Below are 115,343 nucleotides of genomic sequence, written 5' to 3'. Positions count from 1 at the left end.
CAATGGATGATGCGGAAAAGTGGAATGGCGTGCCTGATAAGTTGGCAATGCTAGAGAAGTAATTCTGCTACTTGATATAACCCCCCTTAAAAAGATCCCCGACTCAGTCGTCCCTCCTTCTCGAGGATGACGGCTGATATGAACTTACCACGAAATTGTATTTTCACGTCATTCCCTACTGCGAGGGACGAGCAAGATAGGGAATCTTGCTCTTTATATCCGTGAATTCTGGCTAGTCGTTTAACTTTGAATTGGTTAGCTATGTTGACGACGCATGTTGTCAAGAATGATACCCGTCGCCATTGCTACGTTCAGAGATTCAGCACCACCGAATGCTGGAATGGTAATCTTGTCTGTTACGAACTTAGCTGCGTGTTCACGGATGCCGTGAGATTCGCTACCCATCAGCAAAATACCGTTCGCAGTAAAGTCAGTCTTATGAACGCTTTCGCCTTCCAAAAACGCCCCGTAAACAGGTAGTTTTGCTTGCTCTAGGTAAGCTGGTAAGTCCGTTTGGCTTACGTGTACTCGGCCAAAGCTACCCATGGTCGCGCTGATAGTTTTAGGGTTGTATGGGTCAGCACAATCGCTGCTCGCAACGATATGTTTAATGCCATACCAGTCTGCTACGCGAATGATCGTACCTAGGTTGCCCGGGTCAGATACGCCATCAAGCGCGATCATCAAACCTGTCGCTTCTGGTAATTGAACCTTTGGAATCTCAACCACAGCAATTGCGGCATTGTTACTAACCAAAGTACTTGCTTTGGTCAGGTCGTCTAGCGAAGCTTCAACACAATCAAACCCAATCAGTGCTGCGTGATTTTCAGATAAGAAATCAGCAGTAGCAAAGACGTTCTTTACGACTAAGTCGCTATTGAACAGCTCAAGAACGTTCTTTTCACCTTGAACTAGAAACAGGCCGTGGGCTTTACGTTGTTTCTTTTGGCCCAAAGCACGAAGGAGTTTTAATTGGTTTTTTGAAATCATGTTTTTATCCTAGATATAAGCCCGCGCATTATAGAGCAAAGGTTAGATAACCAAAAGTGCGATAAGCCAATGCGATCTATATAAAAGCAAAAGCGACCCACTTAAAAAACAAAAGCGCACTAAATCGTGCGCTCTTATAGGATCAACTCAAGCTCAACAGAACCGGATAAGCTTAACCTACTGCTTAATATGGCACAGGGTAGCGCTTAAAGACGGTGTTGATATCGGTCAGAATCTCTTCAGAAAGCGGCTTACTAAACGCTGCTACGTTCTCTTTAAGCTGTTCCATAGTGGTTGCACCAATAATGGTTGAGGTAACCCCATCCACTTGGTTACACCATGCTAAGGCGAGCTGACTCGGCGTGAATCCATGAGCGTTTGCCACTTCTACGTAGCCTTTAACTGCTTCATTAGCTAACTCAGTATCACGGAAAATACCTTTGCGTTGCATGTAAGTCCAACGGCTGCCTTCCGGCCTTGCGCCATCAATGTATTTGCCACTAAGCATGCCGGCCGCCAGAGGTGACCACGGTAAGTAAGCGACGTCTTCATGCACGCAGTTTTCAATCAAATATGGCCAGTCTTTCGTGTGCAGTAAGCTGAATTCATTTTGGATAGAGACCATACGCGGCAAGTCATGCTTCTCGGCTAACTTAAGGTAAGTGTTAATGCCCCAAGTGCTGTCATCAGATAGACCAACATGGCGGATTTTGCCCGCTTTAATACAGCTTGCAAGAGCTTGTAAGATCTCCAGCATCTCAGCTTCATGTTGTTGTCTGTCAATGTCGCTAAAGCGAATCTGATTAGGGAAATGTTTACCGAAGTGTGGCGTTGTGCGATTTGGCCAGTGAAGTTGGTACAGATCGATGTAATCCGTTTGCAAGCGCTTCAATGATGCATCAACTGCTGCGATCACCGCTTCACCAGTGATAGGGCCGCCGTTACGAACCCAAGGTAATCCAGGACCAGCAATTTTACTGGCAATGATTAACTCTTGGCGACGCTGTGGGTTGCGCGACAACCAGTTACCGATAATCGCTTCGGTTTTACCGTAGGTTTCTGGAGAAGGTGGTACTGCGTACATCTCTGCAGTATCAATAAAGTTAATGCCTTGGCTTAGTGCGTATTCAATTTGTTGGTCGGCTTGCTGTTGAGTATTTTGTAGCCCCCAAGTCATGCTCCCAAGACAAATTCGGGAAACGGGAATTTGGCTACTTCCTAGTTTTGAATATTCCATTGAATTCAGGATTCCTGTTGTTGGGTTCTCTGGTACTCGCATATAGTTTTGAAAAAAGGGCGAGTGATGAATGAAAACGAATATGAATTATTAGCACAAAATGACAAGACAAGGTATCGCTTGAGGGAGTTTAATGAACCATTTCTCAGAGACTTGAGCAAGCCTGCGTGATGTGTGAAAAGTAACAAAAGCTTAGGGGCGAGAAACACACTCTAATGATTGGCAGTGTCAATGAATGAAAGACAAATCGAGGGGGAGAGGTACTGAAAATAAATAAGCTCTACCGGATAGTGAATAGAGCTCATTTATAGGGGCTTGAAGGTGCTAGATATACGTGAACTACTAGGCTGCGCTGGTATCAAATCCACCTTGGGTCTGCGCCTGCTTTAGAGCTTCCTGCCTTTGAACTTCTTTTTCAGTTAATACTGGTTGAAGTTGTTCCTCAGAGGCTTGAGGAGAGAAAATGAAATATTTATTAATCGTCATAACTATATCTCCGTCTAACGTATGACAGATTCTGCATCGGAGATAAATTGTGATCATCATCCACTTTGTACTTTTTTTAGGCTGAGAGCAGAGGGCGTAGAATGTGTACAAAGCGATCGCTCATCATCCGTATGCAATACTGAACTGACGCAACCCTCTAGATTCAGTATAGGAAGCCCATCAAATTTCGCACAATAATGATTTAGAGCAAATACATAGATAGTCAGGGGCGTAAGATGAAACACCTCGCTACTGACTGTGTGCTCGTATTTATCTAATAATTAGGTCAGTAAATCAATTACTTAATCCATGGTGAGATGAATTATGGAAAAGCTTGTAGAACGTTTCCTGAATTACGTTACTTTTGATACCAAATCCGATCCTTCAAATCAGCAATGTCCAAGTTCACCGGGGCAAATTACCTTTGCTGAAGCCTTAAAGTCAGAATTGATTGCACTAGAGCTAACTGATGTATCTTTGGATGAAAATGGATACTTGATGGCAAAGTTGCCGTCGAATGTTGATTACACTGTGCCTGCTATTGGCTTTGTCGCACACATGGATACCGCTCCTGACGCATCAGGCGCGAATGTAAAACCTCAAGTGATTAAAGATTATCAGGGCGGAACCATCGAGCTTGGCACCAGTGGTGAAAGCTTGAATCCAAGCCAATACCCTGATCTTGATGCTTTGCATGGTCATGACCTTATTACTACCGACGGCACGACTTTATTGGGTGCAGACAACAAAGCGGGTATCGCTGAAATCATCAGTGCTATCGCTTATCTAAAAGCAAACCCTGAACTCAAACACGGTGACATTTGCATTGGTTTCACGCCAGACGAAGAGATCGGTCGTGGTGCGGATTTGTTTAATGTTGAAAAGTTTGGCGCCGAATGGGCGTACACCATTGATGGTGGACCCGTTGGTGAGTTGGAATTTGAGAACTTCAATGCCACAAGTGCGGATGTTATCTGTCATGGCGTCAACGTTCATCCAGGTACCGCAAAAGGTAAGATGGTGAACTCGATGAACATTGCTGCGCAGTTCCAATTGATGATGCCATCAGAAGAAACGCCAGAATGCACTGAAGGCTATGAAGGTTTCTACCACTTGAAGTCAGCGGAAATGGGTGTCGCTCGCTCTGAGCTAGGTTACATCATTCGCGACTTTGAGCGCGAGGGCGTAGAAGCGCGTAAGGCATTCATGCAACAAAAAGTGGATGAATTGAATGAGCGCCTAGAGAAAGGGCATGTGGAATTGGTTCTTACCGATAGCTACTTCAATATGAAAGAGATGGTTGAACCTCATCAGCATATTATTGAGTTGGCTAAGCAAGCGATGATCGAGTGTGATGTGGAGCCGATGATCAAACCGATCCGAGGTGGTACAGACGGTGCTCGCTTGTCATTCATGGGCTTGCCATGCCCGAACATCTTTACTGGTGGTTACAACTTCCACGGTATTCATGAGTTCATCACTATTCAAGGCATGGAACAAGCGGTAAAAGTGATTGTTGAATTGTCGCGACGTACTGCTGCTCACTACCAAAAATAGCGACCTTTAACGCGATATCTCTTTGTATTTTTGAGAGTATTCAATAATACTCTCTTTAAGCATAAGGGAGTACGCGATGAAAAAGTTAGTTTTACTTTGCACCCACTTAGCCGTGGGTGCTGTTGGTTTTGGGCTTGGTGTTTATGCACTGCCTATCTTAATTGAACCTGATTCTCCATCTTCGAGCTCGGTTGAAGCGATCAGCCAACAGGCCATTTATACTGGAGAGTTCACTAAAGACCGCCAAGACAGTGATTTCTTACATTGGGGTGAGGGTATCGTTTCGGTTTCAGAAAGTGCAATTGCGTTTGAAGGCGAACTCGCGCCTGGGCCGGACTACAAGGTTTACCTCTCTCCTAAGTTCATAGAAACCGAACAAGCCTTTAATGACAGTAAGAGCGAGTTACTCAGAGTTGGAGATGTCAAAACATTTGACCGGTTTATGGTTGAGCTACCGGAAGGTACTGATCTTAATAGATTTAATACCGTTGTGATTTGGTGTGAAACTTTTGGCCAATTTATTACTTCTGCCAAGATAAAATGATAGCCTTAGTTAGGCTGATACCAGAATGAACACGAGCGCTCAGGAGTTGAGCGCTTTTTCATAGCACTGATATTAGCGGCTTTATTGTAAAGCGAACCGTCGTAAAGCTAAATGTTGTAATGCTAAGGATTAAGTAATGGAAAAAGTGTGGCAAGTAATAGATTTTCTACTCGCTCATAAGTTTATTTTTAGTGCGCTGATTATCAGTCTGGTTTTAATCATCCGCCGAATCACCTTGTCTCAAATTAGGGGTGATGTTGCTTTCCTTAGCGAAGACCAACGTAATTGGATGTCCCGCACTAAAAACGGCACCTTCGCGATAATTGTCATTACGCTTTTCCTACTCTGGAAGTCTGAAATAAGTGAGTTTGCTCTCTCTGTAACAGCGATTGCCGTTGCGATCGTAGTAGCCTCAAAAGAGATCATTTTGTGTTTCACTGGCTCGATTCAACGTGCTAGCTCACGCTCTTTCCGAATTGGTGATTGGATTGAAGTGGGTAAAATTAGTGGTGAAGTGATCGAACATAACTTGATGGCGACAGTGATTCAGGAGATCGACCTGTATCATGGGCAATACCACTTCACTGGCAAGACGGCTACGCTACCTAACAGCATGTTCTTTACTTACCCAGTTAAGAACCTCAACTTCATGAAACGCTACGTGTATCATAGCTTCACGGTGACCGTGAAAGATTTCGTGAACCTCTACCCAATGGTGCCGGGTTTAATCTCGAAAATTGAAGAGCATTGTGAAGAGTTCATTGACGTTGCGCGTCGTTATAACAGCGTCATTGAAAAGCACGCTGGCGTCGACCTTCCGGGCTCTGAGCCACACATTCACATCACAAGCAGTTCGACGGGTGAGCAAGAGGTCCATTTTATGATTTTCTGTCCAACCGAGAAGGCGGTTCACTTAGAGCAAGAGATTCGTAAAGACTTTATGGAAGCATACTCTGAGGCGTTCCCTATTAGTGCTTAATTCTGCGGTCCGCTGAGCCCCAAACAAAAGAAAGCCGAGAGCGATAATATCGACTCTCGGCTTTTTTGTTCTTGCTATCTGTTCGCTTAGTCTAGGTCTGCCAGTGGTAACCAATCGACTTGTACGCCTGCTTGCTCAAACATATCTTTGCTCACTTTGATTTTGTCTCCCCAGCGAGAAAGGAAGTCTTCACTTTGCTCTGGGCAGTGAACCGCAGAAATACCAGTTTGAATGATCTTTGCTGCACAGTTTGGACAAGGGAAGTGAGTCACCCAGATTTCACAGCTGTCTAAATCACGCTTAGCAAACAAGATTGCGTTCTCTTCTGCGTGAAGCGTTTTCAGGTATTTCATCTCACGATCGTCAGTGTCAGCACTATCCGATACGCCATGAGGGTAGCCATTAAAGCCAACTGAAACAATGCGGTTGTGTTTGGTGATAACTGCACCAACTTGAGTGGACGGATCTTTACTCCAGGAACCGACTAATTCCGCCATTTGATAGAAACGTTTTGCCCATTTTGAAATCATTCGAATTACCTTAACAAGGAAGTATGAGTTTTTATTATTGAAACCATATTATGTTAGACAATATATACAGAGAGGGGAAGTAACAAACGTATATTTGATCATGAATTGTTGATGGTTTGTAAAGGGTTGATATATATCCAATTTCAATTTACAAGTTGAAACACTTTTGCGAGTTATAATTGATATTCCTCGGACATTTGAAGCAATTGTGTTACGTAACTTTTATGCTGTTCTATTTCTCATAAGTGACGGTATAACCATGCGTAAAAAGTTAATCCTTACGGCTCTTGCAAGCTCTCTTATTCTTGCTGGATGTGGGCAAGATGCCCAGAATGCCAAGCAAGCGCCATTACCTCTCGTAGCTGTACAGGATGTTAGCGTTATTTCTCATCAGCAAAGTAAGTCGTACATCGGCCGTATTGAAGCGGTTGAAGACACGGCAATTACTGCGCAGGTTTCTGGCTATCTTCAAAGCCGTCATTTCAATGAAGGGCAAATGGTCGAAAAAGGGCAGCTGCTTTATTCGATAGAGCCTTCATCATTTGAAGCTGAAGTAGCAAGTGCGAAAGCGGCTGTTGCTCAAGCAAACGCTAACCTGAAAAAAGCCGAGCTTGATTTCAATCGTGGTAAGAACCTACTTCCTAAAGGCAGTATTTCTCAATCGGAATTCGATGCACTAACCGCAAACTTGCTAGGCTCTCAAGCACAACTTGAAGCAGGCCAAGCTCAGTTAAATGCCGCTAACGTTCAGCTTTCTCATACTAAAATTATTGCGCCTTTCTCTGGCCGTATTAGCGACAGCAAAGTAAGTACTGGTGATCTGGTATCACCGTCTTCTGGTGTTTTAACAACCTTGGTTAGCCTAGACCCAATTCACGCCTCTTTTAGCATTAGTGAGCGTGAGCGTATTGAGTTAGGTATGGACCGAATTGAAGGTGACGGTACTGGTGACAGTGAGCGCGTTGAAGTGCAAATTATGCTTGAGAACGGTGAAGCATTTGAGCATTTAGGCCAGCTAGATTTCCTAGGAAACCGTATTAACTTGAATACCGGTACTATCGCGATGCGTGCGATTGCAGATAACCCAGACCAGCAACTACTTCCGGGCCAACACGTTCGTGTTGATCTACGTGAAAAGCAGTCTATTGATGTTGTAACTATTCCGCGCCGTGCAGTTCAAACTGACCTTGAAGGTGACTTTGTGATGGTATTGGTTGACGGTGAAGGCGCGTCTGTCGCTGAGCGCAGAAACATTGAGATGGGCCGACAGGTTGAAGGCGGTGTGATTGTTCACTCTGGTCTAGAGAAAGACGATGCCGTTATTACCCAAGGCCTTCAGCGTGTTCGTAACGGTATGTCTGTTCGCATTCAACCTTCTGCGACTGAGCAAGCAGAGTAAGGGGCGTAGATATGTTAAGTCGTTTCTTTATTCAAAGGCCTAAGTTTGCCCTTGTTATATCCATAATATTAACGCTGGCAGGTGCGATCTCTCTCGCTATCTTGCCCGTGGCGGAATACCCAAAAATTAGCCCACCTTCGGTAAGTGTGTCTGCTTTCTACACAGGTGCAAGTGCAGAAGTCGTGGAACAGGCGATAGCCGACCCCATAGAAACGTCGGTGAACGGCGTTGAAGATATGATCTACATGTCTTCAAAAAGTGCTAACGATGGTTCATACAACCTTAACGTAACTTTTGATGTTGGTACTGACCCAGATATGGCTCAGGTCAACGTTCAGAACCGAGTTGCTCAAATCGAATCTAAGCTTCCGCAAGAAGTTCGAATGGTGGGTGTCACCGTTAAAAAGCGTTCACCAGACCTTTTGATGGTATTGAACTTCTACTCTCCAAACGGTGAGTACGACGATCAATTCCTGATCAATTACGTTAACCTAAACATTAAAGACCAACTGGCTCGTGTGAAGGGCATCAGTGAAGTTAACGTGTTGGGTGGTGGCGAATACGCGATGCGTGTTTGGTTAGACCCTGAGAAAATGGCTAACCTCAATATCACCACATCTGACGTGAATCGAGCTTTGGCGGAACAGAACGTTCAGGTTGCTGCAGGTCGTATTGGTGCTGCACCTTATAACAACGCACAAGAAGTACAATTCAACCTGGTAACAAAAGGCCGACTGGAAACAGCGGATGAATTTGAGAATGTTGTACTTCGTGCTACTCAAGATGGTTCAACCGTTTACTTAAAAGACATTGCACGTGTTGAGCTTGGTAAAAAGTTCTACGATGGCAATGGTAAATACCGTGGTCAAGACGCTTCAATCGTAACGCTGTCACTTCAGTCAGATGCTAATGCTCTGGAAAGTGGTAAAGCGGTGATGGCGATGCTAGAGAACTTAAGAAAGAACTTCCCAGAAGGTGTGGCTTATGAAGCGAGTTACGACACCACTGTCTTCGTTGCTGAGTCGATTAAAGGCGTAGTAAAAACCCTTATCGAAGCGATCTTGCTGGTTATTGCAGTAACCTACCTGTTCTTAGGTAGTGCGCGTGCAACCTTGATTCCGGTTGTTGCGATCCCTGTATCTTTGATTGGTACGTTTGCCATCATGCAGATGACGGGCTTTACCATTAACACGGTAACCCTGTTTGGTTTGATATTGGCGATTGGTATCGTAGTTGATGATGCGATCTTAGTTATCGAGAACGTTGATACCACGATGGCTAAAGACCCAACCATTTCTCCACGTAAAGCTACGCTGATCGCGATGAAAGAAGTAACGGGTCCGATCATTACTTCAACCTTGGTATTACTTGCGGTATTCATCCCTGTTGCAATGCTTCCGGGTATTACTGGCATCATGTACCGTCAGTTCGCTCTGACGATCTGTATCGCGGTTGTTATCTCTTCGATTAACGCATTAACGCTATCACCGGCATTGTGTTCACTGGTTCTTAAGCAGGGTGGTGGTAATACGGCGCGTTGGTACCAAGCATTTAACCGTGGTCTAGAGTCTGTTACTAACAAATACGGTCAAGTGGCTGGCTTCTTAGTTAAGAAAGGCGTTCTGCTGTTCACTTTCTTCTTCGTGGCTTTGGCGGCTGTGACTTACTTTGCGAAGACGACGTCTACCGCGTTTGTACCTCAAGAAGATAAAGGTATTTTGCTGGTTAACGTTCAGCTTCCCGACGCGGCATCCTTGTCTCGTACAGAAGAGGTGACTAAACAGCTGCTTGAAATGGTTGAACAGGAGCCGGGTGTTGATGGTGTAACACTCGTAAACGGCTACGCATTCATGACTGGCGCTTCTGCGTCGAATGGTGCGTCAATGTTCATTAAGCTTCACGATTGGGACATGCGTAATGCACTGGATGGCCAACACTCTGCTCAGGCTATCTCGCAGCGTATTAATGGTCGTGCTGCAACTGAATTGCCTCAAGCTGTCGTGTTTGCGATGGGGCCGCCTGCGGTTCCGGGCATGGGTGCTGCATCTGGTTTCGAGTTTGTACTTGAAGATACGCTAGGCCGTAGCCGTACTGACCTTGCTATGGTGATGAATGACGTGATAGCTGAGGCAAGCAAACAGCCTGAAATTTCACATACATTCAGTACTTTCCGTGCCAACGTACCTCACTACTATGTGGACATTGACCGTGAGAAAGCACAACAGTTAGGTATTCCGTTGTCGGAAATCTTCCAAACGTTACAAGGCAACCTCGGTTCGTTGTACGTGAATGATTTCACCATGTTTGGTAAGAACTTCCGTGTAACCATGCAAGCAGACAGTGATCACCGTAGCAGCATGGATGACCTGCAACGATTCCACGTACGCTCTTCTGCTGGCGAGATGATCCCGCTAAGCACGCTTGTAACTTACGATCAGATTTTTGAACCAGATGTAGCATGGCGTTACAACATGTACCGCAGTGCGGTAATCCAAGGCCAACCAGCACCGGGTTACTCAAGTGGTGATGCTATTGCAGCAATGGAACGAGTGGCGGCAGAAGTTCTTCCACAAGGTTACCAGTACGAGTGGACTGGCATGGCTTACCAAGAGGTTCTAGCAGGTAACCAAGCTATCTTTGCGTTTGCGTTGGCACTGATCTTTATTTACTTGTTCATGGTAGCTCAGTATGAGAGCTGGACGATCCCGATTGCCATTATCTTGGTTGTTCCGGTTGCGACTCTGGGTTCCTTCTTGGCACTGAACCTTACGGGCACACCGCTAAACTTGTATGCGCAAATAGGTTTGGTTCTCTTGATAGCCTTGGCCGCGAAGAACGCAATCTTGATTGTGGAATTTGCGAAGGTCGAGCGTGAAGAGAAAGATGCACCAATCGACGATGCTGCAGTGAAGGGGGGGACGCTACGTTTCCGAGCTGTAAACATGACGTCTTGGTCGTTTATCTTGGGTATTTTCCCACTGATCTTTGCTGCCGGTGCTGGTCACGTGAGTCAGAACTCTCTGGGTATTTCATTGATCGGTGGTCTGTTATGTGTGTTGTTGGCGGGTACTTTCCTAATCCCAGGCTTCTATGCATTTGTACAACGCAAGCGTGAAAAAGCACATGGCGGTAATACGAAATTAGTGCCACTCGATGATGAGTAGAAGAATTCACTTTTCATAAAGCGGATTGTTCTTAAAATAAACCCTTGTAGAAACTAAGGCTTAGCAGTGTGCTAAGCCTTTTTTATTACTCAGGTGTATAAAAACGCTTTTTATATAATCAAATTCTTATTATGTGATAGAGCTAACACTCTATTTTTGGTTTTCTAATAAAATGATGTTTTATTAATAAGCGTATGTTTATTAATGAAAAATAGGTGTTCGGCTAACGCTTGTATGCTCGAAACCATTTGCACAATAGTGTGAACTGTTTCAAAATTACGAAGTTATATTGAAATTTTATGTGCATTGAGGTTCTTATGAAGGTCATTGATTTATTTAAACACCGAGGCGATAGCTTGTCTTCGCAACACTCAGAGTTTATGCAATGGATGTCTCCAGCTCTCAAAGATTACTGGGGCGACTTTCTGAATCGTACGCAAAATAGTCATTTCTTTGCGTGGGTTCGTGATCACCACAAACCTGCGGTAAATGAAGATGTGCCAGTAGAACAGCCAATCGTATTGAAGCCAGAAGCACAACTTGTGTTTGATGAGCTGAACGAAAAGATTGGTGAAGTTATTCATACTGGTGACTGGATCAATGTAAGCCAAGATCGTATCAACCAATTTGGTCTTGTGACTGAAGATATGCAGTGGATCCATACTGAGCCTGAGAAAGCAGAGACTGATTCTCCTTTCAAAACGACTATCGCGCATGGTTTCTTAACTTTGTCTTTGCTTCCTCGTTTGACTGACAGCGTTGATCCTGACAAGTCTCAATTCCCAACAGCTAAAATGGTTGTGAACATTGGTCTCAACCAAGTTCGTTTTCCATATCCTGTAAAATCGGGCAGCAACGTTCGTGCGAAAAGTACATTAACGAAAGTAACACCAATTAAGAAAGGCCTAGAGATTGAACGCGAGATCCGCGTAGAAATCGAAGGTGTTCGTCGCCCTGGTGCGGTTATCGTTTCAGTGATTCAACTTCACTTCTAAGTGGATTGTAAGTAAGCGATTTATAAAGATTCAAAAAAGAGAGAGCGTGAAGCTCTCTCTTTTTGTTTTCATAAGATACAACTTACTCACTTATTTGATGCGAGTGTAGCCGTATTCTTCAATAAGGTCTTGGCCTTGTTTAGATTTCACAAACTTAATGAAATCTTTGCTCTCTTCAGAAACCGAGTCGATCTTGTGTAGCAACAAGAATGGGCGAGCTAACTCATAGCTATGGTTAGCGATGTTTTTAGATGTCGGTTCTACACCTTCAAAAGTGATGGCCTTGATTGAACGATCGATTGAGCCAACAGAGATAAAGCCAATCGCGTGCGGGTTGTGGTTCACGATGGTTTTAACCATGCTGTTACTGTTAACTACCAAGTTATTTGGGTTGATGTCAGACACTAAACGGTCATTAATGATCTTCGTTAAACCAAGCAAGCTTTCGAAGCTGTAGCGTGAACCTGAAGACGCTTCACGAGTTACAACCGCGATAGGTTGATCGGCACCACCCACTTCTTTCCAGTTGGTGATTTTACCTTTGTAGATATCAAACAGTTGCTCGCGAGAAACGTTATTCACGCTATTTGAGCGATTCGTTACAACAGCTAAACCGTCAAAAGCAATTGGGAATACTTTGAGTTTGTCGCTCTGTTCTTGATCAGTTAGGTAACGTGAACTCATACCGATATCAGCCACACCTTTATTAACCAAGGTAATACCCGCTGTCGAGCCGATGCCCTGAACCGCGATATAGTTCTCAGGGTGAGTCTTGTTGTACTCCTCTGCTAATACGTCCATCACTCGAGAAACAGAAGTTGAGCCCGAAATATTGGTTTCTTGCGCTAAAACAGCTTGAGAAGACAGGGCTAAGGATAAAAGAGAGGCAAGCGCGACTCGTAACATAAATAACTCCTAGTTAATAACATTTGTCGCATATCATAGGTGGGTTATATGACACTTTTGTGAAATTCCATATGCTTGCTTTATGGTGAAAAGGGCTAATGAATGTTTGGTTTGAGACAGCGCTAGTGAGTAAGATTGGTTTATGGGAGCGCGGTCGGGATTTTGTTTGGGAGGGTTCGCTAAAATCTCGGTTGAGTCCTAAGCTTTCAAAAGGGATTTCAACTTTGAGAATTTCTATGAAGTTACAAGGAGTGTTATGTCCGTCATTCATATAGAACTTAATCGTCTTCTCGTTGGGGCTGAAAAGCTCTGTACTTCCCGTAATAGCAGTTTACCTGTTGAGTTAGGCAAATCCTTATTTGAAGAGTGTGAGGGCGGTGTGATGTTCTCACAGGCGCATTATCTGCTCGACTCATCTCATAGTGATTACACAAACGACGTTGCCTGCGTGACTTTTGATGAGCCGTTAGCATGTTGGCTGATTACAGTGCCATTAGAAGAGGATGCACAGTCTGATACTGTGGCTTGGGGACCTTACCCTTATCTTCCTAAATCGAAAGACCTTGAAGCAGTGTTGGCTGAGATTGAAAAAGATCCCAAATCGTACTTTTGGTCATAGCCACCAACCTTATGTCTTAGCTGGTGGTGATACAACGCCTAAATCCATCGGCTTCGACGTGCCGAAACCAAACCTTTCACCTCAATTTATTTCAATTCTTTAAACCTGTGGTTTCACGCTTTGCAATTGAGATTGTGCGATAAGTGATCGGAAATCTTTCGGTGTTTTTCCATGGTACGTTTTAAAGGCGGTACTGAAATGCGCAGCGCTCTTAAAGCCAGACTCATAAGCGATTTGGGTAATGGATTTGGTCGACGTTCTCAGCTGTGTTGCGGCATGAGCAATACGCTTAATCTTCAATAAGTTTGAAAACGAAAGATCTTCAGCCGATAAACGACGTTTCAGTGTGGCTGGCGACATTCCCATATAGCTGGCGAGCGTGTCTAAAGAGATATTATTTTCAATATTCTGTTCAATGTAGTGAATGACTTTTTGTGTCACCGTTAACCTTGAAGCTCGTGCGATGATAACCAGCAGAGCAGGGTATTGTTCGACCATCAGTGAGAGCAAACCTAACCCTAATTGAGTGAGTGCGTAGTCATTTTTAGTTGAAGAATGAGCTAAAGACATGATGAGGTCTTTCAGTTCGCAGATCTCAATATCTGTTTGGTTGAATTTGATGTACTGGTTGGGAACTCGAGTGGATTCTAGGTCACTGAATTGGTTGATGAACTTTTGGAAAATATCTAAATCAAAATCTAAGCAGGTTGCGCTGAATTCGCCGTTTTCTGTATCTACTGTGATGTCTTTGATTTGGCCTGAGTTATAAAGTGTGAAGTCGCCTGCCTGCAATGAGGCTTCGGTGCCATCGGGGAGCACGAAAGAGATACTGCCTTTTGAAACGATGAAAATACCATTCTTAGAGGCGGGGTACCGTTCTCGTTTCCTGGGGATGAAGTTTCTGAATTGAGTAACTGTTATTGATGACATAATGTGCTTCTTTGACGTTGTAAACGAGTTGCTTATTAATTTTAGTATTGTTTAAGCATGAGACATTTACAAAAAAGGCGCTAACAATTAGCGCCTTTAGAAGTGAACCTTTGAAGCTTTTGACCTTGAAAGGCCTAGCCTTTGCAGCTACTAAGCTTCGGTTTCGTTTGTTGTTTCAGGCTCGCTAGGCAAGTCCGCAAATACTTGAGTAGGCTTTGCTACTAAGTTACGGTTTTCCTGATTAACTTCAGAGAGAACTACTTCTAAAACGTCTCCCAGTTTGTATACCATTTCTTTATCGATAGATACAGTACCCATATCACTGTTGCACTCGATTCTTTCTTTATTATCAAGAATGAGAGAACCAGGGATAAATGCAGCGGCACCATTCTCTAGCAAGCGAACACGCATACCTGCGCGGTTAATGTCGAAGATTTCTGCTTGGAAGCGTGTTTCTTCGGCTGGTGCATTAGCTAACGTACGAGCATATAACCAATCACCAACATTACGCTCAGCCATACCGTGATGGCGACGGTGTAGTGCAAGTTCATCACCGATAGTCTCATCTGGTGTTTGAATTGGTGCTTTGCCAAGGATATGTGCTTTCAGCATACGGTGGTTAATCATGTCACCGTATTTACGAATTGGAGACGTCCAAGTCGCGTAAATGTCTAGACCCATTGCGTAGTGTGGTGCAGGCTCGTTGCTAATTTCACTGTACGCTTGGAATTTGCGAATACGGTTGTCGTAGTAATTGCTGTCAAGTGAACCTAACCAACGACGCAATGCTGCAAAACCTTCAAGAGAAACGATCTGCTCTTCTGTGAACGGTGTTTCTGCTTGTGGGTTAACCAGTTCAAGAACGTCTGCGACTTTCTCGGCTTTGAAACCAGAGTGGCAGTTAAACACACCTTGGTTGAAGCTTTCTTTTAACACTCGGCCTGCACAGATGTTTGCGCTGATCATCGATTCTTCAACCAACTTGTTTGCACTACGACGCATGTCTGCGTGAATCGCAACAACATCGTTATCTTCGCTAAGTTCAAAGCGGTAGTCAGGACGGTCAGGGAACACAACAGCATTTGCTGAGCGCCATGCTGAACGTGCTTGTGCAAATTCATGTAGGTCAGAAACAATCGCTGCGATTTCTTCAGATGGTTGCCACTTCTCTGATGTGCCTGTTTCTAGCCAGTCTGATACGTTGTCGTATGCTAGACGAGCGTGAGATTTAATGTTCGCCGCGAAGAACTTAATGTCATCGCCAATAACGCCATCTTTAGATACGGTTACTGTACAGCATAGGGCAGGGCGAACTTCATTCTCGATAAGCGAACATAAGTTGTCTGCAAGGTCACGAGGTAACATTGGGATGTTACGACCCGGTAGGTAGATAGTGAAGCCACGTTCGCGAGCTACTTTGTCCATCGCATCATCTGGTGAGATGTACGCTGTTGGGTCTGCAATCGCGATAGTCAGTTCAAAATCGCCGTTCTCTTTCTTTTTCGCGTATAGCGCATCGTCCATATCTTTTGTGCTTTCGCCATCGATAGTCACAAAAGGAACATGGGTCATGTCTAAACGTTCAAGATCAGCATCATCGTTGATCTGCCAGTTGTCGATACCTTCTGGCTCGCTGTTTGGAAGGTCATTTTGTGCGAGAGTTACCCACCAAGGTGCGATCTTATCGTCAGCGTCAGTGATCTTTTCTGAGATTTGCGCCAAGAAGCCGTTATCGCCTTTTAGAGGGTGTTGAATGATATGTGCAACAACCCAGTCGCCTTCTTTTAGCGTCTCAGGGTTTAGACCTTTCTGAGCTTTAGCTTTAAGTTGCAGCTTTTTCAGCTGTGGGTGATCAGGAACAACGTTCAGGCGACCTTTAAACAGTTTTACTCGTGCGATGAATCGAGTAAGACCTTGTTCCACTAGCTCTTCTGGCTCAGCTACTTCGCGTTCTTTTTCAGTACGGATGATAGCGACTACTTTGTCACCATGAATGCATTTCTTCATATACGGTGGCGGGATGAAGTAGCTAGTCTTGCTATCTACTTCTAGAAAACCAAATCCTTTTTCAGTGGCTTTGATTGTGCCTTCCTTTTTCGGGAGGGTTTCTTGGATTTGTTGCTTAAGCTTAGCGAGTAGAGGGTTATCTTGAAACATCTTACTTTTATCTTACGAGAACAATTGAGCACACTATAATCATTGCGAAGCCTGATTACTACTTAAAGCCGAAAGGAGAGCAAATTAATTGCCGGCTTATTTACTAGGTTCAATTCAATTGATGTAAACGGCTATGACGAGATATTCATCAAGTTTTGACGATATGATAGCCAGTATTGAAAGAAAACCGAAAAATATGTGATGTAATTCAATTTTTTCTGGCTTTTTTTATGCATTTAAGGAATAATCCGCCTCCCTTAGACGTCCCTAATGGCTTGAAGTGTTTTATTACTGCTTCGTAACTCTGAATGGAATCAGTATCTGATTGGATCAGTATTGGAAATGGTAGAGCTCCCGGGACCTTTTGTTTACTTATATATAGTGGGATCCCAATGTCCGAATCTGTAATTCAATTTAATGAATTAGCCCTAAACGAAAACATCCTTTCAGCTCTTGATAGCATGGGTTTCGTATCTCCAACTCCAATCCAAGCAGCAGCTATTCCTCTTCTTCTTGAAGGCCGTGACGCACTAGGTAAAGCACAGACTGGTACTGGTAAAACAGCAGCATTCTCTCTGCCTTTACTAAACAAAATCAACCTAAACCAACACAAACCACAAGCAATCATCATGGCTCCTACTCGTGAGCTAGCGATCCAAGTTGCTGCGGAAATCAAAAACCTAGGCCGTGACATTAAAGGTCTTAAAGTTATTGAAATCTACGGTGGTGCTTCAATCGTTGACCAAATGCGCGCTCTAAGCCGCGGTGCTCACATTGTTGTTGGTACTCCAGGTCGTGTTAAAGACTTACTAACTCGTGACCGTCTACACCTAGATGAAGCACACACATTTGTTCTTGATGAAGCAGATGAAATGCTAAAAATGGGCTTCGTAGATGACGTTACTTGGATTCTTGAGCAAGCGCCAGAATCTGCACAACGTGTACTTTTCTCTGCAACTATGCCTCCAATGGTTAAGACTATTGTTGACCGTTACCTACGTAACCCGGCTAAAGTTGACGTTGCTGGTACTAACCACACAGTTGATAAAGTAGCGCAGAACTTCTGGGTTGTTAAAGGTGTAGAAAAAGACGAAGCAATGTCTCGTCTTCTAGAAACTGAAGAAACTGACGCGTCAATCGTATTCGTACGTACTCGTCAAGATACTGAGCGTCTAGCTGATTGGCTATCTGCACGTGGCTTTAAAGCTGCTGCACTGCACGGTGATATTCCTCAGTCTCTACGTGAGCGCACTGTTGATCACATCAAACAAGGTGTTATCGATATCCTAGTTGCAACAGACGTTGTAGCTCGTGGCCTTGATGTTCCACGTATCACTCACGTATTCAACTACGACATCCCATTCGATGTTGAATCTTACATCCACCGTATTGGTCGTACTGGCCGTGCTGGACGTAAAGGTAAAGCGATCCTTCTAGTTCGCACAAACCAAATTCGTATGCTTCGCACAATCGAGCGCGTAACTAAGTCTACAATGGAAGAAATCCAACTTCCTCTACGTGACCAAGTTGCTGCTGCACGTGTTGCTAAGCTTGGCGCTGAGCTTGAAACAGAGAAAGAAAGCAAAGCTCTAGAAAACTTCGCAGGTCTTATTACTACTCTGCAAGAGTCTCTAGACGTAGATGCTGCAACTCTAGCTGCAATGCTTCTTAAGCGTCAGCAAGGTAAGAGCCCACTGTTCTACATTGGTGAAGACCCAATGATCGCTGCTATCGAGCGCGACAAGAACCGTCGTAAAGAGCGTCGTGAAAACCGTGATAACGGTGGTCGTGATTTCAATACTCAAGACTGGGATACTTACCAACTACAAGTTGGCCGTGAGCAAGGTGTTCAGGTTAAAGATATCGTTGGCGCACTAGCAAACGAACTTGGCCTAACTAAAGGTTCTATCGGTGCTATCAAACTTGACCAAGGTTCAACTTACGTTCAACTGCCAAAAGCAATGAACTCTGAAACTGCTGGTAAACTAAGCAAGCTACGCATCCGTCAAAAAGAAGCTGGCGCTGTTGTTGTAGACTTCAACGATTTCCGTGAACCACGTCGTGGTAACGGTGGCCGTGGTGGTCGTGATGGTGGTCGTGGTGGTTACCGCGGAAACCGTGATGGCAACCGCGATGGTAATCGTGAAGGCGGTCGCGGTGGATACCGTGGCAACCGTGACGGAAACCGCGATGGCAACCGTGAAGGCGGCCGTGATGGCGAGCGTCGTTTCGACCGCAACCGTGGTGGCGATCACCGTGGCAACTACCGTGGCGAACGTGGCCATGGCAACGGCGGTAACCGTGGTCGTCGTCCAGAGCGCAACGAAGGTTAATCAACCTTTAGCTTAGACGCTCTAGTCTAGACACTGAATTTAAAAGCCGAGCATTATGCTCGGCTTTTTTGTGCCTGCTTGTTCATTCTTCCGACCGCACTGCGCATAACTAATGCACCTTACTTCACGCCAAGATTGAAATTACTTCTGCAACCCAGTTAGAAATGATTGTTCAAACTCCCGGATGAAGGGAGCAATCACTCTATCTTGCTCCGTTTAACGTAGCTGTATAGCATTGTAAGGCTATACTTAAATTACGTGCTACAAGTCGAGGTAGTAGTAATAAAAGCCTCTTAAATTGCTGTGTAGTCTGTTTACGCAGGGCTCAACTTCTAGAGCATGGAGAGTGTGGGATAGGGTGAGTATTGTTGCTTTGTTTCATGATGTTGAACGTCTTACCGGATCACTCAAATCAAGTTAAAAATAGTTCAAGCATTCGTTTGCGTTGTCAGTTTGTTCATTTTCATATTCAACTATTTTTTAATTTTGCTCTCGAAATAAATAAATTAATGACTAAGATCAACTTAATTGTGTTCATTTGGTGATTTTTTCAAAACAAAAGTTGAAAGATTCAAAAATTATTGAATAATGGGCTTAACTAAAATTGAAGTAAACACTTCATCTAATTCGTACTGAAACAGGATCCATATCCAATGTCTAATTCGTTTGTTCTGGTTATTAACTCGGGTAGTTCATCCCTAAAATTTGCTGTCATTGATTCTGTTTCTGGTGAAGCAGTGTTGAGTGGCTTAGGGGAGTGTTTTGGTCTTGAAGATGCTCGTATGAGCTGGAAATACCAAGGCGAGAAAACTGAAATTGCTATTCAGGGTGAAGGTAGCCACCACAAGATTGCTATTGGCAAATTGGTAGGCCTGATGGAAGACCTTGGTTTCACGGCAGATATCGTTGCTATCGGTCACCGTATCGTTCACGGTGGTGAGAAGTTCACTCAAACGGTTCGTATTACTGAAGAAGTAACGAACGAGATTGAAAGCCTATCTGATCTTGCTCCACTTCATAACCCAGCAGGTGCTATCGGCATCCGCGCTGCGATTGAAGCTTTCCCTTCTCTGCCTCAGTTCGCTGTATTTGATACGGCTTTCCACCAAACAATGCCACAACGCGCATTTACTGGTGCAATCGCTAAAGAACTATACACAGACTTCGGTGTACGTCGTTACGGCTTCCACGGTACTAGCCACTACTTCGTAAGCCGTGAAGCTGCGAAGATGCTAAACAAGCCAGTTGAAGAATCTAGCTTCATCTCTGTTCACCTAGGTAACGGCGCATCAGTATGTGCTATCAAAGACGGTAACAGTGTTGATACGTCAATGGGTTTCACACCACTTTCTGGCCTTATGATGGGCACACGTTGTGGTGACTTAGACCCAGGTATCATCGAATACCTACTTAAGAAGGGTTGGTCACAAGAGCAGGTCTTCAACTCTCTTAACAAGGAGTCTGGCTTCCTAGGTGTGTCTGGTCTTACGAGCGATGCTCGTGGCATTTTAGAAGCTATGGAAGAGGGCCATGAAGGCGCTAAGCTGGCTTTCGAAGTATTCACATACCGCGTAGCTAAATACGTTGCTTCTTACCTTGCAACACTAGACTCTCTAGACGGCATCATCTTCACTGGTGGTATCGGCGAGAACTCTCTACCAATCCGTCGTGAGATCCTGAAAAACCTTAAGATCCTAGGTTTTGTTGAAGATGTCGCTGGTAACGAATCTGCTCGCTTTGGCGCAGATGGCATCATCGCTAAGTCTGAGATGCTAGACGCAGTAGCAATGGTTATCCCAACCAACGAAGAGTTCGTGATTGCTCAGCAGTCGGTAGAACTTCTGTAATTTAGCTTAAGCCTAAATACTGAAAAGCGAGCCCAAGTGGCTCGCTTTTTTTGTTTTGCAGCTAGATAACGGAGCTTAAATCCGGCTACTTAGCATTCGGTAACTGCTTTATTCTTGTGTAACGAATCGCTCTGCTGCCTTAAGCCCCATTTGGTAACCGGCTTCAAGCTTGTCTTTATCTGTGGTTAATCGTCCCACAGCGAAGCCATCATCAGGAACGATAACCTTAATCGTGCAATCATGAGGTGGGTTCTCGATAAATTCTAAGGTTTGATTGTATTGCTCTGCACGAGTGATCATGGCCTCAGCCAGTTGAGGTGTCTCTTTCATCAGGCGACGTAATAGCCAAGGTGCTTTAGGTGGGCGCTTTTTGTAACCCTGCTTTTGCGAGAGGATCACTGTGATCTGCTTCGCGCCCTGTTTATAAGCCTCAATCACTGGAATTGAATCGACCACACCGCCGTCTATCATTTTTCGACCATTTACTCTCAGAGGCGTGCGGTAGGCCATAGGGACAGAGCAGGAAGCTTTGAGGAGTTCTTCTAGGTTATCTTTTTCACCCTGCGTGTAAAGCGGTTCACCGGTTTCAACATCCGTGGTCACGACTTGAAAGGGAAGCGGTTGTTTATCAAAGGCTTCCATATCGTATGGATAGTGCTGCGCGATATGATCCCAAAGCCAGTCGAGGTCAAGTAAGTGTCCACCTTTGGCAAACTTTTTGAAGTTAATAAATTCAGGTTGGCATGAGTAGTCAGAAATAATGGTATAGGTTCGGCCGCGTTGGTTAGATAACCAAGAAGCTAAATTGGTTGAGCCTGCAGAGACGCCGATGCAGAAATCGAACGGGTTGTATTGGTGGTCGATAAAGCCGTCTAACACCCCAGCAGCAAAGATGCCACGCATTGCACCACCTTCCACAACTAGGGCATGTTTTGATTCTAGTGTCATTTGATTATGGGCTCCCTAATTCTTATAGATGCATATCCTTTCAATAGTTATTAATACTAGATAAATGGTCGGATGTGTAGGCTAACCATTATTTTTCAGGATAGTGGATTACGTTATGGAACACCGCATTGTCTTCACCGAGGTTCTTATATCCGTGCTCTTGGTTAGCATTAAAGCGAACGGCTTGCCCTGCCTGTAATGTTTGCCATTCACCATCGAAAAGCACGGCCATTTCTCCAGAAATACATAATATGTGCTCGGTAACGCCAGTATTATGCGGCTCGGATTCATGCTGATAGCCAGGGGCGAGGGTTAGCTCGAAGATCTCAAACCCAAGTGCTTCCTCAAAAGGAAATAATAAACTGACGAAGAAGCCAACGTTATATTCTTCACGTCTCAACTCGTTTGCATCTCTGAATAAACTCATCAGCTCATTGTTCGAACTTTCTGCGATGAAACTGGAAAATGACACTTCAAACCCGGATGCGATCTGCCAGAGTTTAGCGACGGTAGGACTGGATTCACCACGTTCAATTTGACCTAACATCGCTTTACTTACGCCTGTCGCTTTTGCTGCTTTATCTAGGCTCCAGCCCTTTTCTTGGCGTAGGCGTTTTAAGTTAGTACCGACTTTAATTTCTGTTTGCATACTTTTTCTACAAGATTTTATCTATAAACAACTTGTGCGTTATAGCGCACAGGTGCTAGGTTTAGCTTATGGACGTTATAACGCACATAGGAATAAAATAACATGACTAAGCTAAAATTTTCCCACGTCAGTACGGGGTTTATTGCTGTATTTATTGGGTATGCAAGCGCTGCCGCGATCATTTACCAAGCTGCTATGAGTGCCGGAGCAACTCAAGAGCAGGTCGCGTCATGGTTCTGGGCGTTGGGAATTGGCATGGGAGCAACCACGATATTGCTCTCTTTCTGCTACAAGAAACCGGTAGTGACGGCTTGGTCGACGCCGGGAGCTGCACTGTTAATTACTTCCCTTGAGGGTCTGACGATGAATCAGGCGGTTGCTGTATTCCTGTTTAGTTCGCTGTTGATCACGCTAGTCGGTATGGCGGGAATCTTTGAAAGGGTACTGAAACAGATTCCAACATCGATTGCATCGGCGATGCTGGCGGGGATTTTATTGCAGTTCGGTCTGGGCTTGTTTACGTCGTTAATGGAAGAAGTTCAGATAGTGGCGGTCATGCTTGCTGTGTTTGTTTTGGCGAAGTCGAGGTTAGGAAACTTACTCATCCCAAGCATTTTCGCCATTGCTTTGGTGATGTGTATTGGTCTTGGCAAACTCGATGTCAGTCAGGTCACGGTGGGTTTAACGACACCGGTATTCATCATGCCTGATTTCGAATTCTTTTCTTTGCTTAGCGTTGGTATTCCGCTGTTCATCGTGACGATGGCGTCGCAGAACTTACCGGGGTTTGCTGTGCTTAAAGCGAACGGCTATCAGGTAGATTCATCGAAGATCATCACTACCACAGGTGTGACAGGGTTACTATTAGCGCCGTTCGGAGGCTTTGCGTATAACCTTGCGGCAATCACAGGAGCGATCTGTATGGGCCCTAATGCCGATGAGGACCCAAAAACACGTTATATGGCAGGTATTTCGATGGGCGTGTTCTATTTGTTAGCTGGCGTGATGGGGATGTCCTTTGTGTCCTTGTTTAGCGCGGTTCCTTCAGAGGTAGTCATCGCTGTTGCGGGGTTAGCTGTAATGCCTACATTGATGAACTGTTTAGCGGTTTCGATGGCAGACAGCCACTACAGAGAGCCAGCACTGTTTACGTTCTTATTTACTGCTTCTGGAACAAATTTATTGGGTATAGGAAGTGCCTTCTGGGGGCTTTGTATTGGATTACTTTGTTGCTGGTTACACAATTACAAAGTCAGAACGAATGGGGATAGCAGAGCTTCGCAAGCTTAGTCTTAATGATGCAAAGTTTACCTACACAAAGCTTGAGTTTATTGAAACTCATCATGCAGCCCTAAACTTGGTATAAATATTTTGATTGAATAAGCCTTTAGTTGTGATTGAGATAGTATTTTGCTACAAAACGCGCATAATCTCGCTATACAACATTTAAAGAAGATATTCCTATGACTACGTTTCAATACTACTTTCACCAATTGCCTTGCTTTGACTGTAAAAAAACGACAGTAAGCACAGATCTTGGTTGGTTAACGCCAGCGATGAAAGAGGTGGTTTTAGCGCAACTGACTGAAACACTTGCACAAGGTGAGATTACCCCAGACCTTACTGCGAACGTTGTTTGCACGAAAGAAGAAGCTCGTGAGTACTTGCTGTTGAACTTCTTTGGTTATTCAGAAGAAGAGCTTGAAGGCGAAATCGAGGCGGATGATGAGCAAGAAGTCGCTGACGAGATCGCAGAGCTGCTTGAAGACGGCAAAGACACGATTGAGTTCGAACATGAAGTAGCGCTTCAGTGCTGTGCGGATTGCGATATCATCGAAGAGTAACTAAGTATCTTTTAAAATGCGCGAATCGGTTTGCCATGTTTGGTGATAGGTCATTCGCAAAAGGCGCCCGTGAACAAATGTTCGCTAGCGCCTTTTTTGTATCCAGTTTTGAAATTCAGCATTAAGATGCTTAGCTGTTGATGACACCTTGCTTATTGAGCTGGGAAAGGATCTCCGCCGTTTTCTCACGGAATAAATCTCTCAGTAAACGAACGGTTGGCGTGATGGATTGACGGCTTGGGCATACCAACCACAGTTCTGTTGGTGTCGGCTCATAGTTGGGCATGATTTTGACCACATCGCCAGACAGCAAATGAGTCGACATATCCAAACAAGACTTTATCGCGATGCCTTTTCCTGCAACACACCATCGCCTAACAAGGTCTGCGTCATTGGATGCTCGATTCCCTTTGAGCTTTACTTTGTGGTCTCGGGTTCCGTCGTAAAATACCCACTCGTCCTGCAACATGTCATGAAGTTGATACAGCAGTCCGTTGTGCTCTGCCAAATCACTTGGATGGTCTGGGCTGCCTTTTTCTGCGAGATACTCAGGTGAAGCACATAAGATTCTCGGCACATCACAAATTTTGAAGCCGTACATGTTGGCATCAGTCGGTGAACCATAACGCAACGCCATATCTACAGAATCACGATAAAAGTCGATGTTACTGTCGCTGATACTCGTTCGAAGTGTTGCTTGAGGGTAATCAAATAGAAACTCATCGAGCCAAGGTATGACAAGGTTTCGCCCTAAATCTGACGAAAGCGCGATTCGAATTTCGCCATCAATGACACCAAGCTCCTCGCGCATATTGAGTTTCGCTTGGTCCAACATTTTCAACGCTTGTTCGCAATCTGGTAAATATCGCTCTCCAGCGGGAGAGAGGCGAAGATGACGAGTGGTTCTTACGAAAAGCTCTGCGCCAAGAGCTGCTTCAACGCGTTTCACCGCCGCACTTGCCGTTGCTGTGCGCATGTCTAGGTTAGTGGCGGCTGCTGTGATACTGCGAAACTCCGCTACCTTTAAAATTACTTGTAAGTCTTCAAGAAGCATTTCATTTCCCTGTTCTGAGCCGTGAATCGGTTGCTCTATTCGCCATAAGTTTGGCCATTTTGCTGTGGCTAATCTTAGTATTTTTCTTGCGTACACACACCTCATTATCAAAAATAATTTGATAATAATTCAAATATTAGGCTGTTTATCTAAAGTGAGAAATCTCTAAGATTCAATTATCGAATTTAAGGAGAAGCAACATGTCACTACCATTTACAATGAAAGCCATCGGATTTACTCAGTCGCTAGCGATTACAGAACCAGAAAGCCTGTTTGAATTTGAAACGAGCCTGCCGGAATTAAAAGAGAATGACTTACTGGTCAAAGTGAGTGCGACTTCTATCAATCCGGCAGACGCGAAAATCCGTATTCGCAACGCAAAAGATAAGACACTTGAGCAACCAAAAGTGTTGGGCTACGACGCTGTTGGGGAAGTGGTTGGTAAAGGCACAAACGTTGAAGGCTTCGAGTTAGGCGATCGTGTTTACTATGCGGGTGACGTAACACGCATGGGTGCTAACGCAGAATACCAAGCCGTTGACTATCGCATCACAGCTAAAGCGCCACAAAGCTTAACGGATGAAGCCGCGGTTGTTATGCCGCTTGCAACGCTCACTGCGTGGGAAGCATTATTTGATCGCCTGCGTGTTCGCCCTGAAGAGAAAAAGTCTATCCTGATCATTGGCGGTGCTGGTGGTGTTGGCTCTATTACTATTCAGCTAGCGAAGCAATTAACTAACCTTAATGTTATTGCGACAGCGTCAAGACCTGAAACCGAGCAGTGGGTAAAAGACATGGGTGCAGACCACGTAGTGAACCACCGCAACTTGGTTGAATCAGTGCGTGAGCAAGGTATCCAGTATGTGGATTACATCTTCAATGTTGCAGACACAAAAGGTCACTGGGATGCGATGGTAGAGTTGATTGCGCCGCAAGGCATGATCAGTTCGATTGTTGAGTTTGATAGTGAGATTGACCTGTCGGCACTACAAGGTAAGTCAGTAGGCTTCATTTGGGAGCTCATGTTTACTCGTTCGCTATTCAACACCGACGATATTCAGAAGCAGCAAGATATCTTGTTCCAAACTGCGAACTTGATTGATGCAGGTCGTATTAAATCTACGCTAACCACAACACTGAATGGTTTAAGTGCAGATACGATGAAAGAGGCGCACCAACGTATTGAAAGCAGCGCATCAATTGGTAAAACAGCCATCAAATACTAAGCGTTAATGTAGGGTTTGAGCCGTTGAGCGTTTAATGAGTTCTAACACTTGAATAGAAGAGCCCCAGACATTTCCCAAAGAGATTGGTGTCTGGGGCTTTGTTCATCTGCGATCTTTTCAATTTATTTGGATGCTTTGAATTGAATCTGAATCAGTTTTAATTCAAAGGGCAAAGGCTGTTTGTCTGCAATTAAAAATCCCAATTGTTTGATGTCTTGAGCTTTGAGTTCTGGTGCATTGTTGAGTAATCGTCCTCTAAATACGGCTTGAAAGTCCTCTAGTCTGAACACTTTCTTGAGTGGCTCACCCTTGATGGTGTCAAAGCTGTGCTTGTAGTTAGTTCTATAGCCGTTTTTCCATGTTGTGAACCTTAACTGGTACGAGCGACCGTCACCAACAAAGGATATCTCTACATTGTTAAGCGAGGGGTTTAACGATTCAAGGGAGCGATTTATTGAGCTGAATCCACCGTTGTTTTCTAATGATAATTCTCCTTTAAATAGGCTATGCTCGCCATCATAAACGATTCCACCTGTTGAAATGCCACCCATTACGTTGTCGTTAATCGCAGACCATTTCTGGTGTTCGCTCGCTTGTGTGAAATCAATCATCTCTATTCCTGCTGTTGACGTTTCAGACCATAACAAAGTAAGGCAGAGGGTTAACCACAAAGGCGTTGTTCGCTTACGCAATGAAGACGCTGTGAAGTTCGACTCGTTCATGATTTTCTCCATTGCTCATTAGTCCGCAGAAGGTTCAGTGGCGAGTATTCCCAAACAATGATCGATGAATTCAGAGTAGTTTGATGCGTTGTCGTACTCAATTTTCAGCGAACCATGAAACATCAGTGTGACGGTGACGTCTTTGTAGCTTAGCCAACAGGTGTAACCATCGTAATCATGCCAAGCCATCATTTCACCGACTTGATATCTGTTGCCCAGTTGCTTCCCTGAAGAGCGAATGAACTCGAATACTCTGAGGAACTCAATGATGGTGATCCTATTGTCCATGTGTTGCTCCCTAGGTGTGAACGACGATAAATAGCTAAGCACCTGTATTTAAATCGTTACGGTTTGCTTTTAGGTTCCGATCACTAAGAGAGACGCGAGCACTTTTAGATTGTGCTCGCGGTATGGAAGTAGAGAAATGTATCTACTGATGAGCTCCTAAAAGAGCTTCTGATTTATGCTTGATACGAAACACAAAATAGACCATTGACGCTAGAGCAGCGACTAGGTTACCGAGGGCCATGAAAAAGATGACATTGAGAACAGGGTTATCGAAAGCGGTAATAAAAAAAGCTCCTGGCAGCCCAACAAAGATCATTGAGAGTCGAAATAGCGGCGGGAGTTGAGAAAAGCCTCTAACTCTCAACCAAGATATAAACACAAGAGCAATACCATCAATTGCGATCACTGCGACTGAGAGTTTTAATGCTTTTACCAATGCATTTGTTGCAGTAGGTGTATAGATCTGAGAAATAGCCCCAGCAAGTAAAATTAACCCAAATGCACTCACGAGGATATAACCGAACATAATCGTGAGCATTGAGTAAGGTTCATTAGAGGATTTGTCCATTTGAGAGAGTGAAATGGACAGAGATATCACCAATCCTACATAGAGCACGGAAAAGCTATTCATAAAGTTGAGGGCAAACCCAAGATACGCCGTATGTTCTTGGTTATAAAGGCTGGCAAACGTAAGAACCAAAATTGAAATACCGCCAGTGAAGCAGATACTGGTCAATGCTTCTGTGCGACCAAAATTAACAAGTATTCCGACCTTTTCTTTGTTGAATCGTGGAGTAGCGATGAGCTGATTTTTGAAACCTAGATATATGACAGGCAATAAGGTTAAAACACGTATTGCTAGGGTCGATATTGATACCGCTACAGAAGCATTATCTATGTTAGCTATTGCGATATAGTTAAAAGCGATATTCGCTATTGCACTGGCTATTGTTACCGCTAGCACTTTTTTCTCTAAGCCTTGTGCTTCTAAAATGTTGCATAATCCAACATAAATAGCCAACGGAAAAATACTAATGGAAAGTATAAAATAACTTTGAGTTGCGTGGATTGTAGCATCAAAAAATTGGCCCACAAGAAGGCTTATAACAAGTAAAACCACGCCAAGAAATATTGAATATCCAAGTATTTCTTGAGCAGTTTGACGAGGTGCCTCTTTGTTCTGTCCAATGACAATATTGATACCAATACTGAGTACGACAGCTAAGATAACGAAAACCTGAGCGACTTGTGAAGCCAAGGTGTAATCTTGCACCGCCACCATATTTGTATGCCCTAACATGATCATATCGACCATCGCGAGAGACAGTGCAACAAACCTTGTTGCTGAGATTATTAGGGCTCGCTTAAGGAAAGTTGCGATCATATTAAAGTTCCTGTTGATTTAGGGAAGCTGTTATCGTTTTCAAGTACCCAATACATGAAAGTATGCTGAGGTTGAGTGTTTTTGGTGAGTAGTTATCGATTTATGTTATGCGGAGACGAATGTAAACGGAACGAAAAATAGGTTCAATAATATTTAAATAAATATTTTATATAAACATTGAAGCTTTGAACTATATCTTAATCCTAGATTGTTAAACTAATCTAAATATCAATATTAATCTTCACTATAGTTAATTAACTATTTTGTTAAATACCTTGTCTAATATAGCTTTAGCTAATTTAGAATAATGGTTCGCATTAAATGACATAATATTTATTTTACATTCCACTTATTTCAATCAGCCATTACTAACTTTCTCGTGGAATATCAATTATTGCATCTAGTGGTAAACGGATAAGAAAGAGGGTGATAATCTATTGAGGTAAAAAGGGAGATAGCTGTTTCGATAGTGATAACTATAGTTGCAATTAACGCCTTTCACTTCGTTGTGAAAGGCGTTTGTATTTGAATCTACTTCACTTTAATTAGTGTACTTGAATCGGTGTGTGCGAAGGCTTTGTCGTAGATCTCCAAACCTGTGGTTTGAGAGTAGGTCAGCGTGTCGTCTGAAATGCTGATGTTCATTGTGAAGTCTGTAGTGGTTGCGTTGTCTGTCATGTATTCAGACTCGGCGATACCGCGTTTAGAAGCGACCAAGGTCATCGTGTCGCCGGCAGGGCCTTCAGCGGTGACACATGTGGTACGCGGGACACAGTAAGAGTTGTAGACGATCTGATTTTTCTGATCGTAGATAAAGTAACCGCGTTGATCGTGGAATTTAGAGTCGTCAGCCTTGCGGAATACTTCCTGTTTATAATAAAGCGCAACGAGATATTGGTCGCTGGCGTTGGTGGCATCTGCGGCTACTTCAAACGTCATCACTTCATAAAATGGTGTGACAGCAGGGCCTCCCGCACCCACATCAGTCCCTTCTTGACCTGGCGAAACATCAATGCCGCCAGCTTCCACTGATTTCCAGGTGCCAACTAATTTTGCTAATGGCCCGAAGTCCATCCCATCGATTGTGTTGTGATCTGCAAATGCTGGAAACGAGATTGCAGCTACGATACCCAATGCTAATACTTTTTTCACACTAACTTCCTTATATAGTTATTTGACTTAATTAACAATAAAGGTGCTGTGAAACCCGTTTATTAACCCAGATCAGTGTTGCTGGTTAATATGAAAGCGAAGTGTAAGCTGATGTATCAGTCAATAAGGGGATGTTAATGCGTTTAAATATTGAACAGGAACCTTGGTTTCTCATTCGAATTTAAGGGGGGAAGTCGTAGGTTTATTGGCGTCTTAAGGTTGAGGTCAGTTATCAGGTTTGAAGTCATCTAAACTTAAAGTTTGTATTTCAGAAAATACGACAATTTGGGCTCTAAAAACGTTCTCGAAATAAATGCAAATTAACGCTTTACCTCAACTTAACTTGAGGTATTAGGATATGCAACGTTGCTTACGAGAATACTTTAAGGAGAGAAGAATGATCCAACTTGAACATGTAAATTTAGTCGTAAAAGACATCCCAGAAATGCTGACTTTCTACAAAGCGGCATTCCCTCATTGGTATGTTCGTGATGAAGGAAAGGGTGAATGGTCAGGTAAGCCACGAAACTGGTTACATTTCGGAGATGAGTATCAGTATATCGCTATGAGTGATCATGGTGAGGGTGAGAATCGAGATTTAGATGGCCACTCTGTTGGTCTAGCACACTTCGCCTATGTGACTCATAATATTGAAAGCGTGACCCAACGCCTAATCGATGCGGGTTTTCCTATTGCAAAACCTGGCGCTGAAGAACCTTATCGCAAGAACGTTTATTTTGTGGACCCGGCTGGTTTTGAGGTCGAGTTCGTTGAATATTTGAGTGATGATCCCAAGCTTCGAAATGCTACAAGTTAGCAGAATCGTTAGGTAGGAAAACTGAAAAAGGCATTGTGGAACACTCCGCAATGCCTTTTTAGATTGATTAGTTAAATGCTCTTTCGCTCGGTGTTCTACTTAGCTTTGAACGGTACCAATAGCTGTTTCCCAAACACATTAATAAGCGCGCCAGTGACAATCAGACCACCACCAAGATATGTCCATACTGAAGGGATCTCATTGAAGATCCAAACACCTAGTAGCGCTGAGAAGACGATTTGAACATAAGAGTAAGCTGAAGCTTTACCTGCTGCTTGAGTCTGCATTGCCTTGGTCAAACCATATTGGCCAATTTGAGTGAAAACCCCAACCAACACCAACATCACGGTTAAGAATAGGCTCGGCATTACAAAGTCGTTCCAAATAAGTGCTGTCGATATCGGTAGAGCCACTAGTGGGAAGTAGAAGATGATGACAGAGCTGTCTTCTGTTTGGCTCAGCTTTCGCACAATCACGTAAGCAATCGAGCTACCAAATGCACCAAGCAATGCCACCATAATACTGAACAACGGTAACTCGGTGCTTGTATTACTGTTCATACTTGGTTGTACCATCACCAATAATCCCGCTAGACAGAATGCAATGCAAATCATAGTCGACTTTTGGACACGTTCTTTGAGGAATAACACGCCAAGCAGGGCAGTAAACACGGGGTGTACGTACTGTAGAATGGTTGCTTCTGCTAACGGTAAAGTTGTTACTGCGTAGTACACACACATAAGCGCTGCAGTGCCGACTGCACCTCGAACAAACAAAAGTGGTTTGTTATTACCCCAGATAGAAATGCCTTTTCGTTTTACGTCGATATAGCTAATGATCAAAGACACTAACGCCCTTGCCGCAACGATCTCAAATACAGGTATGCCATAGTTGCTGATGTATTTCACACAGGCTGACATCAGTGCGAATCCAAAAGCGGAGAGGAGCATGAATCTAACCCCAACAGGGATCATTGTAAAAGAGAAAGAAGGCATAAAAATATCAATCGGTTGAGGGAAAAGGAATCATAGCTTAGTTTAGAAGACCCGACCAAAGCCTTTGTCTTTTTCTCGTCAACTTGATTCAATTAATTCTCATTTCTAATCTTCTACTAGTCACGGATACGTCCATGCGCCGCAAAACGCACATCACATTTTGCCTCACATAATATCGGCCATAGCTCAATTTTATAAAATCAACATCAACAGAAGGTGACGCTAATCCAACTCTGATTTATCGGGCGTTTTAATTGTCCTTATCACTCATATCATTCCTGTGAATTTATAATGAGAGATATGTTCTATGAAACCAATAAATACCTTACTCATATCCACACTCGCGCTTTGCTCTTTTAGTTCAGCGACTTATGCCGATACCATTTTGCATGCATTTAATTGGAAATATTCAGATGTGACAGCCAATGCTAATCAAATCGCCGAAGCTGGTTATAAGAAAGTACTGGTCGCTCCGGCAATGAAATCCAGTGGCACCCAATGGTGGGCGCGTTATCAACCACAAGATCTACGTACCATTAATTCTCCATTGGGGAATAAACAAGATCTAGCAGCAATGATTGCCGCGCTGAAAAGTGTCGGTGTTGATGTTTACGCAGATGTTGTACTTAACCACATGGCGAATGAAAGCTGGAAGCGAAGCGACTTAAACTACCCTGGTACAGAAGTGTTAAACGAGTATGCCAGCCGCTCAAACTATTATGCTGACCAGACTCTTTTCGGTAACTTAGCGCAAGGCTTTGTTTCAGCTAATGATTTTCATGCGGCTGGTTGTATTTGGGATTGGGATGATCCAGGGCATGTCCAATACTGGCGTTTGTGTGGTGCTGATGGCGATACCGGGCTACCCGATCTCGACCCAAACAACTGGGTAGTGTCACAGCAGCGTTTGTATTTGAAGGCGCTAAAAGAGATGGGTATCAAGGGTTTCCGTATTGATGCGGTGAAACACATGAGCCAGTATCAAATCGACCAAGTATTTACGCCTGAAATCATATCGAACATGCACGTGTTTGGTGAGGTGATTACCAGTGGTGGAGCTAGGAATAGTGGCTACGAGTCTTTCTTAGCACCTTATTTGAACAACACCAATCATTCTGCGTACGATTTCCCGCTGTTTGCTTCGATTCGATCGGCGTTCTCTATGGGCGGTGGTTTGAACCAATTGCACGATCCACAAGCTTACGGACAAGCCTTGCCTGATAGCCGTGCCATTACCTTTACTATCACACACGATATTCCAACCAACGATGGCTTCCGTTATCAAATAATGGATCCTCAAGATGAGCAGCTTGCTTACGCGTATATCCTTGGTAAAGATGGTGGCACTCCACTGATCTACAGTGATGATCTTTCTGATTCAGAAGACAAGGATAACGGTCGCTGGGGCAATGTGTGGAACAGTTCGACAATGAAAGCCATGTTGAGCTTCCATAACGCGATGCAAGGCAAAACAATGACCATGATTTCAAGTGACCAGTGCACTTTGCTGTTCAAGCGTGGCAAAGAAGGGTTAGTTGGGATAAACAAGTGTGGAGAAACGCGTGGCGTGACAGTTGATACTTACCAACACGAGTTCAATTGGCATGTTCAATATAAAGACGTATTAAGCAGCGCGACAGAAACGATTTCTTCTCGCTATCATACGTTTAACCTGCCACCACGCAGCGCGCGTATGTTTAAGTTGTAGTATCTGTTAAAGCTAGAAAGCAGAGCCAATAACCTAAAAAGCCGCAGTGAGTACTGCGGCTTTTCTAGTAGACAAAGCAGTGTTAGCGAATCATGTCATTAAAAAGGCGATCGGCTATTCACGATAGCAAACTGTTGGTAAAGCTCTGCCACTTCAACTGGGTTGAACTCATCTTTATATGTCAGTTCACTCAGTCTGTGTGTGATGTTTTGTAGCTCGTGAGAACGTTGCTGAGCACGCTGTTGGTAGCGTTTGAAGGCTTGCTCGGTCCCTTCAAAGTTCGAGGCAATGCTTTGTGCTAAGACGTAAGCGTTCTCAATGCCTAAACTGAAGCCGATACCCATTGTCGGTAATACTGCACAGCACGCGTCGCCTAATAAAACGGCGTTGTCTCGATACCAAGTATCAAATGGGGCAACATCAGTTAGGGGAGAAGGTAAGATCTTCGATTCTGGCGTATCTCGAATCATATCCAGTAAATAGCTAGGATAGTGAGAGAACTGCTCTAACACGGCTTGTTTAGAAAGCGTTTCACCTTCCTCAACGGCGCATGCAGCAAACCAGTACTTGCCTTGGGTTTCTCGGTCGTAGGTGTAGGTTACGATGCGAGATTTGTCACCCGCGAATACATAGCACTCTTCGTCACTGATCTCTGGCGCTTTGAAATCAATCTCACCACGGCAGCAATATACATTCGGTTGTCTCAGAGAGACTTCAGGTGCCACGAATTTTCTGACTTGCGAGAACACACCGTCGGCACCGACAATAATATCTGCATCAAGAGGTTCTCCATTGATAAGAATTTGAGACTGTTCGCCATTCTCAACGACAGTGCAATGCTGGTTGGTGGCAATACACTCATCACCTAATTCATCAAGCAACAATTGATACAAACGACTACGGTGAAATAAACCAATAGGCGCATTTGCTTTGCTTGGCGAATCGCTCATATTGAGTGTGTTGATTGGAAAGCCAGTCGCCGTCAATGTTGAGATAGTATCGACTTGGTTACAAGCCGCTTTAACTTTGTCGACACCCACTAATGCCGCAAGAACTTGCATGCCCTCTGGCCACATGATGATACCTGTACCATCAGCACGTGGCTGTGCTGCCTTTTCGTAGACTCGAGCTTGAATCCCAAACTTACGAAGCGATAACGCAAGGGCCAAACCATTCAGTCCCGCGCCGATAATTGCGATTTTTAGACGTTGTTGTTCCATGACTTTCTCCTAAAACTAAGATGCCAATATCTGAGTATTGGTTCATAGGGCGTAAGATAGGTCATTCCAATCAATAAATAAACGTTATAAATGAAAAGGTTATTGAGAGCATCGAATCATGGGTGAGATCCCTCAATGATCTTCAATCACTCCAGACCAATGATTTTGCTGGGAGAGTGACTTAAGTAGCTCGATCTCGTTTTTGGTGTCTTGTTTAAGCCACCCAATCAAGTCGTTGATCACTGCAGAGTGAGTACGCTGGTGGATGAAGTAGGTCCAAGCACTGTGTTGAATCTTGGCATTTTGCGGGCAGTGCAAGAAACCTCGTTGCAAATCCTGCAAAACCAAAAGCAGATCCGTTACTGTAACTCCTTCACCGGATAAGCAAGCACTGAGTGCCATATCCAAAGATAAGAAGCTGGTATTTCTAACAGGCTTTGTCGGTGGCGATTCGACATCGGCTAGCCATACCTTCCAGTCATGGTGGTCTAAAGTCGGGTGAAGCCTTGGCATGGTCAAGATCGAATCGAGGTCGGTATCTTTCTTAGTTAAACCTAAAGCATTGGTTAAGCTTGTGGAACACACGGGTGCCATAAACTCTTCACGCAAGAAAGTGATGTCAGCAGCGTTGTCATAGCGGCTTTTGAATCGAGTATGAAAGATCAACAGGTCATACTCACTGCTGTTAATGGCTTCATCTTCTTCAATCACAGGAACAATCACGATCTCGTAATCTGGGTAACGCTCGTTTAATTCACGAACCTTAGAGATCAACACGCGCGTAGCAAAACTCAGGGTTGCCTTGATCACGATACGTTTCTGTTTTGGTTCTCTCCAAGATGCGATAACCGATTCGATACTGCCGTAGCTTTCTCGCAAAGCAGTATACAAATCATGACCTTGCTCTGTTAATTCAATCGCTCGATGTTTACGAATGATCAAAGATGCGTTCAGCTCATCTTCAAGCTGTTTTATCTGACGGCTAATTGCACTCTGTGTCACGTTGAGTTCATCGGCAGCGAGTGTAAAGCTCATCAGTCTTGCTGCTGCTTCGAAGGCTTTTAAGCCATTATGTGAGGATGGCAGGCTAGGATATGGGGTCATAATTCACTCGCATGAGTTTTTGGAATGTTAGAGTCGCAAATTTATCAATTGAACGCTAGTCCCATCGATCGTATTTTGGTCGAAATTAACCGAGGCGCTCATGAAAAAAATACTCACTCTTGCATTCCCTTTGATCATTTCACAGCTGATATCCATGGCTTTAGTCCTTACTGACGTTTGGATGATGTCGCGAATTAGCGTGTCAGCCCTTGCGGCTGGTGGCTTAGGCGCTTCTATCTACTTTTTTATCTTCATTATCGCGAGCAGCACGGTAGGCTGTGTCGCGAATTTGATTGCGATCGCTTATGGTCAACGAGTAGCTCGCCCTGAATTTGGTAATAGCCAAATTCGGTTGGCAGTGAAAGGCGCAACCATGCTGGCGTTTGTACTTAGTGCGCTCTTAATGGCAAGCTTTTGGTTAGCACCTTTAGTGTTAGAAGCTGCTAAGCAACCACAGGAAGTGATCACTTTGGCGATGGAATACGTGCACGCTCTCAAATGGGTGATGTTGCCTTCGCTTATCTTATTGGTGTTGCGTGGCTTAACCAGTGCGTTTGGCAATGTTCGTTCTATTTTAGTGATGTCGATAATCACGGTTATCCTGAATGTTCCAGTGAGCTATTTCTTAACCTTTACATTGGATATGGGATTAACAGGACTTGGGCTGGGTACCGCTATTGCGGCATTTATGGTGATGATTGGATACACGGTTTGGGTATTCAAGCGTGACGAATTCAAACAGTTTGCTCCTTGGCTACATACAGAAGAGTACTCCCTTAAGCTGATGAGCCCTTTGCTATTGATGGGCTTACCTATCGCGATTGCAGCGTTGCTTGAGCATGGCTTGATATACGGTGGAACCTTAATGGCAGGGACCATTAGTATCGCTTCTTTAGCGCTGCACCAAATCTTACTGCAATGCCTGAGCTTTACATGGAACTTTAACTTTGGTTTCTCCCAAGCAGCTGCGATTTTGGTTGGTCGTGATTACGGAGCGGGCAACTATGAAGGAATCAAACGAACCTCGATTCAAAGCTTCATATTAGTGTCGGCGTTGAGTGTGGCGCTGTCGGCTGTGTTTATCTTATGGCCGGAAATGATAGCTTCTATCTTCAAGCTGGATGATGGAACAGGAGCAATGACATCGCTATTGGCCTCTGTTATCTGGGTTGTTGCACTCTGCTTTATTGTTGATGCTTGGCAGTTGTTAGCAATCAACCTGCTTAGAGGGATGAAAATTGTCTCTATGCCAACGGTGATGACGGCAATTGGTTACTGGGTATTTGGTCTACCTGCAGCTTGGTACTTAATGCCCAAGTTTGAATTGGCCGGAATCTGGGGCGGAATTGGTGTTGGTTTAGGGGTGACAGGCATTCTGCTGCTAATTCATTTGATGGTTGTGCTTAACAAAAACAGCAAGGCTCCAAATATCGGTTGCTCAGCTTACTCTTAACTTCCTTAGCAAGATTATTACCGATAATAAAAAGCCACAGATAATACTGTGGCTTTTGTTTATCTCATTGATTCAAGGGGGAGTGAATCAATATCAGGAATCAGGGGGCGCTATGGAGAGCTAGGTTTAACCGTAGCGCGATTACTGTCCACCAGAGAGGGCTGACCTCATCATGGTCTTAAACTGCTCTTTTTGTTCTTCAGTCAATACGTTGTAGATGTTGTTCTTAAGACGCATCTCTTGCATCACCATCGACTTTTCAGTGGCTTGAACTGTGTCGATAACCTTTTCCATCTCAGCTTCATCGAACTCAGGCTGAGTCACTAGGGCGATCTGTTTTTTCTTCAACTCAATCGCGCTGTCCATATCAATTTCGGTTCTGCTTGTTTGATAGTCTTGAACAAGAGAGAACACTTCTGCTTGTTGCTCTTCAGTTAGATTTAAAGAAGCAATAACCATTTGTAGCGGGCTGAGTGCTGGCTGTATTGGTTGTTGTGGTGACGATGCACTCACAAACGGAGCAGTAACAAGCAAAGCTGAAGCAGTTAATACACAAAGTGACTTTTTCAGTGATTTCATTGAATTTCTCCTGTTGGTGGAAACAAGAGTATAGATGAGCAAGCTGAACTCGATATGAACACGTTGTTCAGTTAAGTTCGTTTGCTAAGCCTAGATGATAGGCTAAAGCGCGTTAGACCTTGGTCTTACAGAAACATCGAACAAAGCTGACTAAAATGATCCGAGTCGCTCACCGTTATATCAAGGAATATACAAATGGAAGTTGGATTGTTCTGGGCAGAGAAGGGAATGTTAGTACTTGGTGCACTGTTTGTCTTAACGAGCGTGATGCAGTATGGAAAACGCAGTAGTGATTGGAAAGGTGTGATCACTATGTTTTATAAACGTATTCCAATGAGTGTTGGAGAGTACAAGTGGTATCGCTTAGGGATCGCACTATTAGTGTTTGCGGTGATCATTCGATTCGCACTGCTTATCTTGTGGCCGAGTTACCAGTTATAACATTTTTCAGTTAGTTACGTTATCGAGACATCATTGCTTTAATGTGCGGTGGTGTTACTAGGCAATATTGAGCTTTGGTAAAAGTAATTATTGGGGCTCTTATTTCACCATTTGCGCCGAGATGCTCATTAACCTTCGTTGCTATATCCTTTGTAGCATATTGTTTTGCATGAGAAATCACTAAAATTAATCGCTCACCTGTCTGTCTTATCATTCTTATTAATAATCGACATATAAATCTATTCACCCCGTACCTGATACCATAATGATCTGTTACACTCGTCCGAATTAGCTTTGATTTATCAGTGGTGCATTTATGTCGTTCCCAGTTCTTATATGTGATGATTCTGCGTTAGCACGGAAGCAGATGGCTCGATCACTGCCTAGTTCTCTAAATGCAGATATAACTTTTGCTGTTCATGGGCTTAACGCACTTGAAGAGCTAGCTAAAAAACAGTTTAAACTGATGTTCCTCGACCTGACCATGCCTGAGTTGGATGGCTATGGCACATTGGAAGAGATGAAGCGATTAGGCGATACCACGCCAGTTGTCGTGGTTTCTGGTGACATTCAGCCTAAAGCGCAACAAAAGGTATTGGACCTTGGCGCGAAAGCGTTTTTGCGAAAGCCAATCGACCAAGATGCATTAAAAGCAATTCTACGTGAGCATGTAGAACCGCCAAAACAGCCGCAACTTATTACACCATCTCCGCTAGAGTTACCGATTCTGCGCCGACGTGACATTTATATGGAAGTTGCGAACGTCGCGATAGGCCGAGCAGCAGATGCATTGGCGCGTCATTTCAATGTATTCGTTCACCTACCTCTACCAAACGTGAATATCTTCGAAGTAAGTGAATTGCACATGGCGCTTCGTGACTTAGCTGACAACGACCAAGTATCGGGTGTTTGCCAAGGCTTCAGTGGAGAAGGTATTGCCGGTGAAGCGTTAGTCTTATTAAGTGACTCGAGCGTGAGCGACCTTAAAAAGCTCATGAAGGTTCCGACTGAAAGTGAAGAGCTAGAAGAGTTAGAGCTGTTGATGGATGTATCTAACATCCTTGTAGGCTCTTTCTTGAATGGGTTAGGGGAGCAATCTGAGGTTCGATTCTTCCAAAGCTCTCCGGTTCTGCTAGGTCAACATATCTCAATTGACTCTGTTATAGAAAACACGAGTGGCTCGTTCAAGAAGACCATGACCTTTGAAGTCAGCTACAACATTGATGGCACCTCTATCCGCTGTGACCTTCTATTTATGTTTGTTGACGAGTCTCTGCCTCTTCTAGACAACAAATTGGCCTACCTAATGGAGGAGTTTTAATATGCTGAATCTTCCTGCTGAATTTGAACAGTTTCACTGGATGGTAGACATGGTTCAAAATGTCGATATGGGGCTGGTGGTTATCAATCGAGATTTTGAGGTGCAAGTTTGGAACGGTTTCATGACGCACCATAGTGGCAAGCAATCGCACGACGCGATTGGTAAGTCGATCTTTGAACTGTTTCCTGAAATCCCAGAAGAGTGGTTTAGGCTTAAAACAAAACCGGTTTATGACCTAGGCTGTCGTAGTTTTATTACTTGGCAACAAAGACCCTATCTGTTTAAGTGCCGCAACGTGAGGCCAGTAACTCAGCAAGCGGACTTTATGTATCAGAACGTCACGCTTAACCCAATGCGTTCTCCAACTGGGCAAGTGACATCATTGTTCTTGTCTATTCAGGACGCGACTGCAGAAGCTCTAATGTCTCAGAAAAGGGCTTGATGTACCTTCAGGTAAAGCTGAATCGTTTCAGAGCCTCAAGCTTAGAGAGTAGCTTGAACACCCATAAAAATGGCCAAGGTTAATCCCCTTGGCCATTTTTGTATCTGATGCTGTAGCAATGATTTCAAACTAAAGAAGGCGTTTTGTGTTCGTGAACTTTAGTCGACTTGCTATTTAGCTCTATTAACAGCGGTTTGTGCCCATTGGAATCTTATAAGTAAGCACATCTAACCTGCCATATTTTGTCGATTTCATTCCGTTCATCCAAGTTTCGAACGTACTAATCGAGCTTGCCTTCATACTTTATAAATTACAGGGGTGAAGAAAGAGGGCTGAGATCGGCTCGCGAAGCGAAAAAAGTCAGAAAAAAATGAAATTATTTAAGAAAAAATGCATTTTTTGATTAAAGAAAAGTGTGATTTTTATGTGATTAAAGGGCACTTTTTTCACAAATTTGCCTTATCGATGATTTTTTCGCCGAATCTGAAAGGGAAACGTTTGCGCAATAAACCGACAGCGTTTGCGCGAATGTATTGTTAAGTTATTAATTACTAAGAATTTAGTTGAAAAGTAGGAGCGGGGAGCTTTTACCAGATATGGAATCTTTGAGAGGATAGCACAAAAAAAAATGAAATATCAGACTTGCTGTTAGTAAATCACAGCCTATAATGCTGAAAACCGGAGCGTCTGCCAACGCTCCGGTTTTTTTGTGTCCGAAACTCAGTAAAGCGTCTGCCAACGCTTACCGAAAACGCACGACACGTAATATGATTACAGGACAAATTATCATGCGTATCGAACAAGAACTTAAGTTAGGCTTCAAAGATGTATTATTCCGCCCAAAGCGTTCTACTCTTAAAAGTCGTTCTCAAGTTGAATTAACCCGCGAGTTTACATTCAAGCATAGCGGTCGTCAATGGTCTGGTGTACCAGTAATCGCAGCGAACATGGATTCGGTAGCAAGTTTCGAAATGGCAGCGGCTCTAGCAGAGCACGGTGTAATGACTGCAGTACACAAGCACTACACAGTAGAACAGTGGGCTGAGTTCGCAAAAACAGCAGACAAGAAAACGCTGAACAACGTATTTGTATCAACAGGTACATCTGAAGCTGAGTTTGAAAAAACTAAGCAAATCATGGCGCTTAGCGAAGATTTCGTATTTATCTGTATCGATATCGCTAACGGCTACTCAGAGCACCTAGTTGAGTACGTACAAAAAGTACGTGCAGAGTTCCCAGACAAAGTAATCTCTGCTGGTAACGTTGTAACAGGTGATATGGTTGAAGAGCTAATCCTAGCTGGTGCAGACATCGTTAAAGTTGGTATCGGCCCAGGTTCAGTTTGTACTACACGTGTTAAAACTGGTGTCGGTTACCCTCAACTTTCTGCAATCATCGAGTGTGGCGATGCTGCTCACGGCCTTGGTGGCATGATCATCGGTGACGGTGGCTGTTCATGTGCTGGTGACGTATCTAAAGCGTTCGGCGGCGGTGCTGACTTCGTAATGCTTGGCGGTATGCTAGCAGGTCACGAAGAGTCAGGCGGTGAAGTTGTTGAGAAAGACGGCAAGCAGTTCATGAAGTTCTATGGCATGTCTTCACAGTCAGCTATGGACAAGCACTCAGGTGGTGTTGCTAAGTACCGTGCTGCGGAAGGTAAAACTGTATTTCTTCCGTTCCGTGGTTCAGTTCACAACACAATTTCTGACATCCTTGGTGGTGTACGTTCAACTTGTACATACGTAGGCGCAGCAAAGCTTAAAGAGCTAACTAAGCGTACTACTTTCATCCGTGTGCAAGAGCAAGAGAACAACGTATTCGGTAAAGAGTAATCTGAACGAATTCGAATAGTTTGAAAATCAAGAGCCGCTTTTTAGCGGCTCTTTTTGTATCTGAATTTGGTAAATAATGATTAGAACATTAATGGAAGCATGTTCTTATTTTTCGGGAGAGGGGGGATTCAAAGTTCGGTTAACAGCTCTAGTGATTAGTGGAACTATTATTGCGACCACTATCAGCGTGAATAATATGGCTTCAAACCAATGCCAACCCAAGACACTCGTAGCGTAAAAATAGGAACCGACAGATAGCGGTATTGTAATGTTAAACAGGATTAAAATGATTAATGCAGCCCCAGCCCATGCCAGCCCAAATTGATTTTCAAGTCCTGAAAAAGCTATAGCCAAGTAGCCCGTTCCAAATATCATTGCAAGCAAGGCGCTTAAGCAGCCTGAGTTCATCTTTTATCCTAGAATTTTATTACTAAATAACAAAATTATCAGAATGGTCGATTGTTTGAATTAGCATCTTAAATTAAATTTATTTCTAAATGTTATAATCTGTTGTGCTGATTGTTCTCATTTCGTTGCATGTGCCTAATGAGAGCTTATATAAGTATATGATTGTATTGTTTCTTCTGCTAGATGTTTTCCTGATAGCAAGTTTTTATGTACGAGTGGAGGTGCAGGAGGTGTTATGTCGATGAAGGTTATGACAACGGAAAAGAATATCAATAGTGTTGGTAGGCTAGCTGAAGTTGAAAACTATTAACTTACCGTAGCAACACTATTGGCATCTATTTATCTCTAGTAACCATCTACTAGAAATGTTTATTTCATGACGGATTAGTCGTTGATGGGATAATTCGAAGGAAACAGTGCTCGTTTCGCTTCTTCATCCCGTTCGGTTTTAAACTCAATGTCTTTCCCAATCTCGCGGGCGCGAAGTGCGGTTGGGCGAGTGCAGGTGACGTATCTAAAGCATTCGGCGGCGGTGCTGACTTCGTAATGCTTGGCGGTATGCTAACTGGTCACGAAGAGTCAGGCGGTGAAGTTGTTGAGAAAGACGGCAAGCAGTTCATGAAGTTCTACGGCATGTCTTCACAGTCAGCTATGGACAAGCACTCAGGTGGTGTTGCTAAGTACCGTGCTGCGGAAGGTAAAACTGTACTTCTTCCGTTCCGTGGTTCAGTTCACAACACAATTTCTGATATCCTTGGCGGTGTACGTTCAACTTGTACATACGTAGGCGCAGCGAAGCTTAAAGAGCTAACTAAGCGTACTACTTTCATTCGTGTACAAGAGCAAGAGAACAACGTATTCGGTAAAGAGTAATCTGAACGAATTCGAATAGTTTGAAAATCAAGAGCCGCTTTTTAGCGGCTCTTTTTTTATTCAAAACAAACATAGTAGATTTGTTATCAATAAATGTATCCTTCCGTATTTGTATTAGAGAGTATTAACTAGAATGAAAGATGCAGAGTTTATGCCCTAGTATTTTCGACACATTAAAGCAGTTAGGTGACTGATTTTTCGATAACCAAAACTTGATTCTGATGACAGAAGCGTGCAGAGTGCGTGCGCTCTTGCGCTCTTGCACTAATGCACTAATTAGGGAAGATGAGGGTACTGCCATACAGATACATCGTTAAATAGATATGTATTTATCGATGTACTTTAGTCGGACAATATATTAAGACAGTGTAGTTATGACAAAAGTAGTGAAAAAAAGCCAAAGACAACTGATTTCTGCATTTCGTCAGTTATTGGAAGAGAAAGAGTATTACGAAATTACGGTGGCTGAAATTATTTGTTTAGCTGATATTGGTAAAACAACGTTCTATAGGCACTATCAATCAAAACTCGATCTTTTTGTCGAAATGCATAGCGGTATTTTTGACTTAATGCTTCAAGAATTAGTGACAAGAGAGGACTGGCTGGATATCGAGTCGAGGCCTACATTGGTAGCACTGTCTTTAAAAGCGGTTAGCCGTAGCCGTGGAAGAACATCTATGGCACATAAATTGGGAAGTGATTGGCCTTATGCTCAACGCCTTCTGGGCGACACGTTAGCTGAAGCGATAGACTCACGATTGAGTATTGCATTCCAAAGTGATGAGTGGATTATTAATCGGAAACATTTAGCGAGCGCTTTGGCTGCATTATATTTAGACTTCTTGATTCAATTAAGTCATTCGCCAAGTAAAAAATTAGCTCAGTCTGGGGCTCAAAATCTACAGCATTTTTCGAGAGCGTTGCTATTGGCGGCATTAGCCAAAAAATCCTAGAGCCTTGCAATCCGATAACCGTTGTTATTTACATACGGGTTTAGTGTCTGATTAATATTCACCGAACTAGCACGTGAATTTATGGAACGAATTAGCTTAATCGTTCCTTTCGGAACTCCACCACGAGTATGTTCCTACTGTGGCCGATCTAAACATATTAAGCTCTGAATATCTCAAGATGTATTCAGGATAAAATATGACCCTTTCGCCACAGCGTCGTCAGTTTATTAAGCAATCAATCTGTGCGGTCACAGCAATAGGCACCGCTACTTTACCAGCTTCTGCTTCGGATGACGTTGACTCTCAAAATACCTCTATCGATCCCTGCAAACTAAACATTGGTATTTTTATCTACCCTAAGATGACAATGTTGGACGCTTATGGGCCCTTGCAAGTACTTGCTCTAAGCCAGCAGTTTAATGTTTTTACTTTTGCCAAACATATTAAACCAGTCCCTTCTGATGCTAATGTCGATTTGCTCCCGAATTACAGCTTTTCTGATTGTCCTAAGATAGATGTATTAATTGTTCCGGGAAGCGCAAATCCAATTGAACAAATTCGAGATAGTGAGGTTATTGCGTATTTGATGAAAATAGGTAAAAGCGCACAATATATAACCTCTGTCTGTACTGGTGCTCTGATTCTTGCAGAGACCAAGTTATTGGATGGCTATAAAACTGCGATACATTGGGCATATACTGATGCCCTAAAACAATACCCCAATGTTACTCACGTAAACCAACGTCTTGTTCGAGATCGCAATCGTATTAGTGGCGGAGGGGTAACATCTGGCCTTGACTTTGCGTTCAGTTTGGTTGCTGAACTTTCAGATGAAACAAAAGCGCAGGCTCTCGAGCTATTGTTGGAATATGACCCACAACCCCCATTTAATACTGGTAATCACAACATTGCCCCTGAAGAACTCAAGGCACTCGTGCAGTCAAAAATTAATAATGTTGCTGATGGGCTTTTCTAGATTTTCATATAAAGCTGTTAGCGAAAAAATTAGCAAATTCTTAGAGAAGACTTATCATTAGTCTGTTTTTATCACTCGAATTAAATTACCTATAAATATAAGAAATTAACGATGAATCAAAATTCTTCAATAGCTGGTCAGGCAGTTTACTCCAAAGAAGTACTGTCAGTGTATGACTTTTGGGTACTAGGTATATCGAACAAGTATTTTTGGAAATGTCCCACACCTTTGATCGGACAGCATTTTTCAATGTTAGTGTCAGATAATCATTTAGATGTGGGTGTCGGTACGGGATATTATCTTAAGAACTATTTACCTAATACAATAAATCGCATCGCATTATTGGACTTAAACCGAAATAGTTTAGAAACGGCTTCAAGAAACGTTAGTCATTTGCTGCCAGAAATATATTGTGGGGATGTATTGAGACCTCTTGAGCTTGGTGATGGTAAGTTTAATTCGATCAGTATCAATTATTTACTTCATTGCTTACCTGGGGATATGGTTAAAAAAGGTATTGTTTTTAAAAACTTAAATGAACAGTTGTGTGATGGCGGAGTGCTATTTGGCAGTACAATTTTAGGTAAGGGAACAGTACAAAATTACTTCGCCAGAAAATTGCTGAAAGTTTACAATGATAAAGGCATATTCTGTAATTATAGTGACGATATTAGTTCGTTGGTTAACTCATTAAAAAAGCACTTTTCAGATGTAAAAGTTGAAGTAGTGGGATGTGTCGCATTATTCTCAGCTAAAAAACAATAATTCAATAGTAAGCTGTGTTAAGTAAATGTAGCTTACACAGTGTCAGTGTTTTAGAAAAAGAGCCGTTAAGTAGCGGCTCTTTTTACATATTAGTCTCACTTGCAGATCTAGGGTTCGACGTTCAGTTTTTCTAGTTCGCATAGTTCGAAGGAAACAGCGCTCGCTTCGCTTCTTCATCCCGTTCGGTTTTAAACTCAATGTCTTTCCCAATCTCGCGGGCGCGCAGTGCGGCAGGGCGAGTGTTGATGGCGTTAAACCAGCGCTTCAAATTCGGGTAAGGTTCTAAGCCTTCTTCACCAAGCACGACAGGTGCTTTATCAATCCAACCCCATGCGGCTACATCAACAATGGTGTACTCATTACCGACGATAAACTCACGACCTTCCATATGCTTTTCTAGCACTTCGTAATGACGTTGCGCTTCACGCAGGTAACGGTTCACTGCGTAGTCTAGGCCTGCTGGCGCAGCATGGCGGAAGTGTACCGATTGGCCGGAGTATGGGCCAAGGCCACTCGCAATAAACATCATCCAAGAGAGCAGTTCAGCTCTGTCTTCTGGCTGACCACCAAGCTTGCCTGTTTTCTCTGAGAGATACAGAAGGATAGCGTTGGAATCGAACACGCGTTGTCCTTCGTCTTCAATCGCTGGCGTTTTTCCATTTGGATTTATTAAGCGATATTCCGGAGTGTGTTGTTCGCCTTTTAAAGTATCAACAGGAACGAGTTCAAAATCTAGGCCTGTCTCTTCTAGAAACAGAGCGATCTTCATTGGGTTTGGTGTTTGGTGAAAATAGAACTTAAGCATGGGGTAACTCCTTGTATTGGTAATTCATTAAAGCACTGCTTGAACGGTCGTTCAATAATTGATTTTAAATTATTTGAAAATCGGTTGATGCGTGTTTTAAATCTATTTGCTCAAAACCTCGTTATTTGAGCGAGGATTAACATCGCGCGATTCAGTGTGTAGAGTTTTAAGTTGTTGAAAAAATGAGCTTAAAGCTGATTCTTTGATGCGTTGTTCTATGCGGAGTTCAGATTTGTTATCGGTGGTTTATGGCGGGATAGGGCGCATGAAATCCGCAGTCAGATATTCCAATAAAAACGTTGAGCATTGGTTCAAATCAGAATTATCTGGATGCGCAGGCTTATTGGTAAGTTCGAAATCGTGATCTGCTGCCACACCTTATGCAACAAATGAATATTAACCTTAGAGATTCTGGTGTGGTTCACAGTTTTTTAATCTTGGGGACTTAAATTGGGGGACAAATCTGATGTGAACATTTATCTACACGGGATACCCTCATGAAAAAGAACATTATCGCCCTCGCTCTTGGTGGCATGCTGGCCTTTGGCGCAGCCCCATTTTCTTTTGCTGCTAACGATGGCGCAGTTCAAGCTTCTGCGGATTACGCGCAGCTAGTGACGAAGCGACAAGTTGTCGATCAATTGCTTCTTGATGCGCTGCAGGCGTTTAAGTCTCCAGCGAGAATTTCTCACGCCGGTTTCACGGCGAAAATGCCAAGTAACATGGAAATTGTGACTAACCGACTGCTAGAGGCATACCAGCTAGAACCTTACCGTACCGACTTGCTGATCTCGGCAGCGAATGCTCAAATCTACAACAAGAACGCAGAGCGCGCGATTGAGTTGTTTGAACAAGCGCTGACGGTTGCACCAGACGATGTTGACCTTCACGCTTACCTTGCGGTTTGGCAGCGTTTTGAAGGTAATGAAAGTGAATCCAATAAGCACATGGAGAAGCTAGAAAGCCTGAATAAAGGTAAGGCAGAAGATATCAAACGTATTTTTGCTACGGTCGATCGCGTGTTAGAAACACCGCTTAAAGAATCTGCCGACAAAGGTTTGCTGGATGATCACGGCGCTATCGTTACTCTAGGTTACGCGCTGAATCCAGACGGCTCAATGCATCAGATCTTGATTGAGCGTCTTGAGACGACATTGGCGATGGCTAAAGCGAATCCGGATGCGATGATCGTGTTAACGGGTGGCGTGCCGAAGAACCACAAGACTGAAGGTAAGTTGATGGCGGACTGGCTTATTGAGAAAGGGGTAAGCAAAGATCGCATCATTGAAGAAAACTATGCGACTAGTACGGTCGGCAATGCCTTGTTCAGTAGTTATGCGTTAGCTCGCCACAACATTAAACACGCGACGATTATTAGCTCGGCGAGCCACGTTCGCCGAGGTCAAACTCTGTTTGAAGTAGCAAGCTGGCAAACCGGCCCTCAGGGCATTACTTTCGATACGGTTTCTTACCCTGATAAGCCACTTTCAGAGCTTAAGAAAGCGAGTGATGGTGAGCTACTAGGTATCTATCGTGACGCTCTTCGTACCTATGGTATGTGGAGTTACCGCTCTTACCCGTTAGAGTCTCGCTAGGTTTAGCGTTACTTCACAGTAGGTAAAGTATAAGTTGCTAGTACAATCGAGCACAGCTAGATGGTATGCTGTGCTCCTATTTTATTTAGTGTTTCAAAGGTAAAAAGATGAACCCGATTCTAGCAATGTTGAAAGAGAACAATATTAGCGACGCGCAAATCAGCGAGCTATTCCAAACGTTGACTGAGAACCCTCTTGCAGCAATGGCGACGATCAGCCAACTTGGTTTACCACAAGACAAGCTTCAAATGCTTATGGGTCAGGTAATGCAAAACCCTGCGCTAATCAAAGAAGCAGTTGAAGAACTTGGCCTAGATTTTTCTAAGGTTGAAGCCGCTAAAGAGCAACTTCAAAAATAATTGAGTGTGGGGGCAATTTAGTTAATGAGCGATCGCCAGTTAGGTTAACAGCTCTTAGCCATGCTAATCAGACTTGAGTTAAAAAGCCGTTTGAGTAGCAATACTTAAACGGCTTTTTGATTTTGTGACTCTGTACTCATGTGAACTAAGCTCACTAGAAAGTAACGCCTGCGCTTACTTGAGCTATGGTAAGCAGCACGAAACAACATTCAAAACAGAGGGCTTATGAATTCTTACAAGCTGGAAATCTACCAACGACCGCTAAACGCAATAAAGAGTGGCGCGAAGCGTGTTGAGATAAGAACAAATAACAGTTATGAGGCAATTCAATATGACCAGCTGAACAAAGGAGACCACATTGTTTTTCAAGTGATATCAGGTCCACCGTTTGTTGGTTTAGATGTGATTAAGCCAAATGCGCTGACTGTCGAAGTATTGGACGTAAGAAACTATCCTGACCCAAGAGCGTTATTGATGACAGAGGGACTAGGAGTGTTATCTAATTTGAGTGATTCAATTGATGAGGGCGTTGAGCTTCTCTACAGCTTTCACGAATACAAAGAGATGATCCCGGTTCACGGTATCTTTGCTATTGAGATTCGAGTTATCGAATAGTATCGCTATAGGGGAACGGTCACTATTTACGAGAAGTGTGACTAACTGCAGATGATAAGTTAATGTGTCTCAAATACTTTTACTTGTATACAGTTACCTTTTCGCACTTAACCAACGTCGGCGTTGCTCATGAAATCTAGCTTAAGCATTCGATCTTACACCAAACAATTCAATACTCATGCCCATGACGGCTACCATCAACTGGTGTTGCCTATTCAAGGGAGTATTAGTATTGAAATGGTTGGGTATGTTGGAAAGGTCGCTGTTGGTGAATGCGTGGTAATTCCAGTCACTACAGCTCATGCGTTTAAGGCGGATGAAGCGGCACGCTTTATTGTTGCGGATATGGTGGAGTTACCGCAGCACTTGTTAGAGCATGAGCTTTCGGTTTTCACGATAACACCACCTTTAATGAGCTTCTTGCTGTTCGTGGAAAAGCAGTTGGAATACCAAGTGGACAGTGGCATTGAATCATCCATCTTAGATGTGTTTTCACTGCTATTAGAGCAACAAGAAGTCAGCAAGAGCATCGACCCTCGTATTCGTGCGGTGCAAAGGCTTATTGCGGATAATTACGCCCAGTCTCTCTCTATTTCTCAGCTTGCAGAAACGGCTTGTTTGAGCCCCACTCAATTTAAGAAGCGCTTTAAAGAGTGTATTGGAATCAGTGCCCTTAAATACATCACTTGCTATCGTATGGAGAAAGCACAAGCCTTGCTAAGCCATACCGATTTACCTGTTCAATTGGTCGCAGAAAATGTGGGCTATAGCGACTTGTCTGCGTTCAGTCGACGCTTCTCTCAGCACTTTGGCATGTCTCCGAGGGCGTTTTTAGGTTCAATGAAAGAGAGTCTTTCAAAGCAATAATAGCGTCCTTTTGGCAAACTAAATCTAGCGTGTGTTCACTATTATCTAGTTCAGAAATGAAAATAGACTAGGTAATAGTAATGAATCTTGCCATCAATCGCGTTAACGAATTCCAAACGGGCACTTTAGCCATCGTGTTTGCTTCTGTTTTATGGGGTACGACAGGTACAGCCGCAAGCTTTGCGCCGGATCTCAGCCCGCTAGCGATTGGCGCGTTTTCAATGGGCGTTGGTGGCTTAATGCAAGCGGGCGTGGCGTATCGGAAGATCTTATCTTCACTTGATAAGCTTTTGCTCAACAAAAAGCTGTTAGCCGCGAGTGCATTGGCTTTGGCGATCTATCCTTTGGCTTTCTACTCTTCGATGAAATTATCGGGTGTCGCGATGGGAACGGTGGTGTCGATAGCTACTGCTCCGTTCTTTTCTGCGCTTTTAGAGTGTCTTATTAGCAAAAATAATAATATTAATAAACGTTGGCTGACGAGCTTTGCCATTGGCGTGGTTGGTATTGGACTATTGGTTTTTTCTGAGTCGTCAGTGGGGAGCGAACCTAATGATGGCCTGAAGCTTTTAGGTATTGGTTTAGGTTTGGTTGCTGGTCTCTGTTATGCCATTTACTCGTGGGCGACAAAAGCTCTGATAGACGAAGGTATTAAGTCACAAGCGGCAATGGGCAGCATATTTGGTTTAGGTGCAATGTTGTTATTACCAACGTTATGGTTCACTGGTGACAATCTATTCGCTTCAAGTACTAATATATTCGTGGTGAGTTACTTGGTGTTACTTCCTCAATGTTTGGGTTATATCGCGTTCAGTTTCGGGTTAAGACATGTCACGGCAAGTAGTGCGAATTTGATTACTTTGCTTGAGCCAGTGGTTGCCGCCGTATTGGCAGTCTGGATTGTCGGGGAGCGGATACTTTTGGTCGGTTGGATAGGTATCTTGTTGATAGTCATGTGTTTATTTATTCAATCACAACCAAATAATCAGCGAAACTAAGTGCTTGTTAACAAAGCCAAATTGAATTTTATTCATGCTTGTATCTTATAAATGAATAAAATGAGTATCTCAGTTGCGAGAGTGCTGTTACTATCGTTATCAATAGTCGGGGGGCATCTACCTTAATTGGTATTTGCTGAGATCGTTATTCGAGACCCGTTGAACCTGATTCAGTTAACACTGGCGTAGGGAACTATGATGACTTTGTCTATGTGGTCCAACAATGATCTCTCATTGGTTTCACTTCCACACTCTCTTTACGGCCAAAGTTCGGTTCTCTTACGTCTTTTAGATAGTAGGAGCGACCATGACGCAGCATTCCAACACTCAAGCGCCATTCAAGAATACACAAACACCACAAAACCAATCTTCGGTGGTCAATACTCCGATTGTTTTAACCATCGCGGGTTCTGATAGTGGCGGCGGCGCAGGTATTCAAGCGGACATTAAAGCCATGTCTGCAACGGGTAGCTTCGCTTGTTCGGTGATTACTGCGATTACCTCTCAGAATACCCAAGGCGTATCAGCCATTTTTCCAATCCCACTTGAGCATGTTGCCAGCCAGTTAGATGCGGTGTTCACCGATCTGAATATCGTGGCGGTAAAAGTCGGTATGCTGGCGGACTCGCAAATCATCAAAGTTGTTGCTGACAAAATCAAACAATACCAACCAAAACACTTAGTAATTGACCCTGTAATGGTCGCGACAAGCGGCGATCTTCTTTTAGAAAACTCGGCTATCACCACACTAAAACAAGAGCTGATTCCGCTCGCAGACATCATCACGCCTAATTTGCCAGAAGGCGCTGCACTGACAGGAAAAGCCGTTCCTGAAAGCGAAGCTGAAATGCAGGATATGATTGAAGATCTGCGCGCTTTAGGTGCTAAAGCCGTTCTGCTAAAAGGTGGCCATCTAGAGAAAGATGAAAACAGTAATGATCTGCTGATTCTGCCGACCACATCTGCTGTGATTAGCGCGAAGCGTTTTCCTACCCAAAATACTCATGGAACGGGCTGCACGCTCTCTTCTGCTATTGCTTCTTTCTTAGCTCAAGGTAATACGCTTCCAGAGGCTGTCGACCTAGGTAAACAATACATTTCACGCGCTATTGCACATGCTGACGAATTGAAAGTCGGTCAAGGTCATGGCCCGGTAAATCACTTTTTTGCTGGGCACGGTAATGTCCGTTAATACGGTTGGCGTTCAACTTAGCAACGCGACGCTGCGTTACCGAGATAGCGAGCACGCGACCCTATCGGGGCTGTCACTTAACTTAAGCGCAGGTAAGTGGACAGTGCTGCTTGGGCGAAGTGGTTGCGGGAAAACCACGGTATTGCGATACCTAGCAGGTTTACTTGATGACAAGGTGGAGTGGCTGGGCACATTGGCAACGTCTGATGAACTGCCTCTCACCGATCGCATCGCATACATGGCACAGCAAGATTTACTACTGCCGTGGTTGTCGGTTATCGACAATCTATGCCTGAGCCATCGCTTCCAGAGCACTACTAACAAGCATCAAAACGCAGAGCAAAAGAACCGAGCGTTCGAGTTACTCGCTTCAGTTGGTTTGGCTGATTACGCGGATACTATGCCGGATCAGTTGTCTGGCGGTATGCGTCAGCGTGTTGCTTTGGCTCGAACCTTAATGCAAGACAAGCCAGTGGTGTTGATGGATGAGCCTTTCTCAGCCCTGGATGCGGTAACAAGACACAAGTTACAGAGCTTAGCGTGTGAGCTGTTGAGAGATAAAACCGTTGTGTTGATCACCCATGATCCGCAAGAAGCGGTGCGTTTGGCGGATAACTTATATGTGCTGCAAGGCACGCCTGCGAGTGCTCACTCTTTATCTGTGCCTCATTCGGTGACGCCACGAGTGCTCGATGGTGAGTGTGCCGAGTTGCAACAAGCCATCTTAGACCAGTTGGAGCGTGATTATGACTGATTTAACGCGAAGTGAAGCTGTCACTCAGCCAACGAACGTGCACGCTAGGTCTGAGCGTTCAACTCAGATGAATCCCGTTATGCGTTTGCTTATCAGCAGTGTTGTGATTCTCGGCTTATGGCAACTTGTGGTCGTTGCTTTCGAAATGCCAAGCTTTATTCTGCCGGCTCCTGCTGAAGTTTTCCTCAAGCTAATTGAACGCTATGACGTGTTGCTCAAACACACTTGGGTAACTGCACAAGAAATCTTGCTAGGGCTATTACTAGGTCTGACGATGGGGCTGTTTTTCGCTCTGCAGATGTTGATGTTTGACCCATTGAAACGCTGGCTGTTGCCGATTTTGATTGCTAGCCAAGCGATTCCTGTATTTGCGATCGCGCCAGTACTGATGCTGTGGCTTGGCTATGGTATCGCCTCAAAAGTAGTGATGGCGGCGATCATAATTTTCTTCCCTGTAACTACCTGCTGTTATGACGGCCTGCGAAATACTCCGACTGGGTATCTTGATCTCGCTAAGACTATGGGGGCATCGAAATGGCAACTGCTACGCCACATTCAACTTCCTGCTGCTCTGCCAACATTGGCGTCAGGCATTCGTGTCGCAGTGGTTATTGCACCAATTGGCGCGGTTGTTGGCGAGTGGGTAGGCTCGAGTGAAGGGCTAGGCTATCTAATGCTGCAAGCCAATGCGCGCATGATTATTGATGAGATGTTCGCGGCCTTGTTTATCTTGGCGGTGCTCTCTATCTCTCTCTACTTCATCACAGACAAATTACTCAAAAAAGCTATCCCTTGGGAGAACCAGTGATGGCTAGCTCAATAACTCTTTGTTTAATAAAGCTTCGCTCAAGGCTATTTATCTAAACAAACCTCGTTAGAAATTAAATCGACAAACACAATAATAATATTCAAAAGGAAAGGTTAACTATGAAAAACACCAAATTGGTAGGTGCAGTGGCACTGCTTGCTTCGTTAGTTTCAGGTCATGCATTAGCGGATTCGGAACACAAGAAACTGACACTGATGTTGGATTGGTTTGTAAACCCGAACCACGGCCCAATTGTGATTGCTCAAGAGCGTGGTTACTTTGCAGATCAGGGCCTAGAGATTGAAATCCAAGAGCCAGCTGACCCAAGCACGCCAGCAAAACTCGTTGCAGCAGGTAAGGTCGATCTCGCCGTCACCTATCAACCAAGTTTAACCATGGATGTGGCTGCAGGCTTGCCTCTGGTTCGTGCGTCAACCCTTATCGCCACACCACTGAACACCTTGATGGTGCTGGATAACGGCAAGAACGATTCACTAGCGGATCTGAAAGGCAAGAAGATCGGTATCGCAATTGCGGGTAATGAAGAAGCGACGATCGGCACCATGCTGGCTCAAGAAAATGTTGAGTTTACCGACGTTCAAACCATCAATGTGGGTTGGGCACTGTCGTCTTCACTGGCATCAGGCAAGGTAGATGCAATCTGGGGTGGCTTACGTAACTTCGAGACTAACCAGTTAGCCCTTGAAGGTTATAAAGCCAAAGCATTCTTCCCTGAAGAGCACGGTGTGCCAGCTTACGACGAGTTGATCTTTGTGGCGAACGCAAAGAAACACGACGACGAAGCCATCAAAGCGTTCAATAAAGCACTTGAGCAAGCAACGACTTACATTGTGAACCACCCGCAAGATTCATGGAGTGAGTTTGTGGCGTATTCGCCAGATACGCTAAATAACGAGCTTAACCAACGCGCATGGAACGACACATTGACTCGTTTTGCGCTTCGCCCTTCAGCGGTAGACATGAAGCGTTACGATGATTACGCGCAGTTCATGTTCGACAAAGGCATTATCAAATCACTACCAAAAGCTGCTGATTACGTACCGGCTTTTGACTAAGGAATCTCATGAAATATCAAGACTTAATCCAAGCCTGCCAGCAAGATTGGCAAGACTACACCGAGCATGATTTTGTTAAAACGCTGGCGAACGGCACATTGGCTCAGCCGTGTTTTCTGCATTACCTAAAGCAAGATTTTCTGTTTTTGAAGCAGTATGCTCGCGCGTACGCGTTAGCAATATACAAGGCTAAAACCTTGGCTGATATGCGCCGTGCATTGCCAAGCGTCCATGCTTTATTAGATTCTGAAATTTCACACCACGTGACTTACTGTGGTCAGTGGGGCTTAAAGGAATCTGATTTAGAAAACGAACCTGAAGACTTCGGTACCGTTGCTTATACGCGCTACGTTTTAGACGCCGGTATGACGGGGGATCTTGTTGATCTTTACGCGGCATTGGCTCCATGTTCAATTGGTTATGCTGTGATTGGTAAAGCGCTTCTAGAAAGCAGTGATACTGTTTTGGAAGACAATCCATACGCGAGCTGGTTACAGCTTTACGGTGGTGAAGAGTTCCAGTCTGGCGTGGCAACGGGCGCTGAGTATTTCAATCAGCTACTGGCTGAAATTGATATCAACAGCGAGCGCGGTCAGAACATTGTACATATATTCAAAACCGCAACGCGTATGGAAGTGGCTTTCTGGCAGCAAGGTCTGAATGCACTGAATGACTCACCAACGGCTTAAAGCGACTTTTACGAATAAGGACTAATCCATGCTAACTGAACAAATCATCCAATCGCTGCGCGCAGTACGAGAGCAAAAGCCACTGGTTGTGAATATTACTAACTACGTGGTGATGAACAATACAGCCAATGCGTTATTGGCAATTGGAGCTTCGCCTATTATGGCGCACTCGCAACAAGAACTGGCTGAGATGATGTCATTTTCTGGTGCTTTGGTGATCAACATTGGCACGCTCGACAGTGTCTGGACGCCAAGAATGTGCTTCGCGGTTGAACAAGCTAACGCGAACAACAAGGTTGTGGTACTTGACCCAGTCGGTTGTGGTGCAAGCACGCTACGTACTGAGACGTCCCGTCAAATCGCCCGTTTAGCGGATAAGTTAATCATTCGTGGTAACGCGTCTGAGATTATTGCATTGGCGGGCGAACAAGCGCAGAGCAAAGGTGTGGATGCGCTTGATAGCAGTGATGCTGCGTTAGGTGCTGCACAGTGCTTAGTGGCTGAATACGGTGCAAATGTGGTGATCTCAGGCGAGACGGATTACGTTGTCACTAAAGACAGCGTAGTAACGTTAAACAATGGGCATCAAATGATGCCGTATGTGACGGGCATGGGTTGTACTTTAACCGCACTGACGGGGGCATTTGCTGCTGTTGGTGATGAAAGCGGTCTGGCTGCGGCGGCGGTATTAGGTGTGGTTGGTGAAATCGCTGCTGAGAACTCTCGCGGCCCGGGTAGCTTGCAAATGAACTTGCTTGATGAGCTGTATCAGTTAGATGAAGAGACTCTGATTCAACGTTTGAAGATTCAATAAGGTTCATCTGCACCTAAGCAATCAGTTAGAAGCCTAACTTAAAACGCTTTAGTTATAGAAAAGCCCCCGACACTTATGTGTTGGGGGCTTTTTATTATTGGTTTGGAACGGTACCAGCCGTGTATAGACTAGCCTTCTAGCTAGCTGACTAGGTTCTAAATCGGTTTACTTGGCTCTCTAGATGGTGAGCAACCTCGGTTAAGTCGCTTGCTGCACCTGAAATGCTGCTGACTGACTCTTGGTTACTTTGCGCGATGGTATTTGCACCTTGTGCATTTTCACCCAGTGATTTGGTAAGACGATCCTGCTCATCTACCGATACTGCGATTTGGCTGTTGGCTTGGTTCAGGTCTTGGATGTGTTGATTAATCACATGTAAGTTCTGAGAAGCTTGCTGCGCCTGCGTTGAAGCGTCTGAAACCGTGCTGTGGCTCTCTTTGATAGACTCTAACGCATCTTTAGCGCCACGTTGTAGTGAGGTGATGAGCTCATCAATCTGGCTAGCAGAGTCTTGAGTACGCTTAGCGAGCGTTCTTACCTCATCCGCCACTACGGCAAATCCGCGACCTTGTTCACCTGCGCGAGCGGCTTCGATCGCGGCATTCAGCGCGAGGAGGTTAGTCTGCTCTGATACGCCTTTGATTACTTCTAGTATTGCGCCAATGTTCATCGACTCTTTGTGTAGGTCGGTCACTTTCTGGCTGCTGATCTGCATGCTCTCATCGGCGCTGCCAATTTCATGCAGTGTTTTGTCTACTTCTTTAAGGCCCATCGCGACGTTCTCAGTTGCTTGGTTGGCAACTTGAGAGGCGTGATTAGCACTTGAAGCAATTTCAGATGTACTTGAAGCCAGTTGGTCGACTGCGGTTGAGATGTTCATCATCTCGCTGTTCAACTGCGTTGCGTTGGTCGAGCTGTTGTTAGTCACTTGATTGAGTGATTCAGACATTTCACCAATACGCACACTAGAGCGGTTCACTTGGCTTACGATATCACGAAGAGATTCAATGGTGATCTCCATGTTAGTCAGCAGCTCGCCAATCTCGTTCTTGTTCTCAATGTTCACTTCAACATTTAGGTTGCCTTGAGAAAGCTCATTGGTGATCTGTTTAACTTGTGCAATACCTTTGGTGATTGAGCGAGTGACCAACACGGCGCTTGTCATACCGATAACTAACGCCACACCCGTTAGCAAGACAATGATTTGAATTGAGCGCGTTTCACTGGCTTGCAGCTCTGGTGTTAGCGCCTGTTTCTGTTGTTCTAGAATACTTTGAGCATCAGCCACAGCGATCGCTAAGCTGTCACCAATCGAGGATAGGGTAGCGGTTCTTTGAGTGTTCTCCAGCATCTGTTGATGAACTTGTTCAAAGCCTTTCGCATAGGCTTCACGCTGGTTAGAGAAGTCTTCAATCAGTTCACTTTGGTAAGGAGAGGATTTCAGAGACTCAATATCACCTTCAATACCTGGCAGAGCGTATTCAAAGATATCTTTACCCGCTTCGTAGGTTTTAAGGTCGTTGTTGTTTGAGTAGCTGATGACTGCGATCTTCGCTGCGAGGAAGTTCTCCATGAGCATACCCGCGTACAAGCTCGCGTTTGGATCGTTGTTATTGTATGACTCATACAACAAGCTCTGTGCGGCTTTTAGCGCGTTAGTCTCTCTTTTGACCATCTCAACATTCACTAACTGGTCGATCATCAGCTGGCTCTGCTTCATTGAACCATAGGCAGTATCAAAGGCTGCAACGCTGTCTTGAACCAGTTGTAAGCTTGATAGGCTATCAGTGTTAGTGGTGTTTTCGATTAAATTATTGAGCAGATCATCGATCGCCAGTTTGCTTGATTGATAATTCGCTTCGTATTGCTCATCCAATGACTCTAAGTAACGTTCAGAGGCTAAACGCATCTGAAGAAAGTGCACTTGAATGTTGCCAGACTGAGTCGCTTTGTGGCTGAGTTCGCTGTACTCGCTAAAGCCGTTCGACAAGGTTTGAATGCCTTTGTAGCTCACAAGGCCTGAAATGACGAAAAAGAGCAAGCAGATGGCAAACCCCAGCTTGATCTTTAGCGCTATAGAAAGGTGGCGCATAACTATCCCTATATTTACCTGATTCCTTCATTTTGGAGTATTCCATAAAATGGTGTATCGGGCATGCTCAAAGTGAATAGTTTGTGTAATAAGTAACGCTTTGGTTAAAAAGTTCAGATTTTTCGATATGCTTTCAACGAGTTGCGTATCTGATCTGTTCGCGCAACGCAGAGATTTTAGTATTAACTCCCATGCATAGCAGGCGATTTGTCGGTAAAATAGCAGAACATCAATGATAGAAATCGATTTAAAAGGAACGGTATGAACCCTTACACGCTCTACTTGGTTACTGACGACCAACAAGATTTAGAAACGCTTAAGTTTGTGGTTGAAAAAGCGGTCGCTGGTGGCGTTACTATGGTTCAAGTAAGAGAGAAGCACGGAGATGTGAGAGCCTTCATCGAGCGTGCAGAAGCCGTTAAATCAGTTTTAGTTGGAACAGGTGTGCCATTGATCATTAATGATCGAGTTGATGTAGCATTAGCTGTGGATGCCGATGGTTTGCATTTAGGTCAATCAGATATGCCAGCCGCACTAGCACGTAAGCTGATTGGTTCAGACAAGATTCTTGGTTTATCGATTGAGACTGAACAGCAGTTACAAGAAGCTGATGACTTGCCGATTGATTACATCGGCCTCAGCGCACTGTTTGAGACTCAGACAAAAACAAATCTGAAAAAGCATTGGGGTTATGAAGGGATTAAATTGGCGTTGGAAACAACCAAGTTACCGATAGTAGGGATTGGTGGCATCAACAAATCTAATATTCCACAGTTGGTTGGAACAGGTATTCACGGCTTAGCGCTAGTATCTGCAATCTGTCACGCTGTAGATCCTAAAAAGGCGACGCAAGACTTGCTAAATCTGATGGGAGAGTGAGTTTGTAGCGACTAAAAAACAAATGAAGCGAGTCATTTGTTTTCTAGTTAGCGCGTATGAAAGCGCTCAAGGGAGCTTCAGCTGAAGATAGGACCTATCTTATTGAATACACAGAGCAACAGTGCCGATGATCATCAAAGCGATCGCTGCGTACCAGCCGTATTGCGAGGTTTTATCGGCAACGAAAATCTTGATGTAATTGATTTCCTCATGTGCCATCGCAATAAAGTCGGTGTAGTTAATGGATAACTCGCGACTTGTCTCTTTTAAGTCATTTTGTAGTTTGTTGAAAGCCTCATCGATGAAGCCTTTTGTTTCCGAAGCTGACGGCGTTGCAGCCATCGTTAGGCTGTTCCAAACCGCCATACGCGATTCATATTCACTTTCACTGACACAATTAAGTACGCGTAAATCATACTCTCGTTTGTTACGCTCTTTACCCATTTTCTCAGGGCAAATGTTTCTTAAAACGTTCACGACAAATTTTCCAAAAGGTTCATTTAGATATAAAAAAGCACTCGAAGAGCACTCATAAACTGGGGCGAATTAAATTCAAAAAGTGATCTATTTGAAGCTGTCATAGGCGACGTTAGCAATGCCCATGCTGGAGATTTGAGGTTAGGTCAGTGGTGTTAAAGAGCGATTTGGATTGGTTCGTTAACCATGTATAGGCACGACAACCCCTTTCGGATCGCAGTTTAGTTATGTCACTTTGGGACATCAACTAGGGTGTTTTGTCCAGACGACAAAGATATTTATCGGTGAAACGTGTCGAAATGCGGTAGTGCGGCGAAACGCACTACCGCTATTGCAGTGGAGTTTTAGCTAGTTTGCTTGCCATTGATTGTATTGCAAAGAGTAACCTTCCAGCTTCTCAATCAGACTCGTGAGTACCGGGCCATTGATGTGACGGCGTGACACCAGGCACCCTACTGGAGTTATCCAGCCACCATGCTCGTGTGCAACAGGCAGGGCAACGAGTTCTCCTTTATTTATGCCTTCCATGACCATCATTTCAGGCACATTTGCCCAACCAACGTTTTGCTCTACTAGGTCGATGATGGTTTTGTGAGTGTTTGCATACCAAAGCATGGAGCTAATGCCATAGGTGAACCACAGCTCACGTTGCTTTGAACTGCGGTGTACACACTGCCGATAGCGTTTTAAGTCTGAATCTTGAACTACTGGCAGCTTGCTGAGCTCATGATCAGCAGAGCTGACGGTTAGGAAGCGTGCTTGGCCTAACAAAAAGAAATCCATATCAACTTTAAGTTCACCATCTGCATAGATAATGCCGATGTGTGCTTTTCCTTGCCTTACTAAATCCTCTACATCGAAGGTGGATGTCGTAATAATTTCGAAGTGTGTGATTGGAAACTGATCGGCTAGGGAACTGATTATCTTGATGAAATTTTTATCTATAATGCTTTCATCTATAGCAATAATAAGCTCATGCTCGTCTTCTTGTGCCAGTGATTCTACTTTTTGGTCGAAGTACTTCTGTTGATCAAGAATCGATTTGGCGACAGGCAATAAAGCTTTACCTGTAGAGGTTAAAACGGGAATGTTCTTCTCTCTATTGAACAGCTCTTGGTCGATGGCAATTTCTAAGTTGGCGATCGACTGACTAACACCAGACTGAGCTCGTTTTAACTTACGCGCTGCCGCAGAAAAAGAGCCACTTTCACACACAGTGACGAAGACTTTTAATTGCTCAAAACTGTACATGTTATCTCTCGCGACTTTGGAATTAGACTGAATTACTCAGGCTATCACTATTCGTGATGGCTGTTAACTTTCTCTTATTATTTCGGGTGACATAATCCTAGCTAATCCAACACATACTAGATGATTTAGAGGAATGTATGAGTACGTTAGAAAGAGTGTTTCACTCAGTGTTATTCGAAGTTTTGGCCGTAACGCTTTCAATAATCGGCTTAGCAATATTTACCGATCACGATGTGAATGCCTTATCAGGAACCATGATAGTTGTTGCTACCATCGCGATGGTTTGGAACTACTGCTTTAATCGCATTTTTGATCGCTACTTCACTGGTGAGAAATCAGAGCGTTCACTGAAATTACGAGTGTTTCACGTTGTGTTATTTGAAGCCGGTTTGCTCATAGCAACGATTCCTGTCATGGCTTACTTACTCAATGTCGGAATTTGGCAGGCATTCTTGATGGATATCGGTGTGACCATTTTTATTACCATTTACGCGTTTGTGTTCAATCTGATATATGACCATGTTCGAGTTATTTTGGTGCGTAAAACTGAGCCTCTAACTCAATAAAAGGGTTCGATACTAATACTCACAAGTTACACGTATCATGGTTACTAACCAGTTGTTTATTGGTGAGTTTAATGAACTGTTACTGGTTAGTAAGCCTATGTGAAGTTGTGCTAAATCTGCTATCTTAAGTAAGGAAACAATTTAAGTTCATGAATGGACAAAATAAGAGGAAAGGATGCCTAATACCCCTCATACAATGGCAGTGGTCGATAAGAAAGAGGTTGAGCTTTTTGCTGAACTGCTGAGTCACATCGACGGTGAAATCTACACCTTGTTACGTAGCGCAAAAATCCCCAACGATATTCTTACCAGTAACGATCATTACGATTATCTCCCAGAGACAACCATAAAAAATGTGGTCAAGATTATGGGAGAGTCAGCATCGCGAGAAGAGTTTTCGCTGTTTATGTGGAGTTTTTGCAAGCAAACCTATGTGCCTAGGTTTGTGGCAAAACTGAACCAACAGGACTCGCTGAAAAGTGCACTCGACCAGTTTGGTGAACAGCTAAAGTTGGTATCCAATGGTGCTCATGTCTATACCAAACACGCAGGTGGTAAGTGGTGGTTTGTTCGTGAGAAGCCATTTACAAACGCTCCTTGGTTTAAGTTTGCTGAACTGTTCTCGGTCATCTTTATTAATGAGCTGATTTCAGTGTTAACACAGGGGCGTTGGAAGCCATCGGAAGTAGGTATTCAGAGTGATGACCTTGAATGCTTCCAATCTTTGCCTCAAATGGGTAGCGCTCAGTTTTTCACACACAGGCCAGTTACGGCTTTTGAAATCCCAGAAGCGATCATGCTTGAGCCGATTGTTTTGCCTAAAGCTCCGCCTGTTCTTGAATCCAGTGCTCCGTTGCCTAGTTCTTTCTTAAGTGCCTTTAAGCTTGTCATTAAACCGTACCTGACTATGGGAAAACTCCCGATCAGTCTTGCTTCTGAAATCTTAAACATGCATGTCAGGACTATCCAACGCCGTTTGGAGCAAGAAGGAGTGGTCTATAAAACTCTGATAGAGGAGATGGTATTGGAGCAAGTATTGGAATTGCTTAAGCAGCCAGATTTGTCGATTACACAAGTAGGGGCAAAGATGGGCTATTCCGATTCATCTCATTTCACTCGTGCGTTTAAGCGTCAAATGAACATGACGCCAAGACAATACCGAAAAGAGAACCTCGAACCTTGATGCATTAATAAGTGCAATCAAACTGAAAGCCAGCACACAGAATTCATCATTGTCAGCAAATGGCCATTTATCAACCTTGAAGAGTGGCAGTATGACTACTAAGTTATTGAATATTAGTAAGATGACTTTGAACAATACTAATCTTTAATTGTTCAGTGTCATCAAATGACAATTTTTCATCTGAGTAATACATAAAATAAAACTAACTTAAATTTCAGTGGTGACATGATGAACTCAAGATTTTCTAAATTAAGTATGGCGGTGATTGTGGCGGTGAGCTCGATTAGCCCAGTCGTTTATAGTGCAAACTTTGATGGCCCGGACTCTGTTGAAAACACAATTGCAGAGCAGAAAGCACAGAAGAAATCTTGGCGAGAGTCATTAGCTGAGGATGGTTTTACCTTTGGTGCGGATTACTTTGCTTTAGGGTTAACCTCTGGGGATGGTGTTGGTGGCGATAGCGTGGATGCATCATCGGGTGTCGCGCGACTCTATGGTTCATGGCATCTGCTAGGAAAAGACACACAGAACTCAGGTAGCTTGGTATGGAAGGTCGAGCATAGGCATGCCTACGGCGATAATGCGCCAAAAGATTATTCATTTGGACCTCTTGGTTACGTCGGGGCGATTGGTCCAGCATACAGCGACCAAGGTTTTCGAGTGACAGACCTGAATTGGAAGCAAAAAATTAATGATGGTAAAGGTACTATCGTTGTCGGTTGGCAAGATGTAACGAACTATGCCGATGTTTATGCGCTCGCAAGTCCTTGGTCTGGTTTTACGAACTTAGCATTCTCGACAGGCTCTGGCGCAATGGGTCTACCGGATGATGGTGTATTAGCGCTCTCTGCTGGTCATATGCTGGGTGAGAACTTCTATGTTGTCGGTGGTATCGCTGACGCTAACGGTAAGTCCGATGACATTTTTGATGGCTTTGACACAGCCTTTGGTAGCGATGCTTCTTACTTCACCACATTGGAATTAGGTTGGACAGCTTCGCAAGAGCAGATCTATACCGATAATTTTCATGTGACTTTCTGGGACTTCGGTGATGATACTCGTCATAGTAACAGTCTTGCAGCGGAAGGTGGCTCAGGCGTTAATTTCTCGTGGAGCCAGTTCACGAGTGACCAAATTATGCCGTTTGTTCGCGGTGGTTTCTCAGAAGGGGATGTAGCCCTCTACGATAAATCTATTTCCGTTGGTATGGGTTACTTTGGATTAGGAAAACCGACGAACAACTTAGGTGTGGCATTGAACTGGGCAGAGGTGAATGGTGATTCTTTTGCGGCTGATGCGAAAGCAACAAGTGGTAGCACAGAACAATGGACCGCCGAGATTTACTACAACATGCAGTTTGGCGATCACTTCCAAGTAACGCCTGACATTCAGTACATAAAAGATCCAGCATTTTCTACTGAGAGTAGTGCTTGGGTATTTGGTATTAGAGCGAGAGTCTTTATCTAATTACACTTACCCCCGAACTTGGTCTGACGTAAAGGCCTAACGAAAAAAGTGAGCCCTTGTTGGCTCACTTTTTTGTTTTCAGTTCTGTTAAACCTTATTTAATCGAGCGCAGTGGCTTTTTCACACTTCTGTGTGTCATCGAGTGCGAAGTAAATTTTAGACACAATCACTTCGGCAATCAGAATCGTAAATACCACAGCAAAGAAGGCGACCAAGCCATTCCAAGGGCCACTGAAATCGACTTTATCGCCAAATAAGATATTGATCGCTTCAAGCATAACGAACTTTGAGCCCACCAAAATCACATAGCTTGATAGTCCCCTGTAGATCTTAGGTGCAGTTCCCGGCTTCGACTTGAAGTAATCTGCGAGCTTATGTTCCAAACCGATAGACAGTTTGAGCAGCAACTGCAGTAAAATTGCAGCAGCAAATGAGATGGTGAATGACTCGATATTTACAAAGTCCCAGTATTCATCGAAAAAATTGAGAACGGTTAAATCAACGAGTACGGCAAGTGTGTATCCGACAAAGAGTCGTTGCGGCGTATTAAATCCATATACTTTTTCTATATTGCTCATCTACTTCTTCCTGAGTAAAGGGTTATCAAAAACGTAGGAGAGAAATATAAGATATTCAAACGCTTATTGCTCAGGATGCGAAACAGCTCTTAAAGTGCGCTTGGCGCATTATGGTAAGCACTTAGGCTGAGAATAATCCAATATGAGTTCTCGAATGAGTTCTTGAATGGGTTTTCGAACAATAGAGAGGTAAATATGATTATTCATTTTAGAATCCAAGACGTAGAAGAGCTTTGGGGCTCCATAGATTTGGCTACACTCTTGCAAACGGAACTGAGAGGGGTATCAACAACACTATTAACTATCTGATTGAAATAGTTAAATTACCAATTACACTTGAAGCATAAGTTTGAATGGAGTCAACTTAATGCTTTCACCCCAGTCCCGATATTCCCCTTCAACTGTTCTATTTCTAACTGGCCTTGCTTCGTTTAGTGTTGAAGCGTCCAATGAAGCGATTCAACATCGTCTAGAGAAAATCTTTGCTGCTTCCATTGCTCTCACTGACAGCGATGCCGTCTCAATTGGCTTTGTCGACTTTGACCCCAACTCATTTATTAACTTAAACGACAGTGGCTTTGGTTCAGATAAAACCATCGATACTCGAAGCCAGGTGAGTGTTGGCTCTATTCCTTATTCTTCTATGATTAAAACCGATGATCCTGACCTGGACTTGATTTGGTCAGTACGAGGCTCTTATGCGCTTTCTGAGCAAGATATCGAGATTTCATCGGATGTCACGACCGATCGTCGTGTTAACCCTAATAAGGATTCAGTGTTAGGGCTGTATGGCTTTTTCGGTGTTCAAAACCACTTAAACCAACATTGGTCTATCGCTTATGGTTTGGGGGCTCATCTGTTGTATTACCGCAACAAGTATGAATACAACAACAGTTACTCTAAGGCTTTTCAGGCTCAGCTCGATGGATATGCTCTAAACACCTCGGCATGGGCATTGATTGGTGAGCCGTCGGTTAAACTCAAATACCTAAAAAAACAGGAGTGGGGAAGTTGGAATGTCTCTTCAAGAGCTCGTTATTTCTACGGGACAGGATGGGGCGAAGCGAATGACGGTGATATCGGCAATCCAGAAGGTTTACGATTCATCAATGAACTAGAGTTTCGACAAAATGTGGCGATAGAGGTATGGTCTTTAAAGAATCCTCAAGTTCACTATAACTTTCGAAGAATCGATGTGGCGGGCGATCTAACGGATCCACTCGACACACACTATTACTATGAATTTGGTGCAGGTTTAGTGTTCGATATGCCTTACGACTCTTACTTCTTTGATAACTTTGGTGTCGGCATTAACTTCAATTACGGCAGTTCGCTCAGTGGCGGAAGTTTGCTGTTTTTACTCAATAACTAGTTTCTTTTCTTAATAGTTAGATTTTCTTAGTAACCTGCTTTTATTAGTAACTAACTCTCTTGCTCAATAGTTGGCATATGTCAGTGAAGTCACGGTTCAAGATTCAATTTGAATTTGTATGTGTCGTAAAATGGTAAATATCGAGTGTAAAAGTTAGACATGATAGTGCTCTGTCCATCACCCGAGCACATTATGAACAAGTTAAGTTTTGATCGCAGAGCCCCGCTTTACGTAGTCTCTGCACTTGTCCTCAATACACTATTCAGTCTGTGGTTGCTGAGCATTGCTTCTACGGCTGCGATGGTTTTCTCTGTGTGTGCGCTCTTTCTTCTTAGCACACTGATAACCGCACGGCTTTATCGACATGAAATGAATCAAAGCCAAAATAGCTTATCTGAAGCGATCATTGATGGTGTTGCTGGCTTTATCGTCCTCGATAGCCAATTGAGGATCATTCAGGTGAATCAGCAATTTTCTAGAATATCCGGTTATGCGTTTGACCAAGTAGAATCTCGCCCTATTTCAGACCTTTGTTTCATGAACAATAGCAGCCTGATATCAAGTATCGCAGATTCGCTTAAGCAGAATTGTCGCTGGAAAGGGGAGTTGAGTGGAGTCAGTCGCTTGGGTGAGCATTTCACGGTCAATGTGGTGGTAGAGAAACTCAAAGATTTACTGCCGCAAAGTGAAAAGTATGTCGTTACTTTTACCGATATTAGTCGTCGTAAAATCTTAGAACGTCGCCTAAGAATGCTGGTGGAAACAGACTCGCTGACAGGGTGCTGGAACCGACGCCGCTTCGATAAAGATCTCAACCATTATTCAAATCTAGCAGAGCGCTATGGTTACACGCATTCTTGCTTAGCGTTAGTCGACTTAGATAACTTTAAAACCATCAATGATACGCATGGTCATGACCAAGGTGATAACGCACTCAAAGAAGTGGCTGAACTACTGCGAAACAACAGCCGTGATACTGATATTGTGGCTCGTATTGGCGGTGAAGAGTTCGCTATTTTAATGCCAGAAACGAACCTCGAAGATGCCTTTGAAGCTATGTATCGATTAAAAGATGTGATTGCTAAAGGCACAAGCTTGAACTTAACGGTGAGCAGCGGAGTGTGTGAAATACATACGCAGGCTGAAGCAACCTATCGAAGTGCAGACAGGGCGCTTTACCGCGCTAAAGAAAATGGTCGTAATAGGGTATGTAGCTCCAGTTCGGGTTATCTATCACCTATCGTCATTGGGTAGCCTAGATCATAGTGAGAGCCCTCTATACCTTGAGCTGATGCCAAGGCACAGAAAGTTTTTTAACCCGATATTGAACGCTGATAAATTTTTGGTGTTAACCCTGAAACACGTTTAAAGGCTCTAGAGAAGTGGGAGATGTTGGTGTAGCCCAGCTGACTAGAGATGTAAGTCAGAGTGTGCCCTTCTTCCATGAGTTCACAGGCTACAGAGAACATCAGGTTCTCTTTAATTTTTCGGTAGGTTGTATTTTCGTTTTTAAGTTTGCGTTGAAAGGTTCTAACCGAGAAATTAAGCAGCTCCGCCGCCTCTTCAAGCGAGAGGTCTTGCTCTTTCATATAGGGTTGGAGCAGCTCATATACGCTGTCGGTAAAGCTGGTGTGCCATTCGACGATCGCAGGCTTATTACTTAAGTCTTTAGCTGTGAGGCGAATTGGCAGTTGTAGGATCTCATCTGGGATCATGACAGCGGTTGAACTGTGGTCGATGAACAACTGGCAATTGCTTGGAACCAAGGTTTTGACGATGTCGGTATCATGGCCTTGCAATCGAATCTTGGTTGGTTGCCAAGGTGATTGAGACAAAATCGTGATCAACTCAATGATGTAGGTGATGGCAAACACTTCTCCCCACTGGAACATGGATGAAGGCTCGTCTCGTGATCTTCGGCAAAACCAGCTCTGTCCATGTTCCACAACGAAGTCGACACTACTACCGGGTGAGTCGTAAGAGAAAATGGTATTGATGTGCTTTAACGCGTCACCAATGGTTTCGAAATCGGTAAATTGATGCAAGACGTATGGGATGATTCTTCGCCTAAAAGCAAGCCCCAGAACATCCGTGAACCGAGATACGCCAAGCTGTGAAGAGGTTAGGTAAATGAGTCGTTTGATAGATTCTGAAGGTACAAAATCGCTTTCTGACTCAATAAGGTCCGGCGGCAGACCAGAGTCTTCGAGCAGCCTGTGGAGATCCAATCCATAGTCAGTAAACATCTGCACGAGGATCTTTGCGTAACTGGTTTGTATTACTGGTACTTGATAGGGGCTATTGGCCATGATCAATCAATCCTTGTGTATTGATACATAATTGGACGTGCATATCATTTACGACACTTTGTTTAGTAAATCTAACTCTAATTACTTGAGTTTTCCATGGTCGTGTTTATTTTTAAGATATTAATTTTGTTGATTTTAGTTATTGAGAAGGGAGTCCCATGTCAGAAGTCGAAGGGAACAAGCAAGACGTAAAAGAAGAAAGCGCTCAGCCGGAACAGGGCAAAGATAAAGTGAGAAAGGTCACCAATTATCTACTCGCTTTCGTCGCATTCACACTGTTGTTCAGCATCATTGCCGATCGAATTATTCCAATTACCGATAACGCTCGTGTTAAAGGTTACATTGTTCCTGTTAAGCCTGAGGTGTCAGGCAAAGTATTGGACATTTTGGTTCAGCCCAATCAACTGGTTAATCAAGGCGACACCTTAGCCATTCTCGATGACTCTGATTACCGAATCGCGGTGCAGCAAGCCGAGCAGAATCTTGAAATTGCGGGGCAAAATGTCGGAGCTCAAACCGCAAACATCGCTTCTGCCCAAGCCAAGCTCACTTCTGCTTTGGTTGAGAAGCAAAATACTCAGCTGCAGGCCAAGCGTATCTTGGAGATGGCAGACAAAGGTGTGGTTTCCAAGTCGGATGCAGACGAAGCTCGAGCGGCTTTGGCAACAGCGCGAGCTAACGTGACGAATGCTGAAGCAGACTTGGAACGTGCTAAGCAACAAATGGGTAAAGAGGGTGAAGAGAATAGCCAAGTGAAAGCAGCATTGCTGGCGTTGGAACAAGCGCAACTTAACCTTGAACGCACTGTTATTAAAGCACCAACACAAGGTGGCGTGTCTAACTTCAGCTTGTCGGAAGGCTTTTATGCTTCAGCCGGCCAAGCGATCATGACGTTTGTCTCGACGGAAGATATCTGGATCGAAGCTTACTACCGTGAAAATAGCTTAGGTAACGTCACGGTCGGCGATGAAGTGGAAGTCGCTCTAGATTTTGCTCCGGGTCGAATCGTGAAAGGTCGTGTAAGCAGCATTGATTGGGGGGTCGATTGGGGACAAAACGATCAAGCAGGTAAACTTGCTCAGGCAAGTCAACAAACTGGCTGGTTGCGCCAAACTCAAATGCTGCCAATTACTATCGAATTTGAACGTGATGCGATGCAAGGCATGCTGCGTGTTGGTGGTCAGGCGGATGTGATTGTTTACAGCGGCGATAACTTTGTTTTCAACGCAATAGGCAAACTTTGGATTCGATTTATAAGTGTATTGTCTTATGTCCGATAAGCCTGTACTCGATCAACAAACACAGCAACGGATCCTGCGGTATACCGTCGGGGTCACGTTAGCTGTCTTTTTAGCTGCATGGATTAACTGGCCGCTTGCATTTGTAGCGCCAGTGTTTACGGCTAAGTTTTTAATTGATAAACCAAACCTGCATAAAGAAACTGTCTACGAACTGTTATTGGCGGTGGTTGCCACCATGGCTTTAGGTTTGCTGCTGTCTCGCGGGATAACCCATTATCCAATCCCTCTGTTGATTTTGGTGGGATTAATGATGTTGTGGGGTTACTACTTGTTCGTAGACCCTAAATGGAACCTATTTGCTACCGTTTTGTTGATTGCTGTGTTGATGTTGCCATTTATGGCGATTGATAACCCTGGTGTCTCAGTATTACTGGCATCTGGCCTAGCGGCATCGGGTGTGGTTTCCGTGATGATCTTTGCGTTAGTCCACGTGTTTTTCCCAGAACCTAAATCCGAATTCTCTGGGTTTGCAGCTGCGCCACTCGAAAAGAGACAGCGCTGGTATGCGGCATTTCGGGCTATGATCATCTCTTATCCAGTGGTGTGCTTTTTCTTTATTTTTCAAATCTCTGAAGCGTTATTGACAATGATGTTTATTGCGCTGCTATCGTTAATGATTACGTCAGAGAAATCGATAAAGTTAAGTGCTTTTTTGGTGATCAGTAACGGTATTGGAGGCTTGTTGGCGATTGCGGCATTCTCGATTCTTTCGATTGTTCCTAACATTGTCTTCTATTCTTTGTTTATCGGTCTTGTTGCTATTCTTATGGCGACCAAGATCTATACCGTTCCAGAAAAAGCGCCGATCTTTGCCACTGCATTTAGCACCTTATTGGTACTTGTTGGGAGCACATTGATGAGCTCTGGCGATATTGATAGCAACACTTTTATTCGCATATTCCAATTAGTGTTAATTGGGATTTATATGATTTTGGCTTCGCTTTTCCTCGAGACTAGGAATTGGAAGTTCTTACAAAATCAGCCTTAATTTTTGCCTCTACAAGGACGTGTCATGAAGTTAACCGATGATTTTTCTAAACAGGCGATTGACGCCGCAATTAAAATTGCTGCCATCGCCATACTGGTTTATTGGTGTTTTTCAATCTTACGCCCATTCATTTTGCTGGTGGTGTGGGGCGCGATTATCGCGACAGCGCTGTACCCAGTAGCCGTTGTCATCTCAAACAAAACCGGGCTGTCGAAAGGTAAAGCCAGTGCATTATTGAGTTTTATTGGCGTGTTGCTGCTGCTTATCCCATTAGTGGCATTGTCTTCTGGCATCTACACGAGCGCATCGGACTTAATGACGGGGCTTCAGGACGGAACCTTGTCTCTACCTAAACCAAAAGAGTCGCTACAAGAGATCCCATTCATCGGTGAAAAAGTGTATGCCACCTTAGTTCATGCCTCTTCAAATATCGAAGGCGTGTTCATCAAGTACGCGGAAGAGCTTAAGGCATTCGCTACTAAAGCGGCTTCAATATTAGGCTCTCTTGGTGGTGGTTTTATTCAATTCATTATCTCGACCATTATTGCTGGCGCGTTTATGAGTAATGCAGACAAATGCCAGACGGGTGTAACGCACTTAGTCGCGCGCTTGACTGATGGTAAGGGGGTTGAATTAGTTCAGCTATCGAAATCAACGGTGCGTAGTGTTGTGCAAGGTGTGATTGGTGTTGCTGTCATTCAATCCATCATGTCAGCAATCGGATTGGTGATTGCAGGTGTTCCTGCAGCGGCAATGTGGGCGTTGGCTGTGTTACTTATTGCGATTATCCAGTTACCTCCAATTCTTGCGCTATTGCCTGCAATTATTTACATGTTCAGTGTTGAATCGACTCTTGCGGCAAGCTTGTTCTTGGTTTGGTGTATTTTGGTGAGCGGCAGTGACGCTATCTTAAAACCTATGTTGTTAAGCCGTGGTTCTCATATTCCAATGTTGGTGATTCTGCTCGGTGCGTTAGGTGGAATGGCGATGTCTGGCATCGTAGGTTTGTTTGTCGGTGCAGTTATCTTGAGTTTGTCTTACGAGCTAATGGTTTCTTGGTTAGGCTTGGAGCCAAAAGAAGAGGACAAATAGATGAAGGCAGTCTCGAAAGACGACAACTTCTATTTCCTGTTTTACGCACTATTAGTGTTGTTTTTTGGTTGCGCGGTGATGCAGCAGTTTTATCCGCAAGGCCAAAAAACGATTCTGTTCTTGATCATTATTACCTTGGCGGTTTCGATTGTCGGCATTCATAAAGAGCGGTCGCTGTATCGCTCTTGGTACGGCTTGTTATTGATTACTGCATCGGTGTCGGGTGTCTTCTCCTTCCTAGAAGGTTACAACTTGTCGATAGTGACGCTAACGGCACTAACCATGTTCCTGTTTTCGCATATTTACTCTGCTTTACGACAAGTGATGCAAGCGAAAACGGTCACACCCAATCACATCATAGGCTCTATCTGTATTTATTTGTTGCTAGGCTTTGCGTGGTCGACTATCTACTTGTTGATTCTCGAGATCTTTCCTAACGCATTTAATGGCTTAGAAGAGCAAATTTGGCTAACCAACTTGTTTAATGCGATGTATTTCAGCTTTATTACTCTGACAACGGTAGGCTATGGAGATATTTCTCCAGCCTTGCCAGTTGCTCAGTTCTTTGTATTTATGGAATCTATCATTGGCAGCTTCTATTTAGCGATTATGGTGGCGAGTTTAGTCAGTATTCGGTTGGCACAGTCTCAGTCCGATTAGCGCATATACAAAAAAGCCCGGCGATTGCCGGGCTTTCTATTATTTAGCAGAGCTGTGTCTTAAGATGCAGTTGCTTGTATTTTTTCTAGTTCCGCAATTGTTGTTTGCGATACGAGTTGGCCATCCATGTAGTAAGTTACGTTTTGGCCTTCTTTGATACCAGTAAGTGTTGCGGTTTCACCACTATTGTAAACGATGTCCATTTGGATCGTGTTTTCATCGATCTTAATCATTTCACCGGTTTCAATAGTACGGTTGTTAGAGATTGGGCCAACAGGCGCTTCTTTTAGGCTTGGGTCCAGGTCATCGTTCACTTTGAAGTGAGTGTCTGTTTTTGTATCAAATACGTGTGGTGCGCCGCTGATAGGGTTTTTGCCCGTCCAGAATTCAAGTGAGTTGAATACCACGTAGTCGGCAGCGGTTGTAATACCATATACAGGCGCTAATAAGAAGTTTACACCTGCACGAGCATAGCGGTTATCGACAACTTCAACGTTAAATTTCATCACTTTCCCTGTTACGGCGTTACTGCCGATACAACCAGTTAGCGCAGAAGCCAAAACCGTTAGTCCTACAATTTTAAGTGCAATCTTTTTCATTTTAGTACCTGTATAAGTTAGAAGTCTGTTTCGTTGGAACAGGTGTAGTATGGTTTTTATTTGAACGATAGTTTTACCATTTAACGCCATCGGTGATAGAAAGTGCTTATAAACTATGCATATAAAAACGAGTTGAAAAATCTAGGCATAAAAAAAGCGCGACCTAGGAGGCCGCGCTTTTTATTGGTGAGGGGGCGTAACGAAAGTAATGACTTAACCATTTAGCTTGGTTAGTAATTACGACTGTGCATAATAGCTATTTCGTTATGTCGCTATCTTATTATGCAGCTACTTCATTACATAGTTATATGCCTTGGTGACTAACCAACGAGCGCCTCGAAACAAAAGGGAAGTAACTTTAAAAATAAATTTGGCTATCGAGACTGTCGCTTCGCCAGCTATGCTCATGCATTTATGCAGATCGGATTCTTTGAATTCTGAATAGGTCATGTGTTATCTCACTTCTCGCCGTTATGCTTCATATATAAGTAATGACTCCTGTCTGATTGAATACCCTGTGCGCGTAATGTACGAATATTCATCAACTCATTCTTACCATTTGATGCCATTTGGTTTGAAAAACAGTCGAATGAGAAAGGATTGGGAGAAATGCGGTGTTAAAGTTTGAACTAGCCGAAAAATAGCGACCAATAATGTTATGATCTTGAGCCTGCACCGAAGTTATACAGAAAAGGAAAGAGAATGCCCCACCTTACAGAACAGCAAGAAGCTGCAATGGCGACGTTTAAGGAAAACTTACACCTTCCAAATGGTGGTTTTCACAAACTGATCATCGAGCTAAGTAAGGAGTTTCAACTACCTTTTCAAAAAGTACGCACTGTTTTAAAAAACGCTCAGAAAGACATTGAACGCCAAATCCGTGAAGACTTTTCAAGTGTTGATGAGGGCGTGATTAGCCAAGCTAATTGGTTGAATATCATTCGCTTAAAGTTGGTTGAGTTAGCTGAAGACAATCAAAGCGTGATGGACAAGCTGAAGTTAAATCCAAAATATCAAAAGGTATTGGCAGCGACTAATGCCTCAATCTCAAGTGAAGACGAACGTGAAGAGCTGATTGAAGAGTTGATTCAGGCTTATGAGAAAGAGGTATTCAAACCTTTATTGGCTATGCTGCACACCACAAAGCTGTATTGGAAGTTAATGCTAGTGGATGAAACATGTAAGATGACTGAGGAAAATCGCGATAAGTTCAGCGATTACCCTCAACATATGCAAGCTGCAGAACATCTATATACGCTTGATCAAAAGTTAAGGTCTATGCCGTTAACGCAATGATAGTGTGTCATTGGTGATTCAAGGTTCAATCTTAATTGATTTCAAGAAGAGCTAATTGAAATAGAAACTGGCTTTCATCAGAAGCGATCATTCAAGATAACGCTTTCAAATCTCTACGCTTTTCAGACAAGCGTCAATTCAATGAAAACACGATAACCTAGCTAGCGTAAGCCGCGAGTGAAATGCAAAAAGGGCTAGGTTTCTATTCTGTTCCAGTTCTACTCTATTTTATTCTGCTAGAGCGAATTGAGGGTGACATCTGTGGGACTAACGGTGTTTCTTTCTGTTGCCTTAGGGGAAAAGCTATAGGAGTGTGAAATGTCCTAGGGTGTTTCCGTTGCGCGAAACGATAGTTCCGATGCTGTCTCTTTCGTTAAATTCAAAGTCTATGAGATAACTGTTGTGTTGTAGCTTTGGCAATATGTGGCGGTGAAGTATATCGCTATTGAGCTGTCGAATCTCGGCGACCCATGAAAGTTGTTCTTTGTGTAAGTCTATTTTGATCTTGAGCATTTACTACCTTTTAGTTTGTTGACTGATTTCTCGCGTGAGAGTTGGTACCAATGGATTTGTCTTGTTGTTCTTCGTGACATAACTTTGCCTTGTGTTTATTACATTTGTATTTAAGTGAACGATCTAATCTGAGTTCGCACATAAGAAAGCGAATAACGATAGATCGGTAGTTGGGATCGAATTTAAAAGCTATTGAATGACTATCTAGGTGAAAGCTGACGCAGAGATGGTGTAACGAGGTATCGAGAACTGTCTTTGTGGAACTTGGACTTACTTTAGCATTAACAGCTCTATAGATTAGAGCCAGATGGCGAACTATACGCCTAGTTTTTTAAATTACAACCCCATTTTTTATGAAATCTAAAAATAATTTTGATTGAAATATCATCGTTATTTAGCTGCAAAGGGAAGAGTCATCGGGAAGTTACTCTTTTTAGTGCGGTGGCACTGGTCATGTTTTCTGAACAAAAGTTCTCTTGTTGTGCTTTTTGGTGTTTTATACAGTAGATGATAACTAAGTGACTGTTGTAGATGCATTTTACATTGTAAATTCTAAGGCGCTCATGCTGCTAGTCCTTTGGTATATAGCTTATTTAAATCTCCGTTCTTCCAATTCTTGCTCCATTTTCCTTAATTTAGATCTTTCCAGTTTTCCAATGCTGTTTCGATATGCGCGTTTTGGATAGCGATCTAGCAAAACATGAATAATCACTTTAACGTTTCTGAATAAGAAAGTTGTTGTGCAACTAAATTACTGCAAATATAATTGATAATAATTCTCACTTGCGTTACAAGTTTGTTGTCAAATCAATGACAAACTTTAAATTATCGTTATTTAGCAGTTGTGTACGACCCATACTCATCTATGAGTATTCTGACTTTCATTGTCATGGTGGTGGTATGTCTCAATGGCAAAGGAAGAAACATGAAGAAAACAATCAAATCAGTTCGCCAGTTAGTGAGCGGGCTTGCTATCGTTCTTGCATCATCGCTGATGACCGCTCATGCGGAAACCGTCACGATTGAACACGTAAAGGGCGCCGCGCAGTTTACTGAAGTACCACAACGAGTTGTTGTTCTTGGTTTTGGTAGCTTGGATGTACTTGATAAAATTGGCGTAAAGCCAGTTGGTGCACCTCACAGCCTAATGCCTGACTACCTTGAGTCATACAAAGAAACAACGAAAAACACTGGCTCGTTAAGCGAACCTGATTTTGAAGCTATCTACATGTTGAAGCCAGACGTAATCATTGCGGAAAACCGCATGCTTAAGGTTTACGACAAGTTAGCTCAAATTGCTCCAACGATCATGTTCTCTATTGAAGGTGATAAGTACTGGGCTGATGCACAGCAAAACTGGCGTTCACTGGGTGAGTTATTTGGCAAACAGGCTGAAGTTGAAGCGATCATCAAAGAGACTCAAGGTTCAATCACTGCGGTAAATGACAAAGTAACCTCGGGTGAAACGACGGCGATGATGCTAATGAACAACGGCAACAATATTGCGATGTTCAACAAAGGCAGCCGCTTCTCAATTATCTTTGATGATTTTGGTTACGTTGAGTCAAAGAGTGCGACAGTCGCACCAATCAAAGGCACGCACGGTAACCTTATCTCTTTTGAATACATTGCGGATGCAAAACCTGAAGTGCTTTACATCCTAGATCGTGAAAAAGCGATTGGTCGCTCTGAAGGTCGTGCACCTCAACTGTTTGACAACCCATTGGTAGCTGCAACGCCAGCAGCACAACAAGGCAACATCGTTTACCTTGATTCAAGTGCATGGTACCTAGCAGGTGGTGGTGTAACGGCGATTCACAGAATGTTGGGTGACATTGAACGTACCATTCAACAGTAATTTTTAACGAGTTTTTCGGGCTTATAAGAAACGTTCTTATAAGCCCTTTTTCACTTTTTATACGGGCTACCCGAGACCTACCTTTAGTATTATTTCTATGTTGAAACCCATTGCAGCTGCTGTATTTCTTGTCGTGTTATGCGTTGCGTCATTGATGATAGGGGTCGCTGAAATCAGTTTTAGTGACTTCTTTAATGGCAACCAACACGCCAACTCTATTTATATCGTGAGTCGAATCCCTCGTTTGCTTGCTATTGTGCTCGCTGGCGCCGGTCTAAGTGTCTCTGGCTTAATCATGCAGCAGATTGTGCAGAACAAGTTCGCAGCGCCGTCTACGATGGGCACGATTGACTGTGCCATGTTGGGTTATATCGTTGGTATTCTGGTGCTAGGTAGTGCAGCTCAATGGAGCTACCTAGGTTTCATCTTTGCGTTTGCTGTGTTTGGCACCATGCTGTTGGTTCGCTTCTTACAGCATCTTAAGTTCAAGAATGCGGTACTAGTACCTTTGATTGGCATCATGTATGGCAACGTGGTTTCAGCACTGACAACGTTTATTGCTTACAAGTATGATTTAGTACAAACCATGTCTGCATGGACCATGGCGAACTTCGCGAGCGTATTACAGGGCAGCTATGAAATCCTGTACCTTGCCGTTCCGGCTTGTATGCTGGCTTACTATTTCGCGAGTCAGTTCAGCGCAGCGAGTATTGGTGAGAGCTTTGCAAAGAACATCGGATTGAACTACCAGAAGATCGTTTTTATTGGTGTTGCGCTGGTGGCGATATGCGCGTCTTCAGTAGTAATGATCGTTGGCGTCATCCCATTCCTTGGCCTTATCGTTCCAAACATTGTCTCGCTGATGATGGGTGACAACATGAAGCGAATCCTGCCTTGGACAGCTTACTGGGGCGTGATCTTGGTGCTGGCTTGTGACTTGTTAGCTCGAGTTGTCATTTTCCCTTATGAGATTCCAATCTCGATGGTAATCAGCATCTTCGGTGGTTTGATTTTTATTTACCTAATCATGAGAGACAAGTCGAATGCGTGATTCAGTAAAAATCGCGATTCTGGCTATCGCGTCTTTGTGTATGACGGCCGTTTTTGTAGGGCAGGGGCTAACCTGGGATAACTACGAATTTTTCTTGTCGCTAAGAATGCCTAAGCTGTTATCCATCGTACTGGCAGCTGTGGCGATTTCTGCGTCGTCACTGGTCTTCCAAACCATTACCAACAACCGCATTCTCACCCCTTCAATATTGGGCTTTGATAGCTTGTACATGTTGGTTCAAACGTCGTTGTTATTTGTTTTTGGTGGCACGAGCTTTTGGGTGATTGATTCCATTGCAAACTTCGGTTTGTCTGTATCTGTGATGATCTTATTCTCGTTTGCTCTGTTCCATTTTTACTTTAAGAGCAAACGCAACAACGTATTCACTCTGCTGCTGATTGGTATTGTGTGTGGCAGCGTGTTCTCGAGCTTATCGAATTTCTTAGCGATGTTGATTGACCCGAACGAGTTCGCGGTACTGCAGAACGTTATGTTTGCGAGTTTCAATAATGTGAAAAGCGAGTTGGTTTACCTGAGTATTCTTCCGTTAGGTTTGTGTTTGCTTGGGCTCTGGGTGTTGGCTCCAAAGTTGGATGTTCTATGGTTGGGCGTCGATAACGCGACAAGTTTAGGTGTGAATACCAAGCGATTAACCCAGATGATTCTGGTGATTGTGTCAGTAATGGTCGCGATATCAACTGCTTTGGTTGGCCCTGTGCTTTTCTTCGGCTTAATCACGGTCAGCTTAGCGCGCCAGATATTTAGCTCATATCAACACCGCGTGCTTATTCTTGCAAGTAGCTTATTAGCGGTGGTTCTGCTTGTGTCTGGCCAATGGTTCATTGAAAAAGTGATGGCCTTTGAAACCACAGTCAGTGTGATCATTAACTTGGTCGGCGGTTTGTATTTTATGTTCTTGTTGTTACGTACCAGAATTCAGTAAAGGTAGTAAGTAGTGATTAAATTAACAGGTTTAAGTAAGAAGTATGGCAAATCACTGGTTGTTGATGATGCCAGCGCTATGTTCCCAAAAGGGGAAGTGACTTCTATTATTGGCCCAAACGGTGCGGGTAAAAGTACACTGCTTTCAATGGCCAGCCGTTTAACAGAAAGTGATGCCGGTGAAGTGCTTATTGGCGACAAACTGCTTGCTGAGTGGGATACCAAAGAGCTAGCAAAGCACCTGGCGGTACTCAGACAGTCAAACAACATCAACATGCGATTTACGATTCGTGAATTGGTTTGCTTTGGTCGCTTTCCGCATTCGCAAGGCCGCTTGAAAGACGAAGACAACAAGATTGTTGATACAGCACTAGAGCATTTAGGTATTACTGATATTCAAAACAAATACCTTGATGAGCTCAGTGGTGGTCAGCGTCAAATGGCGTTCATTGCAATGGTTGTTGCACAAGATACGGACTACGTTTTCTTGGACGAGCCGCTCAATAACCTAGATATCAAGCACTCTGTTGAGATCATGCAGACGCTTCGTCGCTTGGCGCATGAGTTCAATAAAGCGATCGTTATTGTGATTCACGACATCAACTTTGCCTCTTGCTACTCAGACAACATCGTAGCGATGAAAAAAGGCCAAGTAGTGAAGTCAGGTAAGGTTTCTGAGGTAGTAGAAAAGTCAGTGATGGAATCGATCTACGAGATCCCATTTGAGATTCGTGAGTTCGATGGCGTCCGAGTTTGTATGTACTACTCAGGTCGTTAGTCAGTCTATAGCAAGCTAAAAGAGCTCCATATGAGGAGCTCTTTTTTTTAGGTAAGTAACCTAAGTTGCAAGGTCATATTTATGGTTTCTCTATGAATTATAACGACTTAATCGACGTAATATTGACGTGTTGTTTTACCCAGAGTGATAGTTTGATGTCACTCGAAGATCTGCTCTTCACTTTTTAAAATCATTTGCCATTTTTTGTGCCTTGCATTCCAAAAACGTTCTACACTAGGGTTATAACTGTTTGATTTTTATACGAGGTATCAATGAGTCGTAAACCAATAGTGTTAGTAGTAGATGACACCCCAAGCAATTTGGATGTGTTAACGGCGATACTCAAAGATACCTATCAAGTTAAGGTCGCGATCAACGGCACCATCGGTATCAAAATAGCTAAGATGGTTCCTCAGCCAGACCTCATTCTCCTCGATATCATGATGCCTGATATTGACGGATATGAAGTGTGTCGACAACTAAAGGCGCAGCCGAATACCGCGCATATTCCCATTATCTTTGTGACCGCCAAAATAGACCCTGAAGCCGAGGTTAAAGGGCTATCTCTAGGGGCTGTTGATTACCTGACCAAGCCGATTACTCCTGAAATCGCACTGCAACGTGTGAAGACTCACATCGCTTTGTATGACCAACAGCGAGCGTTGTTTAGTCAAGTGAAAGAGAAGACCCAAGAGATTAATTTAGGCAAGTTGGAAACTCTTAATATCCTCGGGCGAGCAGCGGAGTTTAAAGATAACGAAACGGGCATGCACGTTATGCGCATGAGCCACTATTGTGAAATATTGGCGAAGGCATTGGGTATGACAGACGAAGATGCCGAGACCCTAAGAGACGCAGCGCCGATGCACGACATTGGTAAGATTGGTATCCCTGACAGCGTGCTGCTCAAGCCAGGTAAGTTGGATGCTGACGAATGGGCAACCATGCAAAAGCACGTCGAATACGGTGTTGAGATACTCGGCAGGCAAAGTGACTCCAAATTGATGCGAATGGCGATTCAAGTCGCGCAGTATCATCACGAAAAGTGGGATGGCAGCGGCTACCCAAATCAGATCGCTGGTGAGGAGATCCCTCTGGTAGGGCGCATCGCCGCGGTAGCGGATGTGTTTGATGCCTTAACTGCTGAGAGACCTTATAAAAAGGCTTGGAGCGTGGATGAAGCGCTGGCCTTGTTTGAAGAGCAAAAGGGCAAACACTTCGACCCTAGAATCGTTGAGTTACTGTTTGAAAACCTACCTAAGATCTTAGCGATTAAAGAAAAATTCAAAGATGAGTAATCTCTTCAATAGATGTAGTGCTTTCATGTTGAGGCTAAAAAGTTCAGTGATATCATTCTCGGTCTGGTTGCTGTCAGGGCTGTTGTTTGTTGGCAGTGCTTATGCCTCTGAAGTGACTGATGCCGATCTAGACCTATGGTTAGACAATAAGCCAACGGTGACTTTCATTGCTCTTGCTAACCATTACCCATATTCCTTCCTTGATGATGACGGAAAAGTCTCTGGTATTGTTAAAGACTGGACACAGGATCTTGAAGAGCGGTTTGGCGTTCATGTGAGATTTATAAGCGTCAGCTCTCGAAGTGAAGCCAAAGCTGCACTGCTCGATGGGCGAGGCGATGTTTTCCCATTCCAACAGTTTGATCCTAGTGATGGAGGGCGCTTTCTCGCGAGTGACCCGTATATCCCTTATCAGGTTGCTGTGATTGCTCCCATCGACAATAAAATCGACACTAACTTAGACCAAAATCATAAACGACGCATTGCTATGGTCAATGAAAACATAGACTTAAAAAAAGCAGGCGTTCAACTTAGCTCTATTGAACGAGTTGATTTTGACAACGTGATTGATGCGGTGAGGGCTCTAGGGGAAGGTGAGGTAGAAGGCATTGTCGCGGAGCCTATCACGACGATGGACTTGGCAAAAAAAGTCGGTGTTCATGATTTAACGATTAATTACGTATTAGAGCACTGGAAGAGAATTCAGGCGACTATGGTAGTACGAACTGATGATGTGGAGCTACTGACGTTAATCAACAAACAGATCAAAACCTTTGATTTTCGCAAAGAGAACCAGATTTTATCTAAATGGCTAGATGCGTCTCCTTATCGAGTTCCACTTAAAGGGGTATTTGGCTTTGGTAACCCGCCTTATATGTACCCGGATAGCACTTCTGTTGGCTTAGAGCATGACATCATACAACGTGCTTTAAATGATATGGGTTATAAACTGGGTGACGTTGTCACTTTGCCGCCAAGTGCTGCGCGAAAGGCTATCGATAATAATAACTCGATCGCTTTTGTTTCCGGTGTTCAGGCTGACGACCCCGATGCTCACTTTCTAAGTGATTCTGTCATTAATGTTGAATTTGTCCCTGTGTCACTAGCGAGGCGCCAACTCAACCTCAAATCACAAAAAGGCTTATCTCTGGGCGCACTGTTGTTTGATGACACCTCACCAATCAAAAACTCAATAGAGATGCTTTCTCAAGAGATTGATATCGAGCGAGTTGAAGACATCGGCAGTTTAGAGGCAGCTTTTGCGCAGCTAAGAGCACAAACCGTCGATATATTGATGGTTGAGAGGCGAGTACTGGAGTGGTTTATTACTAATACTCGCTTTATTGAAATGTCAGAGCTTCGATTGCACGACGAACAGCAAGTTGAGTATCCAATCTATGTCGATTTTAAGAGTGAAGAGCTGAGAGATCGCTTTAACGCGGCAGTAGCCAACCTCAAACAAGTCGATGATGGTTTGAGTCAAATCATTGAGACCCATATCCAGAGCGACTTAAGCCAGGTTCTAAAGAAAGCGAGTATCATTGCTCAAATTTCCGCTTATTTTATCGTAAATGACCGTTTTGATGATTTGTCTGAACTCTTTAAAGTGTTTGACACGGATAGTTCTTTTCAGGTGATCACTGCCCAAGCTGATAACAACAATCGTCCAATTAAGGCTTGGTATATCGGTAATCTTGTCGATGAGCATGGGGAGAAAAGAAACACCTCTCATTTTGCATCAGTAACTAAAGTGGCCAGCTACCGCACCAAAGGCGGCATTATTAACTCCGGCTCAATGACCTTTTACTTTGATACAAAAACGTTAGAGCGAAATCATGTCTACTTTCCAGATATAGAGCAGTTTAATTCATTTGGTGAACCGGCTAAGCGATACATTGCCGATATATATCAAGCCAATAACTTAACAGGTGAGATCTTAAATTTAAGCGAAGAGGAGAGGGAGTGGCTTAAAAACAACCCAACGGTGCGTATCGGTATCGACCCTAATTCACTTCCGTATGAGGCAGTCTCTAGTACTGGTGAGTACATCGGTATGATAGATGATTACCTGAAACTCATCGAGCAGAAAACCGGCTTAAATATTGAGCATGTTGACGTAGCGAATTGGTCTGAAACTCGAAGTTTGGTTGATCATCAAGAAGTAGAACTTGTCTCTGCGGCGCAAGAAAATCGCTCCTTGGGAGAGAATGTCAAAGCGGCAAATAGCCTATTCTCGAGCCGCTTGGCACTTGCATCAAGACGCGAGGTGAGCAGCTTAGTGCTTGAGGAAGCGACTGGGTGGAAAATCGGTATCCTAAAAAATGCGGCGAATACTGAGGCAATAGTAGAGAAGTATCCAAACGTCGAGTGGGTTTTTGTTGACTCAACCGCTGAAGGCTTGAACCTACTTGATGATCAGAGCCTGGATGGAATGATCGATACGGTTGACGTCTTGAACTATCTCATTGATTCATATGGTCACCGAGACATTGGGATTATCGGGCGGCTGGACTTTTACCTATCACCAACCTTTCATGTGACTAAATCTGAGCCCCTGCTTTATTCTATTTTGAATAAAGCCATTGATAAGCTCTCCGCTGAAGAACATCAAAAGATCTCAGCGAAGTGGGCTGCACCTAAAGCGATAGAAAGGGTCGATTACGAATTGGTTTACACCATCTCTGCCTTTTCATTAGTGATTGTTTTACTGATTGTTTTTTGGAACCGAAAACTTGCTAAGCAGATTAGTATTGCCAATGAAGCGACAGAGGCACTAAAAAAGGCCCAAGACCAACTCTATAGCATGCTTAATAGCTCTCCAATTGCAGCAGCAGTGGTTTTTGAGGAACAGGTTCGTTATGCCAATGACACAGCAAAGCGCTTGTTTGGTGTTGAAAATAAGGAACTCTCGTCTATCGATGTGATTGCTATTCATGATTCTCTCGAGGTTCGTGATGACATTCATAAAGAGCTCAAGCTGAACGGAAAAGTCGTGAACAAAGAGTTAGTGCTTAGGAAGTCAGATGGCACTCGTTTTGTCGCACTTGTTAGCTACTACTTGTTTGAGCTTGACGGTGAAATTGCAACGCTATTTTGGGCATTCGATATTTCTGAAATGAAACGTCTAAATGAGCAATTGGCTGAGGAGAAAGAGAGAGCAAACCTCGCAAGTCAGGCGAAATCAGAGTTTTTAGCAAACATGAGCCACGAAATTAGAACGCCAATGAACGCGATTATTGGTCTGTCTTATTTAGCTATTGGGGAAATTACTAACCCTACAGCCCGCAACTATATTGAAAAAGTGCACCGTTCTGGTCACTCTCTGTTAAGCATCATTAACGATATTTTAGACTTGTCTAAGATCGAAGCGGGTCAGTTGTTTATCGATAATATTCCATTTAATGCCTTGGCGACTTTTAAAGATGTCATTGAGCTGATGGAGTCAAAAGCGGATGAAAAACAGCTTAACTTATCGATGTCGATTGACCCAGAACTCGATACTCCTTTACTCGGTGATCCACTCAGGTTGTTCCAAGTAATACTTAACCTTATTGGCAACGCGATTAAGTTTACGGAAAAAGGCAGTGTTTCTTTGACGGTCGATATTGTTGACTCAAACGAGCGTGAATTGACGATGAAGGTTTGCGTTGCGGATACCGGGATAGGCATTTCTGATGACAACCTTCATAAGCTATTTCAAGCATTTAGCCAAGCAGATACCACAACGACACGTCGATTTGGTGGAACAGGTTTAGGGCTCAATATCAGCCAAAAGCTCGTGAATGCAATGGGCAGCGAAATAACGGTTGAGAGTGAGTTTGGGCAAGGCAGTGAGTTTTCTTTCGTTGTAACCTTTGCTCGAACGACAAATGAAGAGTTAGCTCAATTCAAAGCACAAGAGCTTCAACTGGATTATCAGATAGAGTTCAAAGGCCAGAAGATACTGCTGGTGGAGGATAATAAACTTAACCAAGATCTTGCGTTAGCCTTCTTTAGTCGAGCCAAGCTAGATGCCGACCTTGCTGAAAACGGCAAAGAGGCACTGACATTAGCAAAGAACAACAACTACGACATGATCTTCATGGATCTACAGATGCCAATCATGGATGGGTTTGAGGCTACAAGATTGATCCGTGAATTTAATACCACTGTGCCTATTATCGCGATGTCGGCCAACGTGTTTGCCGATGCGAAACAAAGAGCAAGAGACGCAGGCGTAACGGACTTTTTGGACAAGCCGATCATCATTGATAAAGCGACTTCTTTGATCTCTAAATACATCGTGCCTGAGGTGTTGATTGAAGGTAAAGCGCCAGAACCTGCTCTGGTTGATGAATCGGTTTCTGATAACTCTGACCTATCGATTTTCTCAAAGGCTCGATTTGAGCAACTCACCAATAACGATACAGCCTTGCAAAATAAGGTGTTAGATAGATTCTGCCAAGGGGCCCCATCGATGCTATCGGAAGCGTTCGATAACCTAGCGCAAGAAGAGTGGGTAACGTTAGAGCGGAATCTACACACTCTAAAAAGTATGTCGGCTTCAATTGGCGGGCAGAGGCTCGCTGAATTACTCAGTGACTTTGAAAGCAGAGCTCACAATAAGGCTTGTGTAGAGCAAGATCTTGAGCAAAGCGAAGTTGGCTTAAGGGAGTTGATTGAAGCGGTCGAGCGTGATTTTGGTAAACCATGCGCAGCCACGGCAGAGAAAGGTGCAGATGATACATCGGACTCTTCTGAGTTAGATCCCAAGCAAATCTCTAAGCTGTTGTCTCTTCTCGAAGCTTACGATAACGATGCGACGCAATACGTTTCGGAGTTACTCATTGAACACCCTGATTCGAGTGTCCTAAAAGAGGTACTGGGATTACTAGAGAATTACGATTTTGAAGGTGCGAGCGAGGTGTTCAGCGCTTCACAACCATAGAATTAAAACTGTTTCTTGTCGTTAAAGCCTTTAACTATCGTGGTTAAAGGCTTTTTTATCTGAGTACTAACTTAATTGCTGACATTCTGTTTGATTAAATCAATCACGGTATTGTATCGATGAGGGAGCTTGCGGTTTCTCTTTTGGACTAAGTACAGCGTTTCCTCAACTTCTACTTTTGGCGGCACGACGTGCAACTTATCTCTTTCAGCAAAATTTTCAACGGCACCAGCTGGTAGCACGGTAAACCCTAATCCTTTTGATACAGGCAGCAGTATCTGATGAAGTTGGTTGATATAGCCTGATTTCGGTATCTCATTAATGTTGATGTTCGCGAGCTCTTTATCACCACACAGGTCGAAGTACAAAGAGAGGTAATGCGCAGAATCTGGGTGAGCTATCAGACCAATCTCGTGCAGTGTTTGTGGCGTTATCTCAAGATCGGCATGGCTATGGTGCACGATAAGACACAAGGCTTCTTTGCCGATAACTTGGCTTTGATAGTAACTGTCGTTCGGTGAATGTCTCACGATGCCGACATCGGTCGTGCCTTGCAGCAGGTCATTCAATATCTTTCTATTCGGGGCAGCCTCTAGATTAATGCTTAGGTCTGGGTGTTGCTGCTGCAGTTCAAGAAGCTTGGGATATAAGCGCAAAGAAAGTGAGCCTGAACAAGATAGGTGACACTGCCCAGAGTAAGGGTTATCAAAACTGAGCGACTCGAAAAGGTCTTCTTGGTCTTTCTCTAGTTTGAGCGCATAGCGATACATAATCCGACCTTGCTCGGTCAGCTCGAAGCTCTTGTTTTCTCGAGAGAGCAGTTCACAGTCGCATGCTTGCTCAAGTTTTTTGATGTGTTGGCTTACACCTGGTTGAGTCATGTACAACTTTTCAGCCGTTTGGGTGAAATGGCCGACTTCTACCAGAGTCTTAAATGTGTTGAGCCAAAGTGGATTAATCATACTCGCCTCTCAATACCGAAGTTTTTTGAAACAGTGCTAGGGCGTGTTGACCTTTCGTGGTTAAGTTTTGTTCGAGATAAAAGCGTTTTAATCGCGGCGAGGGGGAAGTAGCCTAGTCATTCTAAGCAAATCCCCCTCAACAAAGAGTAAAACGCTTTTAGCCGAACCCTTTGGGCAGCGTTTGCTGGTCATTTCTACTGCGTTATCGGCTTTTCATGTAGGCTAGCTACACATCAAAACCTCTGCCTTGTATAAATACCCAGCAACTCGCTGCAAAAATCAGCTCGAAAGATCAACACGCCCTAATTAATAACAAAAATTTATTATTATCTCCGTTTATGATAATTGCAAATTCAGAAGGAATTGAAAATATAGAAAGCGACGTCTTTGGTATCGTTGAAGATCGAAAAGGAGATGGCTTTAAAGCAAAACATAGGTAGTAGGTGAGTTTCATTTTTTGTAACAAAGTGTTGAGACTTTGTTGGTTATTTGGTCTAGTGATCAGCCGCGCTCACATTTAGGAACGAAGATGAATAGAAATGTTTGGCTACTATCACTGTGTCAGGCCTTATTAATGACAGGGAATATCCTACTGATTTCCGTGATTGGCTTGATAGGAAAACAGATTGCGCCCAGTGCCAGTATGATTACTTTACCAGTCGCGTTACAGTTTTTGGGATTGATGGCTGCCACCATTCCTGCTTCTTTGATTTCAGGAAAGTTAGGCCGAAAGCGAGGCTTTAGTATCGGTAATATCGTTGGAATTACGGGTGCGAGCCTAGCGACTTATGCGTTATTGCAACAAAACTTCTATCTGTTCTGCTTTGCGACCTTTTTATTAGGTATCGGTATTGGCTTCGGAACGCTTTATCGTTTCGCGGCTATTGAAGTGTGTGATGAAAATGCACGACACCGCGCAATCTCGATTTCAATGGCTGGTGGTGTTCTTGCTGCGGTACTCGGACCTAACTTAGCGATTATGTCTCAGCAATGGTCGCAAGATGGTCTTTACATTGGGGCTTTTGCTTCATTGATTGGCTTAAACATTTTGGCCCTCGTTATCTTACAGACCATTCAATTCCCTAAAGTGTCGTTTAGTCACCAAGCACCAAAATCTGAGCCTTTGAGTGCAATCGTGAAGGCACCGAATTTTGTTGGAGCCGTCTTTGCTGCAATGGTCGCCTATGCGGTGATGAACATTCTGATGACGGCTACACCATTGGCAATGATCGGCTGTGGTTTCGACTTTACCAAAGCGGCGGGTGTGATTGAGTGGCACGTATTGGGTATGTTTGTTCCTGCCTTCTTTACTGGGTCGCTGATTGAGAAATTTGGTTCGAGAATGATGATTTTGGCTGGCGGGATACTGTTTGTTTTCTGTATTGCTATCAACATCCATGGTGAGTCGATTTGGCACTTTAGAGCAGCCCTGGTTTTACTCGGGGTAGGCTGGAACTTTATGTTTATCGCGGCAACTGGTTTGTTCAGTCAATCTTATCAGCCCCAGAACAAAGCGAAGGCGCAAGCTTTCAATGAGTTTGTTGTATTTGGCTGTGTGACAGTGACTGCATTGCTTTCTGGTTGGTTGGAATCGACAGTGGGTTGGCAAAACCTCAATATTTACGTACTACCTTTTGTGCTAGCCGTTATCTTATTGTTTGCATTTAGCGCACGTAAATCACGCATTCAAAATCAGCCGGTGTGACGAGTTGTCATCTGTTTGGGGGAGATACCCCCCTTCATTAGAACAGTGTGTCTGCATAGCTTGTTCGATGTCGAGACAAATAAAAAGCCCTACCAATGACGGTAGGGCTTTTGCTTACGGCTTAAATAATAACGTTTCTTAAAACTGCTGTCCTGACTCATGCCACAGACAACAGTACTTAAGTTGGTTTATCAGTACGCACGTTATTGTCTACGTACTTTTTTCAATGATTTGAGCTAGAAGCGATTTAAAGGTCGACCATAATGGTCTTAGTCGTGATCCCGCCTTGGTCATCGATGATTTTTAGCTTCACTTCATGCTTTCCGTATGAAGGGAAAATAGAAGTGAATGTACGACCTCGTTTCACTTTTCCATTTGGTAATGTCCACTCTGTATCGACAATTCGACCATCGCTGTCCGAACTTGTTGACCACATGGTGACCCAACGACCTAAGTGAATGTACTTCGCACTTGCTTCAGGAAGCGCGTTTGGAACCTCAACATTAACGATTGAGCTAAACGATGCGTTAGCACCTTTGTCGTCGACTACCGTTAGGCTGACTGTGTATTCGCCGGCTTCTTGGTATGTCCACGTTGGCGCGATTTCACTGCTTGTTACGCCGTTGCCGAAGTCCCATAGGTAGCTGATGATTTCGCCATCTTGATCCGAACTGAAGTTACGAGCTGAGACGTTCAACCCATCAGTATTGAGTTCGAAGTTCGCTGTTGGCGCAATGTTGTGTTGGCTTACTTTCGATAGGCGTACCACACCATATTCGTTGTCAGCGCTCTGGTTAACAATGTCTACTACCAACCCAAACTTAGTCAAAATACGACCTGAATCAGGAGCTTGTGGTGATGTGTAATCTTGATCATCAGAGAAGCTTGCTGTACCCACTAGGCTCGTATCCTGAAGCACATCATTGTCACTGTTCACAAGACGCATTGGCGTATGATCTTTCAGTGAGAAGGCAGCATCACGAACTTGATAGCGTGTTTGAGCGACTTTTCCAGAGTTTTGCCAAATCATGGCATTTTGGTCGGCATCGACCACACCCAACCAGCCTTCACCAGGGTGTTTGCCTACCCAGTTATCAGTGAGTGACTCATCGACATACCAAATGATCAGGCCTGGATCGAACGACATGAGTTGGCCCATGCGCTTGATATTCGCCAAGCCTTCATCCACGTCCATATGACTACGCCATTGCAGTAGGTAGTAGTGTTGAGCTTGATGGAAGCCATTGCTCAATTTGAAGCCATTAAGTGCAAAGCTAGAGTTATCTTCGCCGTCATCTATCGCAACCGTGTCACCGTCAACTACAAGGCTAAGGTTGTCTAGGTAGAAGCCTTCCATAGCTAAACCGCCATCGGTGATGTATTCGAACGACAGTTCTACTTCTTGGCCTGCCCATTGAGAAACATCAAACTCAGCATCAATCCAACCGTCAGACTCGCCACCAACCGCTGGAACTAGGCCGGTATTGTATGGGTCATCCATAGAGGTGATGTTGCCTGCGATGGCTTGTCCGTTCACAAGGACACGAGCAAAGTCATAGTCTTTCTCGATTTGGTACCAAGTTTTGAAGGAAAGCATTGCAGAGTCGCCAGCCGGGATTTGCAGCTTACGGGTCATGCTATTCTTCAGGTCATCGCCTTTTTGAGAGTGGAATGAGTACTCACCCTCGAACGGTTTCAGACCTTCAATTTGTTTCTCTGGAAGGTCGACCTTAATCATGTTCGGACGGTCGTTATCTGTCGTCTGGAATAAGGTGTAAATTTGTGGGTTATCTTCTAGGTCCTCAATTGAGATTTGATCATCGTTAATCCAGCGACCACCAATCGATTTTTGTAAGAAGTGTTTTGCCCACGAGCTGAATGCAGTCGGTTGTGTACCGCCGATTTGACCAGCCCAACTGCCTGAAGACATGATAGACCAATAAGAGACTGGTTCACCTTTGCCTGTGTATTGCGTGTCGTACTCGTCTGGCAGACCTAAGTCATGGCCATATTCGTGCGCACAAACACCGGCAGCGGCATCGATCGGCTGAATTGTGTAATCAAACGCTGCGTACTGGCCATTAAAACGATCTGGAAGCGAGCTCGAGGTGCCTTCGAGCACATGTGTGCGTCCAAGGTTGAAACGGTGAGACCAAATTGCATTAGGACCTAATACACCGCCACCGGCCTCTTCACCTACAGAGGCATGGAACACCATTAGGTGATCAATTACGCCATCTGGCTCACGGAAATTTCCGTCGCCATCGTAATCGTAGCGATCTTCAATGTCGTAATCAGCAAGGTTAATACTAGGATCTTGAGCCAACTGGTTAAGGGCTTCACGCACCAGTTCTTGGGCATTCAGGTCATTGTCGGTAGTCGGGGAGTTACCACCATAGAAAGCGGCAGGCTTAGAAGCACGATACCAACCTGCTGCCTGACCAGCCACACTGTAACTGTCGCCTGATTCACTTTGATAATACTGGCGCATCGAGATCAAGTTTTCGCCATTTGGACCAGTATAGCCTGTGTCAGAGAACAATAGCTCTTGGTAGTGTTCAGGGTTGTAGCTCTCGTAGAGCATTTGGGTGTGCTCTTTGGTCAGTCTGTTGTCATCCCAGTTTAAGTCGGGAAAGTCGACAAGCAGCGCGAGTACTTTGTCTGTACGCTTAGTACCGACTTCCAGAGCAAAAACACTCGCTTTTTTAACGCCAGACTCTTTTTCGATAGCTTTGAGTATTTTCGCTCGTTGCTCTAGTGCTTTTTTACCGAACTGAGCATCACCTTTAAAACCAGAGTTAAGCTTGTTTTTTAGATAACGATCAAGTGCATCGTGCTTTGCCGCATCGGTTGCGTCTTGGTCAACTAAGCCCTGTCTCACTAACATTTCTATTAGCTTATCTTCATTAACAACACCAAGATCTATCGGTGTTTTGGCATAGCTACTGACGCTAAATAGAGTAAGCATTGCTGAAGCGAGCAATGTTTTTCTCATTATTTTCATTGTATTTCCTTTTTATATTTCCATGTCGATGTTTGTATCAACTAGCCTTATTCGGTTCGATTGTCCGATTTGGTTTTATACACTCTGTTGGTGTTTTATTTTCCTGACGTTTGTTTTCTATCTCTTTATATTTCTTTGAATCAAACTGGTGGCTCTTTTGGGTTTTTGCATTGAGATAGATACGCAAAGCCTCTTGGTTGTCCTCATAACTTAAGCCAGGACAAATAACGCCTCTTTCTATCAATGAATTAAGTAGTGGTTCATCATTCTCAATAGTGGAAGCCTGTGACAGTGAGGTAAATAAAAGAACCATTAAGGTCATTGTTTTCAGAGGCATAGATAGTAGAGCCATTAGTTTTGATTATGTAACAAAATATATTTATAAAATTAACCAATCAAATGGATATTTTTTACAAGTCATTGTCCGTTCCGTTTTCAACATTAAGAGTTAATATTGAAAAGGCTTTTCTATTTATTTAATTGTCAGTTGTTTAATCATCTTTTGTGAATTTATAACTGATTATTTTAATATTAAGTAACAGCAATGGGATAAGGGATAATCGATGTATGGTAAGTAATATAAGGGGCGGGGAAATAATGATATAGCTATGGACGTTATTGCGGTTTAATAAAGAATGAATTTAATAATTGACCATTTAGTTAATTTGCTGATGTAAAATATTTTTACCAAAAATATCAGTATTTAGGTGAGTTATCAGGGGTTGGTGAGTTTAAGAAGGGCGTGTGTTAAGGAAATGCTGCTGAAAAGTACTATCTTCGACGGTTAAAAGAGCCTTGCAGTCGGCTCTTTTGTCATGTGTTTTAAGATGAAAGTTCTACTCTCATGATTGCGAAACATCCCGATAAAAGTAACGCTCACAAATCGTCGGATTCATGCGTTTAATGGCGTTTGATATCAAAGCAACGATGAGAATAGAGAACACGATCCTTCCCCAAAATATGGTGTAGAAATCGGCGCCAATCAGTAAGATCAGCAAGGTATCTTCAATTAAGCTGTGAAGTAGGTTGAGCAACATGATTGCGGTAAATACATCTCTTGCGGAGATATGCCCTTTCTTTGCTTCATTAATCAATAGACCGCCACCAAATGAAAGGCCTAGTGTGATACCAATGATGGTTAGGTTTGTAGCATCTTTGCTAATGCCTAGTAGTCTCAAAAACGGGCGCAATAACATGGCCATGAGCTTCTCTATACCGAGAACCTTCAGCGTTTTAAGTAACAACAATAGGGCAGAAATGACCATGAATATCACTGCAAAGTTTTTCAGCTGTTCGATAGCCCAACCAATATAACTGCTATCTGAGGATACTTCTGGCTGCCATAAAACGGTTGCTGGATAGTTGAGTAAGTCTCCGTATTGATAGCCGATATTCAGTAGCCATGCCAGTACTAAGCTGCCACCAACTCTCACTGACAAGGTGGCAAGCCAACTTACCCCAGCTTTTTTCGCGATAGCGCCTTCGATTGGTAGAGAATGAGCGAGAAGCATCATGCTACCTAATACAGACGCTTGGGCGACAGTGAGGGGCACATCAGAATTAATCAATATAATTAATCCAGCGTAAATGTTGGTGAGTATTGTGGTAGCCCACACCAAGCCCATCTCTTTAGGTAAACCAACACTCTCCATTATTGGGCTTAACCACTCGCTGAGAATCACTATGCCACCGAGTTCTTCGACGACTTTGATGACGATGATGATGGGAATCATGATCCGAAAAAGCGTTGAGGTGACATCGAAAATCTCTTTTAAGAGTTCTTTAAAAAATTGATAAGTGGATTTCATTGGTACGTCCATGTTGCGACTGTTTGATTTAAGAAGATTTTATCGTGATTGCTGTGATCGTGATTTCTAAATCTCGTTATAAATTTAGTTATAATTTTTTAATTACTTTGATATTGGAAATTATTAGTCACAAATTGGTAGGTATAAGAAATTATGGAAATTGACCGCATAGATAGAAGCATACTCATCCAGCTTCAAAAGAATAACCGTATTCCCAATTTAGCATTGGCCGAGCTTGTTGGTTTGTCACCGCCTGCGTGTTTAAAGCGTGTAAAACGTTTGAGAGAGGAGGGAGTGATCGTAGGCGATGTATCTATTATCAACCCTGAGCTTGCTGGTCATAAGATGACTTTGGTCGTGTCTGTCGAAATGGAGCGAGATAGAGGCGATATTTATCAAATTTTTCGCCATTCTATTTCGAAGGCTGCAGAAGTTACGCAGTGTTATCAGATCTCAGGCAGCTATGATTTTATGCTTATCGTGACTGTTAAAGACATCCAAGCCTACGAGGATTTCGTTGAGCGAGTACTACGCAAAGATCTTAACATTCGTAAGTTCCACACTTCAGTCTCTATGAGAACGGTGAAATTCAGCACTGAAGTGAAGTTAGAAGAGTCATGATAAGAGAAGGAGAATCAACAGTAACTGACGTCGATGTGAGCCAACTAGCTTAAATTCGTATAAATAGCAGGCATTTACACAAAATGTGACGTTCACATTTTGTCATAACTTTAATAATTGTATATATTCCTCGCCTAAAATAATAATTAACAAAAGTTAATAACAATGATTGTCAGTTCATCTTCTCCATCTCGTGAAACGTTACTCAGCGAGCACGAACAACTCGTATCAACGACGGACCTTAAAGGCGTGATTACTTACAGTAATGATGCTTTTTGTCGTATCGCAGAGTACAGCCAACAAGAATTGCTAGGACAACACCACAATATTGTGAGGCATGGTGATATGCCTAAGGCTGCTTTTGCCGATATGTGGTTGAACCTTAAGCAGGGTAAAGCGTGGCGCGGTATCGTAAAAAACAAAACTAAATCTGGTGGTTTTTATTGGGTAGATGCTTATGTGACGCCAATTTACGATAATGGAAAGGTGAGCGGTTACCAATCTGTACGTGTAAAGCCTAAAAACGAATGGGTACAAGTCGCTGACAAAGCATACCAAGGTTTGTTGAAGGCTGAGAAATCTGGTCGCCAATGGTCGCTGCAGATCAGTGATAGTGTTCGTTATGCTGTGTTGCTGGGCTCGCTGGCTGCACCACTGATTTCAAACCTTGTTGAAGTAGGGCAAGTGTCCCAATGGCTTCTGAGTTTATTGCCTGTCTCTGCTCTTGCGCTCTTGTTCCGTCAAGAACTCATTGACACACCTTTGCAGTTGAAAAAATTACAGTCAAAGTTCGATAGTGTGAGTCGTCTTGTTTATTCAGGGAACAGCAAGTTTTCTGTGGCTGATTTCCACTTAAAGCTGTTGTCTGCTCGTATACGTACCGTACTAGGTCGAATGACAGATTCGGCGAAGCCATTACAAGATTTGGCTGATAACCTTAATGCTACGTCGTTTGAAGTGTCTGAAGCGCTAGATCAGCAAACAAAAGACATTCTACAAGTACGTGAGGCTACCGAAGAGGTTGAATTAACCGCGAATGAAGTCTCATCTCGCGCCGAAGAAGCACATCAGATTGTCGATGTGACTCTAGAGACTTGTGCTGGCGCGAAAGAGAGCATTAACCAAACTCATCGCAACCTTGAAAACTTAGCTTCACAAGCAGAGAAAGCGACACAGACTACTTACCAACTGAGCGATCAGGCGCAAAGTGTCAGTAAGATCATGGAAGAGATTGGTGGCATTGCAGAGCAAACCAACCTGCTGGCGCTCAACGCAGCAATAGAAGCGGCGAGAGCGGGGGAGCAAGGTAGAGGCTTTGCCGTAGTGGCTGATGAAGTACGTGCACTGTCTGGGCGTACCTCGAACGCGACAGTACAGATCAAAGAGAGCATCGAAACCATGCTCACAACCATTGAAGGTTGGCAGAAAGACATCCTGGCGAACAGAGAGCAGACCGATGCGTGCGGTGATGTGGCTAAGGTGAGCGCAGAGCGTTTATCTGAAGTTGAAAACTTGATGCAATCTATGAACGAGTTGATGCAGTCGGTAGAAAACTCAGCCCATAAGCAACGTACTCTTTCGAGTGAGGTGAATCTTCACATGCAATCTATCGCGTCGACAGCAGAACAGAATTTGGTCGCAACACACTCAGTGAAGGATCATTCGACAGAGCTTAAAGAACAAGTAAACGAGTTCTATCAATTAGCTAAACGTTTTGAAGAAAAGTAGCGACCTTAGATAAGTCCATAAAAAATAAAAGAAAGCCTTGCATGATGTGCAGGGCTTTTTTGTAGGTAAAGTGAAGGTTAGAAAAGCTTTGAAACAAAAATAGAACATCGTTCAATTGAGGTTAAGTTACACTTCTCATATTCCAATCAAAAGACAGAGCATCAGCATGCACCCCCTTATCGTTACCACCATTTGCTTAAGTTTTATTAGTGCTCCTTGTATAGCCTCAAAAGGATCAAATTACCTCTATACGGGGTATCAAAATACGAGGGTGAGTGACGATGGCTTTCAAGATTACTTTGATGGTGCCTACAATAACTCAGGGAGTAAGCAGCTTTACGGTGGCTACGTCGGCGGTAATTATGCCTTAAACGATACTTTCTTCGTCGGTTTCGACTCTTCTGTGACTACACGCTCTTCGACGACGTTATCTGATCTTTCGATGCAGTTGGGTTGGTATCAGCCCATTACTTCGCAGGTTGAGCTTTACGCTTCTGGCGGTGTGAATTGGGTTAGGCCGCAGAGGCGTTCTTCGTGCCGAAATGACACTATCCTTGGACCGTGTGATAGAGAAACTACCAAAATTTACGATGAGGGCTTTATCGGTGAGGCTGGGGCGATTGTTTCGATTAACGAGCGTTGGTCGTTGCAACCATTTTATAGCTATTCTGACACGCATAAGCATGGCTTAAACAACTTCGGGATTGTGAGCTCGGTTGACGTTCTTTCTTGGCTCGCGGTCGATGCTGGGTATGAACACACTTATAGTAAAAACCTAAACCAGAACACACTTCGTTTGGGGGCAAGGTTTACGTTTTAACGGTGGAAGCTGAGATACAAAAAAGCCCTACATGAAAATGTAGGGCTTTTGGTATGTATCAACCTATTTCAAGGTGAGACAACTAAATCAAGATTAAGCTAGAAGCTCTTTCGCTGTGTTTACTACGTTTTCAGTAGTGAAGCCGAACATCTTGAATAGCTCACCTGCTGGTGCAGATTCGCCGAACGTTGTCATACCGATGATCTTGCCACCGAAACCAACGTACTTGTACCAGAAGTCAGCGATGCCAGCCTCTACAGCGATACGAGCTGTTACGTCAGATGGAAGTACAGATTCACGGTACTCAGCGTCCTGCTTGTCGAATGCGTCAGTTGAAGGCATAGATACTACGCGTACTTTCTTACCTTCAGCTGTCAGTTCAGCTGCAGCGTTAACCGCTAGCTCAACTTCAGAACCTGTAGCGATAAGGATTAGCTCTGGCTTACCTTCACAATCTTTCAGGATGTAACCACCCTTCGCGATGTTAGCTACTTGCTCTTCGCTACGCTCTTGCTGTGCAAGGTTTTGACGAGAGAAGATTAGAGACGTTGGGCCGTCTTTACGTTCGATAGCCAGTTTCCAAGCGACTGCAGACTCAACTTGGTCACATGGACGCCATGTGCTCATGTTTGGAGTTAGACGTAGAGAAGCCATTTGCTCAACTGGTTGGTGAGTTGGGCCATCTTCGCCAAGACCGATAGAATCGTGCGTGTAAACTTGAATGTTCTGAACTTTCATCAGAGCAGCCATACGCATTGCGTTACGAGCGTATTCCATGAACATTAGGAACGTTGCGCCGTATGGTACGAAACCACCGTGCAGAGCGATACCGTTCATGATAGCCGTCATACCGAATTCACGTACACCGTAGTGGATGTAGTTACCCGCTGGATCTTCAGCAGAAACAGACTTAGAACCAGACCACATAGTTAGGTTAGATGGTGCAAGGTCAGCAGAGCCGCCTAGGAATTCAGGTAGCATAGCACCGAACGCTTCTAGTGCGTTTTGAGACGCTTTACGTGATGCAATGTTTGCTGGGTTAGCTTGAAGATCAGCAATGATTTGGTTTGCTTTCTCTTCCCACTGTGCAGGAAGTTCACCGTTTACGCGGCGTTTGAATTCAGCTGCCAGCTCAGGGTGTGCTGCTTCATAAGCTGCAAGTTTCTCGTTCCACGCTGCTTCCTTAGCTGCGCCTGCTTCTTTCGCATCCCATTCTGCGTAAACTTCCGACGGAATTTCAAAAGGACCGTGCTCCCAACCAAGTTCTTTACGTGTAGCTGCAATTTCTTCAGCGCCTAGTGGTGCACCGTGACAGTCGTGTGAACCAGATTTGTTTGGAGAACCAAAACCGATGATAGTTTTAGTACAGATTAGAGTAGGGCGTGGGTCTGCTTTAGCTGCTTCAATTGCTGCGTTGATTGCTTCAGCGTTGTGGCCATCTACTGCTGGGATTACGTGCCAGCCGTACGCTTCAAAACGCTTAGGCGTATCGTCAGAGAACCAACCTTCAACTTCACCATCGATAGAGATGCCGTTGTCATCCCAGAAAGCGATAAGCTTACCAAGACCTAGCGTACCTGCTAGAGAACATGCTTCGTGAGAGATACCTTCCATCAGACAGCCGTCACCCATGAATGCATAAGTGAAGTGGTCAACGATGTCGTGGCCTTCTTTGTTGAATTGTGCTGCAAGAGTTTTCTCAGCAAGCGCCATACCAACAGCGTTAGTGATACCTTGGCCTAGTGGACCAGTTGTTGTTTCGATACCCGGTGCGTAACCGTACTCTGGGTGACCCGGAGTCTTAGAGTGCAGTTGACGGAAGTTTTTAAGGTCTTCGATTGATAGCTCGTAGCCTGCTAGGTGAAGTAGAGAGTAAATCAGCATAGAGCCGTGGCCGTTTGAAAGAACGAAACGGTCGCGGTCAGCCCACTCTGGGTTTGACGGGTTGTGGTTTAGGTGATCACGCCAAAGAACTTCAGCGATGTCAGCCATACCCATAGGTGCGCCTGGGTGGCCAGAGTTTGCTTGTTGTACGCCGTCCATGCTTAGGGCACGAATAGCATTAGCTAGATTTTTACGGTCCATAATAACTACCAGTGTTTAAATATTGGATTGGAAATTGAAAGGGGAACGCAAACGTTCCCCTTTTTTAATTCTGTGTGATTACAGCTTAGCTGCGATCATGTCTTCTAGTTTGCCTTGGTCAACTGCGAAGTTGCGGATACCTTCTGCAACTTTCTCAACTGCCATTGCGTCTAGGTTGTGCTCCCATAGGAACTCAGCGTGAGTCATTGGAGCAGGGCGCTCTTTAGAGCCTTTAGAGTCAACTAGCTTCTCTACAACTTCACCTTCAGCAGCTTCTAGTTCAGCTAGAAGCGCAGGAGCGATAGTTAGACGGTCACAACCAGCAAGTTCTAGGATCTCGCCGATGTTACGGAAGCTTGCGCCCATAACAACTGTGTTGTAGCCGTGCTCTTTGTAGTAGTTGTAGATGTCAGTTACTGAGATTACGCCTGGATCTTCAGATGCTTCGAAGTCGCGACCTTCTTTCGCTTTGTACCAGTCCATGATACGACCAACGAATGGAGAGATTAGGAATACGCCAGCTTCAGCACATGCACGAGCTTGTGCGAAAGAGAATAGAAGCGTTAGGTTACAGTTGATGCCTTCTTTCTCTAGGATTTCGGCAGCACGGATACCTTCCCAAGTAGAAGCCAGTTTGATTAGGATGCGATCGTTAGTGATGCCAGCATCGTTGTACATTTTTACTAGCTGACGAGCTTTAGCTACGCTGCCTTCAGTGTCGTAAGAAAGACGAGCATCAACTTCTGTAGAGATACGGCCTGGGATTGTTTTCAGGATTTCTTTACCGATGTTTACTGCAAGCATGTCACAAGTGTCTTGTACTTGTTGTGCTTTATCAGCGCTTTGTGCTTTAGCGTATTCGATTGAAGCATCGATAAGTGGCGCATACTCTTCGATTTGAGCCGCTTTAAGAATCAGAGAAGGGTTAGTTGTTGCATCTTCTGGCTGGTACTTTTTGATTGCATCGATTTCACCAGTGTCTGCTACTACTGTCGTTAGTTTACGAAGTTGCTCTAATTTGTTGCTCATTTTGATCATCCTATCTATCGCATTACATCTCGTGAGAAGAGAGATGTGGGCATTTGCAAGCTAACTAATGAAGTTCTCAGTGGAGTTTCCAGTGAGCCAAACTTACATTAATTTAAATTTTTCTTCGAACGAACATTTGCACAGAACATTTGATCGCTCGATGAGTAAATGATGTAGCCATATTTATCCGATCTAGCACCAAAGTCAACGACAAATAGTGCGGTATGGTGACTTCAGTCAAATATATTTCGCTCTAGTAATCATGGGCGATACAAGCAAACGTTTAATGCGCTGAGTAAGGTGAATTAATCAACAATAAAACCATGGCTAACACCTTGAACAAATGTTCCTTGTTGTTACATATGTTCAAGGTGTAAACTTGTGTATCATTTGCTTAGTCATCGAACATTTGTTCTTCAAGCAGGTAAAATAATTGTTAAATATAGGTTGAGTGGTATATGAGTAAGAATATCCAAGATGTTTCCGAAGAAAACACTGATCTCCTGACTGAAGTCGCGGTTGCTTATTATCAGGACGGTGCCACCCAAGAAGAGATCTCGAAAAAGTTCTCTATCTCTCGTGCAAAGGTTGGTCGTATGCTCAAGCAAGCCCGTGATGAAGGTATTGTTGAGATAACGGTTAAATACCACCCTGTATTCAGCGCCAAGATCGAGCAACGTTTAATTGAACGCTTTGGTGTTAAGCGTGCTCTTGTCGCTCTGGATCAACCGAATGAAGAACAGCAACGTCTTCAAGTTGCCGGCTTAGTGTCTAACTATCTAACCAGTACATTAAAAAACGGCATGGTCGTAACTGTCGGTCAAGGTCGTAACGTATCTTCTGTTGCTCACCACACAGGGGTAATTACCCCACGTGATTGTAAGTTCGTGTGTGGTATCGGCGGTATTCACCCAAGGGGCGGTATGTTTAATGCCGACCACATCTGTCGACAGCTGGCGAAAAAGTACGGTGGTTCGTCTGAGACTTTGTATGCCCCGGCTTATGCCGAGAATAAAGCTCAAAAAACTGCCTTTATGGAAAACAGCACAGTTAAGCAAACACTCGATCTCGCTCGAAAGGCGGATGTAGCATTAGTGGGTATCGGTGACATGAGTGAAAACAGCTACATGGTTGACCTAGGTTGGTTTACCGCGGGTGAGGTGGTTCAATCTCGGTTACTACAAGGTGTGGTAGGTGACTTCGCAGGTTATGACTTCTTCGACGTACACGGTAAAGCAGCAAACACAGTAATGAGTGACCGAGTGATCGGTTTGGGTTTAGAAGAGTTTCGCCCAATCGCAGAGGTGATTGCCATTGCTGCCGAGAACAGTAAACCTCTCGCGTTGTTAGGTGCATTAAGAACCGGCGTGGTTGATGTGATAGCAACGAGCGTAAGTAATGCACTAACCGTGCTGAACTTAGATGAGCAGATGAAGCATGCTGAGTTAAGTGAAAGCCGTTAGAACCAGTCTGTCGTCAAAACAAAAGGGAGCCAATATTGGCTCCCTTTTTCGTCTTGTTAAATCTTGGAATCATTACACCACTAAACCAATGGCTCGAGTTGTTTCTGATCCGATTTTGTGGGAGCGAGATATTCGCACAGCTCTTCGTATGGGATAGGGCGTGAGAAGTAGTAGCCTTGCATCAAATCACAGCCACAAGCCTTTAAGATTGCAAAGTGTTCGCTTGATTCTACACCTTCCGCTAATACCACCATTCCGAAGTTCTTACCGATAGCAATGATGTTTTGCACCATGGTGAGCGATTGCTGGTCTACTGCTATGTTCTCAATGAAGCTTTTATCGATTTTAAGCTCGTCGATAGGTAGTGCTTTCAACATACTCAATGATGAATAGCCGGTACCGAAATCATCCAGAGAGATCTTAATGTGGTTCTCTTTGAGGCCTTCGAAAATTGGTTTCACTAAGGTGACATCTTCAATGAACAAGCTTTCAGTGATCTCTAGCGTCAAACAGCTTGGTGAAAACTGGTATTTCTCAAGTGTTGCTAACAGGTGTTCAGAGAACGATTTATGCGAGAACTGGCGCACCGAGATGTTGATCGATAACCCGATCTCTTGCTCGGTAGTTCTATGCAAATGAGCGATTTGCATAATACTGGACTCGATAATGAACGTGCCGAGTTTATGCATCAAGCCAGTGCTCTCCGCTACGGGGATAAACACATCGGGTGGAACAAAACCTAGCTCGTCATCAACCCAGCGCACAAGAGCCTCAACACCGTCAATACTCTCATCTGTCCGTACTAAAGGTTGGAAAGCCATGAATAGTGTTTGCTTCTCGATAGCGATCCGCAACCTCTGTTCGACTTTCATCTTGTAGAGGTGAGCGTCTTGCATTGCCGTAGTGAAAATGCTGTATGAGTTTTGCTGCTGTTTGGCTTTGTACATTGAGATATCGGCAGAGCGCAGCAGGCTATCAAGATCTTTACCATGCTCAGGGAAACGTGCAATGCCGATGCTACAGCCTAATAGGAACTGAGAGTTTTGCACTTCATAGGGTTGAGAAAGCACCTCAATGATACGCTCTGCGAGTCGTTTAATTTCAGACTCACTGGTTATTGGAGTTAAAAACAGAAACTCATCGCTTGATTCACGTACCAATAGGCTCAATCGAGAGCGGAATCGCATTAAACGCAACGCTATTTGTTTAAGAACCTTGTCACCAAAATCATGTCCGTGTGTGTCGTTGACGCATTTAAAGTTATCGATATCGATGAACAGTAGTGAGAATTGCTCGGACTCACTTGCCACCCATTTATCGATGTTCTTACGCATGTATAAACGGTTTGGCAGGGTAGTGAGAGGGTCGTGATTCGCTTGGTAGATCAGTTGACTACGAGTACGCTGCTCATTTTTGGCGATAGACTTAACCAAAATGTAGAACCCACACTGGAGCAAAATAAAAATAATGAAAAGAATGCCAAATTCTTCGATAAAGACGGTATCGACGTGGGCAAGGTCGGTGCGACCAACGACCCAAAGCTTATAATCTGGTAGGTACTTAGCGCTCAGTAGAGAGTGGAATTTATTATCACTGACAAAAAATGAGTAGGTCTCTTTTCCCGTTTTGGCTTCTTGCACAGTAGCACTGATTTGCTCTGAAAAGTTAGTGCTCACGCGCTGTAGCAGGTCACTGTCTACTGGTTTTAAGTAAGCATCAAGAGACTCGATGTCACTAGAAAAGAACTGACGGTAGTGGTCTTGTCTGAGCAAGGTGAGTGTATTGAAACTTCCAGCATGTGCGTTGTTTTCAAATACTATGGTGCTATCTAACCGCAGCCCGGCAGTCATCACGGCATCAATGGTTTTTCCATCCACTGAAATAGATTTTCTTAATGGGATGACTAGGCTATCTAGAGATTTTTGAAAATAGGTACGTCCTAAAACCATCTTGTCACTTGAAAGCGCTTCTAGAAAGGAGTCTCGAGTTTGTGGAAGCTCAAGCAAGTTGTCTTGGTCTGCCAGTTTAAGATTTGAGCTAACAGACAGGTAGTCACCCTCTGTGTTAAGCAGACCAAATGCAGCAATCGCTGGATGAGTCTCAAGCAGCTTATCCAATATGGGACGAATTTGAATTGCGGCGGTACGAGTGAAGTCAGACTGTTGGGCCAATTGGTGTCCAACGACTTCTAAGAGTGCCTCTTGGCTTGTGAGTAATGAACTGACCGAGCTAGAAAACAGCTCCACTTGAATATGCTGCTGCTCAATGAAGTCTTCTCTATTTGCTTGCCATTTTGTTACACCTAGCACAGTGAAAAGTATCAAGGTGAGCAGTACGACAAGAGCGTACAGCGACCAGATATTTTTCTTAAATAGAGCCATGGAATGCCTTTTTTAGTTACGACTTTGAACAGAGTGCACGAGACAAACTATTGAGCGTCAATATGATGTATTAAGTTTGTAAGACACATCGATAATGACTAATGATTAAATAGTGTAACGACTATGTATCGGGATTCTTGAGTAAAAAATTAACATTCATATCAACAATAATGGTTAGTGCTTGATTAATTGAAGTTTATTGTTGGTTCATTGCTGGGAGTTTAGCCGAGAGCCGTTACGATATAATAACAAAGAGCTTACCCATGTTAGGAGTAAGCTCATTATGCATGCGGAGTATATTCTAATAGTGGCAGTAAGCGAAGTTGAATTACTGGTTTGTTACGGCGATAGGCAGGCTTTCGTTAGCGCCCCATTCTGTCCATGAGCCATCGTAAACTCCCATTTCACCCGAGTATCCCGCTAATTTTGCGGCTAATAAAATGATGCAGGCAGTCACACCTGAACCACAGCTAAAGAACATCGGTTGAGTTGGCGTTAAGTCCAACGTAGAAAAGATTTCTACAAGCTCGCTCTGTGGTTTCAACTTACCGTTGTTCAGCACTTGTGCGAATGGTAGACAAACTGAGTTTGGAATATGCCCGCTGCGTAATCCAGCTCTTGGTTCAGGCACTTCTGAATCAAAACGAGCTTGAGAGCGTGCATCCAGAATATTGGCACTCTTGCTCTCTGAATAGCTTAGGACTTGCTTGGCATCCACAAAGTAGTTGTCTTGAATGTTGCCTTCGAAATTGCCTGGTGTTACTTCAGCTCTGTACGATGTGTCTGTTGCGTAACCCGCATCAATCCATGCAGGCAAGCCGCCATCTAAGATGTAAACATCCTGATGTCCCATCGCCATAAACATCCACCAAGCGCGAGGCGAAGCGAAAGTCCCCGAGTTGTCGTATACAACAATCGTGCTGTCTTGGTTGATACCGATTTCACGCGCACGAGTGTTGAAGTGTTTTTCGGAAGGGAACATGTGAGGAAGTAGGGTATGTTTGTTGCTGAAGTCTTTGTCGTAGTCGAAACGAATTGCTCCAGGAATCATTTGCCCTTTGATCTTTTCAGACTCACTTGGAATTTGAAATTCAATGCTGGCGTCTAGGATGATGATGTTGTCTTGCTCTAACAAACGTTGTTGAAGTTGTTCTGGTGAAATGAGTGGCTGATTCATTCTTACTGTATCCATTCTTGTTGTAGTTATAGCTATAGCTGTTGTTATATCTGCGGCTAAGGTGCGGCTCTACAGTGGATAAACTGATAGCTGCTTTGTCCGGTAATTTGGTTACTTAATGTATCAAGCGAGACTACAGAATCAATAGGGCAGTCTGTGGTCGGTGCAATGGATACGCGAAATACACTGTTGTCTTGAGTTTGAACAGTAAGATAACGTCTGTGTCCATCTAATGACTGAGTGAGTGTATTAGAAATCACTTTGGCTTCAATACGTTGCCCCGTCTGTGACGTCAGGGGAAAATGGGTAAGGGCAACTAATACGCCTACACCGCACATTAAGATAACTAGACCTATTTTTAACTGTTTCATGAGAGTAAGTCTTTGAAGGTTATCTTGAAAATATAAGTTAGATTCGAAGTAAAGTGAATGAACTCTAATCAGATAATTTTCATTATTATTGGTTTGGAGCGATCAAAAAAGTGAGCATTGCTGCTCACTTTTGGTTGTAGATATTCGAAGCTAAACTTTCATTACCAAACGATCTGAGAGTTGCTGCTCGATACGACTTTTTGTAGAGGTGGCTGTCCGTCGTAAAACCAAATCTCCACGAGAAGTGAATCGTGGCTAACTGGGCTCGCGAAGTTAGAGGCGAATACACCATTGTTTAATGACCCTGCAATCACTTTGCTTGAGTAGTCTGGTTTCAATGTCGAGTCGTCACGAGCACTAAAACGGCTATACACAGTAACAAATGAACGGTCTGTTGAAATACTACTGATGTCGATATCGATATCAAACTGCTCTACAGAGCTGTAATCAAAACCGTCGGGTACAACTAAATCACTCATAGTGTAAGTGGGTACCGCTGCTGCACTGGCTACGGGAGAAGGTGATGGCGTTGCAGCTACTGGCGTTGCTGGTGCTGCTGGCGTCGCCGGTGATGACGGTGAAGGAGAAGCCGTGCTGCCACCACCGCCACCTCCGCCCCCACCACAACCTGCTAGCAGGAGTGGGGCTGTTGCTAAAACTACGGTTATTGTTTTCTTCATGTTCCAAGAGCTTTGTGCAGACATATTATTTTCCTTAGAGAGGTTGCTTCTCAACTCAACGTTATGATGTTCGCGATTGTGTTTATCTTTGATACTCATGACGTCTCCCCTTATGGCTCGTAGCATTGGTTGTCTGCTGGTGATGCATACCAAGTCTGGTTATTTTCACCGCTTGATTCTGCCCACTGCTTAAACTCTGGGTAAGCAGTTACGATATCCACGTACTCTTGCGGCCATTCCCACTCTTCTGTTGATGTGATGATGAGAGCCCAAGGGTGGTTTTCTGCTGTTTTGAAATATTTGCCTGTTGCTGGGTTGCTATCATCAACACCGATTCCAGAGTCAAACAGGTTCACAGTGTCGAAGGCCTCGGTTGGTGCTTGGTCTGGTAGATGTACCTCCCAGCTACGTCCCGGATGCGTAGGAAGGTTTTCACCGTGGTAGTACCCTGGCGTTGCGAAGATGAACGGGTCATAAGGCATATCAGTCCAACTTGCAGTGCTCACACCATCCCCAGCTAAGGTAATACCAACTTGGAAGGAGAACTGTTCGTCTTCTTTACATCCGTTGCTGGTACGGTAGAAGTTACAAGCGGTAGTGATTTTCTCAGTTAAGTCGTTTGCAATGACAAATATTGCTTCGCTACGTCCTTCTTCAAGATCTAGGTCTGTGAATACCCCGTTGTGTTTCATGTAAGAGTTACCACTACTCACTAAACTTGGATCTAGGTTTGGAAGTCGAACTGCAAAGCCGTTTCTGTATGAAGCACCTACAGCAGCCAGGCGTCCATCAATGGTTGATTTAACTACTTTGCCATCTTTAAGGATTTCCGTTATGCGATAGAATAGGACTGCGTCATTCATATCGTAATCGGCTTTGTACGGCCAGTTATCCTCGTAGGCGAGTGTTGCGTAGCCAGAAGCACTAGGGAAGTAGCGAGCTGTCGCACCATCATTCAATACGTCAACTTGAATATCGACCACCTCACCAGATGTTGAACCACCAAAGTAGCTCAAGTTGGTCTGCTGACTGAATCTAAAGCGTGCCCATGTCGTGCCAGACAGTGCGTTAATGTCCACGTTTAGGAACAACTCATTTTCACCTGCATCAAGTAGGTAATCGGTAAACACTTGTTCATTTGCACCATCGAAACTACCGTCTTGGTTCCAGTCTATCCAAGCAGAAAGGTAACCCGTTGTTGAAGCTTCAATCACAACTTTTGAGTCCAATCCGGCTTCAAGTCCGGTAACAAAGCCGATACCACCGTTAACCCATTCGTCATCAATACCGACGCTTTCATCGGATTGCGGGGTTACGTAGCCGTCTAGGTCAGCATCTGGCGCATCAGTACCTAGCCACGTAATGCCATCAAGCTCATGTCGAGGACCGTTACTTGCTAGTAGAGTTAGGTAACTGTCTGGCGCGTCACCAAAGTCGATGTTTGAATCTTCATCAACAACAGGGGCGTTGGCACAACGTGCACCATCATTTTGGTTGGAAGCTGGGCCATTCGAAACAAATTCAACGGCTGGAACAATACCTGCCGCGATATTGGCAGCGTTGTCTGGAGACAGGTTGATACGATAAATTTTACCGTCTTGATTTCGCGATACATAGTAGTAGCCATTGACATCAAAATAGCCAGCACCGAACGTACCCAACTCGCCGGTGTCGCCGATGTAGGTTTCGGCACCAGTTGTAGGGTTGAAGCTGTATAAGCCACCAGAGTTATTATCGATACCATATAGAGAGCCATCACTTGGATGGAAGGCGAAATCAGTCAATCTCACAGTTGCTGGGCTACCTGCGATTTTGTTGACCGTTACGGTTGCATTTGGATCAGAATCTAAAGGTGATAGATCAACAGTGAAAAGCCCTTTACCAGTTCGGTATAGGTAGTAAACATGGTCGTAGACGTCACCCACATAGAAAGTGTGGTCAGTTGGCAGTCCACTTGTGTTAATAACTTCTGCTTGGAAGTCCTTGCCTAGGCGCACCAAACGTTTGTTGGTGGTGTCATAGCCATATATGTATCTGTCTTCGAAATCAAAACCAACACCGTTGATGTTAGCGTTCATCCCCGTATCGTCTTCTAGTAGGGTCGTTGAACCAGTCACTAGGTTCACTCCCCAAACTTGCACTGGGGTGGATTGAAAAAGGTATGCCTTACTCGGGCAGGTATCGAATGGGGCTGCATTGGCGACTAGAGGCGCACTTAATAGCAAACTTAACGTTGTAATTCTCATATCTACATCCTTGTGATGGAAGGTATAGATACTTAATCAAGTAGCGTGCCATTTTTAAGTGTTTGATTTTAAGGTTTTTATTTTGCTGATTGCTCAGTGTGTTCAATATTCTCAAAATGAGAATTTAAATGAAACTGATTACTCATGAAGTGTTTCAATTTGAAATCAGGAATGTTTGGACTCAAGTTCAAATAGAAAAAAGCCCCGACAGTGGTCAGGGCTTGAGGAGTTATAAATAGCTATCTTACTCGTGGTTGGCTTAACCACACACCGAACAACTTGGCATCTTCATTAAGTTCATTTCACGCCAACTGTGCGACATAGCGTCGAGAATCAGAAGCTTACCTTGCTTTGGTTGTCCAAACTTAGCGATAACTTTGATCGCTTCCAAAGCTTGAGCTGCGCCCACCATACCGACAACAGGAGCCATTACACCAGCTTCGACACAGCTAAGTGCAGCGTTGCCGAACAGAGCGCTCAAACACTGGTAGCAAGGTGCATTGTCATCTTGATAAGTGAATACGCTAATCTGACCTTCCATACGAATAGCAGCACCAGAAACTAAAGGCGTTTTAGATGCGTAGCACAAGCGGTTAAGTTGATTACGCGTTTCCACGTTATCGCTGGCATCAAGCACCAATGAGTGAGCTTCGATTAGCTTCGTCAGTGCTTCGTCATCAAGCCTATGATCGACAGTCTCTACTTTTAGGTGAGGGTTTAACACCTGCAAGGATTCTGCGGCTGAAACGACCTTTTTCTTACCAATGTCAGCATCGGTATGAAGCACTTGGCGTTGTAAGTTTGAAAGCTCAACAATATCGTCATCGATAAGCGTTAGCTTACCAACACCAGCGGTGGCAAGGTATTGAGCTGAAGCGCAACCCAGTCCACCGGCCCCTAACACCAGTATCGAGCTTTGTTTCAGTGCTTCTTGGCCTTCAAAATCAAACTGTTTAAGGATGATTTGGCGGTTATAGCGAAGCATCTCTGCGTCAGAAAGTATTTCCATCAGCAAGCCTCGTTAGTAAAGCGTAGAGTTAAACAGTTGAATTTGAACTGTTTCGCCGACTTCTACACGGCCACGTTCACGCTCCAATACCACAAAGCAGTTTGCTAGGCTCATCGAGCGGAAAGCACCAGAACTTTGGTTACCTGTTGTTTCAACTACAAATTGACCGTTTTCAATTGAATAGATGCCGCGTTGGTAATCAGTACGGCCAGGGCCTTTTTTAAATGCCGACTTAGTTGTCGCTGGGATAGATTCTGGTGCTGTCCACGCAGTGTGACCGGCAAGTTTAGCCAGCATAGGTTGAACTAAAACGTACATGGTCATCATTGCAGACACTGGGTTACCCGGTAGACCACAGAACCAAGCGTTGTCTAATTCACCAAACGCGAATGGTTTACCAGGTTTGATTGCTAGTTTCCAAAAGCCGATTTCGCCAAGCTCCTCAAGAATGTCTTTGGTGTAATCCGCTTCGCCGACACTTACGCCTCCAGAAGTGACGACTACGTCTGCCAATTCTTGTGCTTTTACAAAGGTTTCTTTAAGCGTTGCAGGACAATCAGGAATAATGCCTAGGTCAATCGCTTCGCAACCAAACGCTTCAATCAGCGGTTTAATACCATAGCGGTTGCTGTCGTAGATCTGGCCATCTTCAAGAGGCTGACCTAAAGGTTTGAGCTCATCACCAGTAGAGAAGAAAGCGACCTTCGGTTTGTGTGCAACAGTCACATGGCTCACGCCTAGTGAGGCGATCATTGGAATATCACGAGGCGTTAAACGCTCACCGCGGCTAAGAACGATGTCACCTTGCTTAATGTCATCACCCGTAGGGCGAATGTTATTGTTCAGTTTGATGTCGTCTTGCTGAATCTCAATGCCCGCATCGGTTTCGCGCGTATTTTCTTGCATGATGACAGCGTCACAACCTTCTGGGATTTTAGCGCCAGTCATAATGCGAACACAGGTGTTACTTGGCCATTCGCCCTCAAATGGCTGACCTGCAAAAGATTTACCCGCTAATGGCAGTACTTTACCGTTCTCTAGGTCTGCTAAACGCAGTGCGTAACCGTCCATTGCTGAGTTATCAAAAGGAGGTACAAAAATAGGGGAGAGTATGTCTTCAGCAAGAACGTAGCCTAATGCATCTGCTAATGGCAGAGTTAGAGTCGTTTGAATAGGTTTGATTGGTGACAGCAGCTTATCTAGTGCTTCTTCAATTGGCATTAAGCCCGGAGCGTCGCAACAGCCCATAATTGAAATCCTTTGATCGTTATTGTTTTGATTTTGTGGTTGGCAATGGTGGTTCAATAATGATTAAAACACGCTTTTCGTCAACGAAATTGAAGCCACTTTAGCACAGTTTAGCCCCCGTAAATAATGACCTCCCTTAAAATATGGGTGTATTTATTCAAAATTCCGAGTATCCTTGTTTGCCATCCAGAAGGGGTAACAAAAGAGGAAGTTCAATGTCAGGTCTTAGCGAATCAGCGAAGTTGGTTAAAGATGCGCTAGCAAGCCGCGGTTTAGAGACGCCAATGAGTCCTAACCAGGTTAGCCGAGAAGAGAAAAAGGAACGAATCGAACACCATATGCGTGAGATTCTCACTCTGCTCGAACTTGATCTTACGGATGATAGTCTGGAAGAAACACCACACCGCATTGCCAAAATGTATGTGGATGAGATTTTCTCTGGTTTAGATTACGCAAATTTCCCTAAAATTACCGTAATTGAAAACAAGATGGGCGTTCGTGAAATGGTACGCGTAAAAGACATTACCGTGACCAGTACTTGTGAGCACCACTTAGTGACGATTGATGGTAAGACTGCGGTCGCTTACATCCCTCGTGGTAAAATCATTGGTCTGTCTAAGATCAACCGCATCGTGCGTTTCTTCGCACAGCGCCCACAAGTTCAAGAACGTATGACTCAGCAAATTCTTGTTGCATTGCAAACACTACTCGAAACTGATGACGTTGCTGTAACCATGGATGCGGTTCACTACTGCGTGAAATCACGTGGTGTAATGGACGCAACCAGCGAAACAACAACGACAGCACTGGGCGGTATCTTCAGATCAAACCCAGCAACGCGCCACGAATTCTTGCACGGCCTGCGTTAATACGTTTCGTTATTTGATAAGCTCGATTTAGCCTCAGAAAATCGACAACCAAGATTCTAAGCCTCGCTCTCAGCGGGGCTTTTTTGTACCTGTAATAAAGTTAACAGCAATGACAGCGAATGTGGTCGTTAACGAGAGTTAAGAATGAGTGAGTAGGGAATATGTTTGTCTGCGTAGTTTTCTGACTATGTATGAGATCCCCGACTCAGTCGTTCCTCCTTCTCGGGGATGACGGAGGATATTAAGGGATTTGACTCAAGTGTATGTTGAGAATGGCGGAGAATTTCGACGAGTTTATTCAGGTCAATCTTGAGAACAGTGGTGAAAGTGTCTGCGTGAATCGCACTCGATAAGTTTTAGCACGCACCTCCGTCATTCCCTAAAGCGAGGCACGAGCGTAGTAGGGAATCTCATGCTTAGAGGTAATAGTGGGAAAGGCGGTTGTGAATAGATGCGCTTTACACAGTGCAAAGCGCAAATTTAATTTTAGCTGGTGGAGTGTTTACGACAGGTTAAACAATCGCTTTAAGCTATGAATGAAACCTGACGGCTTATTCTCCGCTTGATAGATGTTCAAGCCATCATAGAAACTTGCCATGAACTCAACACGGATTTCATCGTCTGTGCTTCTTGATAGTCGAGACAGTAGCTTGGCGGTCGCTGCCGCGTGATCGTTAGCTAGGCTGTAATCCATACCTAGTCGACCTTGAATAAACAACCATAAATGCGTTACTAACTTTAACTGCTGAGAGTTAGAGTTTTGAAACTTGTCGCTATGCTCACTGCCTACCGTATTATCGAAAACACTTTGCATCGCTTCGCTAGCGTCTTTATTGTTCTCAAAACGATAGCTGGCATCGATATGTTCTTTGGTCAGTAGACCAAGCAGTGTCTGACGTGCTGAATTATCAGGCTTATTCTCACAAGCGTGTTTAAACAGAGCGTGGTTTTCGTCGATAAAAGACGAGAGCTCTTTCTCGAAACCCGTTGCAATCGCAGTTACTGAATCTAAACCTGACTCTTTCAAGCAAACGTGAAGTTTTGTTCTAGCTTGTTGGTTTTCTTCAAGCTTTTGCTGATTACTGGTTGGAAGCTCAGTCATTACTCTGTAGCTCTTCCCACGTAATTTCTGCTGATTGTGTATCGCTATTAACGAATGCAGAGTTACCCGTCAGCATAACTGAAAGGTCCATGGTGCGCTCAGTCATTGCGGCTAATTGCTCAATACCATCGTTGTCTAGACGAACAATTTGGGCTTTCAGGTAACCGAATTTACCTTTGTTCTGCTCCCACCAAACGTTTGATTTAGTGTTGAAGCTGAACACTCGAACAGACTTTGATAGGCGAGTGGCTTTCTTAACACGTTCTGCGTCAGGTTCGCCCACATCGATCCACTCAAGGATCTGGTCATCTAAAGACTTCTGCCACAAATCAGGTTCTTCGATAGTCGACAACCCTTTAGTAAATTGAAGCTCCGGTGAAGCATTGATACAAAATGCCATGATGCGAGCCATCATACGCTGTTCTGTTTCAGAAGGGTGCTGTGCAATCGTTAGATTAAAAGAGTCGTAATAGTCGCGGTTCATATCAGTTAAAGAGATACGAAACTTGTAGATTGTCGGTTTAAGAGCCATTGGTGCGGTGTCTTAGGTAAAAATAGTGAAGGGGAATCTTACCTTAAATCTCTGAATAGCGGGTAAAAAAATAGCCAGCAGAGGCTGGCTATTTTTAGAAAGCTTTAAAATACTAAATTAAAGTACTTTGATGCTGTCAGCTTGTGGGCCTTTTTGACCTTGAGATACTACGAACTCAACTTTTTGGCCTTCAGCAAGAGTTTTGAAACCTTCGCCAGTGATTGCAGAGAAGTGTGCAAATACGTCTGGACCGTTTTCTTGTTGAATGAAACCGAAGCCTTTAGTTTCGTTGAACCATTTTACTGTACCAGTAACTGTGTTAGACATGATGTTATCCCTAAAATTAATTTTTATAGTGAGCCAATTGTGGCACTGATAGCGTGGAAAAGTTTATTGCTATTGCGTACAACACAACGGGGTTACTAGTAATCCAACGAAATGTTTATATACAAAGAACTTTCTTTCTAGCCGAAATCGAGTCTAAATCAAATCAGGGGATAGTCAATCGAATCCATAGTGAAAGGTTGCAGAAACTTGGGGGTAGTCAAACTTTGCATTCCTTAAATATCATGTAGTTACAGTTGTATGGTGATTTCTTGTCGTTTTTGTGAAAAACATAGGTAAGTTTGATGACAAAATTAGAGTGGTTGCACTGTTTTTACATATTCTGCTTTCGGAAAATAAAGCCGTTAAATTGACTTGAAGCCCCGTATTTAACGGCTTTATTTATAAAATCATCTAATGTTTGTGCTGATTGTTTTAACGGAGTTGCTACCTTTTAAGGCGGTAAAGGTTGCCATTGTCAGTGCTAAAGAAGATGTCCCCATCTGGCGAGGTTTCGATGTCTCTGATTCTTTCGCCTAGGTTTTCTAGAATACGTTGCTCGTCCGTCGCATCACCTTGCTCACTCACCGTTATCACATTGATATGGGTAAGTTTAAGTGCACCTGCTAATAGTTTTCCTTTGAGCTCTGGGAACTTATCACCTTGATAAACCACTAGGCTGCCAGGTGCGATTGAGGGAATGTAGACCTTTTTAGGCGCTTCGATGCCTTCTTTGGTTTCCGAATCACCAACGCTGATTGGCCCCCAATACTCCTTACCATGTGATGTGACAGGCCATCCGTAGTTGGCTCCCTCTTTTATTAGGTTAATTTCATCACCACCACGTGGGCCATGCTCAATCGACCACAGCTTTTTAGTAGGAAAGTCGTAGAACAGTCCTTGCGGGTTTCGGTGGCCATAGCTCCAGATTTCGTTGAGAACCTTGTCGTTGTTTACAAATGGGTTATCGCTTGGTGTGCTTCCGTCAGCATTCAAGCGCAATATTGAACCTGCATGAGTTAAGGTATTTTGCCCGTTATCTCGATCACCACGGTCGCCAATCGAAAAGTAGAGGTGGCTATCATCGAAAGTAATGCGACTGCCAAAGTGACGTCCAGTGTCGGTTCTCGATTCTGAAACGAATACATCTTGCCAATTAGACACTTCACCATTTTGGTAATCAGCAGAAGCGAGTGTGGTTACACCTTCATCATCGATGTTTTTGCTGTAAGTGATATAGAGTTTGTTTTCTTCAAAGGGCGAAAAGGTGATATCTAACGCTCCACCTTGACCTTTTGCCCACACATTGGGAAGCCTGAACAGCGTGCTCTGGTCACCGGTTTTCAAATCAATATGTTTGATCACACCTTCTTTTTCTGTGATTAGCATGGATCCTTCGTCTACATAGGCGAGTCCCCATGGAATCACGAGTCCATCGGTGATCTTCTCGGCTTGCCAAGCAAAAGCCGTTGTTGAGGCAAGGGGACCAGACACAACCAGTGCCAAAGCTGAGGTGAGTATACGGTGATAAGTGTTCATTGAAGTCCCTTCATTGTTGCGATCTAGTGTTAGTCTAGCGTGTGTCAGCGACAGGCGGAAAGTTAAGGTGTGTGAAAAGTGACTATTCACATATTTAGTCCAGCCAGTGTTGTATGATTATACGAGCTAACGTATGTTTACTCTGCGACAGTCCAATCGATCCTTTCGGAGCACCATGAATATCATACCTGCAACATTCTCTCTATCTTCTATATCTCTATGTTGTGAGGTTGATAAACCAAACCTTTTAACTACGTTTACAGCCTCATGAGCCGTCGATTTGATTTTAAGTCGATCTTACTGGCGTGTTTGGTCATCAGTATCGGTCAACTCAGTATGGGTTTGGTGTTTCCTTCTTTACCCTGGATCGCTAAGGACTTTGATGTATCGCTAGAACAAGCCCAGTTGTTAGTGAGTGTCTACCTGCTAGGCTTCGGGCCTTCACAGTTTGTTTATGGTCCAATTTCAGATGCTTTGGGGCGTAAAAAGGTACTATTAAGTGGCTTACTACTCGCCATGTGTGGCTTGTTGATGATCATCTTCTTCAGCCATTCTTTTACCAGTATGGTATTGGGGCGATTCCTGCAGGGATTGGGCACGGGCTGTTGTGCTGTGCTGGCTCGCGCTTCCACACGAGATAGATTCAACGGTGCTGACTTACCATTAGCGATGTCTTACATTGCGATGGTTGCGTCGATTACACCTCTTATTGCCCCCGTCATTGGTGGCTTTATCAACTTCCACTTTGGCTGGAGTATGGTGTT

101 protein-coding genes, 2 pseudogenes and 1 riboswitch (2 of these 104 running past the window's edge) are annotated in these 115,343 nt (G+C 43.9%); of the genes and pseudogenes, 59 read left to right on the top strand and 44 right to left on the bottom strand.

Going from position 1 to position 115,343, the window contains the following annotated elements; all coding sequences use genetic code 11:
- Nucleotides 1-62: the end of a ferredoxin family protein gene (locus tag L0991_17040; GenBank protein ID XGB65234.1), read on the top strand. The gene continues 262 nt to the left of window position 1, outside the view; only the last 62 of its 324 coding nucleotides appear in the window; its start codon lies beyond the left edge, outside the window; it ends in the stop codon at nucleotides 60-62.
- Between the two features lie 193 nt (nucleotides 63-255).
- On the opposite strand, the gene L0991_17035 is transcribed toward L0991_17040, so the two are convergent.
- The 3 genes from L0991_17035 to L0991_17025 all read right to left on the bottom strand — a co-directional run bounded on the left by L0991_17035 (nucleotide 256) and on the right by L0991_17025 (nucleotide 2,713).
- A complete protein-coding gene (locus L0991_17035) occupies nucleotides 256-990 on the bottom strand; it encodes an RNA methyltransferase (protein ID XGB65233.1) in 735 nt (244 codons plus the stop codon).
- 184 nt (nucleotides 991-1,174) lie between these two features.
- Nucleotides 1,175-2,167 (bottom strand): aldo/keto reductase, encoded by a 993-nt coding sequence (locus tag L0991_17030; protein XGB65407.1) that lies wholly within the window; start codon nucleotides 2,165-2,167, stop codon nucleotides 1,175-1,177.
- 402 nt (nucleotides 2,168-2,569) lie between these two features.
- Complete coding sequence (locus L0991_17025; GenBank protein XGB65232.1) at nucleotides 2,570-2,713, bottom strand: hypothetical protein; 144 nt, start codon at nucleotides 2,711-2,713, stop codon at nucleotides 2,570-2,572.
- Between the two features lie 324 nt (nucleotides 2,714-3,037).
- On the opposite strand from L0991_17025, the gene pepT reads away from it, so the two are divergent.
- The 3 genes from pepT (at nucleotide 3,038) to L0991_17010 (ending at nucleotide 5,793) form a co-directional block, all read left to right on the top strand.
- On the top strand, nucleotides 3,038-4,270 hold the full coding sequence (gene pepT / locus L0991_17020) for a peptidase T (GenBank protein ID XGB65231.1): 1,233 nt from the start codon (nucleotides 3,038-3,040) through the stop codon (nucleotides 4,268-4,270).
- A gap of 76 nt (nucleotides 4,271-4,346) precedes the next feature.
- Nucleotides 4,347-4,814, top strand: coding sequence for a DM13 domain-containing protein (locus L0991_17015; GenBank protein XGB65230.1), 468 nt, complete (start codon nucleotides 4,347-4,349; stop codon nucleotides 4,812-4,814).
- A gap of 136 nt (nucleotides 4,815-4,950) precedes the next feature.
- A complete protein-coding gene (locus tag L0991_17010) occupies nucleotides 4,951-5,793 on the top strand; it encodes a mechanosensitive ion channel family protein (protein ID XGB65229.1) in 843 nt (280 codons plus the stop codon).
- A gap of 86 nt (nucleotides 5,794-5,879) precedes the next feature.
- Here the strand turns inward: L0991_17010 and L0991_17005 are convergent, their stop codons facing one another.
- Nucleotides 5,880-6,323 (bottom strand): cytidine/deoxycytidylate deaminase family protein, encoded by a 444-nt coding sequence (locus L0991_17005; protein ID XGB65228.1) that lies wholly within the window; start codon nucleotides 6,321-6,323, stop codon nucleotides 5,880-5,882.
- A 259-nt stretch (nucleotides 6,324-6,582) separates the two neighbouring features.
- Between L0991_17005 and L0991_17000 the strand changes: the two genes are divergently transcribed.
- From L0991_17000 to L0991_16990, 3 genes are all read left to right on the top strand, one after another.
- Complete coding sequence (locus tag L0991_17000; GenBank protein ID XGB65227.1) at nucleotides 6,583-7,722, top strand: efflux RND transporter periplasmic adaptor subunit; 1,140 nt, start codon at nucleotides 6,583-6,585, stop codon at nucleotides 7,720-7,722.
- Between the two features lie 11 nt (nucleotides 7,723-7,733).
- Nucleotides 7,734-10,886, top strand: coding sequence for an efflux RND transporter permease subunit (locus L0991_16995; protein ID XGB65226.1), 3,153 nt, complete (start codon nucleotides 7,734-7,736; stop codon nucleotides 10,884-10,886).
- A 317-nt stretch (nucleotides 10,887-11,203) separates the two neighbouring features.
- Nucleotides 11,204-11,881: a MaoC family dehydratase gene (locus tag L0991_16990; protein ID XGB65225.1), complete on the top strand. Its 678-nt coding sequence runs from the start codon at nucleotides 11,204-11,206 to the stop codon at nucleotides 11,879-11,881.
- Between the two features lie 90 nt (nucleotides 11,882-11,971).
- Here L0991_16990 and L0991_16985 read toward each other — a convergent pair whose 3' ends face one another.
- Nucleotides 11,972-12,787 carry a phosphate ABC transporter substrate-binding protein gene (locus L0991_16985; protein ID XGB65224.1) on the bottom strand — a complete coding sequence of 272 codons (816 nt, stop codon included), beginning with the start codon at nucleotides 12,785-12,787 and terminating at the stop codon, nucleotides 11,972-11,974.
- A 256-nt stretch (nucleotides 12,788-13,043) separates the two neighbouring features.
- Between L0991_16985 and L0991_16980 the strand changes: the two genes are divergently transcribed.
- Nucleotides 13,044-13,406, top strand: coding sequence for a DUF3024 domain-containing protein (locus tag L0991_16980; protein XGB65223.1), 363 nt, complete (start codon nucleotides 13,044-13,046; stop codon nucleotides 13,404-13,406).
- A gap of 99 nt (nucleotides 13,407-13,505) precedes the next feature.
- Here L0991_16980 and L0991_16975 read toward each other — a convergent pair whose 3' ends face one another.
- Nucleotides 13,506-14,336 carry an AraC family transcriptional regulator gene (locus L0991_16975; protein ID XGB65222.1) on the bottom strand — a complete coding sequence of 277 codons (831 nt, stop codon included), beginning with the start codon at nucleotides 14,334-14,336 and terminating at the stop codon, nucleotides 13,506-13,508.
- 150 nt (nucleotides 14,337-14,486) lie between these two features.
- The gene (gene rnb, locus L0991_16970) at nucleotides 14,487-16,493 is read right to left on the bottom strand and encodes an exoribonuclease II (protein XGB65221.1); all 2,007 of its coding nucleotides are present in this window, start codon (nucleotides 16,491-16,493) and stop codon (nucleotides 14,487-14,489) included.
- Nucleotides 16,494-16,801: 308 nt separating this feature from the next.
- Here rnb and L0991_16965 point away from each other — a divergent pair, with 308 nt between their 5' ends.
- Nucleotides 16,802-18,826: a DEAD/DEAH box helicase gene (locus tag L0991_16965; protein ID XGB65220.1), complete on the top strand. Its 2,025-nt coding sequence runs from the start codon at nucleotides 16,802-16,804 to the stop codon at nucleotides 18,824-18,826.
- A 653-nt stretch (nucleotides 18,827-19,479) separates the two neighbouring features.
- The gene (locus L0991_16960) at nucleotides 19,480-20,673 is read left to right on the top strand and encodes an acetate/propionate family kinase (protein ID XGB65219.1); all 1,194 of its coding nucleotides are present in this window, start codon (nucleotides 19,480-19,482) and stop codon (nucleotides 20,671-20,673) included.
- Between the two features lie 108 nt (nucleotides 20,674-20,781).
- Here the strand turns inward: L0991_16960 and L0991_16955 are convergent, their stop codons facing one another.
- Nucleotides 20,782-21,621 (bottom strand): patatin family protein, encoded by an 840-nt coding sequence (locus L0991_16955; protein XGB65218.1) that lies wholly within the window; start codon nucleotides 21,619-21,621, stop codon nucleotides 20,782-20,784.
- 88 nt (nucleotides 21,622-21,709) lie between these two features.
- The gene (locus L0991_16950) at nucleotides 21,710-22,270 is read right to left on the bottom strand and encodes an XRE family transcriptional regulator (protein ID XGB65217.1); all 561 of its coding nucleotides are present in this window, start codon (nucleotides 22,268-22,270) and stop codon (nucleotides 21,710-21,712) included.
- A gap of 102 nt (nucleotides 22,271-22,372) precedes the next feature.
- Here L0991_16950 and L0991_16945 point away from each other — a divergent pair, with 102 nt between their 5' ends.
- Complete coding sequence (locus L0991_16945; protein XGB65216.1) at nucleotides 22,373-23,560, top strand: benzoate/H(+) symporter BenE family transporter; 1,188 nt, start codon at nucleotides 22,373-22,375, stop codon at nucleotides 23,558-23,560.
- Nucleotides 23,561-23,733: 173 nt separating this feature from the next.
- Entirely contained in the window at nucleotides 23,734-24,114 is a 381-nt protein-coding gene (locus L0991_16940) for a hypothetical protein (GenBank protein ID XGB65215.1), read from the top strand.
- A gap of 130 nt (nucleotides 24,115-24,244) precedes the next feature.
- Here the strand turns inward: L0991_16940 and L0991_16935 are convergent, their stop codons facing one another.
- Entirely contained in the window at nucleotides 24,245-25,168 is a 924-nt protein-coding gene (locus L0991_16935) for a LysR family transcriptional regulator (protein ID XGB65214.1), read from the bottom strand.
- A 200-nt stretch (nucleotides 25,169-25,368) separates the two neighbouring features.
- Between L0991_16935 and L0991_16930 the strand changes: the two genes are divergently transcribed.
- A complete protein-coding gene (locus L0991_16930) occupies nucleotides 25,369-26,394 on the top strand; it encodes a zinc-binding alcohol dehydrogenase family protein (protein XGB65213.1) in 1,026 nt (341 codons plus the stop codon).
- A 122-nt stretch (nucleotides 26,395-26,516) separates the two neighbouring features.
- Here L0991_16930 and L0991_16925 read toward each other — a convergent pair whose 3' ends face one another.
- From L0991_16925 to L0991_16910, 4 genes are all read right to left on the bottom strand, one after another.
- A complete protein-coding gene (locus tag L0991_16925) occupies nucleotides 26,517-27,116 on the bottom strand; it encodes a CIA30 family protein (GenBank protein ID XGB65212.1) in 600 nt (199 codons plus the stop codon).
- A gap of 18 nt (nucleotides 27,117-27,134) precedes the next feature.
- The gene (locus L0991_16920) at nucleotides 27,135-27,404 is read right to left on the bottom strand and encodes a DUF3081 domain-containing protein (protein ID XGB65211.1); all 270 of its coding nucleotides are present in this window, start codon (nucleotides 27,402-27,404) and stop codon (nucleotides 27,135-27,137) included.
- 142 nt (nucleotides 27,405-27,546) lie between these two features.
- A complete protein-coding gene (locus L0991_16915) occupies nucleotides 27,547-28,788 on the bottom strand; it encodes a hypothetical protein (protein XGB65210.1) in 1,242 nt (413 codons plus the stop codon).
- Nucleotides 28,789-29,319: 531 nt separating this feature from the next.
- Nucleotides 29,320-29,940: a heme-binding beta-barrel domain-containing protein gene (locus L0991_16910; GenBank protein ID XGB65209.1), complete on the bottom strand. Its 621-nt coding sequence runs from the start codon at nucleotides 29,938-29,940 to the stop codon at nucleotides 29,320-29,322.
- A gap of 397 nt (nucleotides 29,941-30,337) precedes the next feature.
- On the opposite strand from L0991_16910, the gene L0991_16905 reads away from it, so the two are divergent.
- Complete coding sequence (locus L0991_16905) at nucleotides 30,338-30,757, top strand: VOC family protein (protein ID XGB65208.1); 420 nt, start codon at nucleotides 30,338-30,340, stop codon at nucleotides 30,755-30,757.
- Between the two features lie 95 nt (nucleotides 30,758-30,852).
- Here the strand turns inward: L0991_16905 and L0991_16900 are convergent, their stop codons facing one another.
- Nucleotides 30,853-31,752, bottom strand: a complete 900-nt coding sequence (locus L0991_16900) for a DMT family transporter (protein XGB65207.1) — start codon at nucleotides 31,750-31,752, stop codon at nucleotides 30,853-30,855.
- 307 nt (nucleotides 31,753-32,059) lie between these two features.
- Here L0991_16900 and L0991_16895 point away from each other — a divergent pair, with 307 nt between their 5' ends.
- Nucleotides 32,060-33,460 (top strand): alpha-amylase family protein, encoded by a 1,401-nt coding sequence (locus tag L0991_16895; protein ID XGB65206.1) that lies wholly within the window; start codon nucleotides 32,060-32,062, stop codon nucleotides 33,458-33,460.
- Nucleotides 33,461-33,558: 98 nt separating this feature from the next.
- Here the strand turns inward: L0991_16895 and L0991_16890 are convergent, their stop codons facing one another.
- Nucleotides 33,559-34,680 carry an FAD-dependent monooxygenase gene (locus L0991_16890; GenBank protein XGB65205.1) on the bottom strand — a complete coding sequence of 374 codons (1,122 nt, stop codon included), beginning with the start codon at nucleotides 34,678-34,680 and terminating at the stop codon, nucleotides 33,559-33,561.
- 132 nt (nucleotides 34,681-34,812) lie between these two features.
- The gene (locus tag L0991_16885; protein ID XGB65204.1) at nucleotides 34,813-35,784 is read right to left on the bottom strand and encodes a LysR family transcriptional regulator; all 972 of its coding nucleotides are present in this window, start codon (nucleotides 35,782-35,784) and stop codon (nucleotides 34,813-34,815) included.
- A 100-nt stretch (nucleotides 35,785-35,884) separates the two neighbouring features.
- Here L0991_16885 and L0991_16880 point away from each other — a divergent pair, with 100 nt between their 5' ends.
- Nucleotides 35,885-37,237 (top strand): MATE family efflux transporter, encoded by a 1,353-nt coding sequence (locus L0991_16880; protein XGB65203.1) that lies wholly within the window; start codon nucleotides 35,885-35,887, stop codon nucleotides 37,235-37,237.
- Between the two features lie 141 nt (nucleotides 37,238-37,378).
- Here the strand turns inward: L0991_16880 and L0991_16875 are convergent, their stop codons facing one another.
- On the bottom strand, nucleotides 37,379-37,816 hold the full coding sequence (locus L0991_16875; protein ID XGB65202.1) for a Spy/CpxP family protein refolding chaperone: 438 nt from the start codon (nucleotides 37,814-37,816) through the stop codon (nucleotides 37,379-37,381).
- Nucleotides 37,817-38,011: 195 nt separating this feature from the next.
- Here L0991_16875 and L0991_16870 point away from each other — a divergent pair, with 195 nt between their 5' ends.
- The 4 genes from L0991_16870 (at nucleotide 38,012) to L0991_16855 (ending at nucleotide 41,852) form a co-directional block, all read left to right on the top strand.
- The gene (locus L0991_16870; protein XGB65201.1) at nucleotides 38,012-38,257 is read left to right on the top strand and encodes a hypothetical protein; all 246 of its coding nucleotides are present in this window, start codon (nucleotides 38,012-38,014) and stop codon (nucleotides 38,255-38,257) included.
- A 316-nt stretch (nucleotides 38,258-38,573) separates the two neighbouring features.
- Nucleotides 38,574-39,578, top strand: a complete 1,005-nt coding sequence (locus L0991_16865; protein ID XGB65200.1) for a response regulator — start codon at nucleotides 38,574-38,576, stop codon at nucleotides 39,576-39,578.
- Between the two features lies 1 nt (nucleotide 39,579).
- Entirely contained in the window at nucleotides 39,580-40,020 is a 441-nt protein-coding gene (locus L0991_16860) for a PAS domain-containing protein (GenBank protein XGB65199.1), read from the top strand.
- A gap of 788 nt (nucleotides 40,021-40,808) precedes the next feature.
- Nucleotides 40,809-41,852: a GMP reductase gene (locus tag L0991_16855; protein XGB65198.1), complete on the top strand. Its 1,044-nt coding sequence runs from the start codon at nucleotides 40,809-40,811 to the stop codon at nucleotides 41,850-41,852.
- A gap of 792 nt (nucleotides 41,853-42,644) precedes the next feature.
- Here L0991_16855 and L0991_16850 read toward each other — a convergent pair.
- Nucleotides 42,645-42,761 (bottom strand): annotated as a pseudogene (locus L0991_16850) (glutathione S-transferase family protein).
- On the opposite strand from L0991_16850, the pseudogene L0991_16845 reads away from it, so the two are divergent.
- The 4 genes and pseudogenes from L0991_16845 (at nucleotide 42,723) to L0991_16830 (ending at nucleotide 45,827) form a co-directional block, all read left to right on the top strand.
- Nucleotides 42,723-43,133, top strand: a pseudogene (locus L0991_16845) (IMP dehydrogenase). The pseudogenes L0991_16850 and L0991_16845 overlap by 39 nt on opposite strands.
- A gap of 374 nt (nucleotides 43,134-43,507) precedes the next feature.
- Nucleotides 43,508-44,086, top strand: a complete 579-nt coding sequence (locus L0991_16840) for a TetR/AcrR family transcriptional regulator (GenBank protein ID XGB65197.1) — start codon at nucleotides 43,508-43,510, stop codon at nucleotides 44,084-44,086.
- A 196-nt stretch (nucleotides 44,087-44,282) separates the two neighbouring features.
- Entirely contained in the window at nucleotides 44,283-45,062 is a 780-nt protein-coding gene (locus L0991_16835; GenBank protein XGB65196.1) for a DJ-1/PfpI family protein, read from the top strand.
- A 111-nt stretch (nucleotides 45,063-45,173) separates the two neighbouring features.
- A complete protein-coding gene (locus L0991_16830) occupies nucleotides 45,174-45,827 on the top strand; it encodes a class I SAM-dependent methyltransferase (GenBank protein ID XGB65195.1) in 654 nt (217 codons plus the stop codon).
- Between the two features lie 130 nt (nucleotides 45,828-45,957).
- Here the strand turns inward: L0991_16830 and L0991_16825 are convergent, their stop codons facing one another.
- Nucleotides 45,958-46,632, bottom strand: a complete 675-nt coding sequence (locus L0991_16825) for a glutathione S-transferase family protein (GenBank protein ID XGB65194.1) — start codon at nucleotides 46,630-46,632, stop codon at nucleotides 45,958-45,960.
- A gap of 497 nt (nucleotides 46,633-47,129) precedes the next feature.
- Between L0991_16825 and L0991_16820 the strand changes: the two genes are divergently transcribed.
- From L0991_16820 to thiM, 11 genes are all read left to right on the top strand, one after another.
- Nucleotides 47,130-48,227 carry a YdcF family protein gene (locus L0991_16820; protein XGB65193.1) on the top strand — a complete coding sequence of 366 codons (1,098 nt, stop codon included), beginning with the start codon at nucleotides 47,130-47,132 and terminating at the stop codon, nucleotides 48,225-48,227.
- Nucleotides 48,228-48,334: 107 nt separating this feature from the next.
- Nucleotides 48,335-48,586, top strand: coding sequence for a DUF2999 domain-containing protein (locus L0991_16815; protein XGB65192.1), 252 nt, complete (start codon nucleotides 48,335-48,337; stop codon nucleotides 48,584-48,586).
- Nucleotides 48,587-48,811: 225 nt separating this feature from the next.
- On the top strand, nucleotides 48,812-49,201 hold the full coding sequence (locus L0991_16810; protein ID XGB65191.1) for a hypothetical protein: 390 nt from the start codon (nucleotides 48,812-48,814) through the stop codon (nucleotides 49,199-49,201).
- A 129-nt stretch (nucleotides 49,202-49,330) separates the two neighbouring features.
- Nucleotides 49,331-50,068 (top strand): AraC family transcriptional regulator, encoded by a 738-nt coding sequence (locus L0991_16805; protein XGB65190.1) that lies wholly within the window; start codon nucleotides 49,331-49,333, stop codon nucleotides 50,066-50,068.
- A gap of 80 nt (nucleotides 50,069-50,148) precedes the next feature.
- Nucleotides 50,149-51,066, top strand: a complete 918-nt coding sequence (locus tag L0991_16800) for an EamA family transporter (GenBank protein XGB65189.1) — start codon at nucleotides 50,149-50,151, stop codon at nucleotides 51,064-51,066.
- A gap of 97 nt (nucleotides 51,067-51,163) precedes the next feature.
- A riboswitch (TPP riboswitch) is annotated at nucleotides 51,164-51,275 on the top strand.
- A 98-nt stretch (nucleotides 51,276-51,373) separates the two neighbouring features.
- Nucleotides 51,374-52,258, top strand: a complete 885-nt coding sequence (thiD, locus tag L0991_16795) for a bifunctional hydroxymethylpyrimidine kinase/phosphomethylpyrimidine kinase (GenBank protein XGB65188.1) — start codon at nucleotides 51,374-51,376, stop codon at nucleotides 52,256-52,258.
- Entirely contained in the window at nucleotides 52,248-53,012 is a 765-nt protein-coding gene (locus L0991_16790) for an ABC transporter ATP-binding protein (protein XGB65187.1), read from the top strand. Before thiD ends, L0991_16790 begins: the two co-directional genes overlap by 11 nt.
- Nucleotides 53,005-53,820, top strand: coding sequence for an ABC transporter permease (locus tag L0991_16785; protein ID XGB65186.1), 816 nt, complete (start codon nucleotides 53,005-53,007; stop codon nucleotides 53,818-53,820). The genes L0991_16790 and L0991_16785 overlap by 8 nt, the downstream gene beginning before the upstream one ends.
- Before the next feature lie 119 nt (nucleotides 53,821-53,939).
- On the top strand, nucleotides 53,940-54,896 hold the full coding sequence (locus L0991_16780; protein ID XGB65185.1) for an ABC transporter substrate-binding protein: 957 nt from the start codon (nucleotides 53,940-53,942) through the stop codon (nucleotides 54,894-54,896).
- An 8-nt stretch (nucleotides 54,897-54,904) separates the two neighbouring features.
- Nucleotides 54,905-55,585, top strand: a complete 681-nt coding sequence (tenA, locus tag L0991_16775) for a thiaminase II (protein ID XGB65184.1) — start codon at nucleotides 54,905-54,907, stop codon at nucleotides 55,583-55,585.
- 28 nt (nucleotides 55,586-55,613) lie between these two features.
- Nucleotides 55,614-56,399, top strand: coding sequence for a hydroxyethylthiazole kinase (gene thiM / locus L0991_16770; GenBank protein XGB65183.1), 786 nt, complete (start codon nucleotides 55,614-55,616; stop codon nucleotides 56,397-56,399).
- A 148-nt stretch (nucleotides 56,400-56,547) separates the two neighbouring features.
- Here the strand turns inward: thiM and L0991_16765 are convergent, their stop codons facing one another.
- Entirely contained in the window at nucleotides 56,548-58,491 is a 1,944-nt protein-coding gene (locus L0991_16765) for a methyl-accepting chemotaxis protein (protein XGB65182.1), read from the bottom strand.
- A 261-nt stretch (nucleotides 58,492-58,752) separates the two neighbouring features.
- Here L0991_16765 and thiE point away from each other — a divergent pair, with 261 nt between their 5' ends.
- Nucleotides 58,753-59,370, top strand: coding sequence for a thiamine phosphate synthase (gene thiE, locus L0991_16760; protein XGB65181.1), 618 nt, complete (start codon nucleotides 58,753-58,755; stop codon nucleotides 59,368-59,370).
- Between the two features lie 99 nt (nucleotides 59,371-59,469).
- Here thiE and L0991_16755 read toward each other — a convergent pair whose 3' ends face one another.
- Together L0991_16755 and L0991_16750 are read right to left on the bottom strand one after the other, a co-directional pair.
- A complete protein-coding gene (locus tag L0991_16755; GenBank protein XGB65470.1) occupies nucleotides 59,470-59,814 on the bottom strand; it encodes a thiamine-phosphate diphosphorylase in 345 nt (114 codons plus the stop codon).
- A gap of 381 nt (nucleotides 59,815-60,195) precedes the next feature.
- A complete protein-coding gene (locus L0991_16750; protein ID XGB65180.1) occupies nucleotides 60,196-61,098 on the bottom strand; it encodes a LysR family transcriptional regulator in 903 nt (300 codons plus the stop codon).
- Between the two features lie 137 nt (nucleotides 61,099-61,235).
- On the opposite strand from L0991_16750, the gene L0991_16745 reads away from it, so the two are divergent.
- The 3 genes from L0991_16745 to L0991_16735 all read left to right on the top strand — a co-directional run bounded on the left by L0991_16745 (nucleotide 61,236) and on the right by L0991_16735 (nucleotide 64,314).
- Nucleotides 61,236-61,664: a PACE efflux transporter gene (locus L0991_16745; GenBank protein ID XGB65179.1), complete on the top strand. Its 429-nt coding sequence runs from the start codon at nucleotides 61,236-61,238 to the stop codon at nucleotides 61,662-61,664.
- 175 nt (nucleotides 61,665-61,839) lie between these two features.
- On the top strand, nucleotides 61,840-62,847 hold the full coding sequence (locus L0991_16740) for a helix-turn-helix transcriptional regulator (GenBank protein ID XGB65178.1): 1,008 nt from the start codon (nucleotides 61,840-61,842) through the stop codon (nucleotides 62,845-62,847).
- A gap of 225 nt (nucleotides 62,848-63,072) precedes the next feature.
- Entirely contained in the window at nucleotides 63,073-64,314 is a 1,242-nt protein-coding gene (locus tag L0991_16735; protein XGB65177.1) for a carbohydrate porin, read from the top strand.
- A 98-nt stretch (nucleotides 64,315-64,412) separates the two neighbouring features.
- Here the strand turns inward: L0991_16735 and L0991_16730 are convergent, their stop codons facing one another.
- A complete protein-coding gene (locus tag L0991_16730; GenBank protein XGB65176.1) occupies nucleotides 64,413-64,892 on the bottom strand; it encodes a hypothetical protein in 480 nt (159 codons plus the stop codon).
- A gap of 367 nt (nucleotides 64,893-65,259) precedes the next feature.
- On the opposite strand from L0991_16730, the gene L0991_16725 reads away from it, so the two are divergent.
- Both L0991_16725 and L0991_16720 read left to right on the top strand, forming a co-directional pair.
- Complete coding sequence (locus L0991_16725) at nucleotides 65,260-66,264, top strand: Solitary outer membrane autotransporter beta-barrel domain (protein ID XGB65175.1); 1,005 nt, start codon at nucleotides 65,260-65,262, stop codon at nucleotides 66,262-66,264.
- Between the two features lie 192 nt (nucleotides 66,265-66,456).
- A complete protein-coding gene (locus L0991_16720) occupies nucleotides 66,457-67,518 on the top strand; it encodes a sensor domain-containing diguanylate cyclase (GenBank protein ID XGB65174.1) in 1,062 nt (353 codons plus the stop codon).
- A 59-nt stretch (nucleotides 67,519-67,577) separates the two neighbouring features.
- Here L0991_16720 and L0991_16715 read toward each other — a convergent pair whose 3' ends face one another.
- Nucleotides 67,578-68,573: an AraC family transcriptional regulator gene (locus tag L0991_16715; protein ID XGB65173.1), complete on the bottom strand. Its 996-nt coding sequence runs from the start codon at nucleotides 68,571-68,573 to the stop codon at nucleotides 67,578-67,580.
- A 158-nt stretch (nucleotides 68,574-68,731) separates the two neighbouring features.
- On the opposite strand from L0991_16715, the gene L0991_16710 reads away from it, so the two are divergent.
- The 4 genes from L0991_16710 to L0991_16695 are packed head-to-tail and all read left to right on the top strand — an operon-like array spanning nucleotide 68,732 to nucleotide 72,614.
- A complete protein-coding gene (locus L0991_16710) occupies nucleotides 68,732-69,853 on the top strand; it encodes an HlyD family secretion protein (protein XGB65172.1) in 1,122 nt (373 codons plus the stop codon).
- Nucleotides 69,843-70,862, top strand: a complete 1,020-nt coding sequence (locus tag L0991_16705) for a DUF2955 domain-containing protein (GenBank protein XGB65171.1) — start codon at nucleotides 69,843-69,845, stop codon at nucleotides 70,860-70,862. Before L0991_16710 ends, L0991_16705 begins: the two co-directional genes overlap by 11 nt.
- A 24-nt stretch (nucleotides 70,863-70,886) precedes the next feature.
- Complete coding sequence (locus tag L0991_16700; GenBank protein ID XGB65170.1) at nucleotides 70,887-71,954, top strand: AI-2E family transporter; 1,068 nt, start codon at nucleotides 70,887-70,889, stop codon at nucleotides 71,952-71,954.
- Nucleotides 71,955-72,614 carry a potassium channel family protein gene (locus L0991_16695; GenBank protein XGB65169.1) on the top strand — a complete coding sequence of 220 codons (660 nt, stop codon included), beginning with the start codon at nucleotides 71,955-71,957 and terminating at the stop codon, nucleotides 72,612-72,614.
- Between the two features lie 59 nt (nucleotides 72,615-72,673).
- Here the strand turns inward: L0991_16695 and L0991_16690 are convergent, their stop codons facing one another.
- Complete coding sequence (locus L0991_16690; GenBank protein ID XGB65168.1) at nucleotides 72,674-73,213, bottom strand: DUF3332 domain-containing protein; 540 nt, start codon at nucleotides 73,211-73,213, stop codon at nucleotides 72,674-72,676.
- A gap of 702 nt (nucleotides 73,214-73,915) precedes the next feature.
- Here L0991_16690 and L0991_16685 point away from each other — a divergent pair.
- Nucleotides 73,916-74,509, top strand: coding sequence for a hypothetical protein (locus L0991_16685; protein XGB65167.1), 594 nt, complete (start codon nucleotides 73,916-73,918; stop codon nucleotides 74,507-74,509).
- A 303-nt stretch (nucleotides 74,510-74,812) separates the two neighbouring features.
- Here the strand turns inward: L0991_16685 and L0991_16680 are convergent, their stop codons facing one another.
- A complete protein-coding gene (locus L0991_16680; GenBank protein XGB65166.1) occupies nucleotides 74,813-75,022 on the bottom strand; it encodes a hypothetical protein in 210 nt (69 codons plus the stop codon).
- 925 nt (nucleotides 75,023-75,947) lie between these two features.
- Here L0991_16680 and L0991_16675 point away from each other — a divergent pair.
- The 6 genes from L0991_16675 to L0991_16650 all read left to right on the top strand — a co-directional run bounded on the left by L0991_16675 (nucleotide 75,948) and on the right by L0991_16650 (nucleotide 85,876).
- The gene (locus L0991_16675) at nucleotides 75,948-76,880 is read left to right on the top strand and encodes an ABC transporter substrate-binding protein (protein XGB65165.1); all 933 of its coding nucleotides are present in this window, start codon (nucleotides 75,948-75,950) and stop codon (nucleotides 76,878-76,880) included.
- Between the two features lie 97 nt (nucleotides 76,881-76,977).
- A complete protein-coding gene (locus L0991_16670; GenBank protein ID XGB65164.1) occupies nucleotides 76,978-77,931 on the top strand; it encodes an iron chelate uptake ABC transporter family permease subunit in 954 nt (317 codons plus the stop codon).
- Nucleotides 77,924-78,874 (top strand): iron chelate uptake ABC transporter family permease subunit, encoded by a 951-nt coding sequence (locus L0991_16665; protein XGB65163.1) that lies wholly within the window; start codon nucleotides 77,924-77,926, stop codon nucleotides 78,872-78,874. The genes L0991_16670 and L0991_16665 overlap by 8 nt, the downstream gene beginning before the upstream one ends.
- Nucleotides 78,875-78,886: 12 nt before the next feature.
- Nucleotides 78,887-79,651: an ATP-binding cassette domain-containing protein gene (locus L0991_16660; protein XGB65162.1), complete on the top strand. Its 765-nt coding sequence runs from the start codon at nucleotides 78,887-78,889 to the stop codon at nucleotides 79,649-79,651.
- Nucleotides 79,652-79,923: 272 nt separating this feature from the next.
- Entirely contained in the window at nucleotides 79,924-80,949 is a 1,026-nt protein-coding gene (locus tag L0991_16655) for a two-component system response regulator (protein ID XGB65161.1), read from the top strand.
- A 25-nt stretch (nucleotides 80,950-80,974) separates the two neighbouring features.
- Nucleotides 80,975-85,876, top strand: coding sequence for a transporter substrate-binding domain-containing protein (locus L0991_16650; GenBank protein XGB65160.1), 4,902 nt, complete (start codon nucleotides 80,975-80,977; stop codon nucleotides 85,874-85,876).
- Between the two features lie 71 nt (nucleotides 85,877-85,947).
- Here L0991_16650 and L0991_16645 read toward each other — a convergent pair whose 3' ends face one another.
- Nucleotides 85,948-86,838 carry a LysR family transcriptional regulator gene (locus L0991_16645; protein ID XGB65159.1) on the bottom strand — a complete coding sequence of 297 codons (891 nt, stop codon included), beginning with the start codon at nucleotides 86,836-86,838 and terminating at the stop codon, nucleotides 85,948-85,950.
- Nucleotides 86,839-87,367: 529 nt separating this feature from the next.
- On the opposite strand from L0991_16645, the gene L0991_16640 reads away from it, so the two are divergent.
- Nucleotides 87,368-88,543, top strand: a complete 1,176-nt coding sequence (locus L0991_16640; protein XGB65158.1) for an MFS transporter — start codon at nucleotides 87,368-87,370, stop codon at nucleotides 88,541-88,543.
- 247 nt (nucleotides 88,544-88,790) lie between these two features.
- Here the strand turns inward: L0991_16640 and L0991_16635 are convergent, their stop codons facing one another.
- From L0991_16635 to L0991_16625, 3 genes are all read right to left on the bottom strand, one after another.
- Nucleotides 88,791-91,547: an immune inhibitor A gene (locus tag L0991_16635; protein ID XGB65157.1), complete on the bottom strand. Its 2,757-nt coding sequence runs from the start codon at nucleotides 91,545-91,547 to the stop codon at nucleotides 88,791-88,793.
- Between the two features lie 37 nt (nucleotides 91,548-91,584).
- On the bottom strand, nucleotides 91,585-91,884 hold the full coding sequence (locus L0991_16630) for a hypothetical protein (protein XGB65156.1): 300 nt from the start codon (nucleotides 91,882-91,884) through the stop codon (nucleotides 91,585-91,587).
- 505 nt (nucleotides 91,885-92,389) lie between these two features.
- Nucleotides 92,390-93,355 (bottom strand): hypothetical protein, encoded by a 966-nt coding sequence (locus tag L0991_16625; GenBank protein XGB65155.1) that lies wholly within the window; start codon nucleotides 93,353-93,355, stop codon nucleotides 92,390-92,392.
- 153 nt (nucleotides 93,356-93,508) lie between these two features.
- On the opposite strand from L0991_16625, the gene L0991_16620 reads away from it, so the two are divergent.
- The 3 genes from L0991_16620 (at nucleotide 93,509) to L0991_16610 (ending at nucleotide 96,524) form a co-directional block, all read left to right on the top strand.
- The gene (locus tag L0991_16620) at nucleotides 93,509-93,976 is read left to right on the top strand and encodes an Lrp/AsnC family transcriptional regulator (GenBank protein XGB65154.1); all 468 of its coding nucleotides are present in this window, start codon (nucleotides 93,509-93,511) and stop codon (nucleotides 93,974-93,976) included.
- A gap of 165 nt (nucleotides 93,977-94,141) precedes the next feature.
- Entirely contained in the window at nucleotides 94,142-95,704 is a 1,563-nt protein-coding gene (locus L0991_16615; protein ID XGB65153.1) for a methyl-accepting chemotaxis protein, read from the top strand.
- Between the two features lie 271 nt (nucleotides 95,705-95,975).
- Entirely contained in the window at nucleotides 95,976-96,524 is a 549-nt protein-coding gene (locus L0991_16610) for a hypothetical protein (GenBank protein ID XGB65152.1), read from the top strand.
- A gap of 93 nt (nucleotides 96,525-96,617) precedes the next feature.
- Here the strand turns inward: L0991_16610 and tkt are convergent, their stop codons facing one another.
- Nucleotides 96,618-98,609, bottom strand: coding sequence for a transketolase (tkt, locus tag L0991_16605; protein ID XGB65151.1), 1,992 nt, complete (start codon nucleotides 98,607-98,609; stop codon nucleotides 96,618-96,620).
- Nucleotides 98,610-98,687: 78 nt separating this feature from the next.
- Nucleotides 98,688-99,638 (bottom strand): transaldolase, encoded by a 951-nt coding sequence (gene tal, locus L0991_16600; GenBank protein XGB65150.1) that lies wholly within the window; start codon nucleotides 99,636-99,638, stop codon nucleotides 98,688-98,690.
- 458 nt (nucleotides 99,639-100,096) lie between these two features.
- Here tal and L0991_16595 point away from each other — a divergent pair, with 458 nt between their 5' ends.
- On the top strand, nucleotides 100,097-101,101 hold the full coding sequence (locus L0991_16595) for a sugar-binding transcriptional regulator (protein XGB65149.1): 1,005 nt from the start codon (nucleotides 100,097-100,099) through the stop codon (nucleotides 101,099-101,101).
- Between the two features lie 80 nt (nucleotides 101,102-101,181).
- On the opposite strand, the gene L0991_16590 is transcribed toward L0991_16595, so the two are convergent.
- The 7 genes from L0991_16590 to moeA all read right to left on the bottom strand — a co-directional run bounded on the left by L0991_16590 (nucleotide 101,182) and on the right by moeA (nucleotide 110,213).
- Nucleotides 101,182-103,482, bottom strand: a complete 2,301-nt coding sequence (locus tag L0991_16590; protein ID XGB65148.1) for an EAL domain-containing protein — start codon at nucleotides 103,480-103,482, stop codon at nucleotides 101,182-101,184.
- 328 nt (nucleotides 103,483-103,810) lie between these two features.
- Nucleotides 103,811-104,659, bottom strand: coding sequence for a sulfurtransferase (locus tag L0991_16585; protein ID XGB65147.1), 849 nt, complete (start codon nucleotides 104,657-104,659; stop codon nucleotides 103,811-103,813).
- 56 nt (nucleotides 104,660-104,715) lie between these two features.
- Nucleotides 104,716-105,030 carry a hypothetical protein gene (locus L0991_16580; protein XGB65146.1) on the bottom strand — a complete coding sequence of 105 codons (315 nt, stop codon included), beginning with the start codon at nucleotides 105,028-105,030 and terminating at the stop codon, nucleotides 104,716-104,718.
- Between the two features lie 161 nt (nucleotides 105,031-105,191).
- Entirely contained in the window at nucleotides 105,192-105,809 is a 618-nt protein-coding gene (locus tag L0991_16575) for a hypothetical protein (GenBank protein ID XGB65145.1), read from the bottom strand.
- 11 nt (nucleotides 105,810-105,820) lie between these two features.
- The gene (locus L0991_16570) at nucleotides 105,821-107,956 is read right to left on the bottom strand and encodes an LruC domain-containing protein (GenBank protein ID XGB65144.1); all 2,136 of its coding nucleotides are present in this window, start codon (nucleotides 107,954-107,956) and stop codon (nucleotides 105,821-105,823) included.
- Nucleotides 107,957-108,215: 259 nt separating this feature from the next.
- Nucleotides 108,216-108,965 (bottom strand): molybdopterin-synthase adenylyltransferase MoeB, encoded by a 750-nt coding sequence (gene moeB, locus L0991_16565; GenBank protein ID XGB65143.1) that lies wholly within the window; start codon nucleotides 108,963-108,965, stop codon nucleotides 108,216-108,218.
- A 12-nt stretch (nucleotides 108,966-108,977) separates the two neighbouring features.
- Entirely contained in the window at nucleotides 108,978-110,213 is a 1,236-nt protein-coding gene (gene moeA / locus L0991_16560) for a molybdopterin molybdotransferase MoeA (protein ID XGB65142.1), read from the bottom strand.
- A gap of 215 nt (nucleotides 110,214-110,428) precedes the next feature.
- Between moeA and folE the strand changes: the two genes are divergently transcribed.
- Nucleotides 110,429-111,082, top strand: a complete 654-nt coding sequence (gene folE, locus L0991_16555) for a GTP cyclohydrolase I FolE (GenBank protein XGB65141.1) — start codon at nucleotides 110,429-110,431, stop codon at nucleotides 111,080-111,082.
- A gap of 502 nt (nucleotides 111,083-111,584) precedes the next feature.
- Here the strand turns inward: folE and L0991_16550 are convergent.
- The 4 genes from L0991_16550 to L0991_16535 all read right to left on the bottom strand — a co-directional run bounded on the left by L0991_16550 (nucleotide 111,585) and on the right by L0991_16535 (nucleotide 114,579).
- Nucleotides 111,585-112,184 carry a hypothetical protein gene (locus L0991_16550; GenBank protein ID XGB65140.1) on the bottom strand — a complete coding sequence of 200 codons (600 nt, stop codon included), beginning with the start codon at nucleotides 112,182-112,184 and terminating at the stop codon, nucleotides 111,585-111,587.
- Nucleotides 112,177-112,716: a YaeQ family protein gene (locus tag L0991_16545; protein ID XGB65139.1), complete on the bottom strand. Its 540-nt coding sequence runs from the start codon at nucleotides 112,714-112,716 to the stop codon at nucleotides 112,177-112,179. The genes L0991_16550 and L0991_16545 overlap by 8 nt, the downstream gene beginning before the upstream one ends.
- A 117-nt stretch (nucleotides 112,717-112,833) precedes the next feature.
- Nucleotides 112,834-113,043 (bottom strand): cold-shock protein, encoded by a 210-nt coding sequence (locus L0991_16540; GenBank protein XGB65138.1) that lies wholly within the window; start codon nucleotides 113,041-113,043, stop codon nucleotides 112,834-112,836.
- A 444-nt stretch (nucleotides 113,044-113,487) separates the two neighbouring features.
- Nucleotides 113,488-114,579 (bottom strand): PQQ-dependent sugar dehydrogenase, encoded by a 1,092-nt coding sequence (locus tag L0991_16535; protein XGB65137.1) that lies wholly within the window; start codon nucleotides 114,577-114,579, stop codon nucleotides 113,488-113,490.
- Nucleotides 114,580-114,846: 267 nt separating this feature from the next.
- Between L0991_16535 and L0991_16530 the strand changes: the two genes are divergently transcribed.
- On the top strand, nucleotides 114,847-115,343 hold the 5' end (the start) of the coding sequence (locus tag L0991_16530) for a multidrug effflux MFS transporter (protein ID XGB65136.1). 697 nt of this gene lie beyond the right edge of the window; only the first 497 of its 1,194 coding nucleotides appear in the window; it begins with the start codon at nucleotides 114,847-114,849; its stop codon lies beyond the right edge, outside the window.

Origin of the sequence: Vibrio chagasii (genome assembly GCA_041879415.1) — a bacterium.
Taxonomy (GTDB): Bacteria; Pseudomonadota; Gammaproteobacteria; order Enterobacterales; family Vibrionaceae; genus Vibrio.
The sequence above is the reverse complement of the archived record's forward strand: the minus strand, read 5'-3'. Positions and strand labels throughout refer to the sequence as shown.

Excerpts from the sequence above, each read along its gene's own strand:
- L0991_17035 (XGB65233.1), bottom strand. The coding sequence starts at position 990 with ATGATTTCAAAAAACCAATTAAAACTCCTTCGTGCTTTGGGCCAAAAG.
- L0991_17030 (XGB65407.1), bottom strand. The coding sequence starts at position 2,167 with ATGACTTGGGGGCTACAAAATACTCAACAGCAAGCCGACCAACAAATT.
- L0991_17025 (XGB65232.1), bottom strand. The coding sequence starts at position 2,713 with ATGACGATTAATAAATATTTCATTTTCTCTCCTCAAGCCTCTGAGGAA.
- pepT (XGB65231.1), top strand. The coding sequence starts at position 3,038 with ATGGAAAAGCTTGTAGAACGTTTCCTGAATTACGTTACTTTTGATACC.
- L0991_17015 (XGB65230.1), top strand. The coding sequence starts at position 4,347 with ATGAAAAAGTTAGTTTTACTTTGCACCCACTTAGCCGTGGGTGCTGTT.
- L0991_17010 (XGB65229.1), top strand. The coding sequence starts at position 4,951 with ATGGAAAAAGTGTGGCAAGTAATAGATTTTCTACTCGCTCATAAGTTT.
- L0991_17005 (XGB65228.1), bottom strand. The coding sequence starts at position 6,323 with ATGATTTCAAAATGGGCAAAACGTTTCTATCAAATGGCGGAATTAGTC.
- L0991_17000 (XGB65227.1), top strand. The coding sequence starts at position 6,583 with ATGCGTAAAAAGTTAATCCTTACGGCTCTTGCAAGCTCTCTTATTCTT.
- L0991_16995 (XGB65226.1), top strand. The coding sequence starts at position 7,734 with ATGTTAAGTCGTTTCTTTATTCAAAGGCCTAAGTTTGCCCTTGTTATA.
- L0991_16990 (XGB65225.1), top strand. The coding sequence starts at position 11,204 with ATGAAGGTCATTGATTTATTTAAACACCGAGGCGATAGCTTGTCTTCG.
- L0991_16985 (XGB65224.1), bottom strand. The coding sequence starts at position 12,787 with ATGTTACGAGTCGCGCTTGCCTCTCTTTTATCCTTAGCCCTGTCTTCT.
- L0991_16980 (XGB65223.1), top strand. The coding sequence starts at position 13,044 with ATGTCCGTCATTCATATAGAACTTAATCGTCTTCTCGTTGGGGCTGAA.
- L0991_16975 (XGB65222.1), bottom strand. The coding sequence starts at position 14,336 with ATGTCATCAATAACAGTTACTCAATTCAGAAACTTCATCCCCAGGAAA.
- rnb (XGB65221.1), bottom strand. The coding sequence starts at position 16,493 with ATGTTTCAAGATAACCCTCTACTCGCTAAGCTTAAGCAACAAATCCAA.
- L0991_16965 (XGB65220.1), top strand. The coding sequence starts at position 16,802 with ATGGAATCAGTATCTGATTGGATCAGTATTGGAAATGGTAGAGCTCCC.
- L0991_16960 (XGB65219.1), top strand. The coding sequence starts at position 19,480 with ATGTCTAATTCGTTTGTTCTGGTTATTAACTCGGGTAGTTCATCCCTA.
- L0991_16955 (XGB65218.1), bottom strand. The coding sequence starts at position 21,621 with ATGACACTAGAATCAAAACATGCCCTAGTTGTGGAAGGTGGTGCAATG.
- L0991_16950 (XGB65217.1), bottom strand. The coding sequence starts at position 22,270 with ATGCAAACAGAAATTAAAGTCGGTACTAACTTAAAACGCCTACGCCAA.
- L0991_16945 (XGB65216.1), top strand. The coding sequence starts at position 22,373 with ATGACTAAGCTAAAATTTTCCCACGTCAGTACGGGGTTTATTGCTGTA.
- L0991_16940 (XGB65215.1), top strand. The coding sequence starts at position 23,734 with ATGACTACGTTTCAATACTACTTTCACCAATTGCCTTGCTTTGACTGT.
- L0991_16935 (XGB65214.1), bottom strand. The coding sequence starts at position 25,168 with ATGCTTCTTGAAGACTTACAAGTAATTTTAAAGGTAGCGGAGTTTCGC.
- L0991_16930 (XGB65213.1), top strand. The coding sequence starts at position 25,369 with ATGTCACTACCATTTACAATGAAAGCCATCGGATTTACTCAGTCGCTA.
- L0991_16925 (XGB65212.1), bottom strand. The coding sequence starts at position 27,116 with ATGAACGAGTCGAACTTCACAGCGTCTTCATTGCGTAAGCGAACAACG.
- L0991_16920 (XGB65211.1), bottom strand. The coding sequence starts at position 27,404 with ATGGACAATAGGATCACCATCATTGAGTTCCTCAGAGTATTCGAGTTC.
- L0991_16915 (XGB65210.1), bottom strand. The coding sequence starts at position 28,788 with ATGATCGCAACTTTCCTTAAGCGAGCCCTAATAATCTCAGCAACAAGG.
- L0991_16905 (XGB65208.1), top strand. The coding sequence starts at position 30,338 with ATGATCCAACTTGAACATGTAAATTTAGTCGTAAAAGACATCCCAGAA.
- L0991_16900 (XGB65207.1), bottom strand. The coding sequence starts at position 31,752 with ATGCCTTCTTTCTCTTTTACAATGATCCCTGTTGGGGTTAGATTCATG.
- L0991_16895 (XGB65206.1), top strand. The coding sequence starts at position 32,060 with ATGAAACCAATAAATACCTTACTCATATCCACACTCGCGCTTTGCTCT.
- L0991_16890 (XGB65205.1), bottom strand. The coding sequence starts at position 34,680 with ATGGAACAACAACGTCTAAAAATCGCAATTATCGGCGCGGGACTGAAT.
- L0991_16885 (XGB65204.1), bottom strand. The coding sequence starts at position 35,784 with ATGACCCCATATCCTAGCCTGCCATCCTCACATAATGGCTTAAAAGCC.
- L0991_16880 (XGB65203.1), top strand. The coding sequence starts at position 35,885 with ATGAAAAAAATACTCACTCTTGCATTCCCTTTGATCATTTCACAGCTG.
- L0991_16875 (XGB65202.1), bottom strand. The coding sequence starts at position 37,816 with ATGAAATCACTGAAAAAGTCACTTTGTGTATTAACTGCTTCAGCTTTG.
- L0991_16870 (XGB65201.1), top strand. The coding sequence starts at position 38,012 with ATGGAAGTTGGATTGTTCTGGGCAGAGAAGGGAATGTTAGTACTTGGT.
- L0991_16865 (XGB65200.1), top strand. The coding sequence starts at position 38,574 with ATGTCGTTCCCAGTTCTTATATGTGATGATTCTGCGTTAGCACGGAAG.
- L0991_16860 (XGB65199.1), top strand. The coding sequence starts at position 39,580 with ATGCTGAATCTTCCTGCTGAATTTGAACAGTTTCACTGGATGGTAGAC.
- L0991_16855 (XGB65198.1), top strand. The coding sequence starts at position 40,809 with ATGCGTATCGAACAAGAACTTAAGTTAGGCTTCAAAGATGTATTATTC.
- L0991_16840 (XGB65197.1), top strand. The coding sequence starts at position 43,508 with ATGACAAAAGTAGTGAAAAAAAGCCAAAGACAACTGATTTCTGCATTT.
- L0991_16835 (XGB65196.1), top strand. The coding sequence starts at position 44,283 with ATGACCCTTTCGCCACAGCGTCGTCAGTTTATTAAGCAATCAATCTGT.
- L0991_16830 (XGB65195.1), top strand. The coding sequence starts at position 45,174 with ATGAATCAAAATTCTTCAATAGCTGGTCAGGCAGTTTACTCCAAAGAA.
- L0991_16825 (XGB65194.1), bottom strand. The coding sequence starts at position 46,632 with ATGCTTAAGTTCTATTTTCACCAAACACCAAACCCAATGAAGATCGCT.
- L0991_16820 (XGB65193.1), top strand. The coding sequence starts at position 47,130 with ATGAAAAAGAACATTATCGCCCTCGCTCTTGGTGGCATGCTGGCCTTT.
- L0991_16815 (XGB65192.1), top strand. The coding sequence starts at position 48,335 with ATGAACCCGATTCTAGCAATGTTGAAAGAGAACAATATTAGCGACGCG.
- L0991_16810 (XGB65191.1), top strand. The coding sequence starts at position 48,812 with ATGAATTCTTACAAGCTGGAAATCTACCAACGACCGCTAAACGCAATA.
- L0991_16805 (XGB65190.1), top strand. The coding sequence starts at position 49,331 with ATGAAATCTAGCTTAAGCATTCGATCTTACACCAAACAATTCAATACT.
- L0991_16800 (XGB65189.1), top strand. The coding sequence starts at position 50,149 with ATGAATCTTGCCATCAATCGCGTTAACGAATTCCAAACGGGCACTTTA.
- thiD (XGB65188.1), top strand. The coding sequence starts at position 51,374 with ATGACGCAGCATTCCAACACTCAAGCGCCATTCAAGAATACACAAACA.
- L0991_16790 (XGB65187.1), top strand. The coding sequence starts at position 52,248 with ATGTCCGTTAATACGGTTGGCGTTCAACTTAGCAACGCGACGCTGCGT.
- L0991_16785 (XGB65186.1), top strand. The coding sequence starts at position 53,005 with ATGACTGATTTAACGCGAAGTGAAGCTGTCACTCAGCCAACGAACGTG.
- L0991_16780 (XGB65185.1), top strand. The coding sequence starts at position 53,940 with ATGAAAAACACCAAATTGGTAGGTGCAGTGGCACTGCTTGCTTCGTTA.
- tenA (XGB65184.1), top strand. The coding sequence starts at position 54,905 with ATGAAATATCAAGACTTAATCCAAGCCTGCCAGCAAGATTGGCAAGAC.
- thiM (XGB65183.1), top strand. The coding sequence starts at position 55,614 with ATGCTAACTGAACAAATCATCCAATCGCTGCGCGCAGTACGAGAGCAA.
- L0991_16765 (XGB65182.1), bottom strand. The coding sequence starts at position 58,491 with ATGCGCCACCTTTCTATAGCGCTAAAGATCAAGCTGGGGTTTGCCATC.
- thiE (XGB65181.1), top strand. The coding sequence starts at position 58,753 with ATGAACCCTTACACGCTCTACTTGGTTACTGACGACCAACAAGATTTA.
- L0991_16755 (XGB65470.1), bottom strand. The coding sequence starts at position 59,814 with ATGGGTAAAGAGCGTAACAAACGAGAGTATGATTTACGCGTACTTAAT.
- L0991_16750 (XGB65180.1), bottom strand. The coding sequence starts at position 61,098 with ATGTACAGTTTTGAGCAATTAAAAGTCTTCGTCACTGTGTGTGAAAGT.
- L0991_16745 (XGB65179.1), top strand. The coding sequence starts at position 61,236 with ATGAGTACGTTAGAAAGAGTGTTTCACTCAGTGTTATTCGAAGTTTTG.
- L0991_16740 (XGB65178.1), top strand. The coding sequence starts at position 61,840 with ATGCCTAATACCCCTCATACAATGGCAGTGGTCGATAAGAAAGAGGTT.
- L0991_16735 (XGB65177.1), top strand. The coding sequence starts at position 63,073 with ATGATGAACTCAAGATTTTCTAAATTAAGTATGGCGGTGATTGTGGCG.
- L0991_16730 (XGB65176.1), bottom strand. The coding sequence starts at position 64,892 with ATGAGCAATATAGAAAAAGTATATGGATTTAATACGCCGCAACGACTC.
- L0991_16725 (XGB65175.1), top strand. The coding sequence starts at position 65,260 with ATGCTTTCACCCCAGTCCCGATATTCCCCTTCAACTGTTCTATTTCTA.
- L0991_16720 (XGB65174.1), top strand. The coding sequence starts at position 66,457 with ATGAACAAGTTAAGTTTTGATCGCAGAGCCCCGCTTTACGTAGTCTCT.
- L0991_16715 (XGB65173.1), bottom strand. The coding sequence starts at position 68,573 with ATGGCCAATAGCCCCTATCAAGTACCAGTAATACAAACCAGTTACGCA.
- L0991_16710 (XGB65172.1), top strand. The coding sequence starts at position 68,732 with ATGTCAGAAGTCGAAGGGAACAAGCAAGACGTAAAAGAAGAAAGCGCT.
- L0991_16705 (XGB65171.1), top strand. The coding sequence starts at position 69,843 with ATGTCCGATAAGCCTGTACTCGATCAACAAACACAGCAACGGATCCTG.
- L0991_16700 (XGB65170.1), top strand. The coding sequence starts at position 70,887 with ATGAAGTTAACCGATGATTTTTCTAAACAGGCGATTGACGCCGCAATT.
- L0991_16695 (XGB65169.1), top strand. The coding sequence starts at position 71,955 with ATGAAGGCAGTCTCGAAAGACGACAACTTCTATTTCCTGTTTTACGCA.
- L0991_16690 (XGB65168.1), bottom strand. The coding sequence starts at position 73,213 with ATGAAAAAGATTGCACTTAAAATTGTAGGACTAACGGTTTTGGCTTCT.
- L0991_16685 (XGB65167.1), top strand. The coding sequence starts at position 73,916 with ATGCCCCACCTTACAGAACAGCAAGAAGCTGCAATGGCGACGTTTAAG.
- L0991_16680 (XGB65166.1), bottom strand. The coding sequence starts at position 75,022 with ATGCTCAAGATCAAAATAGACTTACACAAAGAACAACTTTCATGGGTC.
- L0991_16675 (XGB65165.1), top strand. The coding sequence starts at position 75,948 with ATGAAGAAAACAATCAAATCAGTTCGCCAGTTAGTGAGCGGGCTTGCT.
- L0991_16670 (XGB65164.1), top strand. The coding sequence starts at position 76,978 with ATGTTGAAACCCATTGCAGCTGCTGTATTTCTTGTCGTGTTATGCGTT.
- L0991_16665 (XGB65163.1), top strand. The coding sequence starts at position 77,924 with ATGCGTGATTCAGTAAAAATCGCGATTCTGGCTATCGCGTCTTTGTGT.
- L0991_16655 (XGB65161.1), top strand. The coding sequence starts at position 79,924 with ATGAGTCGTAAACCAATAGTGTTAGTAGTAGATGACACCCCAAGCAAT.
- L0991_16650 (XGB65160.1), top strand. The coding sequence starts at position 80,975 with ATGTTGAGGCTAAAAAGTTCAGTGATATCATTCTCGGTCTGGTTGCTG.
- L0991_16645 (XGB65159.1), bottom strand. The coding sequence starts at position 86,838 with ATGATTAATCCACTTTGGCTCAACACATTTAAGACTCTGGTAGAAGTC.
- L0991_16640 (XGB65158.1), top strand. The coding sequence starts at position 87,368 with ATGAATAGAAATGTTTGGCTACTATCACTGTGTCAGGCCTTATTAATG.
- L0991_16635 (XGB65157.1), bottom strand. The coding sequence starts at position 91,547 with ATGAAAATAATGAGAAAAACATTGCTCGCTTCAGCAATGCTTACTCTA.
- L0991_16630 (XGB65156.1), bottom strand. The coding sequence starts at position 91,884 with ATGCCTCTGAAAACAATGACCTTAATGGTTCTTTTATTTACCTCACTG.
- L0991_16625 (XGB65155.1), bottom strand. The coding sequence starts at position 93,355 with ATGAAATCCACTTATCAATTTTTTAAAGAACTCTTAAAAGAGATTTTC.
- L0991_16620 (XGB65154.1), top strand. The coding sequence starts at position 93,509 with ATGGAAATTGACCGCATAGATAGAAGCATACTCATCCAGCTTCAAAAG.
- L0991_16615 (XGB65153.1), top strand. The coding sequence starts at position 94,142 with ATGATTGTCAGTTCATCTTCTCCATCTCGTGAAACGTTACTCAGCGAG.
- tkt (XGB65151.1), bottom strand. The coding sequence starts at position 98,609 with ATGGACCGTAAAAATCTAGCTAATGCTATTCGTGCCCTAAGCATGGAC.
- tal (XGB65150.1), bottom strand. The coding sequence starts at position 99,638 with ATGAGCAACAAATTAGAGCAACTTCGTAAACTAACGACAGTAGTAGCA.
- L0991_16595 (XGB65149.1), top strand. The coding sequence starts at position 100,097 with ATGAGTAAGAATATCCAAGATGTTTCCGAAGAAAACACTGATCTCCTG.
- L0991_16590 (XGB65148.1), bottom strand. The coding sequence starts at position 103,482 with ATGGCTCTATTTAAGAAAAATATCTGGTCGCTGTACGCTCTTGTCGTA.
- L0991_16585 (XGB65147.1), bottom strand. The coding sequence starts at position 104,659 with ATGAATCAGCCACTCATTTCACCAGAACAACTTCAACAACGTTTGTTA.
- L0991_16580 (XGB65146.1), bottom strand. The coding sequence starts at position 105,030 with ATGAAACAGTTAAAAATAGGTCTAGTTATCTTAATGTGCGGTGTAGGC.
- L0991_16575 (XGB65145.1), bottom strand. The coding sequence starts at position 105,809 with ATGAGTATCAAAGATAAACACAATCGCGAACATCATAACGTTGAGTTG.
- L0991_16570 (XGB65144.1), bottom strand. The coding sequence starts at position 107,956 with ATGAGAATTACAACGTTAAGTTTGCTATTAAGTGCGCCTCTAGTCGCC.
- moeB (XGB65143.1), bottom strand. The coding sequence starts at position 108,965 with ATGGAAATACTTTCTGACGCAGAGATGCTTCGCTATAACCGCCAAATC.
- moeA (XGB65142.1), bottom strand. The coding sequence starts at position 110,213 with ATGGGCTGTTGCGACGCTCCGGGCTTAATGCCAATTGAAGAAGCACTA.
- folE (XGB65141.1), top strand. The coding sequence starts at position 110,429 with ATGTCAGGTCTTAGCGAATCAGCGAAGTTGGTTAAAGATGCGCTAGCA.
- L0991_16550 (XGB65140.1), bottom strand. The coding sequence starts at position 112,184 with ATGACTGAGCTTCCAACCAGTAATCAGCAAAAGCTTGAAGAAAACCAA.
- L0991_16545 (XGB65139.1), bottom strand. The coding sequence starts at position 112,716 with ATGGCTCTTAAACCGACAATCTACAAGTTTCGTATCTCTTTAACTGAT.
- L0991_16540 (XGB65138.1), bottom strand. The coding sequence starts at position 113,043 with ATGTCTAACACAGTTACTGGTACAGTAAAATGGTTCAACGAAACTAAA.
- L0991_16535 (XGB65137.1), bottom strand. The coding sequence starts at position 114,579 with ATGAACACTTATCACCGTATACTCACCTCAGCTTTGGCACTGGTTGTG.